This window comes from Pseudomonas sp. NFACC13-1 (genome assembly GCF_900104425.1).
Taxonomy (GTDB): domain Bacteria; phylum Pseudomonadota; class Gammaproteobacteria; order Pseudomonadales; family Pseudomonadaceae; genus Aquipseudomonas; species Aquipseudomonas fluorescens_AA.
The window spans coordinates 1,815-115,853 of sequence record NZ_FMXV01000013.1; the positions used below are offsets into that span (position 1 = coordinate 1,815).

The 114,039-nt window shown below is 62.0% G+C and carries 103 protein-coding genes and 1 tRNA gene (1 of these 104 cut by a window edge); 51 read left to right on the forward strand and 53 right to left on the reverse strand.

The window, feature by feature from the left end:
• The coding region (locus BLQ55_RS32545) for a hypothetical protein (protein ID WP_305367284.1) at window positions 1-188 on the reverse strand (188 nt) is incomplete at its 3' end.
• A gap of 233 nt (window positions 189-421) precedes the next feature.
• On the opposite strand from BLQ55_RS32545, the gene BLQ55_RS16835 reads away from it, so the two are divergent.
• Window positions 422-1,051, forward strand: coding sequence for a glutathione S-transferase family protein (locus BLQ55_RS16835; protein WP_092199242.1), 630 nt, complete (start codon window positions 422-424; stop codon window positions 1,049-1,051).
• A gap of 95 nt (window positions 1,052-1,146) precedes the next feature.
• On the opposite strand, the gene BLQ55_RS16840 is transcribed toward BLQ55_RS16835, so the two are convergent.
• The 5 genes from BLQ55_RS16840 to BLQ55_RS16860 form a co-directional block, all read right to left on the reverse strand.
• The gene (locus BLQ55_RS16840) at window positions 1,147-1,683 is read right to left on the reverse strand and encodes a PqiC family protein (protein ID WP_092255250.1); all 537 of its coding nucleotides are present in this window, start codon (window positions 1,681-1,683) and stop codon (window positions 1,147-1,149) included.
• 17 nt (window positions 1,684-1,700) lie between these two features.
• Window positions 1,701-3,359, reverse strand: coding sequence for a PqiB family protein (locus tag BLQ55_RS16845; RefSeq protein WP_092199236.1), 1,659 nt, complete (start codon window positions 3,357-3,359; stop codon window positions 1,701-1,703).
• Window positions 3,340-3,999 (reverse strand): paraquat-inducible protein A, encoded by a 660-nt coding sequence (locus tag BLQ55_RS16850; protein ID WP_092199233.1) that lies wholly within the window; start codon window positions 3,997-3,999, stop codon window positions 3,340-3,342. Before BLQ55_RS16850 ends, BLQ55_RS16845 begins: the two co-directional genes overlap by 20 nt.
• Window positions 3,996-4,592, reverse strand: coding sequence for a paraquat-inducible protein A (locus tag BLQ55_RS16855; RefSeq protein WP_092199230.1), 597 nt, complete (start codon window positions 4,590-4,592; stop codon window positions 3,996-3,998). The genes BLQ55_RS16850 and BLQ55_RS16855 overlap by 4 nt, the downstream gene beginning before the upstream one ends.
• Window positions 4,593-4,661: 69 nt before the next feature.
• Window positions 4,662-5,102: a CBS domain-containing protein gene (locus BLQ55_RS16860; RefSeq protein WP_060738251.1), complete on the reverse strand. Its 441-nt coding sequence runs from the start codon at window positions 5,100-5,102 to the stop codon at window positions 4,662-4,664.
• 388 nt (window positions 5,103-5,490) lie between these two features.
• On the opposite strand from BLQ55_RS16860, the gene BLQ55_RS16865 reads away from it, so the two are divergent.
• A complete protein-coding gene (locus BLQ55_RS16865; protein ID WP_092255253.1) occupies window positions 5,491-7,854 on the forward strand; it encodes a DNA polymerase II in 2,364 nt (787 codons plus the stop codon).
• Between the two features lie 172 nt (window positions 7,855-8,026).
• On the opposite strand, the gene BLQ55_RS16870 is transcribed toward BLQ55_RS16865, so the two are convergent.
• Together BLQ55_RS16870 and BLQ55_RS16875 are read right to left on the reverse strand one after the other, a co-directional pair.
• Window positions 8,027-8,848 (reverse strand): aldo/keto reductase, encoded by an 822-nt coding sequence (locus BLQ55_RS16870; protein ID WP_092255256.1) that lies wholly within the window; start codon window positions 8,846-8,848, stop codon window positions 8,027-8,029.
• 228 nt (window positions 8,849-9,076) lie between these two features.
• Window positions 9,077-10,228 (reverse strand): aldose epimerase family protein, encoded by a 1,152-nt coding sequence (locus BLQ55_RS16875; protein WP_092199220.1) that lies wholly within the window; start codon window positions 10,226-10,228, stop codon window positions 9,077-9,079.
• A gap of 338 nt (window positions 10,229-10,566) precedes the next feature.
• On the opposite strand from BLQ55_RS16875, the gene BLQ55_RS16880 reads away from it, so the two are divergent.
• The 3 genes from BLQ55_RS16880 (at window position 10,567) to BLQ55_RS16890 (ending at window position 12,984) form a co-directional block, all read left to right on the forward strand.
• Complete coding sequence (locus BLQ55_RS16880) at window positions 10,567-11,271, forward strand: hypothetical protein (RefSeq protein WP_371128540.1); 705 nt, start codon at window positions 10,567-10,569, stop codon at window positions 11,269-11,271.
• Between the two features lie 109 nt (window positions 11,272-11,380).
• Window positions 11,381-12,166, forward strand: coding sequence for a sulfite exporter TauE/SafE family protein (locus tag BLQ55_RS16885; RefSeq protein ID WP_092255262.1), 786 nt, complete (start codon window positions 11,381-11,383; stop codon window positions 12,164-12,166).
• Window positions 12,167-12,435: 269 nt separating this feature from the next.
• Entirely contained in the window at window positions 12,436-12,984 is a 549-nt protein-coding gene (locus BLQ55_RS16890; RefSeq protein WP_092199211.1) for a DUF4174 domain-containing protein, read from the forward strand.
• A gap of 148 nt (window positions 12,985-13,132) precedes the next feature.
• Here BLQ55_RS16890 and ampC read toward each other — a convergent pair whose 3' ends face one another.
• Window positions 13,133-14,281, reverse strand: a complete 1,149-nt coding sequence (gene ampC / locus BLQ55_RS16895; RefSeq protein WP_092255265.1) for a class C beta-lactamase — start codon at window positions 14,279-14,281, stop codon at window positions 13,133-13,135.
• A gap of 228 nt (window positions 14,282-14,509) precedes the next feature.
• Between ampC and BLQ55_RS16900 the strand changes: the two genes are divergently transcribed.
• Together BLQ55_RS16900 and BLQ55_RS16905 are read left to right on the forward strand one after the other, a co-directional pair.
• The gene (locus BLQ55_RS16900) at window positions 14,510-15,388 is read left to right on the forward strand and encodes a Dyp-type peroxidase (RefSeq protein WP_092199204.1); all 879 of its coding nucleotides are present in this window, start codon (window positions 14,510-14,512) and stop codon (window positions 15,386-15,388) included.
• 78 nt (window positions 15,389-15,466) lie between these two features.
• Complete coding sequence (locus tag BLQ55_RS16905; protein WP_092199200.1) at window positions 15,467-16,213, forward strand: SDR family oxidoreductase; 747 nt, start codon at window positions 15,467-15,469, stop codon at window positions 16,211-16,213.
• 119 nt (window positions 16,214-16,332) lie between these two features.
• Here BLQ55_RS16905 and mapR read toward each other — a convergent pair whose 3' ends face one another.
• The 3 genes from mapR to BLQ55_RS16920 form a co-directional block, all read right to left on the reverse strand.
• Entirely contained in the window at window positions 16,333-17,742 is a 1,410-nt protein-coding gene (gene mapR / locus BLQ55_RS16910; protein WP_092199197.1) for a GntR family transcriptional regulator MpaR, read from the reverse strand.
• Between the two features lie 101 nt (window positions 17,743-17,843).
• Window positions 17,844-19,256 carry a cytochrome c oxidase accessory protein CcoG gene (gene ccoG / locus BLQ55_RS16915; protein ID WP_092255268.1) on the reverse strand — a complete coding sequence of 471 codons (1,413 nt, stop codon included), beginning with the start codon at window positions 19,254-19,256 and terminating at the stop codon, window positions 17,844-17,846.
• A 308-nt stretch (window positions 19,257-19,564) separates the two neighbouring features.
• Window positions 19,565-19,801, reverse strand: a complete 237-nt coding sequence (locus BLQ55_RS16920; RefSeq protein WP_092255271.1) for a DUF3203 family protein — start codon at window positions 19,799-19,801, stop codon at window positions 19,565-19,567.
• A gap of 137 nt (window positions 19,802-19,938) precedes the next feature.
• On the opposite strand from BLQ55_RS16920, the gene BLQ55_RS16925 reads away from it, so the two are divergent.
• Window positions 19,939-20,445 carry an MgtC/SapB family protein gene (locus tag BLQ55_RS16925; RefSeq protein ID WP_092199188.1) on the forward strand — a complete coding sequence of 169 codons (507 nt, stop codon included), beginning with the start codon at window positions 19,939-19,941 and terminating at the stop codon, window positions 20,443-20,445.
• Between the two features lie 137 nt (window positions 20,446-20,582).
• Here the strand turns inward: BLQ55_RS16925 and BLQ55_RS32190 are convergent, their stop codons facing one another.
• Window positions 20,583-20,747, reverse strand: coding sequence for a hypothetical protein (locus BLQ55_RS32190; RefSeq protein ID WP_170847569.1), 165 nt, complete (start codon window positions 20,745-20,747; stop codon window positions 20,583-20,585).
• Window positions 20,748-20,958: 211 nt separating this feature from the next.
• On the opposite strand from BLQ55_RS32190, the gene BLQ55_RS16930 reads away from it, so the two are divergent.
• The 3 genes from BLQ55_RS16930 to glgB all read left to right on the forward strand — a co-directional run bounded on the left by BLQ55_RS16930 (window position 20,959) and on the right by glgB (window position 28,715).
• Window positions 20,959-22,956 carry an alpha-1,4-glucan--maltose-1-phosphate maltosyltransferase gene (locus BLQ55_RS16930; protein WP_092199185.1) on the forward strand — a complete coding sequence of 666 codons (1,998 nt, stop codon included), beginning with the start codon at window positions 20,959-20,961 and terminating at the stop codon, window positions 22,954-22,956.
• A gap of 168 nt (window positions 22,957-23,124) precedes the next feature.
• Window positions 23,125-26,469, forward strand: coding sequence for a maltose alpha-D-glucosyltransferase (treS, locus tag BLQ55_RS16935; RefSeq protein WP_092199182.1), 3,345 nt, complete (start codon window positions 23,125-23,127; stop codon window positions 26,467-26,469).
• A gap of 11 nt (window positions 26,470-26,480) precedes the next feature.
• Entirely contained in the window at window positions 26,481-28,715 is a 2,235-nt protein-coding gene (gene glgB, locus BLQ55_RS16940; protein ID WP_092255274.1) for a 1,4-alpha-glucan branching protein GlgB, read from the forward strand.
• Between the two features lie 157 nt (window positions 28,716-28,872).
• Here the strand turns inward: glgB and gudD are convergent, their stop codons facing one another.
• Both gudD and BLQ55_RS16950 read right to left on the reverse strand, forming a co-directional pair.
• Entirely contained in the window at window positions 28,873-30,216 is a 1,344-nt protein-coding gene (gudD, locus tag BLQ55_RS16945) for a glucarate dehydratase (RefSeq protein WP_092255277.1), read from the reverse strand.
• Between the two features lie 27 nt (window positions 30,217-30,243).
• On the reverse strand, window positions 30,244-31,590 hold the full coding sequence (locus tag BLQ55_RS16950) for an MFS transporter (protein WP_092199173.1): 1,347 nt from the start codon (window positions 31,588-31,590) through the stop codon (window positions 30,244-30,246).
• A 336-nt stretch (window positions 31,591-31,926) separates the two neighbouring features.
• On the opposite strand from BLQ55_RS16950, the gene BLQ55_RS16955 reads away from it, so the two are divergent.
• A complete protein-coding gene (locus BLQ55_RS16955) occupies window positions 31,927-32,640 on the forward strand; it encodes a FadR/GntR family transcriptional regulator (protein ID WP_092199170.1) in 714 nt (237 codons plus the stop codon).
• Window positions 32,641-32,810: 170 nt separating this feature from the next.
• Here BLQ55_RS16955 and BLQ55_RS16960 read toward each other — a convergent pair whose 3' ends face one another.
• Entirely contained in the window at window positions 32,811-33,749 is a 939-nt protein-coding gene (locus BLQ55_RS16960; protein ID WP_256326594.1) for an alpha/beta hydrolase, read from the reverse strand.
• Window positions 33,750-33,910: 161 nt separating this feature from the next.
• On the opposite strand from BLQ55_RS16960, the gene BLQ55_RS16965 reads away from it, so the two are divergent.
• Entirely contained in the window at window positions 33,911-34,453 is a 543-nt protein-coding gene (locus tag BLQ55_RS16965; protein WP_092255280.1) for a hypothetical protein, read from the forward strand.
• A 60-nt stretch (window positions 34,454-34,513) separates the two neighbouring features.
• Here BLQ55_RS16965 and BLQ55_RS16970 read toward each other — a convergent pair whose 3' ends face one another.
• The 17 genes from BLQ55_RS16970 to BLQ55_RS17050 form a co-directional block, all read right to left on the reverse strand.
• Window positions 34,514-35,305 carry a ChbG/HpnK family deacetylase gene (locus BLQ55_RS16970; protein WP_092255283.1) on the reverse strand — a complete coding sequence of 264 codons (792 nt, stop codon included), beginning with the start codon at window positions 35,303-35,305 and terminating at the stop codon, window positions 34,514-34,516.
• Entirely contained in the window at window positions 35,277-36,455 is a 1,179-nt protein-coding gene (locus tag BLQ55_RS16975; RefSeq protein WP_092255286.1) for a GNAT family N-acetyltransferase, read from the reverse strand. Before BLQ55_RS16975 ends, BLQ55_RS16970 begins: the two co-directional genes overlap by 29 nt.
• Window positions 36,456-36,460: 5 nt before the next feature.
• A complete protein-coding gene (locus BLQ55_RS16980) occupies window positions 36,461-37,150 on the reverse strand; it encodes an N-acetyltransferase (RefSeq protein ID WP_092199159.1) in 690 nt (229 codons plus the stop codon).
• Window positions 37,151-37,230: 80 nt separating this feature from the next.
• Window positions 37,231-37,920, reverse strand: a complete 690-nt coding sequence (locus BLQ55_RS16985) for a GNAT family N-acetyltransferase (RefSeq protein WP_092199156.1) — start codon at window positions 37,918-37,920, stop codon at window positions 37,231-37,233.
• Window positions 37,917-39,866: a hypothetical protein gene (locus tag BLQ55_RS16990; protein ID WP_256326595.1), complete on the reverse strand. Its 1,950-nt coding sequence runs from the start codon at window positions 39,864-39,866 to the stop codon at window positions 37,917-37,919. Before BLQ55_RS16990 ends, BLQ55_RS16985 begins: the two co-directional genes overlap by 4 nt.
• 161 nt (window positions 39,867-40,027) lie before the next feature.
• Window positions 40,028-41,332: a lipopolysaccharide biosynthesis protein gene (locus BLQ55_RS16995; protein WP_092255289.1), complete on the reverse strand. Its 1,305-nt coding sequence runs from the start codon at window positions 41,330-41,332 to the stop codon at window positions 40,028-40,030.
• Entirely contained in the window at window positions 41,329-42,333 is a 1,005-nt protein-coding gene (locus BLQ55_RS17000) for a polysaccharide deacetylase family protein (RefSeq protein WP_092199150.1), read from the reverse strand. The genes BLQ55_RS16995 and BLQ55_RS17000 overlap by 4 nt, the downstream gene beginning before the upstream one ends.
• Before the next feature lie 12 nt (window positions 42,334-42,345).
• Complete coding sequence (locus tag BLQ55_RS17005) at window positions 42,346-43,482, reverse strand: glycosyltransferase family 2 protein (RefSeq protein ID WP_092199147.1); 1,137 nt, start codon at window positions 43,480-43,482, stop codon at window positions 42,346-42,348.
• Complete coding sequence (locus BLQ55_RS17010) at window positions 43,475-44,434, reverse strand: glycosyltransferase (protein WP_092199144.1); 960 nt, start codon at window positions 44,432-44,434, stop codon at window positions 43,475-43,477. Before BLQ55_RS17010 ends, BLQ55_RS17005 begins: the two co-directional genes overlap by 8 nt.
• Window positions 44,431-45,801 carry an O-antigen ligase family protein gene (locus BLQ55_RS17015; RefSeq protein ID WP_092255292.1) on the reverse strand — a complete coding sequence of 457 codons (1,371 nt, stop codon included), beginning with the start codon at window positions 45,799-45,801 and terminating at the stop codon, window positions 44,431-44,433. Before BLQ55_RS17015 ends, BLQ55_RS17010 begins: the two co-directional genes overlap by 4 nt.
• Complete coding sequence (locus tag BLQ55_RS17020) at window positions 45,798-46,901, reverse strand: glycosyltransferase family 4 protein (protein ID WP_092255295.1); 1,104 nt, start codon at window positions 46,899-46,901, stop codon at window positions 45,798-45,800. The genes BLQ55_RS17015 and BLQ55_RS17020 overlap by 4 nt, the downstream gene beginning before the upstream one ends.
• On the reverse strand, window positions 46,898-48,490 hold the full coding sequence (locus tag BLQ55_RS17025; protein ID WP_092255298.1) for a GumC family protein: 1,593 nt from the start codon (window positions 48,488-48,490) through the stop codon (window positions 46,898-46,900). Before BLQ55_RS17025 ends, BLQ55_RS17020 begins: the two co-directional genes overlap by 4 nt.
• 15 nt (window positions 48,491-48,505) lie before the next feature.
• Entirely contained in the window at window positions 48,506-49,531 is a 1,026-nt protein-coding gene (locus BLQ55_RS17030) for a polysaccharide biosynthesis/export family protein (RefSeq protein ID WP_092255301.1), read from the reverse strand.
• A gap of 20 nt (window positions 49,532-49,551) precedes the next feature.
• Complete coding sequence (locus BLQ55_RS17035) at window positions 49,552-50,196, reverse strand: CpsD/CapB family tyrosine-protein kinase (RefSeq protein WP_092199129.1); 645 nt, start codon at window positions 50,194-50,196, stop codon at window positions 49,552-49,554.
• Window positions 50,197-50,943: a sugar transferase gene (locus BLQ55_RS17040; RefSeq protein WP_092199126.1), complete on the reverse strand. Its 747-nt coding sequence runs from the start codon at window positions 50,941-50,943 to the stop codon at window positions 50,197-50,199.
• Window positions 50,940-51,995, reverse strand: a complete 1,056-nt coding sequence (locus BLQ55_RS17045) for an NAD-dependent epimerase (RefSeq protein ID WP_092199123.1) — start codon at window positions 51,993-51,995, stop codon at window positions 50,940-50,942. The genes BLQ55_RS17040 and BLQ55_RS17045 overlap by 4 nt, the downstream gene beginning before the upstream one ends.
• A complete protein-coding gene (locus BLQ55_RS17050; RefSeq protein ID WP_092199120.1) occupies window positions 51,992-53,356 on the reverse strand; it encodes a UDP-glucose dehydrogenase family protein in 1,365 nt (454 codons plus the stop codon). The genes BLQ55_RS17045 and BLQ55_RS17050 overlap by 4 nt, the downstream gene beginning before the upstream one ends.
• Before the next feature lie 376 nt (window positions 53,357-53,732).
• On the opposite strand from BLQ55_RS17050, the gene BLQ55_RS17055 reads away from it, so the two are divergent.
• From BLQ55_RS17055 to BLQ55_RS32195, 6 genes are all read left to right on the forward strand, one after another.
• Entirely contained in the window at window positions 53,733-55,430 is a 1,698-nt protein-coding gene (locus BLQ55_RS17055) for a sulfatase-like hydrolase/transferase (protein ID WP_092255304.1), read from the forward strand.
• Window positions 55,431-55,717: 287 nt separating this feature from the next.
• A complete protein-coding gene (locus BLQ55_RS17060; RefSeq protein WP_092255307.1) occupies window positions 55,718-56,386 on the forward strand; it encodes an ABC transporter ATP-binding protein in 669 nt (222 codons plus the stop codon).
• The gene (locus tag BLQ55_RS17065) at window positions 56,386-58,854 is read left to right on the forward strand and encodes an ABC transporter permease (RefSeq protein WP_092255310.1); all 2,469 of its coding nucleotides are present in this window, start codon (window positions 56,386-56,388) and stop codon (window positions 58,852-58,854) included. The genes BLQ55_RS17060 and BLQ55_RS17065 overlap by 1 nt, the downstream gene beginning before the upstream one ends.
• The gene (locus BLQ55_RS17070) at window positions 58,844-59,914 is read left to right on the forward strand and encodes a lipocalin-like domain-containing protein (RefSeq protein ID WP_092255314.1); all 1,071 of its coding nucleotides are present in this window, start codon (window positions 58,844-58,846) and stop codon (window positions 59,912-59,914) included. The genes BLQ55_RS17065 and BLQ55_RS17070 overlap by 11 nt, the downstream gene beginning before the upstream one ends.
• 65 nt (window positions 59,915-59,979) lie before the next feature.
• Complete coding sequence (locus BLQ55_RS17075; RefSeq protein WP_092199105.1) at window positions 59,980-60,222, forward strand: hypothetical protein; 243 nt, start codon at window positions 59,980-59,982, stop codon at window positions 60,220-60,222.
• Between the two features lie 26 nt (window positions 60,223-60,248).
• Window positions 60,249-60,422, forward strand: a complete 174-nt coding sequence (locus tag BLQ55_RS32195) for a hypothetical protein (RefSeq protein ID WP_170847568.1) — start codon at window positions 60,249-60,251, stop codon at window positions 60,420-60,422.
• Window positions 60,423-60,867: 445 nt separating this feature from the next.
• On the opposite strand, the gene BLQ55_RS17080 is transcribed toward BLQ55_RS32195, so the two are convergent.
• The 6 genes from BLQ55_RS17080 to BLQ55_RS17105 all read right to left on the reverse strand — a co-directional run bounded on the left by BLQ55_RS17080 (window position 60,868) and on the right by BLQ55_RS17105 (window position 68,111).
• Window positions 60,868-61,386, reverse strand: coding sequence for an Hcp family type VI secretion system effector (locus BLQ55_RS17080; RefSeq protein WP_092255317.1), 519 nt, complete (start codon window positions 61,384-61,386; stop codon window positions 60,868-60,870).
• A gap of 299 nt (window positions 61,387-61,685) precedes the next feature.
• Window positions 61,686-63,062: a 2-oxoadipate dioxygenase/decarboxylase HglS gene (locus BLQ55_RS17085; RefSeq protein ID WP_092255320.1), complete on the reverse strand. Its 1,377-nt coding sequence runs from the start codon at window positions 63,060-63,062 to the stop codon at window positions 61,686-61,688.
• An 88-nt stretch (window positions 63,063-63,150) separates the two neighbouring features.
• A complete protein-coding gene (glcF, locus tag BLQ55_RS17090; protein WP_092255323.1) occupies window positions 63,151-64,371 on the reverse strand; it encodes a glycolate oxidase subunit GlcF in 1,221 nt (406 codons plus the stop codon).
• Window positions 64,372-64,533: 162 nt separating this feature from the next.
• Window positions 64,534-65,592 carry a glycolate oxidase subunit GlcE gene (gene glcE / locus BLQ55_RS17095; protein WP_092255326.1) on the reverse strand — a complete coding sequence of 353 codons (1,059 nt, stop codon included), beginning with the start codon at window positions 65,590-65,592 and terminating at the stop codon, window positions 64,534-64,536.
• A complete protein-coding gene (gene glcD / locus BLQ55_RS17100) occupies window positions 65,592-67,091 on the reverse strand; it encodes a glycolate oxidase subunit GlcD (RefSeq protein WP_092255329.1) in 1,500 nt (499 codons plus the stop codon). Before glcD ends, glcE begins: the two co-directional genes overlap by 1 nt.
• Before the next feature lie 90 nt (window positions 67,092-67,181).
• On the reverse strand, window positions 67,182-68,111 hold the full coding sequence (locus BLQ55_RS17105) for an alpha/beta fold hydrolase (protein WP_092255332.1): 930 nt from the start codon (window positions 68,109-68,111) through the stop codon (window positions 67,182-67,184).
• Between the two features lie 266 nt (window positions 68,112-68,377).
• Here BLQ55_RS17105 and BLQ55_RS17110 point away from each other — a divergent pair, with 266 nt between their 5' ends.
• Together BLQ55_RS17110 and BLQ55_RS17115 are read left to right on the forward strand one after the other, a co-directional pair.
• Window positions 68,378-69,463, forward strand: coding sequence for a diguanylate cyclase (locus BLQ55_RS17110; RefSeq protein WP_092255335.1), 1,086 nt, complete (start codon window positions 68,378-68,380; stop codon window positions 69,461-69,463).
• 85 nt (window positions 69,464-69,548) lie between these two features.
• Complete coding sequence (locus tag BLQ55_RS17115; RefSeq protein ID WP_092255338.1) at window positions 69,549-70,787, forward strand: M20/M25/M40 family metallo-hydrolase; 1,239 nt, start codon at window positions 69,549-69,551, stop codon at window positions 70,785-70,787.
• Between the two features lie 201 nt (window positions 70,788-70,988).
• On the opposite strand, the gene BLQ55_RS17120 is transcribed toward BLQ55_RS17115, so the two are convergent.
• Both BLQ55_RS17120 and xthA read right to left on the reverse strand, forming a co-directional pair.
• Window positions 70,989-72,323 (reverse strand): substrate-binding domain-containing protein, encoded by a 1,335-nt coding sequence (locus BLQ55_RS17120; protein WP_092255341.1) that lies wholly within the window; start codon window positions 72,321-72,323, stop codon window positions 70,989-70,991.
• Between the two features lie 200 nt (window positions 72,324-72,523).
• Window positions 72,524-73,336 (reverse strand): exodeoxyribonuclease III, encoded by an 813-nt coding sequence (gene xthA / locus BLQ55_RS17125; protein WP_092255344.1) that lies wholly within the window; start codon window positions 73,334-73,336, stop codon window positions 72,524-72,526.
• Window positions 73,337-73,512: 176 nt separating this feature from the next.
• On the opposite strand from xthA, the gene BLQ55_RS17135 reads away from it, so the two are divergent.
• From BLQ55_RS17135 to BLQ55_RS17165, 7 genes are all read left to right on the forward strand, one after another.
• On the forward strand, window positions 73,513-74,163 hold the full coding sequence (locus tag BLQ55_RS17135) for a GNAT family N-acetyltransferase (protein ID WP_092199073.1): 651 nt from the start codon (window positions 73,513-73,515) through the stop codon (window positions 74,161-74,163).
• Between the two features lie 65 nt (window positions 74,164-74,228).
• Window positions 74,229-75,956, forward strand: coding sequence for an autotransporter assembly complex protein TamA (locus tag BLQ55_RS17140; protein WP_218130114.1), 1,728 nt, complete (start codon window positions 74,229-74,231; stop codon window positions 75,954-75,956).
• Window positions 75,953-79,639 (forward strand): translocation/assembly module TamB domain-containing protein, encoded by a 3,687-nt coding sequence (locus BLQ55_RS17145; RefSeq protein WP_092255354.1) that lies wholly within the window; start codon window positions 75,953-75,955, stop codon window positions 79,637-79,639. Before BLQ55_RS17140 ends, BLQ55_RS17145 begins: the two co-directional genes overlap by 4 nt.
• A gap of 240 nt (window positions 79,640-79,879) precedes the next feature.
• Window positions 79,880-80,353, forward strand: coding sequence for a MarR family winged helix-turn-helix transcriptional regulator (locus BLQ55_RS17150; RefSeq protein ID WP_092199064.1), 474 nt, complete (start codon window positions 79,880-79,882; stop codon window positions 80,351-80,353).
• Window positions 80,350-81,819, forward strand: a complete 1,470-nt coding sequence (locus BLQ55_RS17155; protein ID WP_092255357.1) for an efflux transporter outer membrane subunit — start codon at window positions 80,350-80,352, stop codon at window positions 81,817-81,819. Before BLQ55_RS17150 ends, BLQ55_RS17155 begins: the two co-directional genes overlap by 4 nt.
• A gap of 15 nt (window positions 81,820-81,834) precedes the next feature.
• Window positions 81,835-83,034, forward strand: coding sequence for an HlyD/EmrA/EmrK family protein (locus BLQ55_RS17160; protein WP_092199058.1), 1,200 nt, complete (start codon window positions 81,835-81,837; stop codon window positions 83,032-83,034).
• 193 nt (window positions 83,035-83,227) lie between these two features.
• On the forward strand, window positions 83,228-84,757 hold the full coding sequence (locus BLQ55_RS17165) for a DHA2 family efflux MFS transporter permease subunit (RefSeq protein WP_092255362.1): 1,530 nt from the start codon (window positions 83,228-83,230) through the stop codon (window positions 84,755-84,757).
• A gap of 122 nt (window positions 84,758-84,879) precedes the next feature.
• Here the strand turns inward: BLQ55_RS17165 and lpxH are convergent, their stop codons facing one another.
• Together lpxH and BLQ55_RS17175 are read right to left on the reverse strand one after the other, a co-directional pair.
• On the reverse strand, window positions 84,880-85,629 hold the full coding sequence (lpxH, locus tag BLQ55_RS17170) for a UDP-2,3-diacylglucosamine diphosphatase (RefSeq protein WP_092255366.1): 750 nt from the start codon (window positions 85,627-85,629) through the stop codon (window positions 84,880-84,882).
• A complete protein-coding gene (locus BLQ55_RS17175) occupies window positions 85,626-86,129 on the reverse strand; it encodes a peptidylprolyl isomerase (protein ID WP_072405388.1) in 504 nt (167 codons plus the stop codon). The genes lpxH and BLQ55_RS17175 overlap by 4 nt, the downstream gene beginning before the upstream one ends.
• Window positions 86,130-86,378: 249 nt before the next feature.
• Here BLQ55_RS17175 and BLQ55_RS17180 point away from each other — a divergent pair, with 249 nt between their 5' ends.
• From BLQ55_RS17180 to BLQ55_RS17190, 3 genes are all read left to right on the forward strand, one after another.
• Window positions 86,379-88,079 carry a glutamine--tRNA ligase/YqeY domain fusion protein gene (locus tag BLQ55_RS17180; RefSeq protein WP_092199046.1) on the forward strand — a complete coding sequence of 567 codons (1,701 nt, stop codon included), beginning with the start codon at window positions 86,379-86,381 and terminating at the stop codon, window positions 88,077-88,079.
• Between the two features lie 20 nt (window positions 88,080-88,099).
• Window positions 88,100-89,482, forward strand: coding sequence for a cysteine--tRNA ligase (cysS, locus tag BLQ55_RS17185; RefSeq protein ID WP_092199043.1), 1,383 nt, complete (start codon window positions 88,100-88,102; stop codon window positions 89,480-89,482).
• A gap of 252 nt (window positions 89,483-89,734) precedes the next feature.
• Entirely contained in the window at window positions 89,735-90,190 is a 456-nt protein-coding gene (locus BLQ55_RS17190) for a DUF2214 family protein (protein WP_092199040.1), read from the forward strand.
• Between the two features lie 193 nt (window positions 90,191-90,383).
• Here BLQ55_RS17190 and csrA read toward each other — a convergent pair whose 3' ends face one another.
• Window positions 90,384-90,578: a carbon storage regulator CsrA gene (gene csrA, locus BLQ55_RS17195; protein WP_003179932.1), complete on the reverse strand. Its 195-nt coding sequence runs from the start codon at window positions 90,576-90,578 to the stop codon at window positions 90,384-90,386.
• Between the two features lie 247 nt (window positions 90,579-90,825).
• Here csrA and BLQ55_RS17200 point away from each other — a divergent pair, with 247 nt between their 5' ends.
• On the forward strand, window positions 90,826-91,191 hold the full coding sequence (locus BLQ55_RS17200) for a penicillin-binding protein activator LpoB (protein ID WP_092199037.1): 366 nt from the start codon (window positions 90,826-90,828) through the stop codon (window positions 91,189-91,191).
• Window positions 91,192-91,347: 156 nt separating this feature from the next.
• Here BLQ55_RS17200 and BLQ55_RS17205 read toward each other — a convergent pair whose 3' ends face one another.
• Together BLQ55_RS17205 and BLQ55_RS17210 are read right to left on the reverse strand one after the other, a co-directional pair.
• Window positions 91,348-92,037: an endonuclease gene (locus tag BLQ55_RS17205; protein WP_092199034.1), complete on the reverse strand. Its 690-nt coding sequence runs from the start codon at window positions 92,035-92,037 to the stop codon at window positions 91,348-91,350.
• A 5-nt stretch (window positions 92,038-92,042) separates the two neighbouring features.
• Window positions 92,043-92,342, reverse strand: a complete 300-nt coding sequence (locus BLQ55_RS17210; protein WP_053121397.1) for a DUF1654 domain-containing protein — start codon at window positions 92,340-92,342, stop codon at window positions 92,043-92,045.
• A gap of 205 nt (window positions 92,343-92,547) precedes the next feature.
• Here BLQ55_RS17210 and BLQ55_RS17215 point away from each other — a divergent pair, with 205 nt between their 5' ends.
• The 8 genes from BLQ55_RS17215 (at window position 92,548) to BLQ55_RS17250 (ending at window position 100,110) form a co-directional block, all read left to right on the forward strand.
• Window positions 92,548-93,000 carry a hypothetical protein gene (locus BLQ55_RS17215; RefSeq protein WP_092199028.1) on the forward strand — a complete coding sequence of 151 codons (453 nt, stop codon included), beginning with the start codon at window positions 92,548-92,550 and terminating at the stop codon, window positions 92,998-93,000.
• 146 nt (window positions 93,001-93,146) lie between these two features.
• Complete coding sequence (locus BLQ55_RS17220; protein WP_092255369.1) at window positions 93,147-94,106, forward strand: sugar ABC transporter substrate-binding protein; 960 nt, start codon at window positions 93,147-93,149, stop codon at window positions 94,104-94,106.
• Between the two features lie 55 nt (window positions 94,107-94,161).
• On the forward strand, window positions 94,162-95,715 hold the full coding sequence (locus tag BLQ55_RS17225) for a sugar ABC transporter ATP-binding protein (protein ID WP_092255372.1): 1,554 nt from the start codon (window positions 94,162-94,164) through the stop codon (window positions 95,713-95,715).
• Window positions 95,712-96,689 (forward strand): ABC transporter permease, encoded by a 978-nt coding sequence (locus BLQ55_RS17230; RefSeq protein ID WP_060738184.1) that lies wholly within the window; start codon window positions 95,712-95,714, stop codon window positions 96,687-96,689. The genes BLQ55_RS17225 and BLQ55_RS17230 overlap by 4 nt, the downstream gene beginning before the upstream one ends.
• Window positions 96,690-96,692: 3 nt before the next feature.
• Window positions 96,693-97,712 (forward strand): LacI family DNA-binding transcriptional regulator, encoded by a 1,020-nt coding sequence (locus tag BLQ55_RS17235; protein ID WP_092175792.1) that lies wholly within the window; start codon window positions 96,693-96,695, stop codon window positions 97,710-97,712.
• Between the two features lie 23 nt (window positions 97,713-97,735).
• Complete coding sequence (rbsK, locus tag BLQ55_RS17240) at window positions 97,736-98,650, forward strand: ribokinase (protein ID WP_092255375.1); 915 nt, start codon at window positions 97,736-97,738, stop codon at window positions 98,648-98,650.
• Complete coding sequence (gene rbsD / locus BLQ55_RS17245) at window positions 98,647-99,051, forward strand: D-ribose pyranase (RefSeq protein ID WP_092199013.1); 405 nt, start codon at window positions 98,647-98,649, stop codon at window positions 99,049-99,051. The genes rbsK and rbsD overlap by 4 nt, the downstream gene beginning before the upstream one ends.
• Window positions 99,052-99,081: 30 nt before the next feature.
• Window positions 99,082-100,110: a nucleoside hydrolase gene (locus BLQ55_RS17250; protein WP_092199010.1), complete on the forward strand. Its 1,029-nt coding sequence runs from the start codon at window positions 99,082-99,084 to the stop codon at window positions 100,108-100,110.
• Between the two features lie 48 nt (window positions 100,111-100,158).
• Here BLQ55_RS17250 and BLQ55_RS17255 read toward each other — a convergent pair whose 3' ends face one another.
• Entirely contained in the window at window positions 100,159-100,356 is a 198-nt protein-coding gene (locus BLQ55_RS17255) for a hypothetical protein (RefSeq protein WP_072405216.1), read from the reverse strand.
• A gap of 129 nt (window positions 100,357-100,485) precedes the next feature.
• Between BLQ55_RS17255 and BLQ55_RS17260 the strand changes: the two genes are divergently transcribed.
• Together BLQ55_RS17260 and BLQ55_RS17265 are read left to right on the forward strand one after the other, a co-directional pair.
• A complete protein-coding gene (locus BLQ55_RS17260; protein ID WP_060738178.1) occupies window positions 100,486-100,791 on the forward strand; it encodes a hypothetical protein in 306 nt (101 codons plus the stop codon).
• 154 nt (window positions 100,792-100,945) lie between these two features.
• Window positions 100,946-101,260, forward strand: a complete 315-nt coding sequence (locus BLQ55_RS17265) for an I78 family peptidase inhibitor (RefSeq protein ID WP_092199007.1) — start codon at window positions 100,946-100,948, stop codon at window positions 101,258-101,260.
• Window positions 101,261-101,327: 67 nt separating this feature from the next.
• Here the strand turns inward: BLQ55_RS17265 and BLQ55_RS17270 are convergent, their stop codons facing one another.
• Both BLQ55_RS17270 and BLQ55_RS17275 read right to left on the reverse strand, forming a co-directional pair.
• Window positions 101,328-101,540 (reverse strand): cold-shock protein, encoded by a 213-nt coding sequence (locus BLQ55_RS17270; RefSeq protein ID WP_003179963.1) that lies wholly within the window; start codon window positions 101,538-101,540, stop codon window positions 101,328-101,330.
• 288 nt (window positions 101,541-101,828) lie between these two features.
• Window positions 101,829-102,131, reverse strand: a complete 303-nt coding sequence (locus BLQ55_RS17275; protein ID WP_092255378.1) for a hypothetical protein — start codon at window positions 102,129-102,131, stop codon at window positions 101,829-101,831.
• Between the two features lie 373 nt (window positions 102,132-102,504).
• Between BLQ55_RS17275 and thrS the strand changes: the two genes are divergently transcribed.
• The 9 genes from thrS to BLQ55_RS17325 all read left to right on the forward strand — a co-directional run bounded on the left by thrS (window position 102,505) and on the right by BLQ55_RS17325 (window position 109,966).
• A complete protein-coding gene (thrS, locus tag BLQ55_RS17285; RefSeq protein ID WP_092199001.1) occupies window positions 102,505-104,427 on the forward strand; it encodes a threonine--tRNA ligase in 1,923 nt (640 codons plus the stop codon).
• A complete protein-coding gene (gene infC, locus BLQ55_RS17290) occupies window positions 104,427-104,978 on the forward strand; it encodes a translation initiation factor IF-3 (RefSeq protein WP_169432615.1) in 552 nt (183 codons plus the stop codon). Before thrS ends, infC begins: the two co-directional genes overlap by 1 nt.
• 60 nt (window positions 104,979-105,038) lie before the next feature.
• Complete coding sequence (rpmI, locus tag BLQ55_RS17295; protein WP_002553160.1) at window positions 105,039-105,233, forward strand: 50S ribosomal protein L35; 195 nt, start codon at window positions 105,039-105,041, stop codon at window positions 105,231-105,233.
• 30 nt (window positions 105,234-105,263) lie between these two features.
• A complete protein-coding gene (gene rplT, locus BLQ55_RS17300) occupies window positions 105,264-105,620 on the forward strand; it encodes a 50S ribosomal protein L20 (protein WP_002553161.1) in 357 nt (118 codons plus the stop codon).
• Window positions 105,621-105,729: 109 nt separating this feature from the next.
• The gene (gene pheS, locus BLQ55_RS17305) at window positions 105,730-106,746 is read left to right on the forward strand and encodes a phenylalanine--tRNA ligase subunit alpha (RefSeq protein WP_092255381.1); all 1,017 of its coding nucleotides are present in this window, start codon (window positions 105,730-105,732) and stop codon (window positions 106,744-106,746) included.
• A 31-nt stretch (window positions 106,747-106,777) separates the two neighbouring features.
• Entirely contained in the window at window positions 106,778-109,156 is a 2,379-nt protein-coding gene (gene pheT, locus BLQ55_RS17310; RefSeq protein WP_092255384.1) for a phenylalanine--tRNA ligase subunit beta, read from the forward strand.
• Window positions 109,157-109,159: 3 nt separating this feature from the next.
• A complete protein-coding gene (ihfA, locus tag BLQ55_RS17315; RefSeq protein WP_002553164.1) occupies window positions 109,160-109,462 on the forward strand; it encodes an integration host factor subunit alpha in 303 nt (100 codons plus the stop codon).
• Window positions 109,443-109,799 (forward strand): MerR family transcriptional regulator, encoded by a 357-nt coding sequence (locus BLQ55_RS17320; RefSeq protein WP_003179985.1) that lies wholly within the window; start codon window positions 109,443-109,445, stop codon window positions 109,797-109,799. The genes ihfA and BLQ55_RS17320 overlap by 20 nt, the downstream gene beginning before the upstream one ends.
• A 90-nt stretch (window positions 109,800-109,889) precedes the next feature.
• Window positions 109,890-109,966: transfer RNA gene (locus tag BLQ55_RS17325), tRNA-Pro, on the forward strand.
• A gap of 79 nt (window positions 109,967-110,045) precedes the next feature.
• On the opposite strand, the gene tcuB is transcribed toward BLQ55_RS17325, so the two are convergent.
• The 4 genes from tcuB to BLQ55_RS17345 form a co-directional block, all read right to left on the reverse strand.
• Window positions 110,046-111,203, reverse strand: coding sequence for a tricarballylate utilization 4Fe-4S protein TcuB (gene tcuB, locus BLQ55_RS17330; RefSeq protein ID WP_092255387.1), 1,158 nt, complete (start codon window positions 111,201-111,203; stop codon window positions 110,046-110,048).
• Window positions 111,190-112,644, reverse strand: a complete 1,455-nt coding sequence (gene tcuA / locus BLQ55_RS17335; protein WP_092255390.1) for an FAD-dependent tricarballylate dehydrogenase TcuA — start codon at window positions 112,642-112,644, stop codon at window positions 111,190-111,192. The genes tcuB and tcuA overlap by 14 nt, the downstream gene beginning before the upstream one ends.
• 159 nt (window positions 112,645-112,803) lie before the next feature.
• Window positions 112,804-113,739: a LysR family transcriptional regulator gene (locus BLQ55_RS17340; protein ID WP_092255393.1), complete on the reverse strand. Its 936-nt coding sequence runs from the start codon at window positions 113,737-113,739 to the stop codon at window positions 112,804-112,806.
• A gap of 133 nt (window positions 113,740-113,872) precedes the next feature.
• Window positions 113,873-114,039, reverse strand: the end of a protein-coding gene (locus BLQ55_RS17345; RefSeq protein WP_092198972.1) for a LysR family transcriptional regulator. The gene runs 685 nt beyond the window's last position; only the last 167 of its 852 coding nucleotides appear in the window; its start codon lies off the right edge, out of view — the gene reads right to left on this strand; it ends in the stop codon at window positions 113,873-113,875.

Consider the following 114,039-nt stretch of genomic DNA (forward strand, 5'->3'; position numbering starts at 1 on the left):
TCGATCAGGCGATCGGAGCCACCTTCGGCGACGCGACGTTCCAGCAGGCGATCGGCACCACCTTCAGCGACGCGGTTTTCGATCAGGCGATCAGAACCGCCTTCGGCGACGACGGGTTGCGAGGAGGCGGCAAATACGTTGGCGGCCAGTACGGAGAAAGCGAGGCTGAGGATGACTTGGCGTTTCATGATGGTGTGCTCCGGGGGTGCAGTGGTTTGTGTGGGGCCATTGTTGTCCCGGGCGATCATCAAGAGAACTTCATTGGCATGATGGTGAACATCGACGGCAGTGATAGCTCGTCAGTCCCATCGATGTCGGTTGATCCAGCGAAGCTGAGTCACAACGTACGCGTCGTCCTCCGGGTGGAACACCGCCAGGTCTGTGGGCTCTACCGGATAACCCACAGGCAGGAGGCAAGTTCATGTATCAGTTATTCGGTTACAGGCAATCCGGTTCCGCGGCGGTGGAGATTGCCCTGGATCTTTGTGATGTGGCGTATCGGCGGGTGGATGCCTATTCGACCCAGGACAGCGACGCGGCGAAAGCGCTCGAGGCACTCAACCCCCAGAAGCAGGTCCCGACCTTGCAGTTGCCGGACGGCTCGGTGCTGACCGAAGCGGCGGCGATCCTGATTCACCTCGGGCTGACCTTTCCGGCCTCGAAGCTGCTTCCTGAGGACCCAACCCAGCGTGCGCAAGCCATACGGGGGCTGGTCTATATCGCAGCCAATTGCTACACGCCCATCGGCATCATCGATTTTCCGGAACGCTGGCTGGACGATGCGGATGAGGCGACTCGGCAGCGCTTGGTGGCGGGCACCCAGCAACGGCTGTACCGCAACTGGGCGCTGTTTGCCGATCAGTTCCCGGCCCAGCCTTTCCTTGGCGGTGCCGAGCCGGGGGCGATGGATATCCTGGCGGCCGTGATCACGAAGTGGAGAAACACGCGGGAAGCAATGCTGAACGCCCGTCCGGCGTTCTACGGATTGTTGGAGCGCATCGACCACCATCCGCGCGTCGCACCGATGCTGTCGTTGCATTGGCCTTCGTAGGCGCTGCCGAGCGAAGCGAGGCTGCGATCTTTGCGCTAACGCTGGAGTCTCAAGCGAAAGATCAAAAGATCGCAGCCTTCGGCAGCTCCTACGGGTCAAGGACACGCCTTGCGTACAGCCGCCTGCTCAACCAGGTCGACAAATTGCCGGACGTTCTGCTGATGCGCCGTCACCAGTTCGTCGATACTGGCCCCCGCCGGCGTTTGCAGGCTGCTGCGACAGGTGAGGGGGCGGGTATCGCCACCCAGGTTGCGCAGGCGCCATTGCACGTCCATGCGGGCATAGCGGCCGGGGATCGAGTCAAAGCGCTGCACGTCCACCCGCAGCGATGATTTCGGCGCGCCAGGGTTGTTCAGTTGTTCGTCCAAGGCGCTGTGCAGTTCATCTGCCAGGCTGGCGCCCCACCATTCGGTTTCCAGGATCGCCAACCTGCTGTTGCCCTGGCGAATGACCATTTGGGTGCGATCCACCTGGGGTGGGACGCTCACCTGTTCGATCTGGATATCCACGCCGGCGCGTGACGGGCCTTTCGGCTGAGCCGGGCTCAGGGTGTGGTAATGAATCGGATCGCTGCGACAGGCACCGAGCAGCAGTGCCACGGCGACCAGGGTGAATTTCAGCGTCAGTGGCATGGGGCGGGCTCCTGTACTCATTCTTTCACCGGCAATGTGAGGTTCTGTGCCGGTGCGTCCTTGGGACGACCGCGAAGCAGCGACTCGGGATGGCGGCTCAGGTAGTCCGACAGCTCGCGCAGCGAGCGCGACATGCGCCCCAGGTCGTCCAGGGTCTGGGTCAGTTGTTCGCGCTGGGGTGAATCTTCGGCCAGGGTCGAGTTGGCCGATTGCAGGGTCTTGCTGACGTCCTGCAAGGTGTTTTGCACCCCTGGCAGGGTCTTGCTGTTGAACTGGGCCAGGCCTTTGCGCAGCTCCACCAGATTGCCATCCAGGTTGCCGGCGATACTCTCCAGTGGCAGCTTGTTGATTCGCTCGACCATCGTCTGCAGTTGTTCCTGCAATTGCTGGAGGCTGCCCGGGAGGGTCGGGATACGCACGGGGCGGGCGCTGGGGTCGAAGGCCACTTTTTCGGCCTTGGGGTAGAAGTCCAGCGAAATGTACAACTGCCCGGTCAGCAGGTTGCCGCTACGGGCCTGGGCACGCAGGCCGCGCTCGACGAAGCTGCCCATCAGGCGGGCACTGGCGGCTTCGTCTTCAGGATCGTGGTTGAGCGACTTGAGCAGTTTTTCATGGGCCTTGCCCAGGCGCTGAGGGTAGATCACCACACCGACGTTGACCGGAAAGCTGCGTTGCTTCTCATCGAAATCGAGGTTGATGGCCACCACCCTGCCGACTTCCACGCCGAGGAACTCTACCGGCGCACCGACGCGCAACCCGCGCAGGGCCTGGTCGAAACGCAAGGCCAGGTATTGGCCCTTGCCATCGGGCGGGGCGAGGGCGCTCTGCTGGTCGGCAAACAGTTCGAAGGTCTTTTCTTCGCTGGCGGCGGTGTCGTTGGGGCTGTACTCCGGTGCCCGGAACGCGATGCCGCCCAGCAGCAAGGCCGAGAGCGATTCGGTCTTGACGGCGAAACCATTGGCGCCGACGTTCACGTCCACGCCGCTGACGTTCCAGAACCGGGTGTTTTCGGTGACATACACATCGTTGGGCGCGTTGATGAACACGTCGATGTTGACGCCTTTGCCGTCGGCGTCCAAGGCATAGGACACCACCTGGCCCACCGGGATCTTGCGCAGGTACACCGGCGAGCCGATGTCCAGCGAACCGAGGTCCTGGGCGTGCAGGGTGAAGCGCTTGCCCGGTTCGCCATAAGTGATCGGCGGCGGGTTCTCCAGCCCTGTGAAGGATTTGGCGCGTACTTTCGACTGCCCGGCGTCGGCACCGATGAAATCACCGGACAGCAGCGTGTCGATGCCCGAGATCCCACCGGCCCCGATGCGCGGCCGTACGACCCAGAACACCGAGTCTTCGTGGGTGAAGGTGTCGGCGGTCTTGGCGAGCTTGACCGTGGCGGTGACGTTCTTCTGGTCCTGGCTCAGTTGCACGTCGGTGACCTGGCCGATGACCACGTTGCGGTATTTCACCTGGGTCTTGTTGGCGGTCAGGCCCTGGCCGGTCTTGAAGGTGATGGTGATGGTCGGGCCTTCCTGCAGCCAGTTGTGGACCACCAGGGAAACCCCCACCAGCACCGCGATGATCGGCACGATCCATACCAGCGACACCGTCCAGCGGCGGGTTGTGACGTGGGCCCGGCCGGGGACGGGTTGTTGCCCGTCAGTGGCTTGCGACTTCATCCATGACCTCCTCGGATGGTTGAGTGTCCCAGATCAGGCGGGGGTCGAAACTCATGGCCGACAGCATGGTGAACAGCACCACGAGGCCGAAGAACAGGATACCCGGTCGTGGCTCGATATCGCTCAGTGCCTGGAACTTGACCAGGGCGGCCACCAGGGCCACCACCAGCACATCGAGCATCGACCAATAGCCGATGACTTCCACCAGCCGGTACAGCTTCGCCCGCTGGACCTGGGCCCAGGTGCTGCGTCGTTGTACGGTCACCAGCAGCAGGGTCAGTACCACGAACTTGATGCCGGGCACCGCGATGCTGGCGATGAAGATAATCAGCGCGATGTCCCAGGCGCCGCTTTGCCAGAACTCGATGACACCACTGATGATGGTGCTGTCGGCGCCTTCGCCGAGCATCCGGGTGTTCATGACCGGCAGCAGGTTGGCCGGGATGTAGAACACCAGCGCCGCGAGCATGTAGGCCCAGGTGCGGGTGATGGCGTCGGGTTTGCGGCGGTGCAGGGCGGCGTCGCAACGCGGGCAGGTCTGGGGGCCGTCGGCCATGTCGCAGGCCAGGCCGCAGCTGTGGCACAGGCACAGGTCCAGGTCGCGGGCCTCTGGCGGGGTGTCCTGCGGCTGGCCGTTCATGGGGTGTCCCACAGGTCGCGGACATCGCGCCCGGCGATACGGATCATCAGCAGACTCAAGGCCGCCAGGGCGAACAGGCCGATACCCGGGAGCACATCCAGCAGGCCGGCGAGCTTGATCACTGCCACCAGCGCGCCCAGCAGGCACACCTCCAGCATGCTCCAGGGTCGCAGGGTTTCCAGGCTGCGCATGCACAGGCTGAACCCTGGCGCCCGCCGCTGGAGGTAGGCATGGCCCAGTACCCAGAGCAGCAGCGCCAGTTGGAAGGCCGGTGCAACGATGATCGCCACCGCTGTCACCAGGGCGATGAAGGTGATGGGGCCCTGGCTCAGCGCCACGATGGAATCCCACAACGTCGCGCTGTTGCTCAGGCCCTGGAGACGGATGCTCATCACCGGGTAGAGGTTGGCGAAAGCCCACAGCACCGCGGCCGTCACGCTCAAGGCCAGGCGCTGTTCGACGGTCAGGCCGTTGTAGCGCTGGATCACCGCGTGGCAGCGCACGCACGTGGCCTTTTGATGCGGGGCGAGCACAACCGGCTCGTACACCGCATCGCAATGTTCACAAATGATCAGTCGGTCGGTGGCGGCCATCGGGATGCTCGCAGGAACAACCCCTTCAATATAGAAGTGTGTCGGGAATGAGCAACCCGATGGAAAGGATCATTCGCCGCGAATGTATTGCTCCAGTTGTCGGATCAGGTCGGCCTGTTCGGCGATGGCTTCCTTGACCAGGTCGCCAATGGACAGCAGGCCGACAAGCTTGCCGTCTTCCACCACTGGCAAATGTCGCAAGTGCTTGTCGGTCATGATGCTCAGGCAGGTCTCGACATTCTGGTGCGGGTCGATGGTGATCACGGGGGATACCATGATGTCGCTCACTTTCGTGCCCACGGATGAGCGACCGTGCAGGACCATTTTGCGTGCATAGTCGCGCTCGCTGATGATCCCCAGCACTTTTTCGTCCTTCACCACCAGCAAGGCGCCGACGTTCTTCTCGGCCATGCGCATCAGGGCCTGCAATACCATGTCGTCCGGTGAGATGGTGTGCACTTGCTGGTTCTTATCGTCTTTTAGCCGGAGCAACTGCGCGACGGTTTTCATGGGGAAGCCTCGGGTCGGGGTGTTGTTTTTGCTGGTTGTTAAAGCATCGTAGACCCAACGGCGCAGAGCAAGCGGTAAAGCGGCGGCCAATCGTCCAAAAGCGTCATGACTGCTCAATTCACCCTCACTATGAGGCCGTGCACTACTGTGGCGAGGGCGCTTAATCCCGCTGGGCTTCTGTGGGAGCTGGCGAAGCCTGCGATCTTTTGATCTTTCGCTTGAAACTCAAGTGTCTGGGGAAGATCGCAGCCTCGTTGCACTCGACAGCTCCTACGGGCGTGCTCCAGCGGGAGCAAGCGCCCTCGCCACAAGAGCATGTCAGTTGAGCGGGTGAAGTCCCCTCGCCACAGGTAGAATCGTCGCCTACGCAAAATTCGAGGTTTCAGCGGTGGATTTACAGCAGGGCTTCGTCCTGACCCGGCATTGGCGCGACACCCCGGCCGGCACCGAAGTCGAGTTCTGGCTGGCGACCGATGCCGGTCCCCGGCGCGTGCGCCTGCCGGTGCAGACATCGGTGGCCTTCGTGCCGCAGATCCAGCGCGGCCAGCTCGAAGCCTTGCTGCAAGGGGAAAAGGAGGTAGAGCTACGCCCCCTGGACCTGCTGGATTTCGAGCATCGCCCGGTGCTGGGCCTGTATTGCCAGCAACACGCCCAACTGATGCGCCTGGACGGCACCTTGCGCCGCGCCGGTGTGGAGGTGTTCGAAGCGGACATCCGGCCGCCGGAGCGCTACCTGATGGAGCGCTTCATCACCGCCCCGGTGTGGTTCGGCGGTACGCCGGCCGCCGATGGCCTGCTGGTGGATACCCAGATGAAACCGGCGCCCGACTACCGTCCATCGTTGCGCCTGGTGTCCCTGGACATCGAAACCACCGCCCAGGGCGATTTGTATTCTATTGCCCTGGAAGGCTGCGGCGAGCGCCAGGTCTATATGCTCGGGCCACCTAATGGCGACGATAGCGGCGTGGATTTCCAGCTGGAATACTGCGAATCGCGCACACTGCTGCTGAAGAAACTCAACGACTGGTTCGCCCGTTTCGACCCCGACGCGATCATTGGCTGGAACCTGGTGCAATTCGACCTGCGGGTGCTGCATGAACATGCCCGGCGGCTGGCGGTGCCGTTGCGCCTGGGCCGCGGTGGCGAAGAAATGCAATGGCGCGAGCACGGCGCGCGCAACAACCATTTTTTCGCCTCGGCGGCCGGTCGGCTGATCATCGACGGGATCGAGTCCCTGCGCTCGGCGACCTGGAGCTTCCCGTCGTTCAGCCTGGAAAACGTCGCCCAGACGCTGCTGGGAGAGGGCAAGTCCATCGACAACCCGTACCAGCGCATGGACGAGATCAACCGCATGTTCGCCGAGGACAAGCCGGCCCTGGCCCGCTACAACCTCAAGGACTGCGAGCTGGTGACGCGGATCTTAGCCAAGACCGAACTGCTCAAGTTCCTGCTGGAGCGGGCCAGCGTCACCGGCCTGCCAGCGGACCGCAGCGGCGGTTCGGTGGCGGCCTTCACGCACCTGTACATGCCGCTGATGCACCGCCAGGGTTTTGTTGCCCCCAATCTCGGCCAGCGTCCGCCCGAGGCCAGCCCGGGTGGTTTTGTCATGGATTCCCAGCCGGGGCTCTACGAGTCGGTGCTGGTGCTGGACTACAAGAGCCTGTATCCGTCGATCATCCGCACCTTCCTGATCGACCCGGTGGGCTTGATCGAAGGGCTGCGTCACCCGGATGACCGCGAGTCGGTGCCGGGTTTTCGCGGGGCACGCTTCTCCCGTTCTCGACATTGCCTGCCGGCCATCGTCGCGCGGGTCTCCGAAGGCCGGGAGACCGCCAAGCGCGAACACAATGCGCCGCTGTCCCAAGCGTTGAAAATCATCATGAACGCCTTTTATGGCGTGCTCGGCTCCAGTGGTTGTCGCTTCTTCGATCCGCGCCTGGCCTCGTCCATCACCCTGCGCGGCCACCAGATCATGCAGCGTACCCGCCAGTTGATCGAAGCCCAGGGCCATGTGGTGATCTATGGCGATACCGACTCCACGTTCGTCTGGTTGCGTCGTCCCCACGGTCAGGAGGAAGCGGCCAGGATCGGTCGCGAGTTGGTGGCACACGTCAACCAATGGTGGCGCGAGCAGGTGCGTGCCGAATTCGGGTTGGAGAGCGCGCTGGAGCTGCAGTTCGAAACGCACTTCACGCGCTTTCTGATGCCGACCATCCGGGGGGCCGAGGAGGGCAGCAAGAAACGCTACGCCGGGCTGGTGACCCGCGCCGACGGCAACGATGAAATCGTCTACAAAGGCCTGGAGACCGTGCGTACCGACTGGTCGCCGCTGGCCCGGCAGTTCCAGCAGGAGTTGTACGGGCGGATCTTCCACCGCCAGCCCTACCAGGAGTATGTGCGCGATTATGTGCAGCAGACCCTGGCCGGTGCGTTCGACGATCGGCTGGTCTACCGCAAGCGCCTGCGACGGCCGCTGGAAGATTACGAGCGCAACGTTCCACCTCACGTGCGGGCCGCGCGGCTGGCCGATGAATTCAACCAGCGCCAGGGCCGTCCGCGGCAATACCAGAATGGCGGCTGGATCAGCTACGTCATCACCGTCGCAGGCCCCGAGCCGCTGGAAATTCGCAGTGCGCCAATCGATTACGACCACTACGTGACCAAACAACTGCAGCCGGTGGCGGATGCGATCCTGCCGTTTGTGGATGATGATTTTTCGACGTTGGTGGGGGGGCAGATGGGGTTGTTCTGACAGGAGGTCCTGTTATTGGCTGGATGCCTTTGTGGCGAGGGAGCTTGCTCCCGCTGGGCTGTGTAGGAGCTGGCGAAGCCTGCGATCTTTTGATCTTTGATCTTTCGCTTGAGATTCAAGTGTTAGGGGAAAGATCGCAGCCTCGTTGCACTCGACAGCTCCTACACAGCTCCTACACCATCGCCAACCGCTGCTTGCCCTGGGGCTGGGGAAATATCAGGTCCAGGGCGGCCAGGTCCTGAGGCTCGAGCCTGAGGCTGGCCGCTTCGGCATTCAGGCGCACATGTTCAGGTTTCACGGCCTTGGGGATGGCGATCACATTGTCCTGGCGCAGCAACCAGGCCAGTGCGATCTGCGCGGGTGTTGCCCGATGGCGTTCGGCGATTTTTCCCAGGGTGTGATCCGTGAGCAGGTGCCCGCCCTGGCCGACCGGGCAGTAAGCCATGATCGGCATGCGCCGTTGCTGGCACCAGGGCAGCAGGTCGAATTCGATGCCGCGTTGCTGCAGGTTGTACAGCACCTGATTGGTGGCGCAAGCCGGCGAGGCCAGCTCCTCGAGGTCATCGACGTCAAAGTTCGACACACCCCAACGGCCGATCTTGCCTTCTTCGCGCAGGCGTTCGAACGCTTCGACGGTTTCTGCCAAGGGGTACTGCCCGCGCCAGTGCAACAGATAAAGGTCGATGTAATCAGTGTCGAGCCGGCGCAAGCTGCGTTCGCAGGCCAGGGGGATGCCTTTGCGACTGGCGTTGTGGGGATAGACCTTGCTCACCAGGAACACCTGGTCGCGCAGGCCGGTGATCGCTTCGCCAACGACGGTCTCGGCACCGCCTTCGGCATACATCTCCGCCGTGTCGATCAGGGTCATGCCCAGTTCGATCCCCAACCGCAGGGCCGCGACTTCTTTCTTGTGATGGGACGGTTCTTCACCCATGCGCCAGGTGCCCTGGCCGATTACCGGTACGGACACACCCGCCAATTCCAGCGTCCTCATGTCTATCTCCTGTTTTTTGCTTTGACGTGTGGCAGCAGGATAGACCAAGCGTTCCCGCATGGAGCGTTCCCATGCTCTGCGCGAGCCCGCAGCATCCGAACTCAGCACGAACCCGTGGGAGCGAGCTTGCTCGCGAAGGCGTCGGCCCATCCAGCATCATCACACGCAGACACCGCTATCGCGAGCAAGCTCGCTCCCACAAGAGCATGGGAACGATTCGGCGGAGGGTTACTTCGCGGAGAATTTCAACACCATGGTCTGGGTGTAGGTCTGGCCCGGATCAAGTCGTGTCGAAGGGAAGTTCGGCTGGTTTGGCGAGTCGGGGTAGTGCTGGGTTTCCAGGGTGAACGCGCCCCAATGCGGATAGACCTTGCCTTGCTTGCCCTTGACGGTGCCATCGAGGAAGTTGCTGGTGTAGAACTGCACGCCAGGCTCGGTGGTGTACAGCTGCAGGCGTCGTCCGGACTCCGTGTCATACACCTCGGCCGCCAGTTTTTTCACATCGCCCTTGGCGTCCAGTGCCCAGTTGAAGTCGAAGCCGCCCTGTTTCGGTTCGGCGAACTTGAGCTGTGGGTGATCAGCCTTGATATGGGTGCCGATGGCGGTGGGTTGGGTGAAATCCATCGGTGTGCCGGCCACCGGGGCCAGCTCGCCGGTGGGAATGAGTTTACCGGTGACCGGCGTGTAGTGGGCCGCGTGCAGGGTCGCGACCTGCTCGAGTATGTCGCCGTTACCCGCGCCGGCCAGGTTGAAATAGCTGTGGTTGGTCAGGTTCAGCACCGTGGGCTTGTCGGTGGTGGCCTTGTACTCGATGCGCAACTCGTTCTGTTCGTTGAGGCTGTAGGTGACGTCGGTTTTCAGTGCACCGGGAAAGCCCATCTCGCCATCGGGTGACAGGTAGGTCAGGGTGACACCCACCGAGTCCTTGGCATTATGGGGTTGGGCCTTCCAGACACGTTTGTCGAACCCTTGCGGCCCGCCGTGCAAGGAATTGCCATGGTCGTTCTGCGGCACTTGGTAACGCTTGCCATCCAGCTCGAAAGCCCCGTCGGCCAGGCGATTGCCGAAACGGCCGATGGTCGCGCCGAAATACACGCTGCCATTCTTCTGGTAACCCTGTACATCGTCGAAACCGAGCACGATGTCGGCGACCTTGCCGTTTTTGTCCGGCACGCTCAATGACTGGAGGATGCCGCCATAGGTAATGACCGTAGCCTCCATGCCATGGCTGTTGCGCAGTACGAATTTTTCCACCGCGGTGCCGTCGTCGGTCTTGCCGAACGCTCCGCGTTCATTGGTCAGGCCGGCAGCCTGGGAAGCCGAGGTGGCGATCATCAGAGACACTCCGAGGGCCGTGAGCAGTTGTTTTGATTCAAGCATGGTGACCTTCCTTCCTGTTGTTTTGTTGTTGTTTTAACGCGGGTCGAGTCCGTTACTGGTCGGACAGCGATGAAGGCTTTTGTGTCTAGTAGTCTTTCTATTTGAAGGATGAAAAGGGATTTATAGCCATAAATGAAGATTTATCAATTAAAAAGTAAGACTAATTAGACAAAAAAGACTCTGCTAAAGATCGAGGATTTTCTCTGTCCACTGCACTTTTGCGATTTTTTCCGCTCTATCCATGGCCTGGAAGCGGCGACTCCCATCGCTTCCCCTGCCCAGATTGAGACTCGATGGCCGGTGTTTTTTCTTCTGTGACGTGGTTGCGCCGTGCCTGCATGGCAGGGTTGGTCGGTGTGGCGATGCTGTTCAGCGGTGGCTGCAGCCATCAACAGGGGCAGGACATGGTGACGCAGTTCAGCAATGCCAGGCCCCAGGAGTTCTTGCAGACCAGTGTCGACCGCATGGCGACGCTGGCCATGCACGACAACCTGCAAAGCCTCTACCTGCTGATGAGCAAGCTTTATCTGCGCAACCCCGAGGAGCTACGCAAATCCGGCTTTCTCGACGCCCGAACCGCGGAAAAACAGGTGCGCATGGCCATCGAGCAGCAACAACCCTTGCCGACCCTGGGTGGCAAGAAGGACCTGGCCGCCCTGAGCTACGCCATGAGCCCGGAGTTTCTCGGTGATCGGGTCGGGGCGTTCATCTATGCCATCGGCAGCATGCTGGTCACCGCTCATGGCAATCGCCTCGAGTTCTACATGACCGACACCATCGACCCGCGTTTTGTCAGCAATGCGGCGCGCAATATCGAAAAAGCCACCTGGCTGCTTAGCCAGCGGCAGAACAAGGACGGTAAGCCGATGCTGTTTTCCAATGAGATTTCCGAGGAGGGCAGCAATCTGAGTTTCGCCGTCGAGTTCGGGAAAATTGTCGCTCGATTGGACCTGCTGACCCAGATGCTCGACGAGCGCTACCGGCGTATCGGTTTGAATTATGCCCAGAGCCTGCTGTTCCTCAATTTCCTGCCGGTTCAGTGATTAGAGGCGAAAAGGGAATAAAGATAGATCATATCGATATAGGGAGTTATAAGAAAAATCGCTATGCTCGCGGCCAGATTTTTCACGCGGTCGTGTTGAGACGGGTTTAATGGATTTCGGTAATGTCGGTTTAGTCGTTGCGGGCCTGGTGGTCGGCTTCATCGTTGGAATGACCGGCGTCGGTGGTGGTTCGCTGATGACCCCGATCCTGTTGTGGTTTGGTATCAACCCGGCGACGGCGGTGGGTACGGACCTGCTGTATGCGGCCATTACCAAGTCTGGCGGCGTGTTGGTCCATGCCAAGAACCGCAACATCGACTGGGCCATCACCGGCTGGTTGACGTTGGGCAGCGTGCCGGCGGTCGGCTTGACCTTGTGGTTCCTCAGCAGCCTGCACAGCTCGCCCGACGCCATGAACGCGGTGATCAAGCAAGCCTTGGGCTTCGTGTTGTTCGCCACGGCCCTGGCAATCCTGTTCAAGAAGCGTCTGTTGCAATTCGCCCACGACCGCGCTGGCGGTCACTACAACCCCTCTGGCACGCGTCTCAATGTGCTGACGGTCATCACCGGTCTCGTGCTGGGGACGATGGTCGCGTTGACGTCCATTGGCGCCGGCGCCCTGGGCACAGTCGCGCTGTTCATTCTCTACCCGTTCCTGGTCACCAAGCGCCTGGTGGGCACCGAGATCGCCCACGCCGTGCCGCTGACCCTGGTCGCTGGCCTGGGTCATGCGAGCATGGGCAACATGGACTGGCACATCCTGGGTTTCCTGCTGGTCGGTTCGTTGCCGGGAATCTACCTGGGCAGTCATTTGTCGGGGCGTATCTCCGACGAGCTGCTGCGCCCCTGTCTGGCGGTGATGCTGGCGATGATCGGGTTCAAGCTGGCGTTCTAGAACGATCACACCGGTCCAATGTGGGAGCGAGCTTGCTCGCGATAGCGATCGAACCGTCGACTTCGATGTGACTGTCATGCCGCTATCGCGAGCAAGCTCGCTCCCACAGTGGCCCAGGTCCCAACTCTCGCGCCGAACGCTCCTCACGGTTGCGCAATGATCCCCCTGGCCTAAGCTTCAAGGCAGGCAGGCGCAGTATTGAGCGACTCTCGCGGAACAATCGCCGCCCTGTGCAATCAGTACAGCGTAAATATCAAAAGGAGAGGCGCATGCTCATTCGGTCGTTGACCTTCGCTACCTTGCTGGCCATCGCCGGCCCCCTGTTCGCTGCCGATGGCGACTCACCTTTGGTGGCGGATGCAGGCAGGGCACGTCCCCTGATCGTCATCGCGCCCAGCACGGTCGACCCGGCCTGGGTCAGCCTGAAAAAGGCCTTGGATGAGCCGGCGGGCAAACAGGGGTTTTCCGAGCGCAACATGGTGCTCTACACCGTGCTCAATACCATTGGGCAGCGCGATGGCAAGGACCTGGACCCGCAAAGCACCATGGCGCTGATCCGCTCCCTCAAGCTGGGCGCCGGGGCCCAGACCAAGATCATCCTGGTGGGCAAGGACGGGGAAAAGAAGCTTGAACATTCCGGGGCGATCGAATTGAAAGACCTCTTTGACACCGTCGATAAACTCCCCGCCGCGGAAAAAGAAGCGACGCCCCCGGCGCCACCTCCCGCGCCGGAGCCCGCACCGGCCAAGGATGCGAAAGGCACCAAGCCTGGCAAGGCAACCAAGCCGGCGGGGCCGGCGAAGCCGCTGGATGATTGATTTCCAGTAACGACGAGCGAGGGAGCTTGCTCCCGCTGGGTTGCGCTATGTAGGAGCTGAAGAGTGCAACGAGGCTGCGATCTTGTTCCAGGCAATTGAGTCGGAAGCGAATGATCAAAAGATCGCAGCCTTCGGCAGCTCCTACAGGCTATTGGCCACCCATCGCCATCAGGATCCGGTGTGCCGCCTTCACCCGTTCCTCGATCGGATAGTTCCTGTTGGCAAGCAGGACGATTCCCATGTCCTTCCCGGGCACGAACGCTGCGTACGCGCCGAAACCGTTGGTGGATCCGGTCTTGTTGATCCAGGCGCCGTCCGGCGCCGGGCGGGGCGGCTCGAGAGGTTCGGTTTTTTGTGGGGCCAGGGCCATCTGCGGTGTGTTGCCGGCGAGCAGGTCGTCCAAGGTGAACGGGGCGGGGTAGAACTCCCAGCCCAGCCCCTGATTCATTCCGCCAACCTTGTAGAAACCCGTATGCGTCGTGGCGATGGCTTGCTTCAGGCTTGCGTCCAGTTTTTCAGGTCGCAGGTTGGCCTCGACGAAACGAATCAGGTCCGTTGAACTGGTCTTGACCCCGTAGGCTTCGGAATCCAGTGCGCCGGCACCGACTCGCACGGGCTTGCCGTCCTTTGCATAGCCTTGGGCGTATCGGCCCATCTGATCCTGCGGCACCTGCACATAGCTGTGCTTGAGGCCCAGCCCTGGCATCAGCGTGCGTTCCATCACCTCATCAAATGGCTGCCCCAGGCTGCGGGCCGCCAGGTAGCCGAACAGGCCGATGCTCGGGTTTGAATAGAGCCGCTGGGTGCCGGCCGGGTAGAGCGGTTTCCAGTTCTTGTAGTAACTGAACATCCGGTCCGGATGATCCGCCTCGTCGGGAAACTGCAAGGGCAGGCCGCCGGCGGTGTAGGTGGCAAGGTCGAGCAGGCGGGTGCCCTCCATGGCGCTGCCGCGCAGCTCGGGCGCAAAGCGACTGGCCGGATCCGCCAGGGACAGTTTGCCCTGGGCCTGGGCATAGGCGCCGAGGGTGGCGGTGAAGGTCTTGCTGACCGAGCCGATTTCGAAAAGGGTCTGGTCGGTGACCGGCTTTTTCGTGTCCTTGGAGGCCACGCCGTAGTTGAAATAATGGCGTTGACCGTTGTAGGTGATCGCCACGGCCATGCCGGCGATGTCCTGTTGTTTCATCAAGGGCTGGATGACGGCATTGACCGTGTCTTCAATGCGTTCCTGGGCAAAGCTTACGGACGTCCCGCAGACCAGGAAAAAAATCCCGGCGAGTATCGATCTGGCAATTGGCATGGTGCAGCGTTCTCGTTGGCCTTCCTGGAGGGGGCTCAATCTAGGGCGTTTTTGGCGCCCCGGCAATCCGAGGCCATCGGGCCGGGGGGATGTTTCTGAGTTGTCTGACGGGGCCACGGGAACCTTCCCACAAAACGCTCGGGTTGCCCGACGCGACCGGACCTCAAGCCAAACCACACAAAGCGGCAGCCGCCGGGTAAACTCGTGGCTCTTTCTGAAGGAGTTCACATGAGTTACTACCAGCCCGGCATTCTCGCCACCCCTGTTCCGCCTCAGGCCCGTCATTTGTTTTTTGCCCTGGAATCGGTCGAGGCATTGCCGGCTGCGCTAGACAAACTCCTGTTGTTGCTCGATGGCCGGGCCGTGATCGGCTTTGGCGAATCGCTGGTCCAGGCGCTGGGTGCCCAGGTCGCTGGCCTGCGGGCTTTTCCGGCGTTGGCCGGCGTAGGCGTGGACAACCCCTCGACCCAACATGCCCTGTGGTGCTGGCTGCACGGTGAAGACCGCGGCGAGCTGATGCACCGCAGCCGCGCCATCGAAGCGGCGCTGGCCCCGGCGCTGCGCCTGGTGCAGATGAACGAAACTTTCCGCCACATGACCGGCCATGACTTGACCGGCTATGAAGACGGCACCGAAAACCCCCACGACGCAGCGGCCATCGCCGCCGCCCTGGCCCAGGGCGCCGACGGGGTGCGCGGTGGCAGTTTCGCCGCGATCCAGCAGTGGCAACACGACCTGGACGGTTTCGCGGCGATGCAGCCCCATGAGCGCGACAACATCATGGGCCGGCGCCTGAGCGACAACGAAGAAATCGACGACGCGCCGGAATCGGCCCACGTCAAGCGCACCGCCCAGGAAAGCTTTGCCCCGGAGGCATTCGTGGTCCGTCGGTCCATGCCCTGGATCGAAGGCGACCGTGCAGGGCTGATGTTCCTGGCGTTCGGTTTCTCCCTCGATGCCTTCGAGGCCCAATTGCGGCGCATGAGCGGCCTGGAAGACGGCATCACCGACGGCCTGTACCGCATGAGCCGACCGATCACCGGCGGCTATTACTGGTGCCCGCCATTGTTGGACGGACGCCTGGATCTGCGCGCCTTGGCCCGGTAGGCGCAGCGGTTTGTGCAAAGCGTGACGTGAACGCTATCCTTGGGCCGGACGTCTATCCGTGGAATGGGAGAAGCAAGCGTGGATAAAGTCATCGTCATCACCGGTGGCGGCCGCGGAATCGGGGCGGCCACGGCGCTGTTGGCTGCCGAGTTGGGCTATCGGATCTGCATCAACTACCAGTCCGATGAAAGCGCCGCGCAAGAGGTGCTCGAACAGGTCCGGGCCAAGGGCGCACAGGCGATTGCCGTGCGCGCCGATGTGAGCATCGAGGACGAAGTGATCGGCCTGTTCAACCGGGTGGATGCCGAGCTGGGGCGTGTCACGGCATTGGTGAATAATGCCGGGACGGTTGCCCAGAAAGCCCGGCTCGATGAAATGTCCGAATTCCGCATTCTCAAGATTATGAAGACTAACGTGCTGGGCCCGATTCTCTGCGCCAAGCACGCGGTGCTGCGCATGTCGCCCCGGCATGGCGGGCAGGGCGGCAGCATCGTCAACGTTTCGTCCGTGGCCGCTCGCCTGGGCTCCCCCAACGAGTACATCGACTACGCGGCCTCCAAGGGCGCGCTGGACACCTTCACCGTCGGCCTGTCCAAAGAAGTGGCCGGCGAAGGCATTCGCGTCAACGCGGTGCGCCCGGGTTACATCTACACCGATTTCCATGCCCTGAGCGGCGACCCGGACCGGGTCAGCAAACTGGAATCGGCGATTCCCATGGCCCGGGGCGGTCGTCCGGATGAAGTCGCCGAGGCGATTATCTGGCTGCTGTCGGACAAGGCTTCGTATGCGACCGGGACGTTCGTGGACCTGGGCGGTGGGCGCTGAGCCCTGAGCCCTGGGTTGTCTGGCCTGGCCCCATCGCGAGCAAGCTCGCTCCCACAGGGGACGATGTTCCAATGTGGGAGCGAGCTTGCTCGCGATGGCGTCCTTACCGACAATCCCTATCAAAACGACCGAATAATCCGCCCCAGCGTCTCCATGGCTTTTTCCGAGGCCTCGGTCCATGGGCTGCCGTAGTTCAAGCGAATGCAATTCCTGAAACGCCGGGTCGGTGAGAAGATCGGCCCCGGGGCGATGCTGATGCCTTGGGCCAGGGCCATCTGGAACAGTTTCAGCGAATCCATCTGCTCCGGCAGCTCCAGCCACAGGAAGTAGCCGCCCGCCGGCTGGCTGACCCGGGTCTGGGCCGGGAAATAACGGGCGATGGCGCTCAGCATCGCGCTTTGCTGTTCTTCCAGGGCGTAGCGCAGTTTGCGCAGGTGACGGTCGTAGCCGCCGTGCTGCAGGTAGTCGGCGATGGCGGCCTGGGCCGGCATCGAGGCGCATAGCGAGGTCATGAGTTTGAGCCGTTCGATTTTCTGCGCATAGCGCCCGGCGGCGACCCAGCCGATGCGATAGCCCGGGGCCAGGCTCTTGGCGAACGAACCGCAATGCATCACCAGCCCTTCGGTGTCGAACGCCTTGGCGGGTTTGGGGGCCTGCTGGCCGTAATAGAGCTCGGCGTACACGTCATCTTCGATCAACGGCACCTGGTGGCGGCGCAACAGCTCCACCAGGGCCTTTTTCCTTTCCTCGGGCATGGTCGCGCCGAGGGGGTTCTGGAAACTGGTCATGCACCAGCAGGCCTTGATCGGATGGCGTTCGAGGGTCTGTTCCAGCACCTCCAGGTCGATGCCGTCGCGTGGATGGACGGGAATTTCCACGGCCTTGAGCTTGAGTCGTTCCAGCACTTGCAGGCAGGCGTAGAACGCCGGTGCCTCGATCGCCACCAGGTCGCCGGGCTCGGTCACGGCTTGCAGGCACAGGTTCAAGGCTTCCAGGGCACCGTTGGTGACCAGCAGTTCTTCCATGGGCAGCATCAACCCGCCCACCATGTAGCGCAAGGCGATCTGGCGGCGCAATTGTGGATTACCTGGCGACATGTCCGTGACCACTACCCGTGGGTCCATGTCCCGTGTGGCGCTGGACAGCGAGCGCGACAAGCGTTGCAACGGAAACAGCAGCGGGCTGGGGAACGCCGATCCGAACGGTACGGTGGCCGGGTCCTTGATCGAGTCCAGCACCGAAAACACCAGTTCGCTGACGTCCACTTCGGTGGACTCGTGCAGTTGGGTGCTGATGGCCGGCTCGGAAAACGGGCTTGGCGCATGGGTGTTGACGAAATAGCCCGAGCGCGGCCGGGCGCGGATCAGGCCGCGTCGCTCCAGCAGGTAATAGGCCTGGAACACGGTGGACGGGCTGACGCCGTAGGTCTGGCTGGCATAACGCACCGAGGGCACGCGCTGGCCGGGCCCCAGCATGCCGGAGCGGATCAGTTCAGCGATGTCGTCGGCGAATTTTTCATAGCGTTTCATGGCGGGCCCAGTCTTGAGTGACACATGGTTTGCGCTTTTTAAACTGTGGGGAGCCTTGCTCCCACAAGCTCGCTCCCACAGGGCGCCCGGCATCTTAAGCTTCAACGATTCATCGGCGCGACAAAACGGCTCTTGGCCAGGCTGTAGATGCCGGGTTCATCGTTGTCGGCCACCTTGAAGGTCATTTCCTGAGAGCCGCTGCGAGGCCGCTCGCTGAGCATCGCCACCGACACCGGCACATCGACGATTTCCCCTGGCGCCAGGCTCAGTTGGGTCTTGCCTTGGAGGACGAATTCGTCGCCATCCACCAGGGACAGGTGATAGTCCTGGCGTTGCTGGGTCTTGTTGATGATTTTCAGGCTGTAGATGTTCTCGATCTGGCCTGCGCTGTTTTCGCGGAACAGGCCACGGTCCTTGCTGACATCCAGCGACACCATGGGCCGTTGCACCAGGGCCAGGGCCAGCGCGCCGATCATCACCAGCAGCACGGCGGTATAGCCGATCAGCCGAGGCCTGAGCAGGTGAGTCTTGCCCCCCTGCAATTGATGTTCCGAGGTGTATTTGATCAGGCCACGGGCGTAGCCCATCTTGTCCATGATCGAGTCGCAGGCGTCGATGCACGCCGCGCAGCCGATGCATTCCATCTGCAAGCCGTCGCGGATGTCGATGCCGGTGGGGCAGACCTGCACGCACATCTGGCAGTCGATGCAGTCGCCCAGGCCAATATTGGCCGGCTTCACCTCGCGTTTGCGCGGGCCACGGATTTCGCCACGGGCCGTGTCGTAGGAAATGGTCAACGTGTCCTTGTCGAACATCACGCTCTGAAAGCGTGCATAGGGGCACATGTGCATGCACACCGCTTCCCGCAGCCAGCCGGCGTTGAGGTAGGTGGCGGCGGTGAAAAACAGTACCCAGAACAGGCTGACGCCGCCGATCTGCAGGGTCAGCAGCTCTTCGGCCAAGGGACGGATCGGCGTGAAGTAACCCACGAACGTCAGGCCGGTGAGCAGGCTGATGGCCAGCCACAAGCTGTGCTTGGCGCTACGGCGCAACAGTTTGTTCAGGCCCCAGGGGGCCGCTTGCAGCTTGATCCGCTGGTTGCGTTCGCCTTCGGTGATTTTCTCGCACCACATGAACAGCCATGTCCAGGAACTCTGCGGGCAGGTGTAGCCACACCACACGCGACCGGCAAACACGGTGATCGCAAACAGGCCGAAGGCGGCGATGATCAACAGGGCCGACAGCAGGATGAAGTCCTGGGGCCAGAAGGTCGCACCAAAAATATGGAATTTGCTTTCGGAAAGGTCCCAGAGCACCGCCTGGCGGCCACCCCAGTTCAACCACACCGTGCCAAAGAACAGCAGGAACAGAACCCCCGCACCGCTGATGCGCAAGGTGCGGAACAAACCGGTGAAGCTACGGGTGTGGATCAGGTTGTCGGTGGTCCTGGCCTTGATCTTCGTCGGCGCAGGTTCGAACGTCTGTATCAACTGGACGGGGATTCTATCGCTCATGGTCGGTCGCTCATCAGCCTCTATCTGGCCGGCGCACTATGACCATGGAACTGTTTGCATAACAGACTCAGGTGTTTCGATAAAAACCGGATCAGATGCCGCGAAGCCCAGGCGCTGCGACACTTTGATGCATCGGGGGGCGAGCGAACAACACCTTGCTCGCGTTGGGCTCTGTAGGAGCTGGCGAAGCCTGCGATCTTTTGATCTTGATCTTTCGCTTTGGACTCAATGAGGAATGGAAAGATCGCAGCCTCGCTTCGCTCGACAGCTCCTACGCAGTTCGTACAGGTCGCAGTTGGTGGGTGGCGTCAGATCGCCGAGCCGCTGTCGCTGGCCTTCAGGTGCTTGCGCCCGTCGACTGCGCCGGCCACGGTCAGTGCATCGGCCTCGGCTTCGGTGATATAGATCCGGTCGCCATTGACCTCCACGGCTGACATGGCCTTGTCCGGGTCAGTGATGATGACCAACTCGCTGGCGGGGCGCAGCTTGGTTCCGTTGAGGGTTTTGATATGGCAGGTATTGTCTTTGTCGATTCGCTCAAGCATGACGTCGCTCCTTCCTGAATGTCCTGAGTATTAGGTTCCAACCGCTGGCCAGGGTTCGTTGTGGCTGATCAGCGGTCGGGCGCACCTCTGGCTTCGCTTGCGGTCCATCGTCTATCCAATGAGAAAGAGGACGGTCCATGGAAGCCTGGTGGCATGAAGTCTGGATAACCCTGCAGGCGGAATTCGCCGACATCACCGATGCCCAGCAGATGACCCGGGTCACGGTGCGGCTGGTCATGGCCGCGCTGTTGGGCGGCATCCTGGGCTTCGAGCGCGAACACAAGGGCAAGGCTGCCGGCGTGCGGACCCACATGCTCGTGGCACTGGGGGCGGCGTTGTTCGTATTGGTGCCGCAGATGTCCGGGTCCCAGGCCGACGCCATGAGCCGGGTGATACAAGGGGTGGTCGCCGGCATCGGTTTTCTGGGGGCTGGCACGATCCTGAAAAACAACGCCGGCGACGAAGGCCACGTCAAGGGCCTGACCACCGCCGCTGGCCTGTGGATGACCGCGGCCATTGGCGTCGCCGCCGGGCTGGGCCGGGAAGCGACTGCGTTACTCAGTACGGTGTTGGCCCTGGTGATCTTCAGTGTGATGCCGGTCATTGTTCGGGCACTGGAGAAGGGCGACAAGCCATCCGCCTGAACATAAGACCTGTGGGAGCACGCTCGCTCCGAGCGGCGTTCCGATGATGGCGGAGGATCAGCCAGCCACTATGCTGATTGACACTCCGCTATCGCGAGCAAGCTCGCTCCCACAGGGATTGGCACCGAGTCGTTGAATCAAACCCGCTCCGGCGGCGCCTCGCTGGGCGGGTCACCCTTGGGCGGTTGTGGGGTCAGCGGCGGGTCTTTCTCTGGAATCGGTTCCGGATCAGGACCGGGCGGGGGCAAGGTGGGGTCGTCAATGTTCGGATCGGGTGTTTCGGCCGGAATGGGAATATTCATCGGGACGGGTCTCCGTAACGCACATGGCTTGAGTCGTGCTTATGGTTGTTGACCATCCTGTACCGGGTTTGATCCCGGATACATCGAGGGTAAATCCCGCTGAACTTTTAGCCGTCGCCCCGGTTCGGAGTTTAAGTGAGTTTTTTTCAGGGACCCGTTGGGCCTTTACCGCCACAAGCGCGTCCATGGGGCGTAAAAGGAGCGATGCTCGATGACTGCTGAACACCCGTCTGACCTGGCCTATAACCCGCATTTGCCGTTGTCTCAAGCCTTGTTGTTACCGCGTATCGCGATTGAAAACACCATGCCGGTGATCGACGGCGGGCAATTTGCCGCCAAGGCCGTGGCCGGGCAGGACGTGACGGTGACCAGTAAAGTGTTCGCCGACGGTCACGACAAGCTGGCGGTGCGCATTCGCTGGCGTTCGCTGCAGGATGAGCTGTGGAACAGCGAGGTCATGAGCGACCTGGGCAATAACGGCTGGCGCGGCCAGTTCAACGTGCCGGAGCAAGGTCGCTATGTCTTCTGCATCGAGGCCTGGATCGATCAGTTCGCCAGTTTCCGCTACGAGCTGGAGAAGAAATTCGGTGCCGGGGTGCCGATCAGCCTGGAGTTGCAGGAAGGACGCAACCAAGTGCAAATGGCCGTCGAGCGCAGCACAGGGGAACTGAGCGAGCAACTGGCGGCCTTGCACCACGAGCTTTCCGGCCTGTTGCCGACGGAGCAGGTGGCGCTGTTCCTGGCACCGCGCAGTGCCGACCTGATGTCCCTGGCCGATCATCGACCTTACTTGAGCATCAGCCCCGAATATCCATTGGATGTGGAGCGCAAGCTGTCCGAGTTTGCCAGTTGGTATGAGCTGTTTCCCCGCTCGATCACCGACGATCCCCAGCGCCATGGCACGTTCAATGACGTGCATTCGCGCCTGCCGGTAATCCAGGACATGGGGTTCGACGTGCTGTACTTCCCGCCGATCCACCCCATCGGTCGCAGTTTCCGCAAAGGTCCGAACAATTCCCTCACGGCCGGTCCCGACGACCCGGGCAGCCCCTATGCCATCGGCAGCGAGGAGGGCGGGCACGAGGCCATTCACCCGCAATTGGGCAGCCGTGAAGATTTCCGGCGCCTGGTGGCGGCCGCCGCGCAGCACGGCCTGGAGATTGCCCTCGACTTCGCGATCCAGTGTTCCCAGGACCACCCCTGGCTCAAGCAGCACCCGGGCTGGTTCAGCTGGCGGCCGGACGGCACGATCAAATACGCGGAAAACCCGCCGAAGAAATACCAGGACATCGTCAACGTCGATTTCTACGCGGCCGATGCGATTCCCAGCCTGTGGTTGGAACTGCGGGACATCGTGGTGGGCTGGGTCGAGGAAGGCGTGAAGATATTTCGCGTCGACAACCCTCACACCAAGCCACTGCCGTTCTGGCAATGGCTGATCGCCGATGTCCGGGCCCAATACCCCGAAGTGATCTTCCTGGCTGAAGCGTTCACCACCCCGGCCATGATGGCGCGACTGGGCAAGGTCGGTTATTCCCAGAGCTACACCTATTTCACCTGGCGCAACACCAAGGCCGAGCTGGCCACCTACTTCACCGAGCTCAACGAGTCGCCTTGGCGTGAATGCTACCGGCCGAACTTTTTCGTCAACACGCCAGACATCAACCCGGCCTTTCTCCATGAGTCGGGGCGCCCGGGCTTCTTGATCCGCGCAGCCCTGGCAACCATGGGTTCGGGCCTGTGGGGCATGTATTCGGGCTTCGAACTGTGCGAATCGGCCCCGGTACCGGGCAAAGAGGAATACCTCGATTCGGAGAAATACGAGATCCGTCCTCGCGACTTCACCGCGCCGGGCAACATCATTGCCGAGATCGCCCAGCTCAACCGCATCCGCCGACAGAACCCGGCGCTGCATACCCACTTGGGCCTGAAAATCTACAACGCGTGGAACGACAACATTCTCTATTTCGGCAAGCGCACCGCCGACGGCAGCAATTTCATCCTGGTGGCGGTGAGCCTTGATCCGCACAACCCGCAGGAAGCCAGTTTCGAATTGCCGTTGTGGGAAATGGGCCTGCCCGACGACGCCCAGACCCAAGGCGAGGATTTGATGAACGGGCATCGCTGGACCTGGTACGGCAAGTACCAGTTCATGCGCATCGATCCGGCGTACCAGCCGTTCGGGATTTGGCGGATCAGCGTGGCGTGACGCCGTGGGAGCAAGGCTTGCCTGCGCTGAAGAGGGGGCGGGTCCCCTGAGGGGGCGAGGCGCCTGTATCGCGAGCAAGCTTTGCTCCCACAAAGCGCAGGCCTCACCCCATAAAAAGACCGCTCAAGCCTGTATCCCGCGGCTTTAATGAATTATCAGGAGTTGCAAATGGCGAAGAAACCCCGGTCTGCCACCTTCATCAAGGATCCGCTCTGGTACAAGGACGCGGTGATTTACCAGGTCCACGTTAAATCCTATTTCGACTCCAATAACGACGGGATCGGCGATTTCCCCGGCCTGATCGAGAAACTCGACTACATCGCCGACTTGGGCGTCAACACCATCTGGTTGCTGCCGTTCTATCCTTCCCCCCGGCGCGACGACGGTTATGACATCGCCGAATACCGTGGCGTCAGCCCCGACTACGGCACCATGGCCGATGCGCGGCGGTTCATCGCCGAAGCCCATAAGCGCAACCTGCGGGTCATCACCGAGCTGGTCATCAACCACACCTCGGACCAACACCCCTGGTTCCAGCGCGCGCGCAAGGCCAAGCCGGGTTCGAAGGCGCGGGACTTCTATGTCTGGTCCGATGACGACCACAAGTACGACGGCACGCGGATCATCTTCCTCGACACCGAAAAGTCCAACTGGACCTGGGACCCAGTGGCGGGCCAATACTTCTGGCACCGTTTCTACTCCCACCAGCCCGACCTCAACTTCGACAACCCTCAGGTCATCAAGGCCGTGTTGTCGGTGATGCGCTACTGGCTGGACATGGGCATCGACGGCCTGCGCCTGGACGCCATCCCGTACCTGATCGAGCGCGACGGCACCAACAATGAAAACCTGCCCGAGACCCATGACGTCCTGAAACTGATCCGTGCCGAAATCGACGCCAACTATCCTGACCGCATGCTGCTGGCCGAAGCCAACCAGTGGCCGGAAGACACCCAGTTGTACTTCGGTGATGTCGACGCCCAAGGGATGAACGGTGACGAATGCCACATGGCTTTCCACTTCCCGCTGATGCCGCGCATGTACATGGCACTGGCCCAGGAAGACCGTTTCCCGATCACCGACATCCTGCGCCAGACCCCGGAGATCCCCGCCAATTGCCAGTGGGCGATTTTCCTGCGCAACCACGATGAATTGACCCTGGAGATGGTCACCGACAAGGAGCGCGACTACCTGTGGAATTACTACGCGGCCGACCGTCGGGCGCGCATCAACTTGGGGATTCGCCGGCGCCTGGCGCCGCTGGTGGAGAGCGATCGTCGTCGCGTGGAGTTGCTCAACAGCCTGCTGTTGTCGATGCCTGGCACGCCGACGTTGTACTACGGTGATGAAATCGGCATGGGCGACAACATCTACCTGGGCGACCGCGATGGCGTGCGTACGCCGATGCAATGGTCCATCGACCGTAACGGCGGCTTCTCCCGCGCCGACCCGGCCAGCCTGGTGCTGCCGCCGATCATGGATCCGCAGTACGGCTACCAGTCGGTCAACGTCGAGACCCAGGCCGGCGACCCGCATTCGTTGCTCAACTGGACCCGGCGGATGCTGGCGGTGCGCAAGCAGTCCAAGGCCTTTGGCCGGGGCACGCTGAAAATGCTCTCGCCCAGCAACCGCCGGATCCTGGCCTACACCCGCGAATACACCGGCCCCGACGGCAAGCACGAAATCATCCTGTGCGTGGCCAACGTGTCCCGCAGCGCCCAGGCCGCCGAACTGGACCTGTCGGTCTACGCCGGCATGGTTCCGGTGGAGATGCTCGGTGGCAACGCGTTCCCGCCCATCGGCCAGTTGAACTTCCTGCTGACCCTGGCGCCGTACGGTTTCTATTGGTTCGTCCTGGCGGCGGAAAACCAGATGCCGAGCTGGCACGTGGAACCGGCCCAGAGCCTGCCGGACTTCACCACCCTGGTACTGAAAAAACGCCTGGAAGAATTGCTCGAGGCGCCATCGCGCACCACGCTGGAGCAAACCATCCTGCCCAGCTGGTTGCAGAACCGGCGCTGGTTCGCCGGCAAGGACAGTGCGATCGAGAAGGTCGACATTGTCTATGGCGTGCGCTTCGGCGATCCGCAGCGCCCCGTGCTCCTCAGTGAAATCGATGTCACCAGTGGCGGCCAGACCCTGCGTTATCAGTTGCCGTTCGGCTTGCTCGCCGAAGACCAGGTCGGTGCGGCCTTGCCGCAGCAACTGGCCTTGTCGCGGGTACGTCGGGGGCGTCAGGTGGGGTTGATCACCGATGCATTCAGCCTGGAAAGCTTCGTGCGTGCCGTGCTGCACAGCATGCAGACTGCCACGGTGCTGCCACTTGCCGAAGGTGAGTTGCGCTTCGAGCCGACCGAAGGCCTGGCGGCATTGAACCTGGGAGACGAGCCGGAGGTTCGCTACCTGTCCGCTGAACAGTCCAACAGTTCGGTGGTAGTGGGGGGCAGCCTCGTACTCAAGCTGATCCGCAAGGTGGCCTCGGGCGTGCACCCGGAACTGGAAATGAGCGCCTACCTGACCGCCGCGGGTTTCAGCAATATTTCACCGCTGCTGGGTTCGGTGGTTCGCCGCGATGCTGAAGGTGAAGATGCCTTGCTGATGATCGCCCAGGGCTACCTGAGCAATCAGGGCGACGCCTGGGAGTGGACCCAGAACAACCTCGAACGCGCCTTGCGCGATGAGCTGGCGGACGCCGTGTCCGAGCAGGAGCAGCATTACAACGCCTTGGGCGAACTGAAGGATTTCGCCGGCATGCTCGGCCAGCGCCTGGGAGAAATGCACCGGGTACTGGCCCAGGCTACCGACGACCCGGACTTCGCGCCGCAGGCCACCAACGCCAAGGAAGCCCAGGCCATCGGCAAGGACGTGGCCGGCCAGGTGGAAAACGCCTTGCGTCTGCTCAAGCAGAACCAGAGCCAATTGAACCCCGCGGACCAGGCCATGGTCGCACGTTTGTTGGAGCACAGGAAAACCGTCCTGGCCCATGTCCAGGCGTTGGCCGGCAAGGCCGTCGGTGGCTTGCGTATCCGCGTCCATGGCGACCTGCATCTGGGCCAAGTGTTGGTGATCAAGGGCGACGCCTACCTGATCGATTTCGAAGGTGAGCCGGCGCGGCCATTGCATGAACGACGGGGCAAGCACAGCCCGTACAAGGACGTCAGCGGCGTGTTGCGTTCCTTCGATTATGCGGCGGCCATGGCGATCCACTTGAATACCGTCGACAGCACGGCCGATGCCGATGCGGCGCGGCAACGGGTCGCCGAGCGTTATTTGAAAGAGGCCCGCCGGGCATTTGTCGAGGCATATCGGCTGGCGGCAGCTAGTCTTGCCCATGAGTGGAAGGATGCTGAAGGCGAAGACGCCGCGCTGGCGTTGTTCGGCCTGGAGAAGGCGGCCTATGAAGTGGCCTATGAAGCCGAGAATCGCCCCGCCTGGCTGCCCGTGCCGTTGCACGGTCTGGTCGGGTTGTTGAGTGGGCTGCAACCCTTTTCCGACTTAGCCGGACCGATTTAGTGGAGAGAATCATGAGCGTCTCGAACAAAGAACCCCAGGGGCAGGCCAATGAATCCTTGTTGCCGGCCCTCCATGACATCGACGCGCTGGTGCGCGCCGAACATCACGATCCGTTTTCCATCCTGGGTCCCCATGGCGACGGCGCCGGCGGCCAGTTCATCCGCGCCTACCTGCCTGGCGCCTTGAGCGTGCATGTGCTGGCCCGGGAGGGCGGCGAAGAGCTGGGGGAACTGCAACCCACCGAAACCCCGGGATTGTTCGTCGGCCATTTCGATCGCGCCCAGGCGTACTTGCTGCGCACCCGTTGGGCCGGCGGCGAGCAGGTTGCCGAAGACCCGTACAGCTTCGGCCCATTGCTGGGGGAGATGGACCTCTACCTGTTCGCCGAGGGCAATCACCGCGACCTCAGTTCCTGCCTCGGTGCACAACTGACCACCGTCGACGGTGTCGAGGGCGTGCGCTTCGCCGTGTGGGCACCGAATGCACGACGCGTCTCGGTGGTGGGGGACTTCAACGTCTGGGACGGGCGCCGGCATCCGATGCGCATCCGTTATCCATCCGGCGTGTGGGAGATCTTTATCCCGAGGCTTGGCCCCGGTGAAGGTTACAAATATGAAATCCTCGGCGCCCACGGCATCCTGCCCCTCAAGGCCGACCCGGTGGCGCTGGCCACGCAGATGCCGCCGGACACGGCGTCGAAAGTCGCCTCGCCCTTGATGATCGAGTGGCAGGACGACGAGTGGATGCAGAGTCGTCGCGAACGCCAGCTACCGGGCGCGCCCTTGTCGATCTATGAGTTGCATGCCGGCTCCTGGCAGTGCGAAATCGACGAAGCGGGCGAGGTGGCCCGGCAATACAACTGGCATGAAATGGCCGAGCGGCTGATTCCGTATGTCAGGGATCTGGGCTTCACTCACATCGAGCTGATGCCGATCATGGAACACCCGTTCGGCGGCTCCTGGGGCTATCAGCCGCTGTCGCAATTCGCGCCAACGGCACGCTTCGGATCGCCCGACGATTTCGCCGCGTTCGTCAACGCCTGCCACCAGGCCAATATCGGCGTCATCCTCGACTGGGTGCCGGCGCATTTCCCCACCGACACCCACGGCCTGGCCCAGTTCGATGGCACCGCGCTGTACGAATACGGCAACCCGCTGGAGGGTTTCCACCAGGATTGGGACACGCTGATCTACAACCTGGGCCGCACCGAAGTGCACGGTTTCATGCTGGCTTCGGCGTTGCACTGGCTCAAGCATTTCCACGTCGATGGCCTGCGGGTGGATGCCGTGGCCTCGATGTTGTACCGCGACTATTCGCGCAAGGCCGGCGAGTGGGTGCCCAACCGCCACGGCGGTCGGGAAAACCTCGAAGCCATCGATTTCCTCCGGCACCTCAACGATGTGGTGGCGCTGGAAACCCCCGGTGCGCTGGTCATCGCCGAAGAGTCCACCGCGTGGCCGGGGGTCAGCCAGAGTACCCAGCAGGGCGGCCTGGGTTTTGCCTACAAGTGGAACATGGGCTGGATGCACGATTCGCTGCACTACATCCAGCAAGACCCGGTGTACCGCGCCCATCACCATAACGAACTGAGTTTCGGCCTGGTGTATGCCTGGTCCGAACGTTTCGTACTGCCGATTTCCCACGACGAAGTGGTCCATGGCAAACGCTCGCTGATCGACAAGATGCCCGGTGACCGCTGGCAGAAATTCGCCAACCTGAGGGCCTACCTCAGCTTCATGTGGGGCCATCCCGGCAAGAAGCTGTTGTTCATGGGGTGCGAGTTCGGCCAATGGCGCGAGTGGAACCACGACCAGCAGTTGGATTGGTACCTGCTGCAATACCCTGAGCATCGGGGTGTGCAGAAGCTGGTGAGCGATCTGAACCGGCTGTACCGCGAAGAACCGGCGCTGCATGACCAGGATGACGCGCCGCAGGGCTTCCAGTGGCTGATTGGCGACGATGCGCTCAACAGCGTCTACGCCTGGCTGCGCTGGAGCAAGGAGGGGCGGCCGGTGCTGGTGGTCGCCAACTTCACCCCGGTGCCGCGCGAGGCCTACCGGGTCGGCGTGCCGTTCGCCGGGCGTTGGGTGGAATTGCTCAACAGCGACGCCGACACCTACGCCGGTTCCAACTACGGCAACGGCGGCGGCGCCTTCACCGAAGAGGTGCCCAGCCATGGCCAGGCCCTGTCGCTGGAACTGAACCTGCCGCCGTTGGCGGTGTTGATCATGCGGCCGGAGGGTTAGGTTTTACAAAAGCCTGAAGGCGAACGATGACGGTGGCGCTCATGAATCCCAATGTGGGAGCGAGCTTGCTCGCGATAGCGGAGTGTCAGTCGACAGCAATGTGGCTGACCCACCGCCATCGCGAGCAAGCTCGCTCTCACAAGGGATATCGGTCGCTTTAACGAACCAGGCACGGCTGCTTGTTGTTGAACGTCCAGCCCGGAATCAGGAACTGCATCGCCACCGCATCGTCCCGCGCCCCCAGGCCCATGCCTTTGTACAACTCATGGGCCTTGGCCAATTGGTCGAGGTCTAGCTCGATCCCCAACCCCGGCTTTTTCGGCACCTGTACGCAGCCGCCCTGGATCTGCAAGGGCGCCTTGGTCAGTCGCTGGCCGTCCTGCCAGATCCAGTGGGTGTCGATGGCGGTGATGTCGCCCGGTGCCGCGGCGGCCACGTGGGTGAACATTGCCAGGGAAATGTCGAAGTGGTTGTTGGAGTGCGAGCCCCAGGTCAGGCCCCACTCGTTGCACATCTGCGCCACCCGCACGGAACCCTGCATGGTCCAGAAGTGCGGGTCGGCCAGGGGAATGTCCACGGACTGCAAGGTGATGGCGTGACCCATCTCGCGCCAGTCGGTGGCGATCATGTTGGTCGCAGTCTTGAGGCCCGTGGCGCGGCGGAATTCGGCCATGACCTCGCGCCCCGAATAGCCGTTCTCGGCACCGCAAGGGTCTTCGGCATAGGCCAGCACGTTGTGTTGGTCACGGCACAAACGGATCGCTTCCTTGAGTGACCAGGCGCCGTTCGGGTCCAGGGTGATGCGTGCCTGGGGAAAACGTTCGGCCAATGCCGTGACCGCTTCGATTTCTGCGTCGCCTTGGAGCACGCCGCCCTTGAGCTTGAAGTCCTGGAAGCCATAGTGGGCCTGGGCCGCTTCGGCCAGGCGGACCACGGCGTCGGCGTCCAGGGCCTTTTCGTGGCGCACGCGGAACCAGTCGTTGTCGGCGTCCGGTTCGCTGCGATAGGCCAGGTCGGTCTGCTGGCGATCACCGACATAAAACAGGTAGCCGAGCATCTTCACTTCGTCGCGCTGCTGGCCTTCGCCGAGCAGGGCGGCGACCGGTACGTCCAGGTGTTGGCCGAGTAGATCCAGCAGCGCCGCTTCCAGGCCAGTGACCGCGTGGATGGTGATGCGCAGGTCGAAGGTCTGCAGGCCACGGCCGCCGGCATCACGGTCGGCGAAGGCCTGGCGGACCGTGTTGAGGATCTTCTGGTACGTGCCGATGGGGCTGCCGACCACCAGCGAGCGGGCGTCTTCGAGGGTCTGGCGAATGCGCTCGCCGCCGGGCACTTCGCCTACGCCGGTGTGGCCGGCGTTGTCCTTGAGAATGACGATATTGCGGGTGAAGAACGGACCATGGGCGCCGCTGAGGTTCAGCAGCATGCCGTCATGGCCGGCCACGGGCACGACCTGCATGCTGGTGATGATCGGGGCTTTGCGGGTTTCAGGAATACTCATCTGTACTTATCCTTGGCAATCGAATGATCAGAGGTGGCTGGTGGCCGGATCGGACGGCGTCGTCACGGCTTTGGGCTTGGGCGTGTTGCGTGCGGCAAACACGATGATCGCGGCAATGATCGAGGTGGCCGCCAGGCCATAGAGGCCGCCCTGGATCGAGCCGGTGTGCTCTTCCAGCAGGCCGAACGTAGTCGGGGCGACGAACCCGCCGAGGTTGCCCACCGAGTTGATCAGGGCAATCACCCCGGCGGCGATCCGGGCGTCCAGGTAAGCCTGGGGAATCGGCCAGAACAGCGACGATGCCGATTTGAAACCCAGGGCGGCGAAGCAGATGGCGACGAAGGCGAAAATCGGTCCGCCGGTGGTGGACATGAACATCCCGGCCGCCGCGATCAACAGGGCTGCGGCGACCCAGGCCTGCTGGAATTTCCACTTGGCCGACAGCGAGGCGAAGGCGTACATGCCGACGATGGACAGCAACCACGGGATCGAATTGAACAGCCCGACCTGAATGTCGCTCAGTTCGCCCATTTTCTTGATGATGCTCGGCAGCCAGAACGTGGCGGCATAGATCGTCAATTGAATGAAGAAGTAGATCAGGCAAAACAGGATGATCTGGCGGTCCTTGAGCAACTGACCGATGGACAGTTTGATCGGCGAGGCAGCTTCCCGTGCCCGTTGTTCATCGTCGATGGCCTTGACCAGCACATCCTGTTCTTCACGGCTCAGCCATTTGGCGTCATGGGGCTTGGAGTCCAGCCAGAACCAGACGAAGACGCACAGGCAGACGGAAAACATCCCTTCGATGAAGTACATCCACTGCCAGCCGTGCATGCCCAGGCCGTTGATTTGCAGCAGCAGCCCCGACAGCGGGCCGGAGATCAGCGACGCAATGGCCGAGCCGCTGAGGAAGATGGCGATGGCTTTGCCACGCTCGACGCCGGGCAGCCAGCGGGTGAAATAGTAGATCACCCCAGGGAAGAACCCGGCTTCGGCCACGCCCAGCAAAAAGCGCAGGATGTAGAAGTGGGTTTCGTTCTGGATGAAGGCCATGGCCGCCGCCACCAGGCCCCAGGTGAGCATGATGCGGGTCAGCCAGATGCGAGCGCCGATGCGTTGCAGGAGGATATTGGACGGGACTTCGAACAGCGCGTAGCCGACAAAGAACAGGCCGGCGCCTAAGCCGTAGGCGGCGGCACCGATCCCCAGGTCGTGCTCCATGTGGGCACGGACGAAGCCGATGTTCACGCGGTCGATGTAGTTGACGATAAACATGATGACGAACAGCGGCAGGATGTGGCGCTTGACCTTGGAAATGGCCGACAGCAGCACCGGATCCGCGCCGGCATTCGCCTTGGGGCTGGATGTGTTCACTGGTTTTTCTCCCACTCGTTATTTTTATGCGGGGCATCGTGCAAGTGCCGATGTTGATAGACATCATACAACTTGATTTTTTTGGATGACAAGCGGTTTTTCAGCATCATTGGATTAGGTGAATGGCGTTTTTATGCCGTATTTGTTGGGGGTGTCCGGCTATTGTGATTTTATCCAGCGTCTGTCGGGCTTGCGCGAAGCCGTTTTTTGAAGGGGTGATTTTTGCTCTGATGGGCTGATCTTGAGTGTTGTCATACAAGTTGATGGCTTGACGATGAGATTTCCGACGTAGGCTGGTGATACGATCAGTCAGCCTGTTTTCGAGGAACCCCGGCGATGCCGCAAGACACCGACGCGCCCCTGCGCAAGCGTACCCATAACCTGGCCCATGACCTGGTGACGAAGCTGAGCCAGAGCATCTTGCTGGGGCAGTTGAAACCGGGTGAGAAGCTGCCATCGGAAGGTGCCATCGTGCAGGCCCATGGCGTCAGCCGGACGGTGGTGCGCGAGGCGATTTCCAAGTTGCAGGCTTCGGGGCTGGTAGAGACCCGCCACGGCATCGGCACCTTCGTGCTGGCGCAAACCGGCGAGCCAGGGTTGCGCCTGAATGTCGACACCGCCGCGGGGGTGCGGGCGATCCTGGAACTGCGCCTGGGCCTGGAGACCCAGGCCGTCGCCTTGGCGGCCCAGCGCCGCAGCGAACCCCAGTTGCAGCAGATGCGCCAGGCGCTGGATGACTATCAGCGGTTGTCCAACAACAACGACAGCTGTGTCGAAGCCGACCGGCGTTTCCATCTGCTCATCGCCGAAGCCACGGACAACGCCTGTTTTGTCGAAATCATGCAGCACCTGGGCAGTGCGATGATTCCCCGGACCCGCGTGAACGTGGCCGAGCGCGGCCAGGCCGATCTCAGCAAGCTGGCGCAGTTGGCCAACCTTGAGCACGAGGCGATCTTCAACGCGATCAAGCGCCAGGACCCGGACGCCGCCCGCGCCGCCATGTGGCTGCACCTGACCAACAGCCGTGATCGGTTTGGCGCGGGATCCTGACGGTTCATCGTCGCCTGACCCACTGCCATCGCGAGCAAGCTCGCTCCCACCGTTTTTTTCGAGGTGTTCTCAACGGTGGGAGCGAGCTTGCTCGCGATGGCGGCGGCACACCCAACATTCCATCACTGACCCACCGCTTCCCACAGCAGAGGCGTGGATATTTCCGTGGGTCAGCCCGCTTTGGCCGGGCCGGTGGGGGCGTTTCCGGCCATGGGGGCGGGGGCGCTTTTCATCAGGGCATCCAACGCCTGCCGGTAGTTTTTGCCCGCCAGGCTCATGCTGTTGTTATGCGTCGCCCCGGGCACCAGCAGCAGGCGCTTGGGTTCCCGGGCGGCGTTGAACAGTTGCTCACTGAAGCGTGGCGGCACGTAGCCGTCGGCGGCGCCATGGACAATCAGCAGCGGCATGTTGATCTCGCCGATCTTGTCGATGGAGTCGAACTTCTGCGACAGCAACCAGCGCACCGGCAGGGATGTATTCGCCATCGCGGTGGCGACATCGCCCAGGGAGGTGAACGTGGATTCGATCACCAGGCCCCGGACCTGGGCTTTGCCATCTTTCGCTGCCTGCTGACCGAGCTGCGCAGCGAGATCCACCGCGACGGCGCCGCCCAAGGAATGACCATAGATCAGCCGCAGGCTTGGGTCCGGTTGCAGCGCTTCGAGATGCTCCCAGGCGATGCGCGCATCTTCATAGACACTCGCTTCCGATGGCAGATCTCCCTGGCTTTTGCCAAAGCCCCGGTAGTCGATGGCCAGCACCGAATAGCCCAGCGCCCGCAGTTGCTGGATACGAAACAACTGGCCAGTCAAATTCCAGCGCACACCGTGCAAATATAGGATGGCCGGTGCATTCTTGCGTTCGGCCGGCCACCACCAGCCGTGGATGTTTTCCCCGGCCTTGAAGCTTTTTGGCTTGAGATCGAACTCCTGCACGCCGCTGGGCAGCCCACTGAACCAGCTCGCCGTCCCCGGTTCGATGCGAAAGACCAGTTCACGCTCCTTATGCTGCAACACGGCACAACCCACCGGCAGGCCGACCATCAATGCGCCCATGCACAGCCAGGCCAACCAGCGGCGTTTCAGGCCGGAAAGTAAGAGTGAAGACATCGATGCCCTTCGCTATTCGAAACCAAAGATGCCTTGTAGCAGATTCTCCGAAAACGGCGCAGGGATTTGCGACTGTCATTCGTCTGAAGCGCACTTTTCGGTGCTGGAAAATCCCCAACCCCTGTGCCTTACTCCCTATTCCTTCAGGGGAGGACAACGCGATGCGACGTAGAAGCGCACAGTATTGGCTCTGGGTTAACAGCCGGCTGCCGGGCCGCGACCACGAAGAACTATTGGAGGACGGCACGCAAGTCGAGGTCCAGGCGCGGATCAATCTCCAGGGCATGACCCAGGTCTTTGTCGGTGTCCATCGGCCGAGCGCGCAGGTGTGGGTCGAGGAATTCTACGACCGCACCTTGCATGAACCGCTGGCCCAGGCGTTGGAGTGGGGCCTGGACCGGGCGCGGGATATCATTGCCGGAGAGACGTGTTTCAGGGCTCCCCACAAGATCCAGATGACCCTCGGGCCGTTGATCCAGGACGAATGTGCCCTGGCCCTGCGGCGCATGGAGATGAGCGATGAAGAAAGACGCAGTCTCAAGGCCCGGGATGCGTGGAGCGAATACGTCAGCGCCAAGGAGGCCATGCTGGCGCTGATGCGTTCACCCCGGGTAGATGCCAACGTCTGGGAGGCGCAGAAGCGTCGGTTGCGCGAGGCCATCGATCGCCGTGCTTCGCTGGTGGGGGTGTGCTGCGGTGATTGAGAATCTTGTGGGGAGGGAATGAATCCCCTCCCCACGATCAAGCCTCTATGGCAGGGGGCGTTACGCATCCTCAAGCTGAACCAGCTCGAACGTCCGCTCAGTGTTGCCATACCCCACCTTCGGTACCCCCGCCAGGCGCTGATGCAGCACCTGGGTCAACGAGCAGCCAGGAGCCAGGTAGGTGTCGCCGAAATCCCCATCCAATTGCACTGGATGAGCAATCACTTCCAGCAAACCATGGTCCGGTGCTGCGGCGTGCTGCAAGTCGGCTGGCGTGCAGACATAGTCGGCCGTCGCGCCGCACAGACGACGCAGGCGGCGGTTGAGTAAGGTCTTGAAGATGCGCTTGGGGACATTCAGGTTTGGTCCGAGGTTGCGCGCCAGGCGAATGGGGACATCTTGCCGCGCAGCGAAGCGCGCCACCAATGCTCCGATGGGCCAGATGTTATGTACGTGCTGATGGGAGTCGAGGTGACTTGGGCGCAATCCGTGGTCCAGGCAACGTTGCCATTGCGCCTGCAGTTCGTCCTGTATTGCGGCGAGGTCCTTTGAGCCCAGATGCAGGCAATAGCGTGACAGGCTGAAGGCGAACTGGCCGTCCCCATCGCAAAACGCCGGGCGCGACTGTATGGCCTGGCTCAATGGCTGCCCATGGCTGAGATTGAAATGCAGGCCGATGCGCCCTTTGAGCCGGGGCAGTCGGGCCAGTACACACGCCTGTTCGAAGCCCGGCATATTGGCCATGACGGTGGCGGAACTGATCACCCCTGCTTCGAAGGCTCGAACGATTGTCGCGTTTTCGCTGAAACACAACCCAAAGTCGTCAGCGTTGATGATCACTTGGCGGGGCATGCGAGGTCTCCTGTTCCTTGGGGATAGAGGGGGAATCTGTCGCCGTGGTTTTTTGGGGAGGGTGTTTGCGAACCCAGGGTTTAAGACTTTTCCAGAGTCGCAAGGCGAGCCCGAGGATCAGGCCATCGGGTTGCCAGGAATAAAAACTCCAACGCCAGTGTTCCAGTTGTCCGGTCATGCGTTCGTGTAACTGATGGCTGGAGTTCTCCAGGCTGACCCGTGATGCATCGATCCAGCGCCAGTTCTCGTCCAACCCCCAACGAATCCACTCCTCGAGCAATACCCGGCCGCTGCCCAGGTCGGCGTGCTGCGGCAGGAACGCCAGGTTGTAGTCATACAATCGGCCTTGGTCCAGCAGGCCGAGGCGATAGCTGATGCATTCACCGTTCAGCTCCAGCATCACCACCCGCACCTGTCCTTGGGCGGCGAGAGCGGTAAAGGCATGGTTCATCCATTGCCGGCGCCTGGGGTCGGCGAAGATGCCGACACCTTCCTCGCCTTTCCAGCTGGCGGCCTCGACGTCGGCCAAGGCTCGCAACAGCTGTCCGATGCTGATGGCGTCCGGCGTCACTCGGCGGATTTCGGCACCGCAAGCGGCGATCCGCTTGCGCGCCCGACGCAGCTTGTAGCGTGGATCGCCAGAGACTTCCTGATGATCACTGTCGCTGATCAAGTGCACTGGAACCCGGCAGCTGAGTCGCCGCTCTCCGGTGGAACTCAGTGCCATCCAGGCACTAAGGACGCTTTGCTCGCCGACCGGCTCCACCACTTCATTGAGTTGCAACATCGCGTGGGGCACCTGCTGACGGATCTGCATCAGTGCCTGGCCCATGCCCTCGGCATCCAGGCGCACCAGCAGGGCGATGCGGTCGGCCAAGGGGTAACCCAAGTGATGCAACACCCGGAACCGCAGTCCGCCGATACGCTCATGTCCCGAAACCAGGGGCAGGCATAGCGACAAGTCCTGGTCCTGCCAGCCCAGTAACACATGCAATTGCTGATCAGGCAAGAGGGCAAATTCCGCCGCTTGCAGCCAGGCCAGGGTGTTGAACGGCGTTGCGTCGGCCACCTGGGTTCGCAGCTGTTCATAAGCTGATACAGGAAAGTCCTCCGCGCCCAGGGAGCGACACCATTGGAACCGGATGGTCATGGACGTCAGGCCGCCGCAGTGGATGGAACCGGCTTGGCCGGTTTACGAAAGGAGTCCAGTATCGAGCCGGTGTAGAACGAGTCACGGAAAAAACGCCAGCGACCGAACAAGCAATGCATATGGGTGATCTGGCCGCGCTCCTGATAGTCCATGCGCAGGTGCAGCTTGACGGCTGGAATGTTGCTCAGCTCGAAGACGTCGACCACTTTGTTGCAACCCTGCTCGGCCATGGCTTTCCACAGATCCAGCTGGAAATCCACCGATAGCTGGGTTCCCCAGTAAGCGCGGTACAGCTCACCGCCGAACTCGAAGAACTCGCCCGGTTTGACCGGGAACCAGCAGCGAAAGAAATGGCGGTCGAAATAGTCCCGTGTACTGCCCCAGATGAAAGCGACGGTGTTGCCCTTGTCGTCCAGGTACATGAGCCCGGTGTGGCCTTCGGCAGCCAGTTCGCGCATGGTCTCGACGCGGTCGCCAAAGTACCTGGCGAAGGCATCGGCATTACTGGTGGTAATGATTTCCCGGCGCAACGGCGTATAGGGCCTGAGGTTGTTGGGCCGTATCGGGCTGACCAGGTCGCGCTCCATCCACACCAGTTGTTCGTGGAAATACACGTAGTGCCTGCACAGCTGGTTTAGAACGGCGCGCAGACCTTTTTTCCGAATGCGATCACGCAATTTTTGCAGAACGTTCATGGTGCCTCCTGGCGGGGGCCGGTTGGGGAAAGACCCCATCGCGAGCTTGCTCGCGATGGGGAGTTGGATTGCCATGGACATCAGGCCGGCGCAGTCGATGCAAGCGGCGGGGTCGGTTTACGAAAGGCGTTCAGTGCCGAGCCGCGGTAGAACGCATCGCGGAAAAACCGCCAGCGACCGAACAGGCGATACACGTGGGTGATCTTGCCGCGCTCCTGGAAGCCCATGCGCAGGTGCATCTTGATCGCCGGGGTGTTTTGCAAATCGCAGACATCGACCATCGTGTCGCAGCCGTTGTCCGCCATGATTTTCCACATTTGCAACTGCATGTCCGCCGACATGCTGGAACCCCAGTAGGCGCGGATCATCTCGCCACCGAACTGAAAGTACTCGCCAGGCTTGATCGGGAAGTTGCAGCGATAGAAATGGCGGTCGAAATAGTCTCGCGTGCTGCCCCAGGCGAAACCCACGGTGTCGCCCTGAGCATCCAGGTACATCAAGCCTGTGTAGCCTTCGGCCGCCAGCTCGCGCATGGTTTCGACGCGGTCGCCGAAGTGCCGGGCAAAAGCATCGGCATTGTCGACTGTGATGAACTCCAGGCGCATCGGTGGGTAGGGCTTGAGGTTATGCGGGGGGAGTGGGGTCCGCACATCGTGCTCCAGCCACACCAGTCGGGTGTGGAAAAACACGTAGCGCCTGAACAGCTGTTTGAGAACGGCGCGCAGGCCTTTTTTCTGAATGCCATCACGTAATGCTTGCAGAACGCTCATGGTGCCTCCTGACGGGTGGCGGGTTGGGGGGAAGAGAGGGCGGTCCAGCCGAGGGCAAACACGGTTTCCCCTGGCAGGAGAAAACGGATCTGCCCGGCTTCGCAGTTGAACGGGGCGCTGCGGCTTTGGTTGTCAGGGCCGAAATACACTAGCTCTGCATGCGCCTGGGGGCAGGATGCGCCGTCCAGGCTGACCTGTTGCGGGCGCGTGCTTTTGTTCACGCCCAGGAGGCTGCGTCTCGCGTCGGAGGCCATGGCCAGCACGTCGACTTCGAAGGCGTCGTTATCCAGGCGTAGTACCTGGTTGAGCCAATGCTGTTGGATGAACTGCTGGGCCAGCCCCGCCGGCTTGAGTTCGAAGTGCTGGTTGTCCAGCACCCGCACCATGCCTTTGGGGTACTCGGTTTCGTCGGCGAGCATGAACCAGTTGAGCATGTCCAGCCAGCCGTCGGCCGAGGCGTTGATGACCACGGATGTCCACCACAGGGCCGCGTAGTGGGTTTCCTGATCGTAGGGGCTCAGGCTTGAGCCGCTGGACATGTTGGTCTGGTCCAGCAGTAAGGTTTTGCGCGGACGGCCCTGGCTATTCAATCCCACAAGGTGGGCAGCCTGACGAACGCTATGGCGATAGACCCGCGTTGCCAGCAGGTCGCGGATCATCCATTCGTGCCAGGCCAGGGCGTCGATCTGGTCGTCGGACGTCGCCAGTAGACGCCGTGCCCAGTCGATCCCGCGCTTGTCAGCGGCATTTTCGGTGAGGGGGCCGTTGGTGAACCGGGAGCTGGCCGGCATGGCGATGCGGACACCGGCACGTGCGTTGGCAGGATCGGCGCGGACCTGGGCAGCCATGCTTTGGAACACTTGCTGGAAACTGGCGAACCCTGGGTAATTGAGGTTCGGCTCATCGGCGAAACTGAGGTAGTGGACACCTTTGCCGCCCAGGGCGCGGGTCGCCTTGAGCCAGGCTTGCAAACCGTTGATGCTGACACGGTCGGCCTGCAGGTCGGCCTTGCGCGCGCTACCAGCCAGCAGGGTGATGTCGCGGGTGATGCCGAAGTGGTCCTGGTACAGGCGCCGAAACTGATTTTCATAGTCCGGCCTGCCTGCGGTGATGTCGACCATGCTGTAGTAGCTGGCGGCCTGGGGCTTGATGGCTTCGATCACCGGGTAGGCCGATGGCGGGGGCATGACGTAGGGTAGGTAGACCCCCAGTTTCGGGGTTGTTCCCAGGACATTGCCATAGAGTTTCAGGCGCGCCTGCCCCGGGTCCTGGCGCAGCGGTTGCAGATGCTCTGGGTTTTGGGCGAACAGGTTCGCCGTGCCATCCAGCCAGAATGCCGCCTTGCCGTTGCCCTGCAATTGCAGGCGCCAGGTTTGCTCGACATTGGCGACGGGCAGGGCGACTTGATCGAACTGCCCATAGACCGGATACGGCTTGAGGTTCAACTGCACCTGTTTGCCGTCGGCGACGCGCCGGGCTTGCAGGCTACGCACGCCGCCGTGGAACTTGCCCGCCAGCACGGCCTGTTCGCCGGGGGCGACCTTGAAATACAGCTCATCGCCGTCGTGGGTTTCGGCATTGAAATGTACTTTGGCAGGGGCGAACAGCGCCCGGGTATGGGCGTCGTGTTCGACGGTGTAGCGGCGGAAACTGTAGCCGGGAATTTCCAGGCGATAGCTGGCGGCCCCCGGCAGCAAAGGCCACTGCTGCTCGCCACGTTCCTGGGCGGCCTTGATCAGGCGTTCACCCACCAGGCGCCCCTGGCCGTCGAGCAGGTACAGGTGTTCTGTGTTGGCGTCGGCCTGCCAGGCGGGTACCCAGCGCACGGTCACGTAATCCGGGCGGTCGGTCTGCAAGTACAGGCTGCCGTCGCGGATGCCGGTCCATTGCATGGCCGCGCCATGGGCCAACAAGGCCAGGCCCCAGAGGCACAGGCCGGCAGCCATTTTCCACCCATGCCGTACTGGCCCCATCGCGAGCAAGCTCGCTCCCACAGAGGACAGCATATTCACCATGGATGCAAGCTGACCCACCACCTTCACAAGGACAACCCCGCACCCTGTGGGAGCGAGCTTGCTCGCGATGGCGGTCTGGCGGGCAACCATGCTCATGCCGATTTCCCCAGCAGCATCTGGCGCATCGGCAGCAAGTCGCTGGGCAGGATGATCAGTGTCTGCCACAGCGCCACGCCGCTGAGGCGGCAGTACATCGCCAGCAGTGCCAGGGTCACGCCCAGGTAGGCGATTGATGACGCGGCGGCGGCGCCGACGATGGCGTAGCGGGGAATCAGGATCAGGTTCAGCGCCAGGTTCAGCAGCGCGCCCACGCCCATCAGCAGCGACACCGTGCCGGGTCGGTCCTTGCCCAGCAGATCCAGGCGCAGGATGCTCGCGTAGCACAGCCCGAACAGCCCTGGCAGCAATGCCAGCAAGGCGGGGTAAGCCGGTTGGTAGGCGACACCGAACAGGGTGACGATCAGCCATTCACCGATCAGCGCCATGCCCAGGCACGCGCCGAGCATCACCGTGGCGGTCAGGCGCAGGGCCAGGGGGGTCAGGCGCTGCATGTCGCTGTCTTGCTGCAGCAGGCGTTTCATCAGTGGCGTGGTGACGGCTTCCGGCACGATCAGCAGCAGTTCGGCAGCGGCGCTGGCCATCGCGTAGTGACCCAGGGCGGTGCTGCCCAGCAGGGCGCCGATGAACAGGTAGTCCGAGCGCAGTATCACTTGCTGGAACAACAGGTCCGGGTGGCTGCGGGCGCTGTAGCGCAACAGTTCGTTCTGACGGCTGCGATCCCAGCGCAGGGTGACCACATGATCGCGGCGCAACCACACCCAACCGGCCAGCACCACCAGGCTCAGGCCTGCCAGCCAACTGATCAACGCCGCTTCCAGTGCCGTGTCTTTCCACATCCAGAACAGCGCGATAAACAACAGCAGGGGCGCCAGGGATTCCAGCAGGCGCAAGGCATTGAAGGCGCCTACGCCACCGGAGGCGTTGTGCAGCGTCAGCAGGCCACTTTTGAGCACGGTCAACGGCACGGCCAGCAACAGCAGCCAGGCGAGCAACCCCAGTTGCGTGGTGATGTCCAGTTCGCCGCCGAACTCGCGCACCAGCGCCACCACCAGCAAGGTCAGCAGCCCGGCCAGCAGGCAACCGAACACCAGCACCTGGCTGAGTAACAAACCCATTGAACGCTGCTGCGCCGCCTGATAACCCACGGCGGAATTCAGGCCGCCGCTGGTGGCGGCGCTGATCAGGTCCGGCAGGGTGCTGAGCAAGGCAAACAGTCCCCGTTCGCTGGGCCCGAGAATCCGTGCCAGCAGCACATTGCGCAGCAGGCGCAGGCCGATCATCGCCAGGCGCGTGCCCATGCTCAGAGCCAGGTGCTTGAGGTAATGGGCGCGGCTCATGGGCGTGTCCCTCGGCGAATGCGCCAGGCTAGCAATTCAGGATGTTGGGCATTGCGCTGACTGACGCCGAAGCGCGGCAGATTCAAGGGGTCGCCGTCGTTGCGATACAGCCCCGCCTCGGTGCCCAGGGCGAAGGTGAAACCGTGGGCCGCCACCTGCTGGCGCACGCGGGCATCGTGATCGCCGTTGGGGTAGCAATACACCGGCAAGGGCTGTGCGCAACCGTTTTCCAGGGCCGTCCAACTGCGCGTCAGTTCTTCGTGCAGGCGCTGGTCGTCCAGCCCGGTCAGAATCGCGTGGCTGGCACCATGGGGGCCGAAGCGGATCAGGCCGGAATCTTCGAGCATGCGCACCTGGGACCAGTCCAGGGCCTGAGGTTGGGAACCCTGCGGGCAGGCGTCGGTGAGTTCGCTCAAGGTACTAGGATCGAGGCTCTTGAGGCTTTGCAGGTAATGCAGCAACGCGAGGCTGCGACGCTCGTCGTCGATGTCATCGAGCAGCACCGGCAACGGGCGGCCGGCGTGCTGCAAGTGCTCGATCAACGAATGCCGCGCCACCTGGCCATGGCTGCCCCACAGGGTCTCGCCAATGCTTTCCCACCAGAAGTGCTGGCGACTGCCGATGAAATCGGTGGACAGGAAAATGCTCGCCGGCACCTGGTATTGGCGCAGCAACGGAAAGGCGTTCATGGCGTTGTCGCGCCAGCCGTCGTCGAAGGTCAAGGCCACCCGCGGGCGGTTCGGGACGCTTTCCGGATCAGCCAGCAACAAGCTCATCAGCGGCACACACTCGAAATGCCGTAGCAGCCAGGTCAGCAAGTGTTCAAACGCGTCGGGCCCCACGCACAGCTCGTTGCGGTGGGGCAGTTCGGCGGCGCGGTCGTTGTTCAGTACGCGATGCAGCATCAGGATCACGCCAGCACCACGCAGGGGGTGGCGGCCCAGGGACGTGTTCAGGTACAGCCAGCCGCCGGTGCGCTTGAAGACTTGTTTAATCGACATCGGCTCTTCTCCTTAGCGATTCTGCTCGGGGTTCCATTGGCTGTAGCGATGACCCCGCAGGAACTGCCAGAGCCCGATGCTCATGCCCGCCAGCGTCACCAGCACGAACGCGGCCAAGCGAAAGGGTCGGGGCAAACGGTGGTCGGCATCCATCAAGCCGATCAGTGCCATGGCGTAGCCGAACAACTGTGCCAGCAGGCTCAGGCGGTAGAACGGATGGTCGTTCCACAGCCAGGCATTGCTCAGCAACAGGGGCAACAGCAACACCGGCGCCAGGCGGCGGATCAACTTGTGGCTGATCAGCCCGATGGCGTAAAGGCCATGACGCAGCGGGTTGAGCAGCTCCCGGCGTTGGGCCAGGCTCTGCAATCCGCCAACGGTGACTCGCTGGCGCCGGCGAAACTGCTTGTCGGCCTCGTCCACGCCCTGGTCGGTGACCCGGGCCAGAGGGGCATAGACGATGGATTTGCCGGCCGCTGGCGCGCAGGTACTGAGGAAGAAGTCGTCGTTGACCTGCGCCGGTATCGGCTGGAACAGTTCCCGGCGCAGGGCCAGCAAGGCGCCGTCAGCCGAGACCATGCAGCCGGTGCGGCTCTCCACCCGCCGCAACCAGCCTTCGTAATGGCGATACAGGCTGTCGCCCAGGCTCAGGCCCTTGCCCGGCACCGGGATTTCCATATGCCCGGCACAGGCGCCGACTTCCGGATCGCCCAGGGGCGCCAGCAGGTGGCCGAGGGTATCGACGGCCCATTGGTTGTCGGCGTCGGTGAACACCAGGATCTCGCCGCGGCTGTGGGCGACACCGGTATTGAGGGCGGCGGCCTTGCCCTGGCGCGGCAGGTCGAGCACGGTGATACGCGGGTCGCTCACCTTGCGCGCGCAAGCCACCGTGTCGTCGGTGGAACCGTCGCTGGCGAGGATGATTTGCAGTGAGTGCGCCTGGTAATCCTGAGCGAGCAAGGTGCGCAGTTTCTCTTCAATGTGCCGCGCCTCGTTATGGGCGGCGATGACAATGCTGACGTTCATCGGCAACACCCCCGTGTAGCGCCGGATCGGAAACAGCGGCACCAGCAGGCTCAGCATCAGGGGGTAACCGAGGTAGGCGTACACCGGCAACAACAGGCACGACCAATAAATGAATTCAGCCACGGGCAGGTCTCCTGACGTTCCAATGACACAGGTTGAGCAGCAAGGCGGCGCCGGTCAGGTGCAGGCGCACCCCATGCAAAGCCCACAATTGCAGGGTCAGGCGCGGGTCGCGCCGGCTCTGGCGCAGGCTCAGCAGCAGAGGCGGTAGCGCCGTGACCAGCAACAGCATCAGCGCCAGGCGCAACTGCCCCTGGAGCACCGCGAGCAAGGCCAGCAGGTCCAAGCACCAAGCGCCGATGGACAGGGCCGGGAAGCGCAGCAGGCGCAGGCTCGGGCCATGGCTGCGCAGCAATTGCAGATGACTGCCCTGGCGCCACAGTTCCTTGCTCATCCACTCGCGCCAACTGCCTTCGTAGCCCCAGTGCAGGGCCACGCTTTCGTTGACCAACAGCAATTGCGCGTCGGCCTGGCGCAGGCGCAGGGAAAAGTCCTTGTCTTCGCCGGTGCGCAGGGTTTCGTCGAAGCCGCCGACCCGCTCGAACCAACTGCGGCGCATCAACAGGTTGGCGCTGGGCAGCCACTGCACCCGATGCAAGAGGCGTGATCCCGGGCGTTGACTGCGGCGCTGCCAGGCTTCGGCGAACCACGGTGCCTGCCGGGGCGTGTCGAGGTCCAGGCCCAGTACGTCGCCCTGATTGCCTTCGAGTTCCAGCAACAGCTTGAACCCGTCGGCCGGCATTTCGATGTCGGCGTCGATGAACGCCAGCCAATCGCCGCTGGCGAGAGCCGCGCCGCGATTGCGCAGGGCGCCGATATGCACGCCCGGGACGATCAGCACCCGCGCGCCCAGCTCGTTGGCGATGCGCGGGCCATGGTCGTCGGAGCCGTTGTCCACCACGATCAACTCGCACGCCAAGCCTGCCTGGCGGGCTGCTTCCCGGGCCGCCTGCAGGGTCCGGCCGATGTGCCGGGCCTCGTTGTACATCGGGATCACAATGCTGACGCCACTCATGGACGAGCCTCCTGTGGCGCGGCCTGTTCGGCGTCGTAGCGCAACACGCTGGTGAGGGCGAGCATGATCCACAGCAACTTGTGGTTCGGCGCACTGAGAAACATCAAGAACAGCCCCAGCGACAGGAAACTCATGCCCAGGTGCGTCAGCAAGTCCGCCTGTTCCCAATCGCGGCGCTGCAACCAGAGCCGACGGGCGTGCAGCAGGTTGTACAGGCCAAGGCCAAGCATGCCGACGAACATCAGCCCGCCCGGCACGCCGATTTCGCTGAAGATTTCCAGGTAGGTGTTATGGGCCCGGCGATACAGGTCCCCCAGCTTGCGGTTGGCCGAGAACGCCTTGGCATAGCCGGTGGGCGCGTAGTGCAGGGGGAAGGTTCCGGGCCCTGACCCGAGTATCGGGTTCTCGCGGATCATCTGGCTGCCGACCAGGATGTACGAGGCGCGACGGCCCAGGGATTCGTCCTTGTGGGCATTGGTGCCGGCGCTGAGTATGCTCAACGACTGGATGCGTGCCACGTAGCCGGCGGGCATCACCGCGACCGCCAGGGGAATCATCAATGCCAGCCCGAGCATGGCGAAGCCCAGGTGCCGCGGACGGATGCGCGGCAGCTGTGCACGATAGTGGTACAAGCCGATCACGAGACTGAGCAACAGCACCACCAGTCCGGAACGTGACTCGGTCTTGGTCATGCCGCCCAGCAACAGGATGAAACCCCCGCTCCAGAACAATCGGTGCAACAGGTTCGGGCTGCGCAGTACCAGCCACAAAGCCAGCGGTACGGTGAACGCAATCAACAGCGCAAAGGCGTTGGGGTCCTCCAGCAGGCCGGAAGCGCGGCCCTGATCCTGATATTTGGCCGAGAACATCGCGAGCACGCATGTGGTGGAAACGCTCACCGTCATGAGGCGGGCGAACAGCTCCAGGTTCAGTTCACGACCGATCAGCAAGGTGATCACGAATAGAATCAGCCCCACCGTCAGCTCTCGCAGGTGGGTCAGGGACATGTCCATGTTTTCCGAGATCAACAGGCTCAGGCCGTACAGCATCATGAAGCCGATCAGAGGCTTCCAGATATTGCTGCGCAGGCGTGTCGCGGGAATCTGGTGCAGGGCCAGTTGCAGCATCAGGATCAGGATCAGCGCCAGGCCAAAGAACTTGCTGCCGGAAAACGCGTTGTCCTTGAACAGGCCTTCGAATGGCACCAGCGCGGCAATGCCCAACAGACCCCAGCCGGGCTTGCGGTACAGCGCGGCGACGCCGACCAGGCCGAGCACCGCGCCCGGCGCGAGGAACGGATAAGGGCTGGCCAGCAACACCAGGCACACCAGGCCCAGCAGGCTGATGATCGAGAGTGGGACAATCATGAGCGAGCCTCCCGTGCCGTGCGGATGTAAAGCTGCGACCAGCGTTCAGCCAGCGTGCGCAGGTCGTAGCGGTCCTGTTGGGTGCGGCGTGCGTTGTCGGCCAGGATCCGTGCCAGGGGCGGTTCGCTGAACAGCGTTTCGATCTGCGCCGCCAGGTCCGCACTGTCGGCCGGTGCCGCGAGCAGGCCGTTATGGCGGTCCTGCAACACGTCGGGTATGCCGCCGACGCCGAACGCCACCACTGGCACGCCGGCCTGCATGGCTTCGAGCAGAATCATCGGGGTGCCTTCGGTGCGCGAGCTGATCACCAGCGCGTCGAGGCGACTCCACCAGGCGTTCATGTCGGTCTGGTAGCCGGGTAATTCGATGCGCGTGGGCAGCCCGGCGTCGGTGATGCGTTTGAGCAGCGCCTGGCGTTCCGGGCCATCGCCGAGCATCACCGCGTGCAGCGACGAATGCCGCTGGCACAGGGGGATCATGGCGTCGAGGAACAAATCCGGGCCTTTCTCGCTGCTCAAGCGGCCGACATAGCCGACCCGCCAGTGCTGCTCGTCGTCGCGGTGGGCCAGCGGCGCGGTGACCGCCGGCAGACCGTTGGGAATCACGTCGAGTTTTTCCGCTCGCACGCTGGCCCGGCGGTGCAGCGTGGCGATGCTTTCGGCCACGCAGACCACTCGCTTGACCGAGGCGGTGCGGCACAGTTGCAGGCTCAGCCAGGTGTAGAAACGCTGCTTGGGGCTGCGCGGCGTGAAGCCATGCTGGGTGATCACCAGCGGCAGGCGCAGCAGCGTGGCGGCCGACCAGCCGAACAACAGCCCTTTGAAATTGTGGGTGTTGATCAGCGGTCGCTCGTCCCGGCGCTGGCGCAGGTGCTGCAACAGTTCGGCCCAACTGGCGCAGTGATGGCAATCGACCCCAGCCTGGCGAAAACGTGTGATCAAAGTCGGCGGCGCCGCCAGGAACAGCACTTGGTGCTGTCCGGGCGTTGCCAGGCAATGATCGAGCAGCATCCGCTCGGCCCCATAGAAGCCACCGCTGTCGAGCAGATGAATGATCGACAGGGGGCCGCTGTGGTGGGGCGGGTCGAACGGCGCGTTCAATTTCGCACCCAATGGACAAGGCTAGGCAGGCTCCAGTTGCGGTGCGGGTTGACCTGCTCGGGGGACTGTTCGTTGATCACCAGCAGCACCGGCACTTCCAACTGCCGGGTGATTTGCGCTGGGTGCTTGAAGCGGTGATCGAAGAACTCACGCACGTAGACCAGGGCGATCGCCAGCAGCAGGCCGCTGAGCATGCCGAAGACAATGATCAGCATCGGCTTGGGAAAGGCCGCAGCGGTCGGTTCGAACGGCGGGCTCAGGACCCGGGCGTTGGACAGGTCGTTGTCCAGCGAGCGCGCGGTGCTGGCTTCGGCGAAGCGCTGGGCGTAGGTGGAGAAGGCCGCATGCAAGGCGTTGATCTCGGTGTCCATCTGCCGCAGCTTGCTTTGGGTTTCCTGCAACTGATGGATGCGCTCCTTGAAGGCGGCGATGCGTTCGACTTTCTGATTGATCACCGAACTGACCACCGCCAGATCGGTGGTGCGTTCCTGGATCCGGTTGTTGACCACTTTCAGGAACTGCTGGCGCGTGCGGACGATCTGTTCCCGGGCCAGCAGCATCGGTTCGCTGCTGGGCTGGAAGATCGCCAGGTCATTCATGTAGCGGCTGACCTGGCTGGTCAGTTGCTCGCCCAGTTGTTTGATCTCCCGATCCTCGAAGGCAATGTTGTCCACGGTGGTGGTGAAGGTGAACGGGAAGGTGTAGTCGTTGAACCGGGAGCTGTTCGCCGCCGCCAGACTGGTCTTGAGGTAATCGAGCCAGCGTTGGCTTTGCAGCAGGCGATCCTGGTACAGGTTCAGGGCCTGTTCTTCGGTGTTGATGGCGTTCAGGCGGAAGGTGATTTCTTCCTTGGGATCGGACGAGCCGATGTTTTCCAACAGCCCCAGCCGAGTACCTTCGAGGCCGTCGAGGCGGGTCTGGTATTGGGCTTTCTTCTGCTCATAGAAGGTCTGCGGCAGTTCGATCGATTGCAGGTCCTGGCGGCTGCTGAGATAGTTCTGCAGCAGTTGCGCCACGAACCGGGTGCCCTGGGCCGGGTCGCCGAAACTGTAGACGATGGAGATGACGTTGGAGCCGGGCAGGGTCTCGATCTTCAGGTTTTCGATGGCCTCGTCGGTCAGCGTATCGAGCACGGTGTCGCGCACCGGATCGACCTCCAGCCCCAGTCCATCGCGCAGCGGGTTGATGACGTACTCGCGCAGGGGCTGGGTGATGTACATCTTGAGCGGCTCGCTCACCCATTTGTTGAGAATGCCTGGGCTTGGGGTGTAGTCGCCCTGGTCGCGCAGGGCACTGATGGTCTGCCGGATCAACGCCGGTGAGCGCAGGATATTGCTCTCGGTTTCCATGTCTGCCAGGGATGGCGGGATGAAGGTGGCGTTTTCCTGGTTCAGCGACGTGGTGGCGTCGCCCTGGGAGAGTTTTTTCGACTGGACGATCACCTGGGCGGTGATGTCGAAGCTCTGCTTGAGCATCAACGGCAGCACCAGGGCGATCACGGCGAAGATCAGGAAGACGCGCTTCACCCACTGCTTGTTGGCGAAGAAGATCCTGAAGAACTCGTGCAGATAGTTTTCCTTGGGGTTCATGATCGGTCACCTGGGTCAGTTGTTGCCGCTGTTTTTGTTGTCGAGGCGGTAGCCGAGGCTGACGCCAACGCCCTGGAACAGCACCACGTCGGCCAGTTGCCGAGCCATTTCACCGGCTTTGGCCAAGCCGGTCTTGGGCACGTACAGCATGTCTTCCGGCTGCAAGTAGGCGATCTGCGAGGCGTCACCGCTCAGGGCTTTTTCCACGTCATAGTGGCGGGCTTCGACCTGGTTGCCGTTGCGCCGCATGATCACCACCGAGTCGAGCCGGGCCTTGACGTTGGTGCCACGAGCCAGGGTCAGGGCCTCGAGGACTGAGATCGGCCGGCGGATCGGGTAGGAACCAGGCTGCGCCACCTCACCGAGGACATAGATCTCGTTGCCGGCGGTGGACTTGAGCAGCACGTCGACGGTCATGTGGCCTGGCAACTGGGCGTAGCGCTCGTTGAGGAAGGTTTCCAGTTGGGTCACGGTCATGCCTTGCAGTGGCACGGCACCGATTTCCGGGAAGCTTGCGTAACCATCCCGGCCCACGATGATCTCCCGGCTCATGCCAGTGGCCGGGTGGGTCAGGGTGTTGCGCAGGTTTGTCTCGCTGCTCAGCGGGCTGGTCACCATTACCGTCAATTGGTTGCGATTGGGCTGGAACAGCATCTTCTGGTCATAGGCACGCTGGACCGCCAGGCGGGCTTCGTCGGTGGTCAGGCCGGCGACTTTCACTGAGGTGTTGGCCCCTGGCAGTTCGATGCTGCCGTCGGGCATCACCTGTTGCGTGCCGTTGAGCTGGCTGGCGGCGGTGAAGTTCAGGGCCACCTGGTCGCCCGGCTGCACCCGATAGGCCTGGGGCCCGGTGGTGCTGATGTGGAAGATCACATCCAGCACGTCCTGAGGCCGCAGGGTCTGTTCGACCTTGGGCATGTCGGTGGCCTGGGCGTTGGCCGGTGCGGCCGTGAGGATCTGCACCGGCATCGAGCGGGTATCGCTGGTGCTGGAGCAACCGGCAAGCGGCAGCAACAGCAGGACAAGCATTCTGGCGTTCATCTCGTCATCCTTTTGCGGGCTTACAGGTTGTTGTAGAGCCATTTGGGCATGTAGTACTTGCGGCGATTGAACACGCTGCCGACCACTTTCGCGCCGGCTTGGGACAGGCGCTGGCGGGCGGCCTGGGCCACTTCCCAGCGGGTGTCTTCACCGCGCACCACCAGCACCACGCCATCGACCTGGGTGCTGAGCACCAGCGTGTCGCTGGCCGAGTACACCGCGTCGGCGTCGATCACCACAAAGCGGTACTGCGCCGCCAGTTGCCTGAACAGCGGGCGCAGGCGCTCGGGGTTCAGGCGCTCGGCATTGCGGCCCAGGCGACCGTGGGGCAGTACGTCGAAGGGCAGGCTGGATGCCTGCACCACGCAGTCCTGCAACAGGGGCGGAGCGAGGCTGTTGAACAGCAGGTCGGTGAAACCGCGTTCCTTGTGCAACGCCAGTTGCTGGCTGAGGTTGCGCGGTGACTGGCTGGCATCCACCAGCAGGACGCGACCGTTGCTCATCTGCGCCAGCTGAGCGGCCAGTGCCATGGCGCTGGTGCTGGTGCCGGTGCCGGTGTTGGCGGACGTCAAGAGCAGGGTCCGCAGGGAAGGGTCGAGCACGGTCGAGGTCAGGTTGGTCTCGCTCGGGCTGGCTATGGTCAGGATATTCGTTGAACCGTCCATTTAACTCGCTCCGTGGCCGCTGAAAACTTTGAAGGGGGTAAGCATCAGGATCTTCAAGTCCAGCCACAGGCTTTGTTCAGCGATGTAGCTGAGGTCCAATTCCACGCGCTGGTCGAAGTCGATATTGCTGCGCCCGGAGATCTGCCACAGGCCGGTCATGCCGGGGTAGATGCTCAGGCGCACAAGATGGTTGTCCTTGTAGCGATAGGCGTTGAACGAGGTCGGCCGCGGGCCCACCAGGCGCATGTCGCCGGTCACTACGTTGATCAGGTTCGGCAGTTCGTCGAGGCTGCTGCGGCGCAGGAACCGGCCGATAGGTGTGATGCGCGGGTCGTTGTCGATCTTGAAATCGATGGCATCGGCACCGTGTTTGTTGAGGTGGCGCAGCGACTCCTTGAGGGCTTCGGCGTCGGCGACCATGGTGCGGAACTTGTACATGCCGAACACCCGGCCGCGATAGCCGGTGCGTTTCTGTACGAACAGCACCGGGCCCGGGCTGGAAAACTTGACCAGCAGTGCCAGGCCCAGCAACAGCGGGCAGAAGACCACCAGGATCGCCAGTGCGCCGAGGCCGGCCACCACCCGATTGGTGCGCGAGACCGTCCAGGGCCGGCCACCGTCGCGACCGGTCAACCAACCACGGCCTTGGCGGTGAATGGCCGCGTCCAGGCGTCTGCGGTGCTCGGGATCGACACGTTTATCGCGTCCGGGGGCATTGATCGCAATGATTTGCTCATGTCGGGTCATAGACTCCTCCGCTGAGATTGGGCCGCAAGCGGCGCGTGGGCAGGCAGTGGGTAGTACTCGAGGAACCACTGGATGAAGCGGCCCAGGCCGTCGTCCAGTTCGATGCCCGGCGTGAAGCCGGTGGCCCGTGCCAGGTCGCTGGCGTCGGCGCAGGTGTTGAGCACGTCGCCCGCTTGCAGAGGTAGCAGTTCGACGCGGGCAGTGCGTCCCAGGTGTTTTTCCAGCAGCGCGACATAGGTGCGCAGCGCCACCGGGTGCTGTCCGCCGATGTTGTAGATCCGCCAGGGTGCGCGGCTGGTGGCCGGGCCCGGTTGTTCGTGATCCAGCAAGGGCGTGACCCGGGGCGCCTGTTCGATCAGGCGGGCAATGCTTTCGACGATGTCGTCGATGTAGGTGAAATCGCGCTGGTGCTCGCCGTGGTTGAACAGCTGCAGCACACGGTCTTCGGTAATGGCGCGGGCGAACTGGATCGGCGACATGTCCGGCCGGCCCCAAGGGCCGTACACCGTAAAGAACCGCAAGCCGGTGCAGGGAATACCGAACAGGTGGCTGTAGCTGTGGGCCATCAGTTCATTGGATTTCTTGCTGGCCGCGTACAGCGACAGTGGATGATCGACATTGTCCTGCACCGAATAAGGCGTGCGCGGGTTGGCGCCGTATACCGAGCTTGAGGAGGCGTAGATCAGGTGCTTGACCGGATACCGGCGGCAGCTTTCCAGGATGTTCAGGAAGCCGGTGATGTTGCTGTCGACATAGGCCTGCGGGTTTTCCAGGGAGTAGCGCACGCCGGCTTGGGCCGCGAGGTGAATCACCACGTCCGGGCGCCGGGCCTGGAACCATTCGTCGATGGCCGGTGCGTCGGCCAGGTCGAGCCGCGCCAAGGGGAAGGTGCCGACCTGGTCGTTCACCCAGGCCACGCGGTCGTGCTTGAGCTGCGGGTCGTAGTAGTCGTTGAAATTGTCCAGCCCGCACACCCGATGGCCGTCGCGCAGCAGCCGCAACACGACATGGGCGCCGATGAAACCGGCTGCGCCGGTGACCAGGATGTTCACGCCTGTGGCCCTGGTGCCGGGGTGCCGGGCACGGTGTGGCGCAGCCCGATACCGCGATACAACAGCCCGGCGGCGGCCAGGTGTTCGGGGTTGTACAGGTTGCGGCCATCGATGATCACACGGGCGCGCAACTTGCTGGCCAGCAGGTCGAAATCCACCACGCGAAAGTTCTTCCACTCGGTGCAGATCACCAGGGCGTCGGCGTCTTCCAGGGTGTCATCGCGGGTCGCACAGAGGTTCAGGTCCTTGCGGTAGCCGTAGAGACGGCGGCATTCGGACATGGCTTCCGGGTCATAGGCCTGGACCCGGGCGCCTTCGCGCCATAGCGCTTCCATCAGGTAGCGGCTGGGGGCTTCGCGCATGTCATCGGTGTTGGGCTTGAACGCCAGGCCCCAGATGGCAATCGATTTGCCGGCCAGGCCATCCGGGAATTGCTTCGCCAGTTTCTCGAAGAGGATGTGCCGTTGGCTGTCGTTGACGTCGGTGACGCTGCGCAGCAGGCGCAGTGGCATGCCGCTTTGTTCGGCGGTGTGCAGCAGGGCCCGCAGGTCCTTGGGAAAGCACGAGCCGCCGAAACCGCAGCCGGGGTAGATGAAGTGATAACCGATGCGCGGGTCCGAGCCGATGCCCTTGCGCACCGCTTCTATGTCGGCGCCCAGCCGTTCGGTGAGGTTGGCCAGTTCGTTCATGAAGCTGATGCGGGTGGCGAGCATGGCATTGGCGGCGTACTTGGTCAGTTCGGCGCTGCGGTTGTCCATGAACATCAGTTTTTCGTGGTTGCGGCAAAAGGGCGCGTAGAGCTCCGTCATCTGGTCGCGGGCCACCGGGTCGGCAGTGCCGACGATGATCCGGTCCGGCCGCATGCAGTCGGCCAGGGCACTGCCTTCCTTGAGAAATTCGGGATTGGACACCACCCGCACGTTTAGCTGTTTCAGGCCGCGCCGGGCCAACGCCTGGCGGGCGCATTCGGCCACCTTGTCGGCGGTGCCCACCGGCACCGTGGACTTGATGACCAGGGTGCGGTCGCTGTCCATGAAGTCGGCGATCTGCCGGGTGACGGCCAGCACATGGCTCAGGTCGGCCGAGCCGTCTTCATCGGCGGGGGTGCCGACGGCGATGAAAATCAGCTCGCCGTGATTGACCGCGTCGCTGGCCTGGGAACTGAACGACAAGCGTCGGGCCTTGATGTTGTCTTCGAGCAGGTTGGACAGCCCCGGCTCGCTGATGGTGGGGACGGCCTGTTGCAGTTGCCGGATCTTGTTCGGGTCGATGTCGATGCATAAAACGCGGTGTCCGACGTCGGCCATTGCGGCCGCCTGGATCAACCCGACATACCCCGTACCAAATACGCTCACGTCCATTTTTGGCGTGCCTCGCAGACCGAATGATGTAACCCGGATGAAACTGTTTAGAGGGGTATAGCGCAGCTTCAGAAAAGCGTGTCAGCAAAATGACAGTTGTCAGTGTTGGCAATTCAAGTGAAATCGGGCCTTCTGATATCAAGTCATTGACTGATCTAGCAAAGTGGCTGTTTTACTGGGTATGACTGGCATTTAAGAAAACGATAAACGGTCGTTATCCATAGATTTTTATATTTTGTTACCTATTTTCGTGTCGTTTTTGGGGCAACTTTTTTTTGACGCGTGGTTGGGGAGGGGCATTTCTTGCGCTTTGAAAATCGGCTGCTAACGTGCAGGAACGAAGTGCTTTCGACACCGCGATCCGGTTGAGGAAAACATGGCCCGCTACCTCAAGGAATTGCTGCTGTTTTTGTACCTGCTCAAGGGGTACGCCTATTACCTCGACCGTCTCGATGCGTTGGGCATGGGCTTGGCCACCTTGCTGTTCGGCGCCATGTTCGTGCTGTTGGTGGTGGCGCTGTGGATGTGCGCCTACATACGCCAGACGATGGTCAGGCATGTGTTTGCCTTGGCGCTGTTCGTTTCAGCGGTTTTTTTCGAGGTGTACACCCAGGTCACGGACAGTTACCTGACCTACAGCCAGTTCGTCTCGCTGGTGTACTCGGGAGGGTTCATCCAGGAAGCGGCCTATCAGTATCGCGAGGTGATCATCAACGCGGCGATCGGCGGCTTGTTGCTGTTGTTCGGCATCGCCCTCAAGCCTCGTCGGGCGCTGCGAGTGCCCGGTTATCTGCCGGTGCTCGCGCCCGTGCTGGGTGTGGTGTTGCTCAGTGGCGTGCTGTTCGTGCGGGCGGGCGAGGGCGCGCGCGGCCTGCCGGTGATGTACACGCCGTTGGCCTATTTGAATCTCTTCGCCTACGAGTCCTTGCACAACACCATCGGCCCCCGGGAACCGGTCACCCTGACGCGGCGATCGTCTTTGATCGAGCAGGACATCGTGCTGATCATCGATGAAAGCATTGGCGGCAATTACCTGGATATCAACACGCCGTCTGGCGTGCACAGCGGCCTGAAGACACCGCCCGAGGGCGTGGATATTTTCAATTTCGGCTACGCGGCTTCCATCGCCAATTGCAGCGCCGACACCAATGTCACCTTGCGCTACGGCGGTACTCGCGCTGACTACATGCGCATCAACAGCACCCGGCCGTCGATCTGGCAGTACGCCAAGCAGGCCGGCTTGCGCACCGTCTACATCGACGCCCAGCGCACTGGCGGCAATCTGCAGAACCTGATGACCGACCTGGAAAAAAAGGACATCGACGAATTCGTCCAATTCGACCAGGCCAGCGTGCGTGACCGCGACATGGCGGCGGCGGCGAAGTTGATCGAGCTGTTGGGCGACCACCAGGCCGAACTGGTGGTGATCAACAAGGTGGGGGCGCATTTTCCAGTGCACGACAAATACCCCGACGACTTCATGAACTACCGTCCGGCCTTGCCGCGCGGGCAGTTCCAGGAAGTGGCCGACACCGGCAGGCGCGACGGTTTCAATGGCCAGCAAGATGACTGGCTGCTGTACCGTAACGCTTACCAGAACACCTTGCTGTGGAATGTCGGCGAGTTCTTCAAGCGAATCTTCCAACAGGCCGATTTGAGCCATGCCGTGTTGATCTACACCTCCGACCACGGCCAGGATCTGCACGAGCGCGGCAATCCCGGGCTTAACACCCATTGCGGCGGCGACCCGGTGGCCGAAGAAGGCTTGGTGCCGTTGGTGGTGATCCAGGGCAGCCAATTGCAGACCCTCGATTGGCGCAATGCCTGGGCCCGGAACAAGGACCGCTCCAGCCACTACAACATCTTCCCGACGTTGTTGCAGTTGATGGGCTACGACCCGGTCGGGGTCGAATCGGCCTATGGAAAATCCCTGAACCAGCCGACCGATGACGACTTCACCTTCAACTACCGCTTCAACGCGCGGCTGGGGGCGAAACCAGCGTGGAAACATATCGACCTGGACAACATCGTGACACCGCATTCCGGCCAGGTTGAAATGGCAGTGGGGCATTGACGCTATACGCTGAGCTCTTTGGGAGTGGGCTTGCTCGTATGAGGCCGGCAAACATCTTCATCGACTATGACGCCGCCTTCGCGAGCAAGCTCGCTCCCACGTGGATTTTCGGCAGCCACAAACTGCACATACGCCGCAGAGCCCTGTGGGCGCGAGCTCGCTCGCGATGAGGCCTGCCCATCCACATCACCGCCAGCTGATACACCGCCTTCGCGAGCTCTCGCCTGGGCCGGCATTGCGGCTAATTCCGCTATCCTGAGCCTCACGTTCATTCATCGAGCCTGTTCATGCTTGAAGTCCGCGATGTCTTTAAAAGCTACCCCACTCCCCAAGGCCCGTTACCGGTGCTGCAGGGCGTCGACCTGACCCTGAGGCCCGGCAGCAGTCTGGCGCTGATGGGGGAGTCCGGCAGTGGCAAGAGCACCTTGCTGCACTTGGTCGCCGGGCTGGACAAGGTGGATCGCGGCAGCATCCGCAGTGGTGAATATCGGCTCGACGGCATGAGCGAAAGCCAGCTGGCGAATTGGCGGCGCACGGAAATCGGTCTGGTGTTCCAGCAGTTCAACCTCATCAGCAGCTTGTCGGTGGAAGACAACCTGGCGTTCCAGGCGCGCCTGTGCGGCCGCCATGACGCGGCCTGGCAAGCCCATCTGGTGCAGCGCCTCGGGCTTGCAGCGTTGCTGCGGCGTTACCCTGAACAGCTTTCCGGCGGCCAGCAACAACGGGTGGCGCTGGGGCGGGCGCTGGCCTCGCGGCCACCCTTGTTGCTGGCTGACGAACCCACCGGCAGCCTCGACGAAGCCACCAGCGACGAAGTGCTGCAACTGTTGCTGGAGCTGCTGGAGGGCAGCCCCACCAGTCTGCTGATGGTGACCCACAGTCCACGGGTGGCGGAGCGCCTGGCCCAACGCGTGGTGTTGCACGGCGGACGGTTGGCACAGGTGGCCCAGGGGTGATGATCTTTCGCCAGACCCTCAAGGCCCTGCTCAGCCATTGGCGCCAACACCCGGTGCAATTCTTCAGCGTGCTGACCGGCCTCTGGCTCGCCACCAGCCTGCTCACCGGCGTGCAAGCGCTGAACAGTCAGGCCCGGGACAGCTACGCCCGGGCCAGCCAATTGATCGGCGGCCAACCCCAGGCCAGTCTCAATGCCCCCGGTGGCGGCACCTTCCCTCAGCAATGGTTTATCGACTTGCGGCGCCAGGGCTGGCCGGTATCGCCGGTGTTGCAGGCCCGGGTGCTGCTCAAGGGGCACGAGGATCAGCGCCTGCAACTGATGGGCATCGACCCGGTGTCGTTGCCTCCCGGCACGGCCCTGGCGGGGCAGGCGCGGGACATGAGCGAGGTGGTCGAGTTTTTTTCCGACCCCGGTCGCACTTGGGTCGCCCCGCAAACCTTGCAGGCCTTGGGGCTGGGCGAAGGCGACCGGCCTCGTACAGTCGATGGGCAATCGCTGCCGCCGCTGCATGTCCAAGTGGACATGGCGCCGGGCGTGCTGTTGATGGACATCGGTTTTGCCCAAGCGGTACTCGGGTTGCCGGACCAGCTGTCGCGGCTGTTGTTGCCCGTCACGTTCAACGCCGCGCTGCCGGAGGCCTTCCGTGATCGGCTGCAATTGACGCGTGCCGATGAAGAAAACAACCTGTCGCGCCTGACCGAAAGTTTTCACCTGAACCTCGATGCCTTGGGGTTTTTATCGTTCGTGGTGGGGTTGTTCATCGTTCACGCCGCCATCGGCCTGGCCCTCGAACAGCGCCGCAGCCTGCTGCGAACCCTGCGGGCCTGTGGCGTCAGTGCGCGGATGCTGGTCACCAGTCTGGCGATTGAGCTGGGCGCGCTGGCCTTGCTGGGCGGGATCGCCGGGGTACTCAGCGGCTACTGGCTGGCGGGCCTGTTGTTGCCCGATGTCGCGGCGAGCCTGCGGGGTTTGTACGGTGCCGAAGTGGCCGGGCATTTGAACCTCAGCCTGGGGTGGTGGCTCAGCGGTGTCGGCCTGAGCCTGCTCGGCGCGCTGCTGGCCGGGGCCGACAGCTTGCTGCGGGCGGCGCGTTTGCCCTTGCTGGCGCTGGCCAATCCCCAGGCCTGGCATCAGGCCCATGGGCGCTGGCTGCGACGCCAGGGTTGGGTGGCGACAGGGGCGGGGTTGATCGCCGTGTCGGCATTGATCGGGGGGGACAGTCTGGCCAGTGGTTTTGTCTTGATGACCAGCTTGTTGCTGGGGGCGGCGCTGGCCTTGCCGGTGTTGCTCAATCGCGCGCTGAACCTGCTGGTGCGCCGCAGCCGCTCGGTGCTCGGGCAATGGTTTCTCGCCGATTGCCGCCAGCAACTGCCGACGTTGAGCCTGGCGCTGATGGCCTTGTTGTTGGCGCTGGCGGCCAATATCGGTGCCGGCAGCATGACTGCCGGCTTCCGCCAGACCTTCAGCAACTGGCTCGAACAACGGCTGAGCGCCGAGTTGTACATCAACCCGCAAACCCCGGCCCAGGCGGTGGAGTTGCACGCCTGGCTCAAGCAGCAACCGGCGATCACTGCCGTCGTGCCCATCTGGCAGGTATCGATCCCGCTGCAAGGCTGGCCGACGGACATCCACGGCATCATCGATCATCCCCACTATCGCCAGCATTGGCCGCTGTTGGAATCGGCCAGTGACGAGCCTTGGGGGCAACTCACCCATGCCGACACGCTGATGCTCAGCGAACAGCTGGCCCGGCGCCTCAAGGTGAGGATTGGCGACCCGTTGACCATCCCGACACCCAGCGGGCCGTGGACGCCGCGGGTCGTCGGGATCTATGCCGACTATGGCAACCCCAAGGGGCATGTGCTGGTCAATGCCGATCATTTGCTGGCGCACTGGCCGAACCTGACGCCGAATCGCTTTAACCTGCGTATCGAGCCGTCCGCGATGGCTTCGATGCTGACGGCGTTGCAGAGCCGGTTCAGCCTGGACGACAGCCACATCGTCGACCAGGCCCGGCTCAAGGGCTGGTCGACCCAGGTGTTCGAGCGCACCTTCGCCGCCACCGCCGCCCTTAACAGCCTGACCCTGGCGGTGGCGGGGGTGGCGTTGTTCATCAGCCTGCTGACCCAGAGCCAGAGTCGTCTCGGTCAGTTGGCGCCGCTGTGGGCACTGGGGGTGACGCGTCGGCAATTGATGTTGCTCAACCTCGGCCAGACCTGGTTGCTGGCGCTGCTGACCCTGGTCCTGGCCTTGCCGCTAGGCATTGCCCTGGCCTGGTGCCTGGACGCGGTGATCAATGTGCAGGCCTTCGGCTGGCGCCTGCCATTGCGGGTGTTCCCGTTGCAATTGGTGCAGTTGCTGGCCCTGGCGATGTTCGCCACGCTCCTGGCATCGGCCTGGCCGCTGTATGCGTTGTACCGCACGCAGCCGGCGGATTTGCTGAGGACCTTTGCCCATGAAGATTAAAATTGGCGTTTTGCTGCTGGCGCTGCTCAGCGGTTGTGATGACTCAGCGCCGCCACAAAAGGGCTTTGCCGGCCTCGGCGACCAGGCCGTCGCGTTCGCGCCTGTCGTGCCTGGGCGGGCGTTCGGTTTCCCGGCCGACCACGGCATTCATGACGGTTTCCGTATCGAGTGGTGGTACGTCACTGCCAACCTCAAGGATGCCCAGGGCCGGGATTTCGGTGTGCAATGGACGCTGTTTCGCAACGCCTTGGATGCCGCGCCCCAGGCCAGCGGCTGGCGCAACCAGACGATCTGGCTCGGCCATGCGGCGGTCACTTCCGCCACCGTGCACCATGCCGCCGAGCGTTATGCCCGAGGCGGAGTGGGGCAGGCTGGGGTGCAGGCGGTGCCTTTCGATGCCTGGATCGACGACTGGCAATTCACCAGCCAGGCTGCTGCGGCCGAGCCCTTGGCGGACATGCAATTGAAGGCACGCGACCGACGCTTCAGCTATGCGTTGCGGCTGACGTCGAGCCGCCCGTTGGTGTTGCAGGGCGATCAAGGTTTCAGCCAGAAATCCGCGCAGGGGCAGGCGTCGTACTACTACAGCCAGCCGTTTTTCCAGGCCAGCGGTGAATTGGAAATCGACGGTCAGCGTTACACGGTCAGCGGCCCGGCCTGGCTTGACCGCGAATGGAGCAGTCAGCCCCTGACCGCCAACCAGGCCGGCTGGGACTGGTTCTCCCTGCACCTGGACAATGGCGAGCACCTGATGCTCTATCGCATGCGCCACAAGGACGGCGCGCCGTACCTCACGGGTACCTGGATCGACGCCCAGGGTGGGGCGCAAACCCTGCACGCCGCAGAGATCAGTCTCGTGCCTATGGACACCACCCAGGTCGCCGGACGTTCGATGCCGGTACGCTGGGCCATCAAGATCCCCGGCAAACAACTCGACGTGACCCTTCAGGCACTCAACCCCAAGGCCTGGATGGACCTGCGCATTCCCTATTGGGAAGGCCCGGTACGACTCAGTGGCAACCAGGGCGGCACGGGTTACCTGGAAATGACCGGCTACTGAGAATCGCCGGAACTCCCTGCGAACCTCGACCCTCATAATGGGTGAATGTCTCGCAGGAGCCCGCCATGAGCGATGACCTCAAACCTCCGTCGCTGGCCGACTGGCAGCAGTTGTTCGACGACAAGGCCTATTGGCAGCAGTCCCCCGATGCCCACTTCACCGAGCTGATGCGGGTGGCCAATGATCTGTTCGGCCTGGGCGCCATCGACCTGGCGCGTTGGCAGGACTTGAAGAACCAGGCCGAGCAACTGCACCAGCGCTCTCCGGATGCCAATGTCGCTGAAGAAGTCGCCGACCCCGATGCTTGAATCCCGAAAGATCCAAGGAGTTCGCCATGAAGCACAACCCCGATCGAACCCCGTCCAACCCGGACGCACCCGCATTGCCCGGCGAAGTGGAACGCGATAACGATGCCTTGCGACCCAATGACCCGGCCAAGCGCAAACAGCAACGAGGTGACCCTGAAGCGGGGGACACCGATGCGCAAAAAACCGGGCGGCGTGGCTGAAGTCCGGCTGGTATTAAAAAGAGTTTTTTAATGACTGTTTAATTTTTCTGTGCAGATAGCTTTTGCATCTGCCATGTTTTGTATAACTGTTTGTACAGTTATGCGTGTAGGAGCTTTCGAGTACAACGAGGCTGCGATCTTTCCCCAAACACTTGAGTCTCAAGCGAAAGATAAAAAAATCGCAGCCTGGTTGCACTCGACAGCTCCTACTCAGCGCCTGCACAACCGGCATAGTCTCAATAATAAACAATTATTTAAACAGCCTCGCGGACATATTCTGAAAGTTCCATTATTATTGTGCCTGTTCGCCCAGTGTCAGGCTCTTTACCAGTGCATGGATTGCCGAGGCCGTCGCACTGGGCGAACACCTCTCAGGGCGTATTACCGTTTACTTCAATGCACATCGGACAGCAGCCCTGGCCGATGTGTTGACAGCTGTGTGTGTTTAACCGGCGACGGGTACACGCCAGTCGTCGGAGCCCATCGTGCCGCAGACTTCGTGATTCCAAGTGATCTTGCGATAGGAGAAGTGCACATCCTCCAGATGGGTGAAATGCGCATTCGCCGGATCCTGGCAATTGAACATGTAATCTTTGATCTCGACGATGATCGCGTCAAACAGTGTGGTGGTGAAGTAGTGTTCCTGGGTGCCCGCCGCCGAAGTCCGGAACCAATGAATCACAATTTCTTCAAGGAGTTCACCACTGGTGAGGGCCGCTTGCAGCAGCGGCGTGGCCTTGTCGAACACTTTCGTGATGATGAGGGGGTGATGCACGCGTTGGCCGGTTGGCTGGCCGGATTGAGGATCGCGCGGGATGGTCACTTGGTGCTGGAAGCGCTGCACCATGATTTGGTCCTCGCGACCTTCCTGATAGAAGTTGCCAACCGAGTCGGCCGTAAACGCGCCAGCCGTGATCAGACCTTGCTTGATGCCTTTGATGATCATATACGCGGGGGTAGCCAATGGACGCTCTCCTTCCTGGATAACTAAAATGGCCTGGGACAGCAGTTGTCCGAGGTGGCCAAACGGTTATCAAGAGCCGTGCCATTTATAAAAAAACTATACAAATCAGTAGGTTGTATTGTTTCTGTATGAGTTCGTAGCTCCGGCAGGGCGGAATGTGCGCAAGAGGTCGCTCGGAGCAATGCCATCTATATGCGTCTCGGGTTGGCGCGGAGGCTCCTTAGGCGGGGCGGCTCATTATCGAGTTTTGTGGCCGATCCATAGCGCAACTTCTTACATGGCCGACTTTCAGTCCGTTCCTATACGCCCAACGCAGCTCTGCATTCATCAATGGAACGCTGTTGCGTCTCGGCGTACAGCCCCAACTCATCGATGGTCGCTTGCCCCAGCGCCGCTTCGAAGGCCTGGCGGTTGGACTGCCCGGCGTAATGGCTCTGGGCGGCATCGCCGAGGTTCGACTGGAAGATGCCGGCGGCGCTGACCGGCAGGAAGTCTTCGTACACCAAGGGCTCGGCGCGCAGGTATTGCTGTTCGAGCAAGTGTTCCAGGGACGCTGCTGGCTCGAGGGTGCCCTTGGCGGCGAGGCCCTTGGGCGTCGGGAAATAACGGAAATACGCCAACGCCTGTTGGCGCAACTCATCGTGGTTGTCCGGGAACGCGACAAAGTGTTCGGCCATCAACGCGTTGTAGCGTTCGGCGTTGGCTTCGTTGGGAAACGCCCCCAGCGCATCGCGTGCGGCGTTCAGCAATTGGTCGTAGAGCGCGCGGCCCTTGGGCGTGAGCGCGGCGCCGCGTTGTTCGATTTCGCCGAAGCGGGCGCTGTGGCTGCCTTGGGCCTGTGGCTGGTCGGTGAAGGCGACGGGTTCATCGAGTGCCTTGAAGCTGGTCTGGCGCAGCAGGATCGGGCATTGGCGACGGGGTGGGCCTTCGATCACAGCCTTGGGAGTGATGCCATGCAACGGCATCCGCGCCTGGACGATGTCGATGTCCAGGGTGCGTGGCGTCAGGTGATTGATGTGCGGGCCCTTGAACGCCACCACGTCGGCGATCAGGCGATGCTGGGCGCTCAGTTGCCGGTACTGTTCGGCGGTGACGGTGGCGCTGTGGTGCCAGCGGAAGGTTTCCAGGGCCTGCAGGACGAAGTCCTCGGCCTGGGCTTGCGTCAGGCCACCCTGGCGCTCGGCCAGGTCAATGAGCTCCAGGGCGCCGGGGGTGAAGATCTGCCGTTTGGCCAACACCGACTCGGCAAAGGCCCGCAGCTCGGTATTCTCGATCAGTTCCAGGCGCAGCAGCGAGGTAAACACTCGGAATGGGCTCACCTGCAACGCGCTTTCATGCACGGCGCGAAACGCTGTGGAATGCACGGGCACCCCGGCCGGCGTGAGGTCGTAGTAGCCCACCGGCTGCATACCCATGACCGCGAACAGTCGCCCCAGGGTCGCCAGTTCGGCGGCGGTGCCGACGCGGATCGCGCCGTGGCGTTCCAGGTCCAGGCGCTCGAGTTCGCCGGTGCTGCGCAGGTGTGCGGCCAGTTGCGGCTGTTCGGCCAGTACCTGGGCGTTGGTGTGCTCCACCAGCTTCATCAGGGCGCCATACAGCGGCACCTCGTCGCGGTACATGTCGGACATCGCTCTGGAGAAGCGTTGGCGGATCAGGTCGGGGCTGACGAAGCTCATCGTGAGAGTTCCTGGCGAGGGCTGTGGGAAAGTTGAACGAAAGATCGCAGCCTTCGCCGGCTCCGGCAAACGAAGAATCTTCAGGACTTCATTCTGCCAGGGACTGATCCACCAGCTCGATCCAGTGCCGCACCGGCGTGCGCCCGGCGCCGTCGAGGTGGTTCTGGCAGCCGACGTTGGCCGTGACGATCATCTCCGGCTGGCCGCTTTCCAGGGCATTGAGGCGGTTGTCGCGCAACTGCCGCGCCAAGGCCGGCTGGGTCAGCGAATAGGTGCCGGCCGAACCGCAACACAAATGGCCGTCGGGCACCTCGGTGAGGTTGAAACCCAGCCGCGTCAACAACGCTTCGATGCGGCCGCCGAGTTTCTGCGCATGCTGCAAGGTGCACGGGCAATGGACGGCGATGCGCTGGTTCCTGGCCGCGCAGATCTGTTCCAGCGGTTCGTTGCCGAGCACTTGCACCAGGTCCAGCGCTCGTTCGCTTATCTGCTTGGCCTTGGCGGCATAGGCAGGGTCATGCTCCAGCAGGTGCCCGTAGTCCTGGATGAAGGCGCCGCAACCGCTGGCGGTCTGGACGATGGCTTCGGCCCCGTGCTCCAGGTGCGGCCACCAGGCGTCGATGTTCTGTCGGGCGCGGTCCAGTCCGGTGGCCTGGGCATCGAGGTGATAATCCAGCGCACCGCAGCAGCCGGCCTGCGCGCAAGGGATCACGCTGATGCCGAGTCGATCCAGTACTCGCGCTGCCGAGGCGTTGGTGTTGGGCGACAGGCCTGGTTGCACGCAGCCTTCGAGCATCAACACCCTTCGCCCATGGCGCAGCGGTGGGCGGTCGTTGTGGGATGGAGCGGGGCGGGGCAACTTGGCGCTCAGGTTCGTCGGCAGCAACGGACGGAAGACCGCCCCAAGGCGCAGCAGGGCCTTGAACCGTTCGGGACTGACGGCCAGGCTGCGCAACCCCAGGCGCAGTGCGCGTTGGCCGGGGGGGCGCGGCACGGCTTGGTCGACCACCGCCCGGCCAATATCCAGCAGGTTGTGGTAATCCACGCCGGACGGGCAGGTGCTCTCGCAGTTACGACACGACAGGCAGCGATCCAGGTGCAACTGGGTGCTGGCTGTCGCCGGCTGGCCTTCGAGTACTTGCTTGATCAGGTAGATGCGGCCTCGCGGGCCGTCCAGTTCATCGCCAAGCAATTGGTAGGTGGGGCAGGTGGCATTGCAGAAACCGCAATGCACGCAGCTGCGCAGGATCCGTTCGGCTTCTTCGGCCCGGGGCAGGTTTTTGCTTTCCTCATTGAACCGAGTCTGCATAGTTAGTGTCCTGTATCACAAATGCTGTTCCTTTTTGACGGCGTCTGTTGTCGTCATGCTGCGTTGCCGCTCCTCGCCATAGCGGGCTATGACTCGTCGCGGCGCCTTGCCTGACGACAACAGCCACTCGTCAAAAAAGGAACGCATTTGCGACACAGGGCACTAAAGCTCCGGGTACATCCGACCAGGGTTGAACAGTCCCAGGGGGTCGAGCTGGGCCTTGAGTTGCCGGTGATAGCGTAGCAGCGCCGGGGCCAGTGGTTGGAACGGTGTGTCGCTGGCACCCTGGCGATAGCAGGTGGCATGGCCGCCCACTTCATGGGCCAGGGCTTGCACCGTGCCGGCGTCGGTTTTCAACCAGCGTTGCGCGCCACCCCAATCGATCAGTTGAGCGCCGGGCAGGGTGAGGGGGCCGGTGTGGTTGGGCAATGACAGGCGCCACAGCGGCAAGCCTTCGTCGAAAAATGCCAACCGATGTTCATTCAGTGCCGTCCAGTATCGATCGTCGATCACCTCGCCACCAAAACGTTGATGAGCGGCGCTGACCGAGCCTTCGCCCCCTTCCAGGCGCAGGTGCAGGCAGTCGCCGTCATGGCTGGCGGCGCTGATGGGCAGGGGCTGGCGACCCCATACGGCGAGTGTCTCCAAGGCTTCGGCGCTGCTCAGTTCCAGACGGATGCTCAGGCTGTGGCGGGGCTTGGGCAGGACCTTCAAGGACACTTCGATGATTACCCCCAGGCAACCGAAACTGCCGGCCAGCAGGCGCGAGAGATCATAGCCGGCGACATTCTTCATCACCTCGCCGCCGAAACGCAGCACCGTGCCGTGGCCGCTGATCAGGCGCGTACCCAGGACGAAGTCGCGCACCGAACCCGCCCAGGGGCGACGCGGCCCCGACAGCCCGGCGGCGACCATGCCGCCGACCGTGGCGTCGTCGCCGAACGCCGGCGGTTCGCAGGGCAGGCGTTGCCCGGCGGCCTCCAGGGCGGCGAGCAGTTCCCGCAACGGGGTGCCGGCCCGCGCCGTGATGACCAGCTCGGTGGGGTCGTAATGGACGATGCCACGGTGCACGCGGGTGTCCAGCACTTCGCCGGCCACTTCCCGCCCCAGGAACGCCTTGCTGTTCGAACCCTGGATGCGCAACGGCGTGGCGTTGGCCCGTGCGCGATTGACCTGTTCGAGCAACAGGTCGCTGGCGTCCTGGTCGGCTTCGCGGCTCATCAGAAACGCTCCAGTTCGGGAAACGGCAACTGCCCGCCATGGATGTGCATGGCACCGAACTCGGCGCAGCGGTGCAGGGTCGGGATGTTTTTGCCGGGGTTGAGCAGGCCTCGAGGATCGAACGCCGCTTTTACCGCGTGGAACAGGTTCAGTTCGTCGCTGTTGAACTGTGTGCACATCTGATTGATCTTTTCCCGGCCAACCCCGTGCTCGCCGGTGATGCTGCCGCCCACCTGGACACACAGTTCGAGGATTTTCCCACCCAGGGTTTCGGCGCGCTCCAGTTCGCCGGGCTGGTTGGCATCGAACAGGATCAGTGGGTGCATGTTGCCGTCGCCGGCGTGAAACACATTGGCGACCCGCAGGCCGTACTCGGCACCCAGGCTGGCGATGCGTTGCAGCACCTCGGGCAGGGCGCGTCGGGGGATGGTGCCGTCCATGCAGTAATAATCCGGCGCCAGGCGCCCCACCGCCGGGAAGGCGTTCTTGCGCCCGGCCCAGAACCGCAGTCGCTCGGCCTCGTCCCGCGCCTGGCGCACCTCGGTGGCCCCGGCCTGCTCCAGCACCTGACGGACCCGTTCGCAGTCGTCATGGACATCGGCCTCGACCCCGTCCAGTTCGCACAGCAGGATCGCTTCGGCGTCCACTGGATAGCCGGCGTGGATGAAGTCCTCGGCGGCGCGGATCGCCAGGTTGTCCATCATCTCCAGGCCTCCGGGAATGATGCCGGCGGCGATGATATCGGCCACCGCCCGCCCGGCCTTGTCCACCGAATCGAAACTGGCCAGCAGCACCTTGGCGACCTGGGGCCGGGGCAACAGCTTGACCGTCACTTCGGTGATCACCCCGAGCAAGCCTTCGGAGCCGGTGAACAGCGCCAGCAGGTCCAGGCCCGGCGAATCCAGGGCTTCGCTGCCCAGGGTCAGGCGTTCGCCTTCGACGGTGAGGATTTCCAGTCTCAACAGGTTGTGCACCGTCAGGCCGTACTTGAGGCAGTGCACGCCGCCGGCATTTTCCGCGACATTGCCACCAATGGAACAGGCGATCTGGGAAGAAGGGTCCGGCGCGTAATACAGCCCGAACGGCGCCGCTGCCTGGGAGATCGCCAGGTTGCGCACACCCGGCTGAAGCCGTGCGGTGCGGGCGTCGGGGTCGATGTGCAGGATCTGGTTGAACCGCGCCATTACCAGCAACACGCCACTGGCCAGGGGCAGGGCGCCGCCGGACAGACCGGTTCCGGCCCCCCTGGCGACCACCGGGACGTTCTGTTCATGGCAGAGCTTGAGCAGCGCCTGCACCTGCTCGACCCGCCTGGGCAAGACCACCAGCAGGGGCGTGGTGCGATAGGCCGACAAGCCATCGCACTCGTAGGGCTTGAGGTCTTGCTCCTGGTGCAGGATGTCCAGGTCTGGAATCTGTGCCTGGAGGGCTTGCAGCAGGGCCTGTTTGTCCACCTTCGGCAAGGAGCCGTCGAGGTGTTCGTCGTAGAGGATGTTCATGGAGTCGATACCCCCTCAGTCGCCACGAATCCTTGTGGGAGCGAGCAAGCTCGCTCCCACAAGGGGTTCATGTTGTTTTACGCATCGCCATCACTGCCCCAACCCCTTGAGAAAGCCACGGTACAGCGCAGCGGTTTTCCCCGGTTGCTCGATCATCGGCAGGTGGCCGATCCCGTCCCAGATTTCCACGCGCAAGTCCGTGATGCCCTTGCTCCACACCGGAACGCTGCTGACATCGATCACCCGGTCCTGGCGGCCCCAGAGCAGCAGCGAAGGGGCGCGAATGTCGGCCAGGTGGGGCTCCATCGATGGGCTGGCGCGAAAGTCGGCGTAGATCTCCGCCAGTTCTTCGCGGTGTTGTACATAACGCTCGGCCACGGCCGCCATCACCACGCCCGGTACCCAGGGCGGCGAGGCCATGGTCATTGCATAGAACGGCATGAACTCCTCCTGCGAATGCACCAGGGACGGATTACGACCGGCGGCCAGTTGGCGGTCCATGTCGCTGGGCTGGGGGGAGGTGACGCCGGCCGGATTGAGCAGCGCCAGGGTCAGCACGCGATCAGGCGAAGTGGCCGCCAGCCACGCGGCGAGATGGCCCCCCATGGAGTTGCCGATCACATGGACCTTGTCCAGGCCGCAGGCGTCGAGCAACTCGATGATCCGCCGGGCCTGGGTCGGGATGTCGTAGCCGCCGCCGGCCTTGAAGCCGGTTTCGCCATGGCCGGGGAGATCAGGGATCACCACCCGGTAATCGCCGACAAAATGCCGGGCAACACGCAGCCAGAGGTTCTTGTCGCCGCTGTAGCCATGCAGCATCAGGATGCTGGCGGACGCTTCATAAGGCCCGCCCTGCCAGGTCGACACGGTCATCTCGCTGATGGGCACGGTGATTTTGCGTAACCGGTAAAGGCGTGCCTCCAAGGCCATGCTCATGTCGTAGATCACATGGCCGATGCCGGGATACGTCAACCAGCTCCAGGCGATAAGTACAGCAAGAACTACCAACAACACCAGCATGTTTTGCCCTCCATGGGCTGCGACAGAATGTGATCAAACGGATCGGTCGGTGATAAGTGAAGCTTAAACCCGCAACATCGTTACCCAGGGGCCTCCTTTCGCAAGGCTTACGGATGCCTTGTCATATATAGCCAAGATCCCGGCAGAGTCTCGCATTTGAATGTGAATAAATACCCTTGCATCAGTGGTGGCTATTTGATGCTGCCCTGATAGACTCCAGACAACCCCATCCCGATGACTCGGGAACCCGCGGTGCAGAGGCGTCCATGCAAAAAACGGGAAAAAAGGGACTGTCGTTGGCCAGGAGGCTCTATGTATCGCGCGCCTTGGGTCTGACGCTGGGGTTGCTGCTGGTCAGCGCCGCGCTTTATCCCCTCGATCCGGCACCCTGGGTCTGGGGTTTCATGCTGTTCAACGGCCTGCTCTGGCCGCACCTGTCTTATTGGTGGGCCTGTCGCAGCGCGGTGCCGTACCACGCCGAACACCGCAATCTGCTCATCGATGCCTTTCTCGGCGGCTTCTGGGTCGTGGCGATGCAATTCAACCCGCTGCCCACGGCCGTCACGCTGGCGATGATGGCGATGAACAACGTCGCCATCGGTGGCCTGCGTTTCCTGCTCGTTGGCGTGATGGCTCAGGTGGCAGGCATCGCCGTGGGCACGGTCATCTTCCCGCTGACCAGCGTGCCCATGACCAGCCCGGCGCAGATCTACGCGTGTCTGCCGCTGCTGTGCCTGTATCCGATGGCACTGGGCTGGATCTGCTTTCGCCAGGCCTACACCCTGGGTCGGCAAAAGCGTGAATTGCTGGCCCTGAGTCGTACCGACAGCCTGACCGGGTTGCTGAACCATGGCGCCTGGAAAGATCGCCTCAACGAGGAATTCCAGCGTTGCGTGCGCCAACCAGCGGACGGGACGCCCCGTGGCGCGATTGCATTGATCGACATCGACCATTTCAAGATCATCAATGACACCTACGGCCACGGGGCTGGCGATATCGTGCTGCGTCAGCTCGGCAAGCTGCTCAGGCAGAACCTGCGCTCCGCCGACATTGTCGGGCGTTATGGTGGCGACGAGTTTGGCGTGATTCTGCCGGACCTGACCCAACACAACGCGGTGCAGGCCATGGACGGTTTGCGTGAACGCTTCGCGACCCTCAGCTACGAGCGGGACCCGGCGCTGAAAGTGAGCCTGAGTATTGGCGTCGCGGTCTTCAACCCGGCTTATACCGACGCGACCCTCTGGCTCGACGATGCAGACCTGGCGCTGTACGAAGCCAAGACCAGCGGGCGTAACCGGGTCATTTGCCACCGCCATCGACCGGTGTTGGAAGCGTCGACCGTTTCTGTCTGAGATGGCCTCTTGCTGCCTGGAGCCTTGGTTCATTGTCGGGTAGGGTGCCCATGGCACTCTTTCGATACGGAACAAGGATGAAATCATGACGATGACCGCTGTTCGCTCCCGTCTGGCCGTCAGCCTCGGCCTGAGCCTGGCCCTTGGCGCCTTTACCCCCATGGCCTTTGCCCAACCCCATCAACAAATCCTGAGCGATGCGCAGCAGTACAAGGGCGAGGCCCTGAAGTTGCTGGAGCGGCTGGTGAATATCGACTCCGGCTCCGGGTATGTGCCGGGGCTGACCCAGGTCGGCGACATTGCCATCGACGAACTGAAAAAATTGGGCGCGACCATCGAGAAGGTGCCGAACTCGGACGGTACCCAGCACATCCTGGCGACCCTCAAGGGCACCGGTAAAGCGAAAATCCTGCTGATGGCCCACATGGACACGGTGTTCAAGGAGGGCTCGGCCGCCGAACGCCCGTTCCATATCAAGGATGGCCGCGCCTACGGGCCGGGAGTGATGGACGACAAGGGCGGCATCGTCGCGGGGATCTACGCCTTGAAGGTGCTCAAGAACCTGGATTTCAAGAACTACGCGCAGATTACTTTCCTGCTCGACGCCAGCGAAGAAACCGGCTCGGACGCCGCCACCGATCTGATCAAGAAAACCGCCAAGGCCCATGACGTGACCCTCAACCTCGAACCGGGTCGCCCGGCCGACGGCCTGGTGGTCTGGCGCAAGGGCAGTGCCACGGCGCTGGTGGAGGTCAAGGGCAAGGCGTCCCACGCCGGCGTCGCGCCGGAACTGGGGCGCAATGCGGCGATGGAAGCCGCGCACCAGATCCTGCAACTGGGCAAGCTCGGCGACGCGGAAAAGAAAACCACCATCAACTTCACGGTGATCAACGCTGGCGACCGGACCAACGTGATTCCCGACCAGGCGAGCGCCAAGGCTGATGTGCGGGCGGCGGTGCCGGAAGAATTCGAGCGCATCGAAAAAGACCTGGCCCGGGTCTCGCAGGACAAGTTGATCGCCGATACCGAAGTCACCACCAGCCTCAAGCGCGGCCTGCCACCGATGCCCCAGACGGCGGAGTCGGACCGGTTGATGGCCATGGCCCAAGGCATCTATGGTGAACTGGGGCGCAAACTCACCGAGGAAGGCAGCGGCGGCGCGGCGGATGCCAGCCTCTCGGCCGGTGTCGGCACGCCGACGCTGGATGGTTTTGGCATCGTCGGCGGCAACATCCATACGCCGGAGGAATACGCGGAAGTCGAGAGCGTGGTGCCCAGGATTTATCTGCTGTCGAGGATGATCATGGAGTTGGCTAATCGATAGCATTCAGCTCTGCAAACAACCTTCGGCAAGGACAAACTCCTGTGGCGAGGGGATTTATCCCCGTTGGGCTGCGCAGCAGCCCCACACCAGACACCACGGAAAAACAGATGAACCGCGCCAGCCGGATTACGACTGCTGCGCAGCCGAGCGGGGATAAATCCCCTCGCCACAAAAGCGGGTGCGCTTTTTGATGGCGTCGTTCTAGTAAACCCACACCTCCACCCGCCGATTCCGAACCCTGCCTTCATCCTCGCTATTGGCCGCCACCGGCATCAAGGCGCCGAACCCGCGTACTTCCCGCAACGCCACGCCGTATTTGACCAGTTCACGGCGCACCGCCATGGCTCGCAGTTTGGACAGCAGGTCGGCCCGCGCCGGGTCGTCCTTGGCGTCGCCAAAACCCACCAGGGTCACGCGTCGGTCGGCTTTGCCGTGCTGCTGTATATAGTCGAGCACGCGGCTCAGGTCCTGGTGGGCCTTGTTGTCCAGGCTGGCGCTGCCTTCTTCGAAGCGGAAATTCACGGTCAAGCGTTGTGCGTGGCGGCTCAGGGCCTGGTACCCCTCGGGCATCAGTGCATTCGGCGTGACGGCCATGGCCTCGACGGTCTGGGCGATAAACCCGTTGGCCGCGACGATGGCCTGGCCTTTGTCGCTTTGGGTAAACGCCACCAATGCCTCGGCCCACGGGTTGGTGCCCCAGGGGGGCAAATAGAAGAACAGGCGCCGGGAGAGTGGGTAGTCTTCGGTGGCGATCAGGTGGTTGAGCGGCAGCATGGGTTGGGAAGCGCCGTCGACAATGGCCAGCGCCTTGGCCTGGCGCACGTAGGGCAAACCGATGAAACCGATGCCTTGCGGGTCCTGGCTGACCGCGTCGGACAACTGTTCGCTGGACTCGAAGCGCCGCGCGGCAGGATCCAGTCGTTTTCCCTGTCGGCTGAGGACCAGTTCCTTGAAAGTGTCGTAGGTGCCGGACTGTTCATCCCGGGCATACAAATGAATCGGCCCGCCCGTTCCGCCGACGGCCTCCCAGGTTTTTGCCTCGCCGCTGAATATCCGCGCCAGTTGCACGGTATCGAGTTGGCGCAGCGGGTTGGAGGGATGAAGGATGATCGCCAGGCCATCAATGGCGATGACCTGCTCGGCGGCAGGACTTTTCAGGTCGCCCAAGGACGATAATTCCTTCAGTTCATTGTCCTTGATTGGCCGGGAAGAGGCCGCCAGGTCGGCGCTGGCTTGTTTGAGGGCGGTGAAACCGGTGCTGGAGCCGTGGGCCGCGATGTCGACTTCAACCCGTCGGCCATCGGCGGTCTGGCCAACGATGCGTTGCTCGTTGTCGCGCCCAGTGATTTCGCTGCTGACCCTGAGCAGGCCCTGATCTTCCATCAAGCCTCTGACCAGGGCCGGTCCCAGCGCCGCGCCGATGGTATTGGAGCCCTGGAGGCGCAAGGCGGGGCCTTGTTCGGGAATGGGCAAATTGCCGGCCCATGCCACGAACGGCAGCCAGAGGCCCATGAAAACCACAACACACAGCCGCATGCCGGCACCTTCTGAACCCGAGGAAGTGCCGGAAGATTAAGTCAGTCAGGTTACTGAAAGGTGACAGGGGTGCGACGGAGCACCGAAATCCAATGTGGGAGCGAGCTTGCTCGCGATGGCGGCGGCACATTCAAGATCAATGTGACAGCTGGATCGCTATCGCGAGCAAGCTCGCTCCCACAGGGGGTGGTGTGACGCAATCAGCTCAACTGCAACCAGATCGGCGCATGGTCCGACGGTTTTTCCATGCCCCGCAGCTCATAGTCCACGCCCGCGTCCTTGACCCGCGGCAGCAGGCCGTGGGAGGTGAGGATCAGGTCGATGCGCAGGCCGCGCTTGGGCTCGTCCTCGAAACCGCGGCTGCGGTAGTCGAACCAGCTGAAACGGTCGGTGACGTCCGGGTTCAGGTGGCGGAAGCTGTCCACCAGGCCCCAGTTCTTCAGGCGGGCCATCCATTCGCGCTCTTCCGGCAGGAAGCTGCATTTGCCGGTTTTCAGCCAGCGCTTCATGTTGTCCGGGCCGATGCCGATGTCGCAGTCTTCCGGGGAGATGTTCACGTCGCCCATCACCACCACCGGCTGGTCGTTGCTGAAGCGGCTTTCCAGCAGTTGCTGCAAATCGTTGTAGAAACGCTCCTTGGCCGGGAATTTGGTCGGGTGGTCACGGCTTTCACCCTGGGGGAAGTAACCGTTCATGATGGTCACCGGTACGCCGTTGGCATCGGCGAAGGTGCCCCAGATGAAGCGACGCTGGGCGTCCTCGTCGTCACTTTCGAAGCCTTTGTACAGGCTCAGCGGCGCCTGGCGGGAGAGCAGGGCGACGCCGTAGTGGCCTTTTTGCCCGTGGTAATGCACGTGGTAACCCAGGGCCTGCACCTCGGCCAGGGGGAATTGTTCGTCGTGAACCTTGGTTTCCTGCAGCCCGATCACATCCGGCTGGTGCTTCTCGATCAGCGCCGCCAGCTGATGGGGGCGGGCGCGCAGCCCGTTGATGTTGAAGGAGACGATCTTCATGGTCGGCTGTCCTGGCAAAACTGCGATGCTAGCTGACATGTGGGAAGGGAGCCAGCGTGGCAGTAGGACAAATGCGCTGCTAATGTCCTTTGCATGTAGGAACGATCACGACCCCATCGGGTTCGTACTCATAAGAGCAGGGCCTCATCGAGCCTCGCCCCAGGAGATCCGACACCATGCCTGAAACCGCCACCGCCATCGCTGACGTCCATATGCTCGACAGTGGTTATTCCCGTGAAGCCCGTTCGTTGCTGTACCAGGCCTATCGCCATGAGCCTACCTTCAGCTACCTGTTCGAATCCGAGCGTCCCGGTTATGAACAGCGGGTACGGGCCACGGTGCGCGAGCTGGTCAAGCAGCATTTTCTCCAGGACCTGCCGGCCATCGGCCTGCTGGTCAACGACCGCCTGATTGGCATCGCCTTGATCGCCCCGCCGCAGCGACGCCTGGGCATCACCGAAAGCTGGGCCTGGCGCCTGCGCATGGTCTTGAGCACCGGTTTTCGCTGCACCCGGCGCTATCTGGAGTACCACGCGGCGGTGCTGGCCTGCCTGCCGTCGGATGCGGTCCATGTGTTGCCGCTGCTGGGGGTGCACCCACAGTTCCAGGGCAAGCATTTCGGCGAGCAATTGCTTGAGGCGGTCCATAACTGGTGTGCGGTGGACGAGCATTCCCAAGGGGTGGTGCTGGACACTGGCAACCCGCGCTACCTTGAGTTCTATAAACGCCAGGGATACGAGGAAATCGGTGAAGTCGCGGTAGGACCGATCCGCGAGCATGTGTTCTTCCACGCCAACCCGCAGATTCTGCAAAGCGCAAGGGCATAGTCGGGCGAACTTTTAGGAAATGTCCGGCTCTATCAGGCACCTACGCTCGTGATAGCATCCGCGCCATGAACCTCCCAGGAAGAATGACCGGTGGCGCGCTTTTGCTGTCCCTCAGCTGCGCGGCACTGGCAAACAGTGAATTGGAAGTACGCGTCCTGCCGTCCAATGATGAACTCAAGGCCAACGTCGAAGGTTACATCGGAGGCGTGGGGGATCGTGACGAGGAGGCCTTGCTGCGCTTCAGTCGCGGCGCCGAGGAACAGGCGCGCAAGGCCGCCCAGGCGCTGGGCTACTACCAGCCGCAGATCGACAGCCAGGTCAAGGGCGGCAAGGATCCACGGCTGGTGCTGACCATCGACCCCGGCGAGCCGGTGCACCTGCGCAACGTCACCGTGCGCATCGATGGGCCGGCGGCTTCGCTCAAGGCTTTTCGCGTGCCCGACAACGCCGCGCTGAAGCCCGGCGCGGTGCTCAACCATGGTCGCTATGAAGACGCCAAGCGGGCGATCCAGAACCAGGCCTCGCGCTACGGTTATTTCAGCGGTCGTTTCACCCAGCAGAAACTCCGGGTGGACCCCCAGGCGGGCATCGCCGACATCGAACTGGTCTACGACAGCGGCCCGCGCTATGCCTTGGGCCCGGTGAGCTTCGAGGGCGACACGCCGTTCGACGAAGACCTGCTGCAACGCATGGTGCCGTTCAAGGCCGGTACGGCGTACGACTCCGAGCTGATTGCCGAACTCAACCAGGCCTTGCAATCGAGCGGCTATTTCGAAGGCGTTCGGGTGGATGCGGCCCCCACCGCCGCCGCCAACAATGTCATTCCGGTGGCGGTCAAGCTCGATACGCGCAAGCCGCGCACCATGGGCCTTGGCCTGGGCTTTTCCACCGATGTCGGGCCCCGGGCCAAAGCCAACTGGACGCGCCACTGGGTCAACCCCCAGGGCCACAGCTATGGCTGGGAAGCGGAAGTGTCGGCGCCCCGGCAGAATGTCGGCCTGTGGTACGACGTGCCGCTGGACCCGCCGCTGACCGACAAGATGCGCTACGCCGGCGGTTATCAATATGAAGAACTGGCCGGTACCGACAGCCTCAGCAAACTGCTCACCGTGGGCCCGGAATGGCACAGCAAGTTGCCCAGCGGCTGGCAGCGGGTGGTGTCGCTCAAGTGGCAGCGCGAGGAGTACCGCCTCGGCGACGATGCGGGCCTGAGCACGCTGTTGATGCCGGGCGTGAGCTATTCCTATCTGCGCAGCGACAACCGCATCGACCCGCACAACGGCTACCGTTTGCAGTTCGACACCAAGGTCGCCAAGGAAGGACTGGGCTCGGACAATAACCTTGTATACGGCACCGCCATGGTCAAGGGCCTGACCACGGTGTTCGACAAGCATCGCTTGCTGGCGCGGGCGCAAATCGGCGGCAGCGCCACCAATGGCTACAAATCCATTCCGCCATCCCTGCGCTTTTTCGCCGGTGGCGACCAGAGTGTGCGGGGTTACGACTACCAGAGCCTGTCGCCGGAAAACTCCGAGGGCGACCGTATCGGTGGTCGCTACATGGTCGCCGGCAGCCTCGAGTATCAGTATTCCATCGCGGAAAAATGGCGAGTGGCGACGTTCATCGACCAGGGTAACGCCTTCAACAGCCTGGAGCTGCCGAGCCTGAAGACCGGTGTGGGTGTCGGCGTGCGCTGGGTGTCGCCGGTGGGGCCGATCCGCCTCGACCTGGCCCATGCGATGGACGATGAAGGCGGTATTCGATTGCACTTTTCCATGGGGCCTGAGCTGTGAAGCGTGGTGTGAAGATAACGCTGCTGGCGCTCGCCGGGGGGCTGCTGGCGGTCGTGCTGGCCTTGAGCGCGGTGCTGGGCACGGCATTTGGCAGCCGCTGGGCCCTCGGCCTGGTGCCGGGGCTGGCCGTGGAGAATTTCCAGGGCCGGCTGGGCGGGCAGTGGAGCGCCGATCACCTGCTGTGGCAGCAGGGCGACAGTCGGGTGGCGATGGATCGAGTGATATTCGCCTGGTCGCCGTTGTGCCTGGCGCGCATGACCCTGTGCATCGAACAGCTCAAGGCCGACCAGGTCGCCTTGCAGTTGCCCGCCTCGGCCGATGCGCCGAGCGGCGGCCCGATCAGCTTGCCGGACCTGGACTTGCCGCTCGCGATCGAACTGGGCGATGTGCAAGTCGGCAGCCTGTCGTTCAACGGCAGCGAGCAACTCAAGGGCCTGCGATTGGTTGCCCACTGGACCGCCGAGGGCTTGCTGATCGACTCGGTGCAATTGCAGCGCGACGAGCTGGGTCTGACGCTGTCCGGCTTGCTCAAGCCCGGCGGCGACTGGCCGTTGAATGCCGAAGGCCGGTTGACCTTGCCAGCGCCAGGTGCCACGCCCTGGGCCCTGGACCTGAAAGTCGACGGCAACCTGCTCAAGACCCTCAACCTCAAGGCCGACAGTCGCGGCTACCTGCAAGGCCAGTTGACCGGTGAGCTGCAACCGCTGGCGGACAACCTGCCCGCCAAGGTGCGCATCACCGCCGACGCTTTCAAGGCCAGCGCCGATCTGCCGGACACGCTGTTGCTCAATCAGTTGGAATTGACTGGCGAAGGCGATCTGAAAAGTGGCTATCAATTGCTTGGCAAGGCGACGTTGCCCGCCGAAAAAGGACCAGTGGCATTGCTGCTGCAAGGCACCGTGGACGCCAATGGCGCACGGATCGTCGGCCTGGACCTGGACGCCGGCAATCAGCAAAGCCTGAAACTCAGCGGGCAAGTGGACTGGCGCGACGGCTTGAGCGCCGAGGCGAAAGTCGCCTGGCTGGATTTCCCCTGGCATCGCCTGTATCCGCTGATCGACGAGCCGCAGGTGACGTTGCGCAGCTTCAATGGCGAAGTCTCGTACACCGATGGCAACTACCTGGGCAATTTCCAGGCCGCGCTGGACGGCCCCGCCGGGGCTTTCAGCCTGGACAGCCCGTTCAGTGGCGACCTGACGCAAATCCATCTGCCGCAACTCAAGCTCGCCGCGGGACACGGCCAGGCCGAAGGACACCTGAGCCTGCAATTTGCCGACGGCATTGCCTGGGACACGGCGCTGCAACTGTCGGCCATCAACCCGGCGTACTGGCTCGGCGAGCTGCCCGGCACCCTGGCCGGGCCGTTGCGCAGCAAAGGCGCGATGAAGAACGACCGCCTCGAGCTCGACGCGGACCTGGATCTCAAGGGCAAGCTGCGCGGCCAACCGGCGCTGTTCCAGGCCAAGGCCAGTGGTGCCGGCGAGCAGTGGAACCTCAGCGCGCTGGACATCCGCCTGGGGGATAACCGCATCAACGGCACCGGCAGCCTGCAACAGAAACTCACCGGCCAGATCGACATCAAGCTCACCCGTCTGGCCCAGCTCTGGCCGCAATTGCGCGGCCAGGTCGTTGGCCGGGTCGATGTCGCCGGCACGCTCAAGGCGCCCCAAGGCAAGCTCGGTCTGCAAGGCACGCAATTGGCGTTGCAGGACAATCGCCTGCAAAGCCTGAACCTGGACGCGACCCTCGACAGCGCCCAGCGCGGCAAGCTCGACCTCAAGGCCAGCGGCATCCGCGCCGGCGAAACGTCCCTGGGCGTGCTGACCGTCAGCGCACAGGGCGACATCAAACGGCAAACACTCAACCTGGACTTGCAAGGGCCTCAACTCGACACGACCCTGGCGCTCGACGGTGCCCTCGACCAGGGCAATTGGCGCGGACGCCTGGCCAGCGGCGAGGTGCAGGCCGGCGGTCAAGCCTGGCGCCTGCAAGCCCCGGCGAAACTGGAACGCCTGGCCGATGGCACGCTCAACGTCGGCGCTCACTGCTGGCGTTCCTTTGACGCCAGCCTGTGCGGTGAAGACCAGCGGCTGATGCCGGAGCCGAAGCTGCGCTATCACCTCAAGCAATTCCCCATCGAAAGCCTGGCCCAGTGGATGCCCAAGGATTTTGCCTGGCAAGGCCGGCTCAATGCGGACCTGCAACTGGACCTGCCGGCGAGTGGCCCGAATGGCCGGGTCCTGGTGGACGCCAGTGGCGGTACGTTGCGCATCCGTGACACGGCGGGGGACAAGGCGCAATGGCTGGACTTCCCCTACCAGACCTTGACGCTCAATAGCCGCCTGACCCCCAAGCGCATCGACACCGACCTGAATTTCGTCGGCGCCAAGCTCGGCGAGCTGGTGCTCCAGGCGCAGATCAATCCGCTGCCGGCCAGCAAGCCCTTGAGCGGCTCGTTCCGCCTGACCGGCCTGGACCTGTCCGTGGCCCGGCCGTTCGTGCCGATGGTGGAAACCCTCACCGGTCACCTGAACGGCAGTGGGACGTTGTCGGGTGGTTTGCTCGCGCCCCAGGTCAACGGCGACCTGGTGCTCAGCGACGGCGAAGTCTCCGGCCCGGAACTGCCGGTCAGCCTCGAAGCCCTGCAGGTGCGGGCGATGATTGCCGGTGAAACGGTACGGCTCGACGGCGCCTGGAAAAGCGGCAAGCACGGGCAGGGCAGCCTGGCCGGGAACATCGGCTGGGGCCAGGCCCTGAGCCTGAACCTGGCTCTCAAGGGCTCGCAACTGCCGGTCACCGTCGAACCGTACGCGGTGCTCGATGTCGCCCCGGACCTGAACATCACGATGCAGGGCGAGCGGCTTTCCATTGTCGGCAAGGTCCTGGTGCCCAAAGGCGAGATCACCGTCCGCGAACTGCCGCCGTCCACCGTCAAGGTGTCGGATGACACGGTGATCGTCGGCCACCAGACCGAGGAGGGCAAGGCACCGATAGCCATGGCGATGGACATCGACGTGATCGTCGGCCAGGACAAACTCGCGTTCTCGGGGTTCGGCCTGACGGCCAACGTCCAGGGGCAGGTGCACATCGGCGACAACATGGACACCCGCGGTGAACTGTGGCTCAACGACGGCCGCTATCGGGCCTACGGGCAACGGCTGACGGTACGTCGGGCCCGGCTGCTGTTCGCCGGCCCCATCGACCAGCCCTACCTGGACATCGAAGCGATTCGCCAGACCGACGACGTGATCGCCGGCATCCGCTTGAGCGGCAGCGCCGAGCAACCGACCACGCAAATTTTCTCGGAGCCGGCCATGAGCCAGGAGCAGGCGTTGTCCTACCTGGTACTGGGCCGGCCACTGAGCACCACGGGCGAGGACAACAACATGCTCGCCCAGGCGGCGTTGGGCCTGGGGTTGATGGGCAGTTCGGGCGTGACCAGCAGCCTGGCCAATAACCTGGGCATCGATGACTTCCAACTCGACACCCAAGGCAGCGGCAACACCACCAGCGTGGTCGCCAGCGGCAACCTCTCGGAAAAACTCAGCCTGCGCTACGGCGTCGGCGTGTTCGAACCGGCCAACACCATCGCCCTGCGCTACAAGCTCAGCAAGAAGGTTTACCTCGAAGCCGCCAGCGGCGTCGCCAGTTCGCTGGATATCTTCTACAAGCGCGATTTCTAACCCTTCCCCAAACCCCATATAAAGCCAATCCCCTGTGGGAGCGAGCTTGCTCGCGATAGCGGTGTGTCAGTCAACGACGATGTTGAATGTCCTACCGCTATCGCGAGCAAGCTCGCTCCCACAGGGATATCTGCATTTTGTCTGCTTGTGCGTAGCAAGCTAACTATTTGTTTGACATTTGCTGCCTAAGCAGTAATATCTCGACATACATTCACTGCCTAGGCAGCAAACGGTGCTCAGATGAAGCATTTCACCCCAGACGAATTTCACAAATGCCACCTCGGCATGCTGCTCGGCCGCGCCGCGCTGCTCAAGGACCGGATCATCGACACCCACATGGAGCCCGTCGGCATTACCGCCGCCCAGTTCAAGGTGTTGATCATCATGGCCCAGCACGGCATCGACACACCGGTCGAGCTGTGTCGCTACCTGTCCCTGGACAGTGGCTCGATGACGCGGATGCTCGATCGCCTGGAGCAGAAAGGTTTCCTGGTCCGCCAACGCTCGGCGGAGGACCGGCGCCAGGTGCAATTGGTGCTGACCGAAGCCGGCCAGGCCCTCGCCGATCGCCTGCCGTTCATCGGTGCCGACGCCATGAACCAGTTGGCCGGCGCCATCAGCCGCGAGGAGCTGCAAACCCTCGAAGACATCCTCAAGAAAATACTGCTCGCTGCCGGTGATCCCATCACCGTGTTGCGATTGGGGGAGAAATGAAACGTCAAACCTTGCGTACCCGCTTGAGCCTGGTGCTGTTGGCCATGAGCCTCGCCGGTTGTGCCAGCTACAGCGGCCTGAAGACCGAAGGCGTCAGCCTCGAGGCCAAGAGCCTCCAGGCTGGACAGTCCCTGACCGGGGTCACGCTGTCGCCGGCCGCGTGGCCGAAAAACGACTGGTGGAAAAACCTCGGTGATCCGCAGCTCGACGGCCTGATCCGTGAAGCCCTGCGCGACAGCCCGGACATGCAGGTCGCCAGCGCCCGGGTCCACCAGGCCAGTGCCGCGGCCTATGCCGCCAACGCGGCGCGCCTGCCGACCCTGGATGCCAGTGGCAGCGTCAGCCGTTCGCGTCTGGCCCGTGACCAGGATCCGCAAGGGCAGGGCGGGGCGTACAGCACCCTGCGTTCGCTGAGTGTGGACTTCAACTACAACTTCGACCTCTGGGGTGGCCAGCGTGCCGCCTGGGAAGCTGCCCTGGGCCAGGCCCGCGCCGCCGAGATCGATCGCCAGGCCGCGCAACTGACCCTGGCCGCCGACGTGGCCCGGGCCTACAGCGACTTGGGCCAGTCCCACATCATTCATGACCTGGCCGCCGAAGACCTCAAGCGCACCCGGCAGATGCTCGACCTGGGCAAGCGCCGCCTCAGCGCCGGGATCGACAGCGAGTACCAGTTCCAGCAGACCGAAAGCCTGGAAGCCAGCGCCGATGCGACCTTGATCGACGCAGAAAAACGCCTGCAAAGCGCCAAGATCGCCCTGGCGGTGCTACTGGGCAAGGGTCCGGATCGCGGCAATGAAATCGCCCGGCCCAACGTGCTGCAAGCCAGCGCGGTCGCCTTGCCCTCGAACCTGCCGGCCGAGTTGCTGGGCCGTCGTCCGGACCTGGTCGCGGCGCGCTGGCGGGTCGAGGCGGCGAGCAAGAACATCGAGGCCGGCAAGACCAACTTCTACCCCAACCTCAACCTGAGCGCGGCGGCAGGGGTGCAGTCATTGCTCGGCGATGCGATGTTCGGTTCGGCCAGCCGCTTCTTCAATGTGGCGCCCACCGTGTCGTTGCCGATCTTCGACGGTGGCCGCCTGCGGGCGGACCTGGATGCCCGGGACGCCGATTACGACCTGGCTGTGGCGCAGTACAACAAGAGCCTGGTCACGGCCCTTGGCGATGTCAGTGACACCATCAACCAGTTGCGCGACATCGCTCGCCAGATCGGTGCCCAGCAACATGCCACCGACATCGCACAGAACTCTTACGACACCGTGGTCCAGCGCTACGGCTCGGGCATCGGTAATTACCTGGACGTGCTGAGCATCGAGCAGCAATTGCTCCAGGCCCAGCGCCAACTGGCGAACCTGAATGCCGAGCAGATCGATTTGTCGATCCAACTGATGCAGGCCCTGGGCGGTGGTTTCGAAGCCCAGACCCTGGCGGCGGCCACGCCGACCCCTGCCACGCCGACCCACTGATTCGAGGTACTTGTCATGGCGACTGCCGAAACGACTCAATCCGAAAATACACAAGACAGCGGCAACCCACGCAAGCGCAAGGTCATGCTGTTGGCACTGGCGCTGATCGTCATTCTCGCGGGCCTGGGCGTGTGGGGCTGGCATGAACTGTATGGCCGCTGGAGCGAAAGCACCGACGATGCCTATGTGAACGGCAACGTGGTGGAAATCACGCCGCTGGTGACTGGCACGGTGGTGAGCATCGGTGCCGATGACGGCGACCTGGTGCGTGAAGGCCAGGTGCTGGTGCAATTCGACCCGAACGATGCCGAAGTCGGGCTGCAAAGTGCCCAGGCCAACCTGGCCCGGACCGTGCGCCAGGTGCGTGGCTTGTATAGCAACGTCGATGGCATGCGGGCGCAGGTCAATGCCCAAGAGGCCGAAGTGCAGAAAGCCCAGGAAAACTACAACCGACGCAAGAACCTGGCCGCCGGCGGAGCGATTTCCCAGGAGGAGCTGTCCCACGCCCGGGATGACCTGACCTCGGCGCAGAATGCCCTGGCCAATGCCCGGCAACAGCTCAAGACCACCAGCGCCTTGGTGGACGATACCGTGGTGTCGTCCCATCCCGACGTGCAAGCTGCCGCCGCGCAATTGCGCCAGGCGTTCCTGACCAACGCCCGCAGTACCTTGATCGCACCGGTCACCGGCTATGTGGCCAAACGCACCGTGCAACTGGGCCAACGGGTGCAGCCAGGCACGGCGTTGATGGCGGTGATCCCGCTGGATCAGCTGTGGATCGACGCCAACTTCAAGGAAACCCAACTGCGCGACATGCGCATCGGCCAGCCGGTGGACATCGAGGCCGACCTGTACGGCAGCGATGTGAAGTACAGCGGCACCATCGACAGCCTGGGCGCCGGGACCGGCAGTGCGTTTGCCTTGCTGCCGGCGCAGAACGCCACCGGTAACTGGATCAAGATCGTCCAGCGGGTGCCAGTGCGCATTCATGTCAACCCCGAAGAACTGGCCAAGCATCCGCTGCGAGTCGGCCTGTCGACCCAGGTCAGCGTCAACCTGCACGACCAGAGCGGCCCGGTGCTGGCCCAACAGCCACCGCAGAAAGCCTCGTTCAGCACCCAGGTCTATGACCAGCAGTTGGCCGAGGCCGACGCGATGATCACCCGCCTGATCCACGACAACAGTTCCGCGGCGAGCAAAACCGCGCAGCGCTGATCAGTTGTGGGAGCCGAGCTTGCTCGCGATAGCGGTATGACCGGCTACAGAGATATTGACTGCAAGGGCCTCATCGCGAGCAAGCTCGGCTCCCACAGGTCTTGTGTCCTACCCACTGAGTTCAGGCAACCCTGGATCCAGTGGGGGCAAGGCTTGCCCGCGATTGACTCTCTTCGCTTCATAGGATTTCGCAATGAGCAATAACGCGTCCTTCACGCCGCCCAGCCTGTTGCTCAGCACCATCGGGCTGTCGCTGGCGACGTTCATGCAAGTGCTCGACACCACCATCGCCAACGTCGCCTTGCCGACCATTTCCGGCAACCTGGGCGTCAGCTCGGAGCAGGGCACTTGGGTGATCACCTCGTTCGCGGTGAGCAACGCCATCGCCCTGCCGCTCACCGGCTGGCTCAGCCGTCGGTTTGGCGAGGTGAAGCTGTTTTTGTGGGCGACGATGCTGTTCGTGCTCGCTTCATTCTTGTGTGGCATTTCCACCTCGATGCCGGAGCTGATTGGCTTCCGGGTCATCCAGGGGCTGGTGGCCGGGCCGTTGTACCCGATGACCCAGACTTTGCTGATTGCCGTCTACCCGCCGGCCAGGCGGGGCATGGCCCTGGCGTTGCTGGCGATGGTCACGGTGGTGGCGCCGATTGCCGGACCGATCCTCGGCGGCTGGATCACCGACAGCTACAGCTGGCCGTGGATCTTCTTCATCAATGTGCCCATCGGCGTTTTCGCGGCGATGGTGGTGCGCCAGCAGCTCAAGGCGCGGCCGGTGGTCACCAGCCATCAGCCGATGGACTACGTGGGATTGATCACGCTGATCATCGGTGTTGGCGCGCTCCAGGTGATTCTCGACAAGGGCAACGACCTGGACTGGTTCGAATCGAACTTCATCGTCATTGGTGCGCTGATTTCAGCCATTGCCCTGGCGGTGTTCGTGATCTGGGAAATGACCGACCGCCATCCGGTGGTCAACCTCCGCCTGTTCGCCTATCGCAACTTCCGCATCGGCACCATTGTGTTGGTGGGCGGTTATGCCGGGTTCTTCGGCATCAACCTGATCCTGCCGCAGTGGTTGCAGACCCAGATGGGCTACACCGCGACCTGGGCCGGATTGGCGGTGGCACCCATCGGTATCCTGCCGGTGTTGATGTCGCCCTTCGTCGGCAAGTACGCCCACAAGTTCGACCTGCGTTTGCTGGCGGGGCTGGCGTTCCTGGCCATCGGCCTGAGCTGCTTCATGCGCGCCGGGTTCACCAACGAGGTGGATTTCCAGCACATTGCCTTGGTGCAGTTGTTCATGGGCATCGGCGTGGCGCTGTTCTTCATGCCGACCCTGAGCATCCTGATGTCGGACCTGCCGCCGCACCAGATTGCCGACGGCGCGGGGCTGGCGACGTTCCTGCGGACCCTGGGCGGCAGCTTCGCCGCATCGTTGACCACCTGGATCTGGATCCGCCGGGCCGACCAGCATCACGCCTACCTGAGCGAAAGCATCAGCACTTTCGAGCCGGCCACCCGCGAGGCGCTCAACCAGCTTGGCGGCGCGAGTGCTCCGGCTTATGCCCGGCTCGAGCAGGTTCTCAACAGCCAGGCGTACATGCTCTCCACCGTGGATTACTTCACACTGCTGGGTTGGGCATTCATGGGGTTGATCGTGCTGGTGTGGTTGGCGAAGCCGCCGTTTGCGGCGAAGGCGGGGCCGGCTGCCAGCGGCCATTGATTCAAGCGCAGTCCCTGTGGGAGCGAGCCTGCTCGCGATAGCGGTGGATCAGTCAACGATGATGTTGAATTTGAATCCGCTATCGCGAGCAGGCTCGCTCCCACAAGGGGTATCAGCGCGCTTCAGTTGCTTGGCAACGCCAGCTGCGCATTACCAAACCCAAACGGCGCCAACGCAAACCCCTGTTCATCCACCTGCAACGCCCAGCCTTGCTTGTCCCAGTCCCCCAGCACGATGCGCCGGGCGGCGTGTTCGCCCAGTTGCAGCTTGTGGATGGCGGGGCGGTGGGTGTGGCCGTGGACCAGGGTCTTCACGCCGTATTGCTGCATGATCCGCGGGATCTCTTCGGGCGTGACGTCGACGATGTCGTTGGCTTTCATGCGTGTCTGCGTGCGGCTTTCACTGCGCAGTTTGCGCGCCAGTTTCTGGCGGCTGCCCAGCGGCAGGTGACGCAGGATGAACAGTGTGACCGGGTTGCGCAGCCAGCGCCGCAGCTTCATGTAGCCTTCGTCGCGGGTGCAGAGGCTGTCGCCATGCATCAGCAGCACCGGTTCGCCATGGAGCTGCACGACACTTGGGTCCTTGAGCAGGGTGCAGCCGGCCGCTTTGCAAAAGGCCTGCCCCAGCATGAAGTCGCGATTGCCGTGCATCAGGAAGATGGCCGTGCCGCTGTCGCTCAATTCGCGCAGGGCCTGGCAGATGGAACGCTGGAACGGCGTCATGGCATCGTCGCCGATCCAGGCTTCGAAAAAGTCGCCCAGAATGTACAACGCTTGCGCCGAGCGAGCGCGTGTGGCGAGTAAATCCAGAAACGCCCGGGTGATGTCCGGGCGCTCCTCTTCCAGATGCAAGTCTGAAATCAGCAATATCACTCAATGATCTCGGCTTTCTCGATGATCACGTCGTCTGCCGGGACGTCCTGGTGGCCAGCCTTGGACGTGGTGGCGACGCCCTTGATCTTGTCGACCACGTCGGTGCCTTCGATCACTTCACCGAACACCGCGTAGCCCCAGCCCTGTACGGTCTTGGCGCTGTGGTTCAGGAAGCTGTTGTCGGCCACGTTGATGAAGAACTGCGCGGAGGCCGAATGCGGCTCCATGGTACGGGCCATGGCAACGCTGTATTTTTTGTTCGGCAGGCCGTTGTCGGCTTCGTTCTGGATGCTCGGGCGCTTGTCTTTCTTTTCCTTCATGCCCGGTTCGAAGCCGCCGCCCTGGATCATGAAGTTGCCGATGACGCGGTGGAACACGGTGTTTTCGTAGTGGCCGGCGTTGACGTATTCGATGAAGTTGGCCACGGTCAGCGGCGCTTTCTCGGCGTTCAGTTGCAGAACGATGTCACCGAAGTTGGTGGTCAGTTTGACTTTGCTCATGGTCGGTACTCTTTCAAGGAATTCGTGGGTTTCGGGGCACAAACGCCCGCAACCGGTCTGGCTGCAATCGGCCAGGTTGGGCAGTTTAGCGTGCCGGGCACGAATTTCGAGGCTGTTTTTCATCTGGCCGTCGATTAAATTCAATCGTTTGCCGGCCTGGCCTGTCAGGTACTTGACAGCATCGGCTATGATACGGGCTTTGATTTATCAGGCCGCACCCGGCCGCGCACTTGTCTGTTCAAGGATCCTATGAGCAAGCCCACTGTCGACCCTACCTCGAATTCCAAGACCGGCCCGGCCGTGCCGGTCAATTTCCTGCGCCCGATCATCCAGGCGGACCTGGATTCGGGTAAGCACACACAGATCGTCACTCGTTTCCCGCCGGAGCCCAACGGCTACCTGCACATCGGCCATGCCAAGTCGATCTGCGTGAATTTCGGCCTGGCCCAGGAGTTCGGCGGCGTCACGCACCTGCGTTTCGACGACACCAACCCGGCCAAGGAAGACCAGGAGTACATCGACGCGATCGAAAGCGACGTCAAGTGGCTGGGTTTCGAATGGTCCGGTGAGGTGCGCTACGCCTCGCAATATTTCGACCAGTTGCACGACTGGGCGGTGGAGTTGATCAAGTCCGGCAACGCCTACGTGTGCGACCTGACTCCCGAGCAGGCCAAGGAGTACCGCGGCAGCCTGACCGAGCCGGGCAGGAACAGCCCGTTCCGTGAGCGCAGCGTGGAAGAGAATCTGGACCTGTTCGCGCGCATGCGCGCCGGTGAGTTCCCGGACGGCGCACGGGTGCTGCGCGCCAAGATCGACATGGCCTCGCCGAACATGAACCTGCGCGACCCGATCATGTACCGCATCCGTCACGCCCATCACCACCAGACCGGCGACAAATGGTGCATCTACCCCAACTATGACTTCACCCACGGTCAGTCGGACGCCATCGAGGGCATCACCCACTCGATCTGCACCCTGGAGTTCGAAAGTCATCGTCCGCTGTACGAGTGGTTCCTCGAGCACCTGCCCGTACCGGCCACCCCGCGTCAGTACGAATTCAGCCGCTTGAACCTGAACTACACCATCACCAGCAAGCGCAAGCTCAAGCAACTGGTGGACGAGAAGCACGTCAACGGTTGGGACGACCCGCGCATGTCGACGCTGTCGGGCTTCCGCCGTCGTGGCTACACGCCGGCATCGATCCGCAACTTCTGCGAGATGATCGGCACCAACCGTTCCGACGGTGTGGTCGATTTCGGCATGCTCGAGTTCAGCATCCGTCAGGATCTGGATGCGAATGCCCCGCGCGCCATGTGCGTGTTGCGTCCGTTGAAGGTCGTGATCACCAACTACCCGCAAGACCAGGTCGAAAACCTCGAACTGCTGCGTCATCCGCAAAAAGAAGAACTCGGCGTGCGCAAGCTGCCGTTTGCCCGTGAAATCTACATCGACCGCGATGACTTCATGGAAGAGCCGCCAAAAGGCTACAAGCGCCTGGAGCCGAACGGCGAAGTGCGTCTGCGCGGCAGCTACGTGATCCGTGCCGACGAAGCGATCAAGGACGCCGACGGCAACATCGTCGAGCTGCGTTGCTCCTACGATCCGGACACCCTGGGCAAGAACCCTGAAGGCCGCAAGGTCAAGGGCGTGATCCACTGGGTGCCGGCCGCTGCCAGCGTCGAGTGCGAAGTGCGCCTGTACGATCGCCTGTTCCGCTCTCCGAACCCGGAGAAGGCCGAAGACAGCGCGAGTTTCCTGGACAACATCAACCCTGACTCACTGCAAGTGCTGACCGGTTGTCGTGCTGAACCCTCGCTGGGCAATGCGCAGCCGGAAGACCGTTTCCAGTTCGAGCGCGAAGGCTACTTCGTCGCGGATATCAAGGACTCGAAACCAGGCCAGCCGGTATTCAACCGTACCGTGACCCTGCGTGATTCGTGGGGCCAGTGATCAAGTCTTAAGGAAACACCGTGCTTACGATCTACAACACGCTCACCAAGAGCAAAGAAGTCTTCAAGCCGCTGGATGGCAACAAGGTGCGCATGTACGTCTGCGGGATGACCGTGTACGACTACTGCCACCTCGGCCATGGCCGCAGCATGGTCGCCTTCGACCTGGTGACCCGCTGGCTGCGGTTCAGCGGTTATGACCTGACCTACGTGCGCAACATCACTGACATCGACGACAAGATCATCAACCGCGCCAACGAGAACGGCGAGTCGTTCGAAGCGTTGACCGAGCGCATGATCGCCGCGATGCATGAAGATGAAGCGCGCCTGAATATCAAGAAGCCGGACATGGAGCCGCGTGCCACCGACCACATTCCGGGCATGCACGCGATGATCCAGGCCTTGATCGACAAGGGCTATGCCTACGCGCCGGGCAATGGCGACGTGTACTACCGCGTCGCCAGGTTCATGGGCTACGGCAAGCTGTCGCGCAAGAAGATCGAAGACCTGCGCATCGGCGCACGCATCGAAGTCGACGAGTCGAAGCAGGACCCGCTGGACTTCGTGTTGTGGAAGGCGGCCAAGCCGGGTGAGCCAAGCTGGGAATCGCCATGGGGCGCCGGGCGTCCGGGCTGGCACATCGAATGCTCGGTGATGTCCACCTGCTGCCTGGGCGAGACGTTCGACATTCATGGCGGCGGCAGCGACCTGGAATTCCCCCACCACGAAAACGAAATCGCCCAGAGCGAAGCGGCCACCGGCAAGACCTACGCCAATGCCTGGATGCATTGCGGCATGATCCGGATCAACGGCGAGAAGATGTCCAAGTCCTTGAACAACTTCTTCACTATCCGCGACGTGCTCGACAAGTACCACCCGGAAGTCGTGCGCTACCTGTTGGTGTCGAGCCACTATCGCAGCGCCATCAACTACTCGGAAGACAACCTCAAGGACGCCAAGGGTGCCCTGGAGCGTTTCTACCATGCGTTGAAGGGCCTGCCCGCCGTGCCGCCTGCCGGTGGCGAAGCGTTCGTGGCGCGTTTTACCGAAGTGATGAACGACGACTTCGGCACGCCGGAAGCCTGCGCGGTGCTGTTCGAGATGGTGCGTGAGATCAACCGTCTGCGTGAGAGCGATCTCAATGCAGCGGCCGGCCTGGCGGCCCGCCTGAAAGAACTGGCCAGCGTGCTGGGTGTGTTGCAGCTCGAAGCCGATGATTTCCTGCAGGCCGGTGCCGCGGGCCGCGTGGACGCCGCCGAGGTGGAGGCATTGATCCAGGCACGCCTGGCGGCGCGAGCCAACAAGGATTGGGCCGAATCCGACCGCATCCGCGACCAGCTCACCGCCATGGGCGTGGTGCTGGAAGACGGGAAGGGCGGGACGACCTGGCGATTGGCGGACTAGGATTTCTTAGCGCGTACAATCCAATCCCCCTGTGGGAGCGAGCTTGCTCGCGATAGCGTCGGATCAGTCAACGATCATGTTGAATGAAAGATTGCCATCGCGAGCAAGCTCGCTCCCACAGTTTTTTGAGCGGTCCACAGGCATCGCATTCATTGAAGATCCCACAGTTTTTTTGTGCTCAGCCTGGCAATCATTCCTTTATGAGCTAGTACTGTCTGGTCGATTCGACGTTCCCACTGTCAGGAGTCTTCCATGTTGGCTCATTGGTCGCTTGCGGCAATTCATCTGCTGGCGTTCGCCCTCGGATTCTGGGCGGTGCTGACCCGCGGCACGGCGCTACGGCGCCTGGCGGGCGGTGTGGACGCGGTCCGGGGTGTCTTGGTGGCTGACAACCTGTGGGGCCTGTCGGCGCTGGTGCTGTTGGTGACCGGGGGGATGCGCGCTTTCGGCGGGTACGAAAAAGGCACGGACTATTACCTGCATCAACCGCTTTTTCACTTGAAGATGACGTTGTTGCTGCTGATTCTGCTGCTAGAGATCGTACCGATGATCGCCCTGATCAAATGGCGGATGGCTATGCGCAAAGGGGTGGCGATCGATCCTTCGAACGCCGGCCGACTTGCACGGATCAGCCACATCGAAGCCTTGTTGCTGATCCTGATGGTCGTCGCCGCCACAGGCATGGCGCGCGGCGTGGGCTTGGGCTGACCGGCCGCGAACGCCTGCTTCGTCATCATTAAAACGAAACGTCTGACAGCCTTGCCAAGCGCCATGCCATTAGTATCGATTCACGGACGGGGTGAAAGAAGGCGGGGAGAGGCAGGGGACGGCGCAGTCGGCCAGGATCTTTAGCCAGCCACTGCGACGATGCAAACGGGCTGGCTGCGGACTGCTGCAATGTTCAGGGAGTTTGCGGCTTGTCAGGAGCGGTAAGGCCGGCCTGAATACGCTGATAGATCTCTTCACGATGCACCGCAACGTTTTTCGGGGCGTTGATGCCGATCCGTACTTGTTGGCCGCTAACGCCCAGAATGGTGATCGTGATGTCGTCACCAATGTTTATGCTTTCACCGACTTTGCGGGTGAGTATCAGCATGGTGTTCTCCTTGATTGCTTTATAGGGCACCTGATTCAGACAGTGCAGATGTCGGTACTGCTTATAGATTAGTGCTAAGTGTCACAATGTGGGTGCCTCTTTCTGACGTGCAGACGCAGCATTAATTCCCAGGGTGCGACTATACAGAGACGCCGGGCAGGATTCTCGTGTTTTGAGCATTGTTTGCGGCGATCTTGACGGGCACGGGTGCTAAAATCCATGCCTCATGTCTTCCAGGGGAAACGTTGTGCGTAAATTGGCTTGGGTTATCGCGGTATTGGTGCTGGCAGGATGCGGTGAAGGGCGTGACGTCGAAGCACCGAAGCCGAAGCCCGCCGCCACCTCCGCACCGGCCGTCGCTGCCGCGCCGCAGTGGGCCGTCGAGGTTCGTGGCGAGACACCGCAGGCTGTCAGCGACCTGACCGGTTGGCTCATCGAGCACAGCTTCATGTCGAACGTGGTGCGGGAGAACGGCAAGGAGCGCGTCCTGGTCGGCCCTTTCAGCTCCGAGGCCGAAGCTCAAGCCAAGCAGGAACAGGTCACGGCCGCCCTGGTCCGGGCGAAGAAGCGCAACATCGAGACGTTGGTGGTGGATTACCCGACGGCTCAATAATCGGGCAGCCCAAAAAGTCAGCCAAGCCACAAAACCTGTGGGAGCGAGCTTGCTCGCGATAGGGACATGTCAGTCAACATCAACGTTGGCTGATCCACCGCTATCGCGAGCAAGCTCGCTCCCACAGTTGGTTTTGTGCTGTTCACGAGTGCGAGGTCAACCGCAGGCTTTCATGTCCACCGGTCCCACGAACTCGTTCCCACGACCCATGACGCACGCCACGCTCTGGTTGCGCTGGCGTTCCCAGCTTTCGACCGGGTAGGTCTTGTCCCAGGCTTCGTACAGGCGCCGGTCCTGTTTCGACAGGCGCAGGCCATATTGCTTACTCATGTAGAAATAGGTCCGGGCGATCATCCCCCGGATGGAGGGGCGGGGCATGACTTTCTTGGCCTTGAAATCCACCTGGGTCAGGCATGAGCCGTATTGGCCCTTTTGCTCCGGCAGCCAGCCGAAACTGAAATTGCTGCGATCGCCATTCACTTCCCCAATGCTCGGCACCAGGTTGTGCAGGTCGGCCTCGGCCCGTTGATAGACGGGATCATAGCGGGTGCAGTTCTTGCGACCGCCTTGTTGCCAGCATTGACGCTGATGGCCGATCTGCCAGGCCGGGACGATATGCTCCCACTCGATGCGGGCGGCACGGCTGGCATTCTTGCGCGGTACGTAACCGCAGGCGGCCAGGTTCACGCGATTGCCGGTGTATTTGCAGCCGCAGTAGAACTCGGTGGATTGCGGGGCATAGAGTTTCCAGGCGATTTTCTTGGCTTCGTTGAAGGTGCGCGGGGCACCGGCCTGTGCGCCCATGGTGATGAACACAAGCAAAAAAGCTAAACAGCGAACACTCATCAGGCTCAATCTTCCTTCGGCACAACCCAGAAAACCTGCACACCACCGTCGTCGCGATAGGCGAGGGTCACGTTGTCGTTCTCGTCGATTTCTTCCAGGAGACGTTCCCATTCATCCACCGGCTCGTCGGGCAGGCGGAAGATCAGGGCGGCCTTGGCTTTTTGCGCGGTGGGGGCGTTGATGATTTTCGAGACCCGGAGGCCGAGTCGCGTATAGGAATCTAAGGGGGTAGTTGCAGCGGAGGGGGTGGCCACAGGATTATCCTTATTAAGCTGTACGGGCATACAGTATTTAACCGTAGGCATTTACGCAACTACTTAAAATTCAAGAGGATCGTCTGACAGCACTTTTTTCGTTTTGGTGTAGGAGAAAGGAATTTTTTATCTGTTTGCGTAAACAGGTGTCACCTGCTCGATGTAGCGAAGCTATTGATTGATTTCATCGGGCGCTAAAGAAAGTGCTTCGGCGGGCGATGTCCTTCCTAGGAATCCCCCTCTATGGAGTTTTGACATGTCGTTTTCCATCGGCTTTCCCAATGCGGCAGCGGTGACCATCGGCGGAAAATCCGCCGCCACCCTGAAGGCTTTGAGCGAGGCAGAAGACCAGGCCGCCGATGAGGCGCTGGGTACAACGCAAGACTCGGGCAAGGTCCGTACGGGCATGGGCGCTGGCGCTGAAGCAACCGACCAGGCGCAGGAGGGCGGTAGCACCCAGAGCGTAGCGGTCCAGGTGCTGCTCAAGCGGATGCAAGAGCTTCAGCAGCAGCTCAGGGAGCAGCAACAACAACTGGCCGCCGCCCAGGCGCGCGACTATGCCTCGGAGGAAGCCAAGACTTCGGCGGTCATGGCAATCCAAGGGCAGATCGCCGATACCAGTGGCGCTTTGCTGGAAGTCACTGGCCACCTGGTCACGGAGTTGTCCAAGGGCAGCGGTTCGGGTTCGGTGGTCAATACGACGGCCTGAGCTTCTACGTTGAGCTGCGACGTTGCGGATCAAACCGCAACGTTGACAAATCTGCGAAGCCTTACCATAGTTCACTTCACGCAAACGTTTGCGCGGCGTTCCGTGCATTGATTTGCTCACAATAATCATAAGATCGGAGTGAACCCATGAAGTTGCCATTCGCTGGACGCCTTCTCGCTGTTGCCATGCTCGCGGCCGCATCCGCTGCGCTGCCTCTCTCCTCGGCATTCGCCCAGACCGCAGAAAAACCCAAGGTTGCCCTGGTCATGAAATCCCTGGCCAACGAATTCTTCCTGACCATGGAAGACGGCGCCAAGGCCTATCAGAAGGAACACTCCGCCGATTTCGACCTGATTTCCAACGGGATCAAGGATGAAACCGACACTGCCAACCAGATCCGCATCGTCGAGCAGATGATTGTGTCCAAGGTCGATGCCCTGATCATCGCGCCAGCGGATTCCAAGGCCATGGTGCCAGTGATCAAGAAAGCCGTGGATGCCGGCATCACGGTCATCAACATCGATAACCAGCTCGATCCGGCCGTGGTCAAGAGCAAGAACATCAACGTGCCGTTCGTAGGTCCCGACAACCGCAAGGGCGCGCGGCTGGTGGGCGAGTACCTGGCTAAGCAACTCAAGGCCGGTGACGAAGTCGGCATCATCGAAGGTGTCTCCACCACCACCAACGCCCAGGCACGTACCGCGGGCTTCAAGGATGCGATGGACGCGGCGCAGATCAAGGTCGTGTCCCTGCAATCCGGCGACTGGGAAATCAACAAGGGCAACCAGGTCGCCGCGTCGATGCTCAGCGAATACCCGAACATCAAGGCACTGCTGGCCGGTAACGACAGCATGGCGGTCGGTGCCGTATCGGCCGTGCGCGCGGCGGGCAAGGCGGGCAAAGTGCAGGTGGTGGGCTACGACAATATCAACGCCATCAAGCCGATGCTCAAGGACGGTCGTGTCCTGGCGACTGCCGACCAGTTCGCTGCCAAGCAGGCCGTGTTCGGCATCGAAACAGCGCTGAAGATGCTCAAGGGCGAAAAAGTCGACAGCGGTACCAACGGCGTTATCGAAACTCCTGTCGAGCTGGTGACCAAGCCGTAATCCTGGCGACACAACGGTGCTCGCCCATCCGGGCGAGCGCATTGGAGAGTTTGATATGTCCGTTCGCGACCCGAACGCTGTCCTGTGCGTCAGCGGTATCGGCAAGACCTATGCCCAGCCGGTACTGAGCGATATCAACCTGACGTTGATGCGCGGTGAAGTGCTGGCGCTGACCGGTGAAAATGGCGCCGGCAAAAGCACCCTGTCCAAGATCATCGGCGGGCTGGTGACGCCGACGACCGGGCAGATGCAATTTCAGGGGCAGGATTATCGTCCTGGCAGCCGGACCCAGGCTGAAGAGCTGGGCGTACGCATGGTGATGCAGGAGCTCAACCTGCTGCCGACCCTGTCCGTGGCTGAAAACCTGTTCCTCGACAACCTGCCCAGCCACGGCGGCTGGATCAGTCGCAAGCAATTGCGCAAGGCGGCCATGGAGGCCATGGCCCAGGTGGGGCTCGATGCGATCGATCCCGACACGCTGGTCGGCGAGCTGGGGATCGGTCACCAGCAGATGGTCGAGATCGCCCGCAACCTGATTGGCGATTGCCATGTGCTGATTCTCGATGAGCCGACCGCCATGCTGACGGCCCGCGAAGTCGAAATGCTCTTTGAGCAGATCACCCGCTTGCAGGCACGTGGCGTGGCGATCATCTACATTTCCCATCGCCTCGAAGAACTGGCGCGGGTCGCCCAGCGCATTGCGGTACTGCGCGATGGCAACCTGGTCTGCGTCGAGCCGATGGCCAACTACGACAGCGAGCAACTGGTGACCCTGATGGTCGGCCGGGAGCTGGGCGAGCATATCGACCTTGGCCCTCGCCAGATCGGCGCGCCGGCGTTGACCGTTAAGGGCCTGACCCGTTCCGACAAGGTCCGCGACGTGTCCTTCGAAGTCCGCAGTGGCGAGATCTTCGGCATCTCCGGCCTGATCGGGGCAGGGCGTACCGAACTGTTGCGGTTGATCTTCGGTGCCGATCCGGCCGACAGCGGCACGGTGGCGCTGGGTTCGCCGGCCCGGGTGGTGAGCATTCGCTCGCCGTCCGATGCCGTGGCCCATGGCATCGCGTTGATCACCGAAGACCGCAAGGGCGAAGGCTTGCTGCTGACACAGTCCATCGCCGCCAACATTGCCCTGGGTAACATGCCGGAGATTTCCAGTGCCGGCCTGGTCAATGGCAGCGCCGAACTGGCCCTGGCGCAGCGCCAGGTCGATGCCATGCGCATCCGCAGTTCCAGCCCGACCCAGTTGGTGTCCGAGCTGTCGGGCGGCAACCAGCAGAAGGTCGTGATCGGTCGTTGGCTCGAACGCGATTGCGCCGTCATGCTGTTCGACGAGCCGACCCGTGGCATCGACGTCGGCGCCAAATTCGACATTTATGCGCTGCTCGGCGAGTTGACTCGCCAGGGCAAGGCGCTGGTCGTGGTGTCCAGTGACCTGCGGGAACTGATGTTGATCTGCGACCGGATCGGCGTGCTGTCCGCCGGGCGCCTGATCGACACCTTCGAGCGCGACAGCTGGACCCAGGATGACTTGCTTGCCGCGGCATTCGCCGGCTACCAGAAACGTGATGCGTTGCTCAACGAAGCAGCGCCTAGGGATTTTTCATGAAAACCGCATCTGCCGTTGGCAAATCAAGTGGCAACTTCTATGGCCTCGGGACCTACCTGGGCCTGGCTGGCGCACTGCTGGCCATGGTCGCGCTGTTCTCAACCCTGAGCAGCCACTTCCTGTCCTATGACACGTTCAGCACCTTGGCCAACCAGATTCCCGACTTGATGGTGCTGGCGGTCGGCATGACCTTCATCCTGATCATCGGCGGCATCGACCTGTCGGTGGGTTCGGTGCTGGCACTGGCGGCCTCGACGGTCAGCGTGGCCGTGCTCGGCTGGGGCTGGAGCGTCTGGCCATCGGCCTTGCTCGGCATGGCCGTGGCGGCGCTGGCGGGTACGGTCACCGGTTCGATCACCGTTGCGTGGCGGATTCCATCGTTCATCGTCTCCCTCGGTGTGCTGGAAATGGCCCGGGGCCTGGCGTACCAGATGACCGGGTCCCGGACCGCCTACATCGGCGACTCGTTCGCCTGGCTGTCCAACCCCATCGCCTTTGGCATCTCGCCTTCGTTCATCATCGCCTTGCTGGTGATCTTCATTGCCCAGGCGGTGCTGACCCGCACGGTGTTCGGTCGCTACCTGATCGGCATCGGCACCAATGAAGAAGCCGTGCGCCTGGCCGGCATCAATCCAAAACCCTACAAGATCCTGGTGTTCAGCCTGATGGGCTTGCTGGCCGGCGTGGCGGCGTTGTTCCAGATTTCCCGCCTGGAGGCCGCGGACCCGAACGCCGGCTCGGGGCTGGAACTGCAGGTGATCGCGGCGGTGGTCATCGGCGGTACCAGCCTGATGGGGGGGCGTGGCTCGGTCATCAGTACCTTCTTTGGCGTGTTGATCATCTCCGTGCTGGCGGCGGGCCTGGCGCAGATCGGCGCTACCGAGCCGACCAAGCGCATCATCACCGGCGCGGTGATCGTGGTGGCGGTCGTGCTCGATACCTATCGCAGTCAGCGCGCCAGTCGGCGGGGCTGAACCATGGCGACGATCAAGGATGTAGCAGCGCTCGCGGGGATCTCCTACACCACCGTGTCCCACGTGGTGAACAAGACGCGGCCGGTCAGCGAGGAAGTGCGGCTCAAGGTCGAGGCGGCCATCGAGCGCCTGGACTATGTGCCCAGCGCCGTGGCCCGGTCGCTCAAGGCCAAGACCACGGCGACCATCGGCCTGTTGGTGCCCAACAGCCTCAACCCTTACTTTGCCGAGTTGGCCCGGGGCATCGAGGATTACTGTGAGCGCAACGGCTATTGCGTGATCCTGTGCAACTCCGACGACAACCCGGACAAGCAACGCAGCTACCTGCGGGTACTGCTGGAAAAACGCATCGATGGCCTGATCTTCGCGTCCGCCGGAGGCGATGTCGGCCTGGCCGAGGGCCTGGCCAGCGTGCGCACGCCCATGGTCATCGTCGACCGTGGGCTCGATGGCGTCGACGCGGACCTGGTGCGCATCGATCATGAATACGGCGCCTACCTGGCGACCCGGCACCTGCTGGAGTTGGGTCACCACGACATCGCCTTCATCGGCGGTCCGGCCGATACCAGCGTGGCGCAGATGCGCCTGGCCGGTTACTGCCGGGCGCTGAAAGAGGCCGGGATCGAGCTGCCCGTCGAGCGCATGCTCGAAAGCGATTTCACCAGTACCGGCGGTTACCGCGCCGCTGCGCAACTGCTTGAACAGCTGCCGCCCAGCGCGATCTTCGCGGCCAACGACATGATCGGCATCGGTGTGCTGCGCGCCGCGGCTGAACGCAATGTGCGTGTGCCCAGCGAACTGTCGGTCATCGGTTTCGATGACATCCAGATGAGCCGCTATGTCTACCCGGCGTTGACCACGGTGGGGCAGTCGATCCTGCAGCTCGGGGAAATGGCGGCCGAAGTGCTGCTGCGGCGTATCGCTACGCCGGGCCTTGCCACCGACCAGCGGATCGTGACGCCGAGTATTGTCTTGCGAGAGTCGACTGCACCGCTGTCCGGTACATTCGCCCAATACCGCTGAACCGAATTGACGAGTAGTGATGTATGCCAGCAAAAGTAGTGGTAATAGGCAGTCTGAACATGGACCTGGTGACCCGGGCGCCGCGCTTGCCCCGTGGCGGTGAAACCCTGATCGGCGAGTCGTTCGCCACCATCCCGGGCGGCAAGGGCGCCAACCAGGCGGTAGCCGTCGCGCGCCTGGGCGCGCAGGTGTCGATGGTCGGCTGCGTGGGCGACGATGCCTATGGCGAACAATTGCGCGGCGCGTTGCTGGCCGAGGGCATCGACTGCCAGGCGGTCCGCGTGGAGAAGGGGTCCAGCGGCGTGGCGCTGATTGTCGTCGACGATAACAGCCAGAATGCGATCGTTATCGTCGCCGGTGCCAACGGTGCGCTCACCGCCGAGGTCCTGGACGATGTCGATGAGGTGCTGCAAAGCGCCGATGTCATCATCTGCCAGCTCGAGGTGCCGGATGCCACCGTCGGCCATGCCCTCAAGCGCGGGCGTGAGTTGGGCAAAATCGTCATCCTCAATCCCGCGCCGGCTTCCCATGCGTTGCCCGCCGACTGGTACGCCTGCATCGACTATCTGATTCCCAATGAAAGCGAAGCCGCGGTGCTCAGCGGGCTGGCGGTGGATTCCCTGGAAACCGCAGAGGCCGCCGCGGCGCATTTGATCGCCGCCGGTGCCGGCAAGGTGATCGTCACCCTGGGGGCCCAGGGGCTGATGTTTGCCAACGGCGCCAGCTTCGAGCATTTCCCGGCCCCGCGGGTCAAGGCAGTGGATACCACTGCCGCCGGGGATACCTTTGTCGGCGGCTTCGCGGCAGCCTTGGCCAGCGGCAAAAGCGAGGTCGATGCGATTCGTTTCGGCCAGGTCGCCGCTGCGCTGTCGGTCACCCGCGCCGGCGCGCAACCTTCAATCCCCACGTTGCTGGAAGTACAGGCTTTCAAATCATGAAAAAGACGCCGTTGTTGAATGTGGCACTGTCCCGACTGATCGCTTCCCTCGGCCATGGCGACAAGGTGGTCATCGGTGATGCCGGCCTGCCCGTGCCGCCCCAGGTCGAATTGATCGACCTGGCCTTGACCCATGGCATTCCTGACTTCGTCAGTACCTTGAAGGTGGTGCTCAGCGAAATGCAGGTGGAAAGCCATGTCCTGGCCGAGGAAATCCTCGACAAACAGCCGTTGGCCCTGGCAACCCTGGAGTCACTGAATGCCGAGGGGGCTTTGGGTGAGCGGGCGTTGGTCAGCCATGAGCAATTCAAGGTCATCAGCCGACAGGCGCGGGCGATCATTCGCACAGGCGAATGCTCGCCGTACTGCAATATCGTGCTGGTCGCTGGAGTGACGTTCTAACCCTGTTCAACCCTGCACAAGGAGTGCGCCATGCACCGCTATGCTGAGAAAATGCATCAACTGATCCGGAGTCTGCTGCTTTTGTCATTGATCACTGCAACGAGCGCCCAGGCGGCGGAAAAGATCGACCTGATCATCGACACCGACCCAGGCGCCGACGACGTGGTGGCGCTGCTGTTCGCCCTGGCGTCGCCCGAGGAGCTGCATATCCGTGCGCTGACCACCGTCGCCGGCAATGTGCGCCTGGACAAGACCTCGCGCAACGCTCGCCTGGCCCGTGAATGGGCGGGGCGCGAAGACGTGCCGGTCTACGCCGGCGCGCCGAAACCCTTGATGCGCACACCCATCTACGCAGAGAACATCCATGGCAAGGAAGGCCTGTCGGGTGTCACGGTGCATGAGCCGAAGAAGGGGCTCGCCGAAGGCAATGCCGTCAACTACCTGATCGACACGCTGAAGGCGGCCAAGCCCCACAGCATCACCATTGCCATGCTGGGGCCGCAGACCAACCTGGCGCTGGCGTTGATCCAGGAGCCGGACATTGTCCAGGGCATCAAGGAAGTGGTGATCATGGGCGGTGCGCACTTCAACGGCGGCAATATCACCCCGGTGGCCGAGTTCAATCTGTTCGCCGATCCGCAGGCGGCCGAGGTGGTGGCCAAGAGCGGCGTGAAGCTGACCTACCTGCCGTTGGATGTGACCCACAAGATTCTCACCAGCGAGGCGCGCCTGAAGCAGATCGCGGCGCTGAACAACAATGCCAGCAAGCTGGTGGGCGATATCCTCAACGAATACGTCAAGGGCGACATGGAACACTACGGCATGACGGGCGGGCCGGTGCATGACGCGACCGTGATTGCCTACCTGCTCAAGCCGCAATTGTTCACTGGCCGTTCAGTCAATGTCGTCGTGGACAGTCGCGAGGGGCCGACGTTCGGGCAGACCATCGTCGACTGGTACGACGGCCTGAAGGCGCCGAAGAACGCGTTCTGGGTGGAAAACGGTGATGCCCAAGGGTTCTTTGACCTGCTGACCGAGCGCCTGGCGCGCCTGAAATAACCTGCCTGGCTATCGCGCGCCCCCAGGCTGGACCTGCGGGCGCGTGCCTCAATCCACGGCGTCGACGATGCTCGGGTAGCGCTCGAATGTCTGCTGGATGAAGTTGCGGGCGACTTCTATCCCCAACTCTTTTACCAACAATTCTATGCAGATGATTGCCAGCTCCTCCGGGCTGCCCGGGCTATAGGAGCTGTGGCCCTCCGACCATTTGGCATTGATGGTGGCTTCGATACTGACGGTACTCATGGTCGGGCTCGCGAGTTGAAGGTCTGTAGGCTGAGTTAAACATTTTTGCCCGGGATTTGGCACTGCGACTTAGGCATTGGGGGAGGGCTGTGCGACACTTGTTCTTTTATTTTTCAAAGGGGCTTCGCCGTGCAGATAGATTTGAACGCTCCTGATGGCCTGACCGTCGAGGCGGTTCGTCAATTGCTGGCCTCGGCCAGTGACGACGAGCATACCCAGCTGCGCGTGACCAAGGACGGCATCGCCTATCTGTCCTCGGGTGTGGTCGGTGGCGTTGACATCGAGGGTTTGCGGTTTCGGCTCGAAACGTGGGCGAAGGGCTCGGGGTACGTCGGCCGGGTCGCTGCCAGCGACGAGGTCTGGGTCATGCAGATCTACAACGCGCTGAAGGACAACTGGCCCAATCCGCCCTTCGATTACATTGACGTTTATTGAGCCGCGTTCATATCCAGTCACGATTCAGGCCTGAACAGGGCCGTGGGCTCAGGCAAACTGCCAGCTTTCCCGGCCTGATGGTTGCGGCGTTGAAACCAAGCGCCGTTTAGGCTGTCGCACGCTCTCTGTTTATTCATCGAAAAAAGGAGGCTTCATGCCTTGGAAGCTCGCGTCATTGAGTACTTTGCTGGCCGCCATGCTCTTGAGCGGTTGCAGCAGCACCTCTGAATCGACCCCCGAACCTGTGGCGGCCGAGACCGGTCACAGCCGCTGCGAAGCAAAGGCCGCCGAGTTCGCCATTGGCCAGAAGGCCTCGCCCCAGTTGCTGGAGCAGGCCCGTACCCGTGCCGGCGCGCAGAATGCCCGGATCCTCAAGCCCAACGACATGGTCACGCTCGAGTACCGCTCTGATCGCCTGAACCTCAATACCGATGCCAACCTGGTGATCAATCGGGTGAACTGTGGCTGATTGAGGGTTTTCAATCGCCCATAAAAAACCCCGTCACATGGACGGGGTTTTTTTGTGCGCCGAGAAATTACTCTGGGCGAACCTGTGCAGCTTGCATACCCTTTTGGCCTTTCTCAGCCACGAAGGAAACGGTCTGGCCTTCTTTCAGGCTTTTGAAACCGTCGCTTTCGATAGCTTTGAAGTGTACGAACAGGTCGTCACCGCCACCTTGAGGAGTGATGAAGCCGAAGCCTTTTTCATCGTTGAACCATTTAACGGTGCCGGTTTGGCGATTAGACATGGTGTATCTCCAAGAAACATATATTTTCAGTGTACTGTGCTGCTCAGGCCAACTGGGCACACCCGGGTATCATAGTCGAAATGTTCGATTTGGGAGCCCCCCGCAGGCGCTGTTTGCCAATCAGTCGTGTTTACTTTATCGCCTTTACCCGCTGAAAGGCCCGGTTTTAAAGGCTTTGAGCCGAAAGTAAAGACGATAAAAAAAGCTGTAAAACCTGCATAAATAGTACGAAAAAGCGCTTTTTTTGGCCTTTTATCAGCCCGGGGCGGCCTTAAAGACTCCAGTTATTCACTTTTTCGCAGGCACATTGGCCTTGCATTTGGCGATCTCGCCGAGGGCTTTCTGCTGCAGTTCGGGGGTGGCCTTGTTGTCCATCAGCGCCTGGATATCACTCGCCGGGTAGGACTTGATGGCGTCGGCGCCACAGGCACAATGGGATTTGGCCGCCGCCGCGCCAATCTGCGGGGTAGCCGCCTGCGTGCACTGGGCCATGTATTTATCCCGCTCGCCCTTCGGCCATTCGGCGTGGGCACTCAAGGGCAGCAGCAGAACAATGGGGGCGACTACGGCGAACAGGGTATTGAGACGCATGCGGGGATGCTCCTTGTGGGTCGATGTTCTGTGATTCGAGGGCGCTAGGGCCGATCAAGTTCAGCACTCTGGCATAAAAGCGGACGATTTGCCTTCCTGTGACAGCCTTGTGCATCGATGACCGTTCATCTGTGCTAGCATGCCGGGCTCGGCTATTTCCAGGCTGCGGATGATCGTTCGTCCCGGTGGCAAAGAGTCCGAATAACCCTGATTTGAATCCCAGTCACTCTGGTTCGGTTTTCCCGGTTGGCCGCAAGGCTCCTGCCGCTGTAAGGCAGGCGTTCGTCATTGAATGGCCTGGACTGGATCTTGTACTGGCTCATCCCAACCCACGTGACCTTTGGTAGGGGTCACCACTAGGAGAGGAGGCGCCATGCCAACTATTACTCTTCCCGACGGCAGTCAACGTTCGTTCGATCACCCGGTTTCCGTAGCCGAGGTCGCCGCATCCATCGGCGCGGGCCTGGCCAAGGCCACCCTGGCCGGCAAGGTCAACGGCAAACTGGTCGACGCCAGTGACGTCATCGACAGCGACGCCACGCTGCAAATCATCACGCCCAAGGATGAAGAGGGGCTGGAGATCATTCGCCACTCCTGCGCGCACTTGGTTGGCCACGCGGTCAAGCAACTGTACCCGAGCGCGAAGATGGTCATCGGGCCGGTCATCGACGAAGGCTTCTATTACGACATCGCCTTCGAGCGTCCTTTCACGCCGGACGACCTGGCCGCCATCGAACAGCGCATGCAGCAGCTGATCGAGAAAGATTACGACGTCATCAAGAAAGTCACCCCGCGCGCCGAAGTCATCGAAGTCTTCAAGGCCCGTGGTGAGGACTACAAGCTGCGTCTGGTGGAAGACATGCCGGACGAGCAGGCCATGGGCCTGTACTACCACGAAGAATACGTCGACATGTGCCGCGGCCCGCACGTGCCGAACACGCGTTTCCTCAAATCCTTCAAGCTGACCAAGCTGTCCGGCGCCTACTGGCGCGGCGATGCGAAGAACGAGCAGTTGCAGCGCGTCTACGGCACTGCCTGGGCGGACAAGAAGCAACTGGCGGCCTACATCCAGCGCATCGAAGAAGCCGAAAAGCGCGATCACCGCAAGATCGGCAAGCGCCTGGGCCTGTTCCATACCCAGGAAGAGTCCCCGGGCATGGTGTTCTGGCACCCGAATGGCTGGACCCTGTACCAGGTGCTCGAGCAGTACATGCGTCAGGTCCAGCGTGAAAACGGCTACCTGGAGATCAAGACGCCGCAAGTGGTCGACCGCAGCCTGTGGGAGAAATCCGGGCACTGGGCCAACTACGCCGACAACATGTTCACCACCCAGTCGGAAAACCGCGACTACGCCATCAAGCCGATGAACTGCCCGTGCCATGTGCAGGTGTTCAACCAGGGCCTGAAAAGCTACCGCGAGCTGCCGATGCGCCTGGCCGAGTTCGGTGCCTGCCACCGCAACGAGCCGTCGGGTGCGCTGCACGGTATCATGCGTGTGCGTGCGTTTACCCAGGACGATGCCCACATCTTCTGCACCGAAGAGCAGATGCAGGCCGAATCCGCCGCCTTCATCAAGCTGACCATGGACGTCTACCGGGACTTCGGTTTCACCGAAGTCGAGATGAAGCTGTCCACTCGTCCGGAAAAACGCGTCGGTTCCGACGAGCTGTGGGATCGCGCCGAAGCGGCCCTGGCCGCCGCCCTCGATAGCGCGGGCCTTGCGTATGACCTGCAGCCGGGCGAGGGGGCTTTCTACGGTCCGAAGATCGAGTTCTCGCTGAAAGATTGCCTCGGTCGCGTCTGGCAGTGTGGTACCCTGCAGCTCGATTTTAACCTGCCGATCCGTCTGGGCGCCGAATACGTGTCCGAAGACAACAGCCGCAAGCACCCGGTCATGCTTCACCGCGCGATCCTCGGTTCGTTCGAGCGTTTCGTCGGGATTCTGATCGAACACTACGAGGGTGCGTTCCCTGCGTGGCTGGCACCGACCCAGGCAGTGATCATGAATATCACTGATAAACAGGCAGATTTTGCCGCCGAAGTCGAAAAAACTCTCAACCAAAGCGGATTTCGTGCCAAGTCCGACTTGAGAAATGAAAAGATCGGCTTTAAAATCCGCGAGCATACTTTGCTCAAGGTTCCCTTTCTCTTGGTTATTGGAGATCGGGAGGTCGAGATGCAGACTGTCGCTGTGCGTACTCGTGAAGGTGCTGACCTGGGCTCGATGCCCGTCGCCGAATTCGCTGAGTTCCTCGCGCAAGCGGTTTCCCGGCGTGGTCGCCCAGATTTGGAGTAATTATTATTAAGCGTGAAATGAGACAAGATAAACGAGCTGCACCGAAAGCCCCGATCAACGAGAATATCTCGGCACGCGAGGTTCGGTTAATTGGCGCTGACGGCGAGCAGATTGGCATCGTCTCGATTGATGAAGCGCTTCGTATTGCTGAAGAAGCAAAGCTTGATCTGGTAGAAATTTCCGCGGACGCAGTCCCACCGGTTTGCCGGGTGATGGACTACGGCAAGTCGATCTTCGAGAAGAAGAAGCAGATTGCCGCGGCGAAGAAAAACCAGAAGCAGATTCAGGTAAAAGAAATCAAGTTTCGTCCAGGGACGGAGGAAGGGGATTACCAGGTAAAACTGCGCAACCTGGTACGTTTCCTGAGTGACGGGGACAGGGCCAAGGTATCCTTGCGATTCCGCGGCCGTGAGATGGCCCACCAGGAGCTGGGGATGGAACTCCTCAAGCGGGTTGAACAAGACCTGCTCGAGTACGGTTCGGTCGAACAGCATCCTAAGATGGAAGGACGCCAGCTGATCATGGTCATCGCCCCGAAAAAGAAGAAGTAATCAACAGGGCACGGCAGGCCTTGCGATTATGTTTATCAACTGAATGCGGAGTATCCGAACATGCCAAAGATGAAAACCAAAAGTGGTGCTGCTAAGCGGTTTCTGAAAACTGCTAACGGTATCAAGCACAAGCACGCTTTCAAGAGCCACATCCTGACCAAAATGTCGACCAAGCGTAAGCGTCAACTGCGCGGTAGCAGCTTGCTGCATCCGTCTGACGTGGCAAAAGTCGAGCGCATGCTGCGCCTTCGTTAATTTTTGGATCAAGAATAGAGGAAGTAACTCATGGCTCGTGTAAAGCGTGGCGTCATTGCCCGTAAGCGTCACAAAAAAATTCTGAAACTTGCTAAAGGCTACTACGGCGCGCGCTCCCGCGTATTCCGTGTTGCCAAGCAAGCGGTAATCAAGGCAGGCCAATACGCCTACCGTGACCGTCGTCAGAAAAAACGTCAGTTCCGCGCTCTGTGGATCGCTCGTATCAACGCTGGTGCTCGTGTTAACGGTCTGTCCTACAGCCGTTTCATCGCTGGCCTGAAAAAAGCGTCCATCGAGATCGACCGTAAGGTTCTGGCTGATCTGGCAGTGAACGAAAAAGCGGCGTTTGCTGCGATTGTCGAGAAAGCTAAAGCCACCTTGGCTTAAGTACCCCCGGCAGTCACCCGGGCTCACCTCTGTGGGCCCAGGTGTCAAACGTCATAAATAGGGGAAGAGCCTTAAAGCTCTTCCCCTATTTTGTATCTGGAGTCTGTACATGGAAAACCTGGACGCGCTGGTCGCTCAAGCACTAGAGGCTGTGCAAAGCGCTGAAGATATCAATGCCCTGGAGCAAATCCGGGTTCACTACCTTGGCAAGAAGGGCGAGTTGACCCAGGTGATGAAGACCCTGGGGAACCTGCCAGCCGAAGAGCGTCCGCAGGTCGGTGCGCTGATCAACGTTGCCAAAGAGCGTGTCACAGAAGTCCTCAATGCGCGCAAGGCATTGCTCGAGGAGGCGGACCTGGCTGCCAAGCTCGCCGCCGAGTCCATCGACGTGACCCTGCCTGGCCGTGGCCAGACTTCCGGTGGCTTGCATCCGGTGACCCGGACCCTGGAACGCATCGAGCAGTTCTTCACCCACATCGGCTACGGCATTGCCGAAGGCCCTGAGGTCGAAGACGACTACCACAACTTCGAGGCACTCAACATCCCAGGCCATCACCCGGCCCGGTCGATGCATGACACCTTCTATTTCAATGCGAGCATGCTGTTGCGCACCCATACCTCCCCGGTACAGGTCCGCACCATGGAATCGCAGCAGCCGCCGATCCGCATCGTCTGCCCAGGCCGTGTGTACCGCAGCGACTCCGATATCACCCACTCGCCGATGTTCCACCAGGTCGAAGGCCTGCTGGTTGATCGCGACATCAATTTCGCCGACCTTAAAGGCACGATCGAAGAGTTCCTGCGGGTGTTCTTCGAAAAAGAACTGGCGGTGCGTTTCCGCCCTTCGTACTTCCCGTTCACCGAGCCCTCCGCTGAAGTCGACATGGAATGCGTGATGTGCAGCGGTAAAGGCTGCCGTGTCTGCAAGCAGACTGGCTGGCTGGAAGTGATGGGCTGCGGGATGGTTCACCCGAACGTGCTGCGTATGTCCGGTATCGATCCGGAAGAATTCTCGGGTTTTGCTTTCGGCATGGGCGCCGAGCGCCTGGCCATGCTGCGTTACGGTGTGAATGACTTGCGCCTGTTCTTCGACAACGACTTGCGGTTCCTTGCGCAATTTCGCTAGGTCGTGGTAACGAATTTATTAGGAGAACAGGATGAAATTCAGTGAACAATGGCTGCGCGGCTGGGTAAGCCCGCAGGTAAGTCGGGACGAGCTGGTCGCTCGCCTGTCGATGGCCGGTCTTGAGGTCGATAGCGTCACGCCGGCCGCCGGAGAATTCAGCGGCGTGGTGGTGGGTGAGGTGTTGAGCACCGAGCAACACCCGGACGCTGACAAATTGCGGGTTTGCCAGGTCAGCAATGGCGCGGAAACCTTCCAGGTGGTCTGTGGCGCACCCAACGTGCGTCCGGGCCTGAAGATCCCGTTCGCCATGATCGGTGCCGAGCTGCCAGGCGACTTCAAGATCAAGAAGGCCAAGCTGCGTGGCGTCGAGTCCAACGGCATGCTGTGCTCCCAGGCCGAACTGCAAGTCGGCGAAGGCAACGATGGTCTGATGGAGCTTCCGGCCGATGCGCCGGTGGGCCAGGACATTCGTGAATACCTGAACCTGGACGATGCGAGCATCGAGGTCGACCTGACGCCGAACCGTGGCGACTGCCTGTCCCTGGCCGGCCTGGCTCGTGAAGTCGGCGCGCTGTATGCCGCCCCTGTGACGCGTCCGGTGGTCGCGGCCGTGCCGGCGGTGCATGATGAAGTGCGTTCGATTGACGTCCTGGCGCCGGCGGCGTGCCCGCGTTACCTGGGTCGCGTGATCCGTAACGTCGATCTGTCCAAGCCAACCCCGCTGTGGATGGTCGAACGCTTGCGTCGCGCCGACGTGCGCAGCATCGACGCCGCCGTCGACATCACTAACTATGTGATGCTGGAGTTGGGTCAACCGCTGCATGCGTTCGATCTCGCCGAAATCAAGGGTGGCATCCGCGTGCGCATGGCCGAAGAGGGTGAAAAACTGGTGCTGCTCGACGGCCAGGAAGTGACCCTGCGCAGTGACACCCTGGTGATTGCCGACCACGCCCGCGCCTTGGCGATTGCTGGCGTCATGGGCGGCGAGCACAGTGGCGTATCCGCCACGACCCGCGATGTATTCCTGGAAAGCGCGTTCTTCGACCAGATCGCCGTCGCTGGCAAGGCGCGTTCCTATGGCTTGCACACCGATGCCTCGCACCGCTACGAGCGTGGTGTGGACTGGCAGCTGGCCCGTGAAGCCATGGAGCGCGCCACCGGCCTGCTGCTGGAGATCACCGGTGGCGAAGCCGGCCCGATCATCGAGACCGTCAGCGAAGAGCATCTGCCGAAGATTGCACCGGTCACTCTGCGTGCCCAGCGCATCACCCAGATGCTGGGCATGGAAATGGCGCCGGCCGAAGTCGAACGCCTGCTCAGCGCCCTCGGCCTGAACATCAGCGCCGATGGGGCAGGGCAGTGGCGCGTCGAAGTGCCAAGCCATCGCTTCGATATCAGCCTGGAAGTCGACCTGATCGAAGAACTGGCCCGCCTGTACGGCTACAACCGTCTGCCGGTCCGCTACCCGCAAGCGCGCCTGGCCCCGCAAGCCAAGGCCGAAGCCCGCAGCGACCTGCCGGAACTGCGCCGCCTGCTGGTGGCCCGTGGGTATCAGGAAGCGATCACCTACAGCTTCATCGATCCACGCCAGTTCGAGTTGTTCAATCCGGGTGTCGAGCCGCTGTTGCTGGCCAACCCGATTTCCAACGACATGGCGGCCATGCGCTCGTCCCTGTGGCCTGGTTTGGTCAAATCGTTGCAGCACAACCTCAACCGCCAGCAGGATCGTGTGCGTCTGTTCGAAAGCGGCCTGCGCTTCGTCGGTCAACTGGACGGCTTGAAGCAGGAGTCGATGCTGGCCGGTGTCGTCTGCGGCAGCCGTCTGCCGGAAGGTTGGGCGCAAGGTCGCGATGTCGTCGACTTCTTCGACGTCAAGGCTGACGTGGAAGCGGTGCTGGGCTTCGCCGGCGCGCTCGACGCATTCACTTTCGTACCAGGCAAGCATCCGGCGCTGCACCCAGGGCAGACCGCCCGCATCGAGCGAGACGGGCGTGAAGTCGGCTATGTCGGTGCCATCCACCCGGAACTGTCGAAAACCCTGGGCCTTGATCGTCCAGTCTTCGTTTTCGAGCTGGTGCTGGCCGAAGTGGCCCAAGGGAAAATGCCGAAATTCCAGGAGTTATCGCGCTTTCCTGAAGTGCGTCGTGACCTTGCGTTGCTGGCCGATCGCGACGTTGCATCCAGCGCCGTGCTGGAGGTAATCCGTGAAAATGCAGGCGAATGGCTGACGGACCTCAGGCTATTTGACGTGTATCAGGGTAAAGGCATTGATCCGCATAGAAAAAGCCTTGCAGTTGGCTTGACCTGGCAGCATCCATCGCGCACTCTTAATGACGATGAGGTGAATACCGCAACGCAGAATATCCTCACCTCGCTCGAAAACAGGTTGAACGCCACGTTAAGGAAGTGACGTATGGGGGCTCTGACGAAAGCTGAGATGGCGGAACGTCTGTATGAGGAGCTGGGCCTGAATAAACGGGAGGCCAAAGAATTGGTCGAACTGTTTTTCGAAGAAATCAGGCACGCTCTGGAAGACAACGAACAGGTCAAATTGTCCGGTTTCGGCAATTTCGACCTTCGGGACAAACGCCAGCGGCCTGGCCGCAATCCGAAAACGGGAGAAGAAATCCCGATCACGGCTCGCCGTGTGGTCACCTTTCGTCCAGGGCAGAAGTTGAAGGCCCGAGTTGAGGCTTATGCTGGAACCAAGTCATAACGACGAACTACCCGTCATCCCGGGCAAACGCTACTTCACCATTGGTGAAGTCAGCGAGCTGTGTGCGGTAAAACCGCACGTGCTGCGCTATTGGGAGCAGGAGTTTCCTCAACTCAACCCGGTCAAGCGCCGCGGAAACCGCCGGTATTATCAGCGACAAGACGTGCTGATGATCCGGCAGATCCGCGCACTGCTGTACGATCAGGGGTTCACCATCGGCGGCGCACGCCTGCGCCTCTCCGGTGATGAGGCCAAGGACGATACAACCCAGTACAAACAAATGATCCGCCAGATGATCGCCGAGCTTGAAGATGTGCTGGTGGTGCTCAAGAAATAAAATTTCTGCTTTAAATACTTCCAGTTTTCAAAAGCTTGCGATATATTCCTGAGCGTTCCGTTGAGAAGCGGAACAAGATTCACGCCTAGTCGGGGCGTAGCGCAGTCCGGTAGCGCACTAGCATGGGGTGCTAGGGGTCGAGTGTTCGAATCACTCCGTCCCGACCATATAATTCAAAGGGTTGCGAGATTTTATCTCGCGACCCTTTTTTATTTATAGACCCCTTGGCTCGGGTTGTTGCCGTTGTCAGTCGCTGCCAGCATTGATCGGGTTGGGTTGACGCTTCTCTATGGCGTGTTTGAGCAGCGCTGCGCTGCGGAATATGCCATGGGCGAATTTGCTGTAGGGCATGGTCAAGAAAAACGCCATGACCAGGCCGAGATGAATCGCCAGCATGAAGCCCAAGGCACTGGTTTCACGAAAAGCCAGCAGCGCCAGGCCGCTTGCGCTGACCAGAAACAGCAGCGCGATGAAACCGCGATCCATGGGTTTTTGGTTCTCATCGCCGTGCGCAGGGTTGCGACGCAGGTTCAGCCAAAGAAGACCCGCCGGGCCGATCAGCAGGCCGATACCACCGGCAATACCCAACATCACCGGCAAGCTGAAGATCGGATAAGGCGCCGACCACTTCAGCAGATAGTGAAAGAGCGTGGCGACACCGGTGGCGGCGAAGCACAGCATGAAGCCGTAGAAGGTGAGGTGGTGGAATCGGCGGCGCCACAAGGTGAATTGATCGTCGGCGTTATTGCAGCCTTCGCCATGCCCGCCGTCCAGGTATTTGAGCTTCGCGATGTTGGCCGTAGCCTCCAATGCAGCGGACGTTTTCAACGGCAGTGGCGCTGCGACCGGTGAAACGTTGCGCCAGAAGCGCCGTACACCCATGGTCAGGGCGAGTACCGCAAAGCCGAACACTGAGCCAAACATCAGCGCCAGGGTGTTATGCGGGAAAATCTTGTAGAAGTCACCCCCGGGAATGGCCGTGAACAGGTTGCCCATGAGCATCAGGGTCAGGCATAAAAACAACGCCAGTCCCCCACCGGAAGCCAGCGCCAGGGTCAGGCCGTTGCGCTGATACAACTTGCCCAGCGCTTGCGGCCAGGCGTATTCGGCGTAAGTATCCAGGCGCACTTTGGCCATGGCTTTGGGTATGTTGACGTCGAATTCGTGTGGGGCGGCGTACTGACAGGCGTGCAGGCACGCGCCGCAGTTATGGCACAAGTTCGCCAGGTAATGGATGTCGGCCTGAGTGAATTCCAAGCGCCGGGTCATCGCCGGAAATACCGCGCAAAAGCCTTCGCAATAACGACAGGCATTGCAGATGGTCATCTGCCGCTGGACTTCACTTTCGTCAAGATTCAACACCGGGATCAGCTCGTCCGACGCTTGGGGATCAAACAGTTGCATGTCGAGGCTCCGTGTTTGCAGATGAAATGCCAAAGCCCACCGAAGCGGCCGCCTGCGCACCGGCGATGCGGCCAAACGCGGTACCGATGGCCATGCCGATGCCGGCGGTGTAGCCCTTACCCAGAACATTGCCGGCCATCATTTCCCCCGCGACGAACAGGTTGGGGCTCGCTTTGCCGTTGAAATGCACGGCAGCGGTTTCGTCGGTAGCGAGTCCGAGATAGGTGAATGTGACACCCGGTTTAAGCGGGTACGCGTAGAAAGGTGGTTTCACCAATGGCCGCGCCCAATGGGTTTTGGCGGGCGTCAGTCCTTGGGTGTGGCAGTCGTCCAACGCCGTGTGATCGAACGTGCCAACGCTGCAGGCGCTGTTGTAGTCCTCGACAGTCTTGACGAATTTTTCTTGAGGCAGCTTCAACAGACGGGCAAGGTCTTGCAGGGTATTGGCGGTGGTTCCGGGAAAAACCGGCGGCATGAAGCGGCCAATGGCTTGTTGATCGATGATCGAATACGCCTGCTGACCGGGTTGCCCGGCCACCAGACGCCCCCAGATCGCATAACGTTTTGGCCAGAAATCCTCACCTTCGTCGTAGAAGCGTTCGCCATCACGATTGACCACCACACCCAGCGATACGCAGTCGATTCGGGTGCAGATGCCGCCGTCGTAGAATGGCGCGCGGGCATCAATCGCGACCATGTGTGCTTGCGTCGGATCGCCGATCACATCTGCGCCCAGATCGAGCATGCGCCGTAGCAAAATGCCGGTGTTGAATCGGGTACCCCGGATCAGGAAATTATCCGATGGCCATTCACCGCGTTCGTTCTGACCCCAGGCCTCGCGGAGCCATTCACGGTTGGATTCGAAGCCGCCGGCCGCCAACACGCAGGCCCGGGCTTCAATGCGTTCTGCGGCGAAACGCTGACCATCGACCTCATGTTCGCCCACATGGGCGGCGACGAATTTCCCCTCATCCAACTCGATGTCGGTCACTTGCGTGTTGTATCGAACTTTTACACCCAGGCGCTCGGCGCTGCGGAAATACGCATTGACCAGCGCTTTGCCGCCGCCCATGAAAAATGCATTGGTCCGCGCCACGTGCAGCGCGCCGGACAGCGATGGCTGAAAATGCACGCCGTGTGAACGCATCCAATCGCGGCAAGAAGACGATGCCCGAATTACAATGCGTGCAAGCTTTTCATCCGTGAGGCCACCGGTAACCTTCAACAGGTCTTGCCAGTATTCTTCTTCCGGATAGGTATCGATCAGCACGTCCTGCGGTTCGTCGTGCATGCACCGCAGGTTACGGGTGTGTTGGGAGTTGCCCCCGCGCCAGATTTTCGGAGAGGCTTCCAGTAGCATCACGCTGGCGCCCGCTTCTCGCGCCATCAGAGCGGCGCACAAGGCAGCGTTGCCACCCCCTATGATTAAGACATCGATCATTATCGCTCCTCGATTTGCAAGGAAGCGGGAACGAAGTGCTCCTTGCGAGTGGGGAGAACGATAGGGTGGGGAGGGAGGGGCCGAAAGGCTGCTTTTGATGCGGGGTGTTTAGTTTTTCTAAAGGCCGTGTCGTCAGGAGATGTTTGGGTTGAAGGAGGGTTACGCGTCTGCCCCTTCTATCCACGTAGCTCCAGGCCACTGTTTATCGACGACCAACTGTCGCGCAACATCGACGATGACCAACCGCGTTGCCAGCGCCGCCGGAGAGAGTTCGTCGTCAGCCAGCGTCGCCAGAAGATTACGCCGGCCCACATGGGGATCGGCAATCCTGACCAGTGAAAGTCCGGACCCGTCTTTCAATGCAGCGGCCGCCCCCGGTTGTATCGTTGCCGCATGACCGGCCCGAACGGCGTTCATCAAAACAGCGAGACCGTCGACTTCCATAATGACATTGGGTGTTAGCCCGACCCGCTCGAACGCGCTCATCAATGCCGAGCGCAATCCATGTTGCGCACTGGGCATGACCAGCGGCAGGCCGCCGAGGTCGGCTAACTGCACGCTGTCACCAGAAGGCGCTTGAGGGAGGCTGGGCGAGGCAATGACAAACAGCTTTTCATCCAGCAGCGGCGTCACGCTCCAACGTTTACCCCCTTCGAGCTGGAAGAGGATGGCCAAGTCAATTTGCCGTGCGTTGAGTTGCGACGCCAAGTGACCGGAAAGCATTTCCACCAAATGCAGTTGTATGTCCGGATAACGCGCACGCATTGCGTTGATCAATGGCAACGCGAGCACCGTTGCAGTAGTCGGCGGTAAGCCGACGCTGACATAACCGCTCATTCGCCCGCGATGGGCGGCCATGATGGCGTTTTCCGCCTGGCGTAGCGTCAATTGGGCATGGTGTAAAAACGCTGATCCGGCGCTAGTGGGCGTCACGCCGGTGGAGGTTCGATTCAGGAGGCGGGTGCACAGTTCGCTTTCCAGCTTGGAGATCTGCTGACTGAGGGCTGACACGCCTACGTCCAGTTCAAGTGCCGCACGCCCCAGGCTGCCAAGCTCGATGATTTTTACGAAATAGCGCAGCTGTCTCAATTCCAATGTGGTTGCTCCCCACGGATGTGTGAAAACCTGCCTCGGTGATACCTATCAACGCACGCAACCAATACAGACCAGCCGCGTCATATCCAGATATCTACTTACTTATCGGGACTGACCCTCGCAAAGCGAGGCCCTACGTACCAATCATTTCACCCGCGAGATCCGCCAGGGCGCGGAGCCTGTCCATCTGCTTCATGTCGTGGTGATAACCCATCCAGATATCACGTCCTGGTGGTTCACTGCCGACGTCTACCCATCTCAGGGCGGTCAACTGATCGCCAAGCACCCGTGGCAAGACCG

What these genes read in the sequence shown, in the direction of transcription:
- BLQ55_RS16835 (WP_092199242.1), top strand. Translation starts at nt 422, where the DNA reads ATGTATCAGTTATTCGGTTACAGGCAATCCGGTTCCGCGGCGGTGGAG.
- BLQ55_RS16840 (WP_092255250.1), bottom strand. Translation starts at nt 1,683, where the DNA reads ATGCCACTGACGCTGAAATTCACCCTGGTCGCCGTGGCACTGCTGCTC.
- BLQ55_RS16845 (WP_092199236.1), bottom strand. Translation starts at nt 3,359, where the DNA reads ATGAAGTCGCAAGCCACTGACGGGCAACAACCCGTCCCCGGCCGGGCC.
- BLQ55_RS16850 (WP_092199233.1), bottom strand. Translation starts at nt 3,999, where the DNA reads ATGAACGGCCAGCCGCAGGACACCCCGCCAGAGGCCCGCGACCTGGAC.
- BLQ55_RS16855 (WP_092199230.1), bottom strand. Translation starts at nt 4,592, where the DNA reads ATGGCCGCCACCGACCGACTGATCATTTGTGAACATTGCGATGCGGTG.
- BLQ55_RS16860 (WP_060738251.1), bottom strand. Translation starts at nt 5,102, where the DNA reads ATGAAAACCGTCGCGCAGTTGCTCCGGCTAAAAGACGATAAGAACCAG.
- BLQ55_RS16870 (WP_092255256.1), bottom strand. Translation starts at nt 8,848, where the DNA reads ATGAGGACGCTGGAATTGGCGGGTGTGTCCGTACCGGTAATCGGCCAG.
- BLQ55_RS16875 (WP_092199220.1), bottom strand. Translation starts at nt 10,228, where the DNA reads ATGCTTGAATCAAAACAACTGCTCACGGCCCTCGGAGTGTCTCTGATG.
- BLQ55_RS16880 (WP_371128540.1), top strand. Translation starts at nt 10,567, where the DNA reads ATGGCAGGGTTGGTCGGTGTGGCGATGCTGTTCAGCGGTGGCTGCAGC.
- BLQ55_RS16885 (WP_092255262.1), top strand. Translation starts at nt 11,381, where the DNA reads ATGGATTTCGGTAATGTCGGTTTAGTCGTTGCGGGCCTGGTGGTCGGC.
- BLQ55_RS16890 (WP_092199211.1), top strand. Translation starts at nt 12,436, where the DNA reads ATGCTCATTCGGTCGTTGACCTTCGCTACCTTGCTGGCCATCGCCGGC.
- ampC (WP_092255265.1), bottom strand. Translation starts at nt 14,281, where the DNA reads ATGCCAATTGCCAGATCGATACTCGCCGGGATTTTTTTCCTGGTCTGC.
- BLQ55_RS16900 (WP_092199204.1), top strand. Translation starts at nt 14,510, where the DNA reads ATGAGTTACTACCAGCCCGGCATTCTCGCCACCCCTGTTCCGCCTCAG.
- mapR (WP_092199197.1), bottom strand. Translation starts at nt 17,742, where the DNA reads ATGAAACGCTATGAAAAATTCGCCGACGACATCGCTGAACTGATCCGC.
- ccoG (WP_092255268.1), bottom strand. Translation starts at nt 19,256, where the DNA reads ATGAGCGATAGAATCCCCGTCCAGTTGATACAGACGTTCGAACCTGCG.
- BLQ55_RS16920 (WP_092255271.1), bottom strand. Translation starts at nt 19,801, where the DNA reads ATGCTTGAGCGAATCGACAAAGACAATACCTGCCATATCAAAACCCTC.
- BLQ55_RS16925 (WP_092199188.1), top strand. Translation starts at nt 19,939, where the DNA reads ATGGAAGCCTGGTGGCATGAAGTCTGGATAACCCTGCAGGCGGAATTC.
- BLQ55_RS32190 (WP_170847569.1), bottom strand. Translation starts at nt 20,747, where the DNA reads ATGAATATTCCCATTCCGGCCGAAACACCCGATCCGAACATTGACGAC.
- BLQ55_RS16930 (WP_092199185.1), top strand. Translation starts at nt 20,959, where the DNA reads ATGACTGCTGAACACCCGTCTGACCTGGCCTATAACCCGCATTTGCCG.
- treS (WP_092199182.1), top strand. Translation starts at nt 23,125, where the DNA reads ATGGCGAAGAAACCCCGGTCTGCCACCTTCATCAAGGATCCGCTCTGG.
- glgB (WP_092255274.1), top strand. Translation starts at nt 26,481, where the DNA reads ATGAGCGTCTCGAACAAAGAACCCCAGGGGCAGGCCAATGAATCCTTG.
- gudD (WP_092255277.1), bottom strand. Translation starts at nt 30,216, where the DNA reads ATGAGTATTCCTGAAACCCGCAAAGCCCCGATCATCACCAGCATGCAG.
- BLQ55_RS16955 (WP_092199170.1), top strand. Translation starts at nt 31,927, where the DNA reads ATGCCGCAAGACACCGACGCGCCCCTGCGCAAGCGTACCCATAACCTG.
- BLQ55_RS16960 (WP_256326594.1), bottom strand. Translation starts at nt 33,749, where the DNA reads ATGTCTTCACTCTTACTTTCCGGCCTGAAACGCCGCTGGTTGGCCTGG.
- BLQ55_RS16965 (WP_092255280.1), top strand. Translation starts at nt 33,911, where the DNA reads ATGCGACGTAGAAGCGCACAGTATTGGCTCTGGGTTAACAGCCGGCTG.
- BLQ55_RS16970 (WP_092255283.1), bottom strand. Translation starts at nt 35,305, where the DNA reads ATGCCCCGCCAAGTGATCATCAACGCTGACGACTTTGGGTTGTGTTTC.
- BLQ55_RS16975 (WP_092255286.1), bottom strand. Translation starts at nt 36,455, where the DNA reads ATGACCATCCGGTTCCAATGGTGTCGCTCCCTGGGCGCGGAGGACTTT.
- BLQ55_RS16980 (WP_092199159.1), bottom strand. Translation starts at nt 37,150, where the DNA reads ATGAACGTTCTGCAAAAATTGCGTGATCGCATTCGGAAAAAAGGTCTG.
- BLQ55_RS16985 (WP_092199156.1), bottom strand. Translation starts at nt 37,920, where the DNA reads ATGAGCGTTCTGCAAGCATTACGTGATGGCATTCAGAAAAAAGGCCTG.
- BLQ55_RS16990 (WP_256326595.1), bottom strand. Translation starts at nt 39,866, where the DNA reads ATGGCTGCCGGCCTGTGCCTCTGGGGCCTGGCCTTGTTGGCCCATGGC.
- BLQ55_RS16995 (WP_092255289.1), bottom strand. Translation starts at nt 41,332, where the DNA reads ATGAGCCGCGCCCATTACCTCAAGCACCTGGCTCTGAGCATGGGCACG.
- BLQ55_RS17000 (WP_092199150.1), bottom strand. Translation starts at nt 42,333, where the DNA reads ATGTCGATTAAACAAGTCTTCAAGCGCACCGGCGGCTGGCTGTACCTG.
- BLQ55_RS17010 (WP_092199144.1), bottom strand. Translation starts at nt 44,434, where the DNA reads ATGAGTGGCGTCAGCATTGTGATCCCGATGTACAACGAGGCCCGGCAC.
- BLQ55_RS17015 (WP_092255292.1), bottom strand. Translation starts at nt 45,801, where the DNA reads ATGATTGTCCCACTCTCGATCATCAGCCTGCTGGGCCTGGTGTGCCTG.
- BLQ55_RS17025 (WP_092255298.1), bottom strand. Translation starts at nt 48,490, where the DNA reads ATGAACCCCAAGGAAAACTATCTGCACGAGTTCTTCAGGATCTTCTTC.
- BLQ55_RS17030 (WP_092255301.1), bottom strand. Translation starts at nt 49,531, where the DNA reads ATGAACGCCAGAATGCTTGTCCTGCTGTTGCTGCCGCTTGCCGGTTGC.
- BLQ55_RS17035 (WP_092199129.1), bottom strand. Translation starts at nt 50,196, where the DNA reads ATGGACGGTTCAACGAATATCCTGACCATAGCCAGCCCGAGCGAGACC.
- BLQ55_RS17040 (WP_092199126.1), bottom strand. Translation starts at nt 50,943, where the DNA reads ATGACCCGACATGAGCAAATCATTGCGATCAATGCCCCCGGACGCGAT.
- BLQ55_RS17050 (WP_092199120.1), bottom strand. Translation starts at nt 53,356, where the DNA reads ATGGACGTGAGCGTATTTGGTACGGGGTATGTCGGGTTGATCCAGGCG.
- BLQ55_RS17055 (WP_092255304.1), top strand. Translation starts at nt 53,733, where the DNA reads ATGGCCCGCTACCTCAAGGAATTGCTGCTGTTTTTGTACCTGCTCAAG.
- BLQ55_RS17060 (WP_092255307.1), top strand. Translation starts at nt 55,718, where the DNA reads ATGCTTGAAGTCCGCGATGTCTTTAAAAGCTACCCCACTCCCCAAGGC.
- BLQ55_RS17065 (WP_092255310.1), top strand. Translation starts at nt 56,386, where the DNA reads ATGATCTTTCGCCAGACCCTCAAGGCCCTGCTCAGCCATTGGCGCCAA.
- BLQ55_RS17070 (WP_092255314.1), top strand. Translation starts at nt 58,844, where the DNA reads ATGAAGATTAAAATTGGCGTTTTGCTGCTGGCGCTGCTCAGCGGTTGT.
- BLQ55_RS17075 (WP_092199105.1), top strand. Translation starts at nt 59,980, where the DNA reads ATGAGCGATGACCTCAAACCTCCGTCGCTGGCCGACTGGCAGCAGTTG.
- BLQ55_RS32195 (WP_170847568.1), top strand. Translation starts at nt 60,249, where the DNA reads ATGAAGCACAACCCCGATCGAACCCCGTCCAACCCGGACGCACCCGCA.
- BLQ55_RS17085 (WP_092255320.1), bottom strand. Translation starts at nt 63,062, where the DNA reads ATGAGCTTCGTCAGCCCCGACCTGATCCGCCAACGCTTCTCCAGAGCG.
- glcF (WP_092255323.1), bottom strand. Translation starts at nt 64,371, where the DNA reads ATGCAGACTCGGTTCAATGAGGAAAGCAAAAACCTGCCCCGGGCCGAA.
- glcE (WP_092255326.1), bottom strand. Translation starts at nt 65,592, where the DNA reads ATGAGCCGCGAAGCCGACCAGGACGCCAGCGACCTGTTGCTCGAACAG.
- glcD (WP_092255329.1), bottom strand. Translation starts at nt 67,091, where the DNA reads ATGAACATCCTCTACGACGAACACCTCGACGGCTCCTTGCCGAAGGTG.
- BLQ55_RS17105 (WP_092255332.1), bottom strand. Translation starts at nt 68,111, where the DNA reads ATGCTGGTGTTGTTGGTAGTTCTTGCTGTACTTATCGCCTGGAGCTGG.
- BLQ55_RS17110 (WP_092255335.1), top strand. Translation starts at nt 68,378, where the DNA reads ATGCAAAAAACGGGAAAAAAGGGACTGTCGTTGGCCAGGAGGCTCTAT.
- BLQ55_RS17115 (WP_092255338.1), top strand. Translation starts at nt 69,549, where the DNA reads ATGACGATGACCGCTGTTCGCTCCCGTCTGGCCGTCAGCCTCGGCCTG.
- BLQ55_RS17120 (WP_092255341.1), bottom strand. Translation starts at nt 72,323, where the DNA reads ATGCGGCTGTGTGTTGTGGTTTTCATGGGCCTCTGGCTGCCGTTCGTG.
- xthA (WP_092255344.1), bottom strand. Translation starts at nt 73,336, where the DNA reads ATGAAGATCGTCTCCTTCAACATCAACGGGCTGCGCGCCCGCCCCCAT.
- BLQ55_RS17135 (WP_092199073.1), top strand. Translation starts at nt 73,513, where the DNA reads ATGCCTGAAACCGCCACCGCCATCGCTGACGTCCATATGCTCGACAGT.
- BLQ55_RS17140 (WP_218130114.1), top strand. Translation starts at nt 74,229, where the DNA reads ATGAACCTCCCAGGAAGAATGACCGGTGGCGCGCTTTTGCTGTCCCTC.
- BLQ55_RS17150 (WP_092199064.1), top strand. Translation starts at nt 79,880, where the DNA reads ATGAAGCATTTCACCCCAGACGAATTTCACAAATGCCACCTCGGCATG.
- BLQ55_RS17155 (WP_092255357.1), top strand. Translation starts at nt 80,350, where the DNA reads ATGAAACGTCAAACCTTGCGTACCCGCTTGAGCCTGGTGCTGTTGGCC.
- BLQ55_RS17160 (WP_092199058.1), top strand. Translation starts at nt 81,835, where the DNA reads ATGGCGACTGCCGAAACGACTCAATCCGAAAATACACAAGACAGCGGC.
- BLQ55_RS17165 (WP_092255362.1), top strand. Translation starts at nt 83,228, where the DNA reads ATGAGCAATAACGCGTCCTTCACGCCGCCCAGCCTGTTGCTCAGCACC.
- BLQ55_RS17175 (WP_072405388.1), bottom strand. Translation starts at nt 86,129, where the DNA reads ATGAGCAAAGTCAAACTGACCACCAACTTCGGTGACATCGTTCTGCAA.
- BLQ55_RS17180 (WP_092199046.1), top strand. Translation starts at nt 86,379, where the DNA reads ATGAGCAAGCCCACTGTCGACCCTACCTCGAATTCCAAGACCGGCCCG.
- BLQ55_RS17190 (WP_092199040.1), top strand. Translation starts at nt 89,735, where the DNA reads ATGTTGGCTCATTGGTCGCTTGCGGCAATTCATCTGCTGGCGTTCGCC.
- csrA (WP_003179932.1), bottom strand. Translation starts at nt 90,578, where the DNA reads ATGCTGATACTCACCCGCAAAGTCGGTGAAAGCATAAACATTGGTGAC.
- BLQ55_RS17205 (WP_092199034.1), bottom strand. Translation starts at nt 92,037, where the DNA reads ATGAGTGTTCGCTGTTTAGCTTTTTTGCTTGTGTTCATCACCATGGGC.
- BLQ55_RS17210 (WP_053121397.1), bottom strand. Translation starts at nt 92,342, where the DNA reads ATGCCTACGGTTAAATACTGTATGCCCGTACAGCTTAATAAGGATAAT.
- BLQ55_RS17215 (WP_092199028.1), top strand. Translation starts at nt 92,548, where the DNA reads ATGTCGTTTTCCATCGGCTTTCCCAATGCGGCAGCGGTGACCATCGGC.
- BLQ55_RS17220 (WP_092255369.1), top strand. Translation starts at nt 93,147, where the DNA reads ATGAAGTTGCCATTCGCTGGACGCCTTCTCGCTGTTGCCATGCTCGCG.
- BLQ55_RS17225 (WP_092255372.1), top strand. Translation starts at nt 94,162, where the DNA reads ATGTCCGTTCGCGACCCGAACGCTGTCCTGTGCGTCAGCGGTATCGGC.
- BLQ55_RS17230 (WP_060738184.1), top strand. Translation starts at nt 95,712, where the DNA reads ATGAAAACCGCATCTGCCGTTGGCAAATCAAGTGGCAACTTCTATGGC.
- BLQ55_RS17235 (WP_092175792.1), top strand. Translation starts at nt 96,693, where the DNA reads ATGGCGACGATCAAGGATGTAGCAGCGCTCGCGGGGATCTCCTACACC.
- rbsK (WP_092255375.1), top strand. Translation starts at nt 97,736, where the DNA reads ATGCCAGCAAAAGTAGTGGTAATAGGCAGTCTGAACATGGACCTGGTG.
- rbsD (WP_092199013.1), top strand. Translation starts at nt 98,647, where the DNA reads ATGAAAAAGACGCCGTTGTTGAATGTGGCACTGTCCCGACTGATCGCT.
- BLQ55_RS17250 (WP_092199010.1), top strand. Translation starts at nt 99,082, where the DNA reads ATGCACCGCTATGCTGAGAAAATGCATCAACTGATCCGGAGTCTGCTG.
- BLQ55_RS17255 (WP_072405216.1), bottom strand. Translation starts at nt 100,356, where the DNA reads ATGAGTACCGTCAGTATCGAAGCCACCATCAATGCCAAATGGTCGGAG.
- BLQ55_RS17265 (WP_092199007.1), top strand. Translation starts at nt 100,946, where the DNA reads ATGCCTTGGAAGCTCGCGTCATTGAGTACTTTGCTGGCCGCCATGCTC.
- BLQ55_RS17270 (WP_003179963.1), bottom strand. Translation starts at nt 101,540, where the DNA reads ATGTCTAATCGCCAAACCGGCACCGTTAAATGGTTCAACGATGAAAAA.
- BLQ55_RS17275 (WP_092255378.1), bottom strand. Translation starts at nt 102,131, where the DNA reads ATGCGTCTCAATACCCTGTTCGCCGTAGTCGCCCCCATTGTTCTGCTG.
- thrS (WP_092199001.1), top strand. Translation starts at nt 102,505, where the DNA reads ATGCCAACTATTACTCTTCCCGACGGCAGTCAACGTTCGTTCGATCAC.
- rpmI (WP_002553160.1), top strand. Translation starts at nt 105,039, where the DNA reads ATGCCAAAGATGAAAACCAAAAGTGGTGCTGCTAAGCGGTTTCTGAAA.
- rplT (WP_002553161.1), top strand. Translation starts at nt 105,264, where the DNA reads ATGGCTCGTGTAAAGCGTGGCGTCATTGCCCGTAAGCGTCACAAAAAA.
- pheS (WP_092255381.1), top strand. Translation starts at nt 105,730, where the DNA reads ATGGAAAACCTGGACGCGCTGGTCGCTCAAGCACTAGAGGCTGTGCAA.
- pheT (WP_092255384.1), top strand. Translation starts at nt 106,778, where the DNA reads ATGAAATTCAGTGAACAATGGCTGCGCGGCTGGGTAAGCCCGCAGGTA.
- ihfA (WP_002553164.1), top strand. Translation starts at nt 109,160, where the DNA reads ATGGGGGCTCTGACGAAAGCTGAGATGGCGGAACGTCTGTATGAGGAG.
- BLQ55_RS17320 (WP_003179985.1), top strand. Translation starts at nt 109,443, where the DNA reads ATGCTGGAACCAAGTCATAACGACGAACTACCCGTCATCCCGGGCAAA.
- tcuB (WP_092255387.1), bottom strand. Translation starts at nt 111,203, where the DNA reads ATGCAACTGTTTGATCCCCAAGCGTCGGACGAGCTGATCCCGGTGTTG.
- tcuA (WP_092255390.1), bottom strand. Translation starts at nt 112,644, where the DNA reads ATGATCGATGTCTTAATCATAGGGGGTGGCAACGCTGCCTTGTGCGCC.